This is a genomic window from Leptospira ryugenii (genome assembly GCF_003114855.1).
GTDB lineage: Bacteria > Spirochaetota > Leptospiria > Leptospirales > Leptospiraceae > Leptospira_A > Leptospira_A ryugenii.
Genome location: NZ_BFBB01000008.1, coordinates 749,112 through 864,454, shown reverse-complemented (window position 1 = coordinate 864,454; position 115,343 = coordinate 749,112). Strand labels below are relative to the sequence as shown.

99 protein-coding genes and 1 pseudogene (2 of these 100 cut by a window edge) are annotated in these 115,343 nt (G+C 40.0%); 40 read left to right on the top strand and 60 right to left on the bottom strand.

Annotated features, from left to right (window positions below; translation table 11 throughout):
* Positions 1-952 carry the 5' portion of a bacteriohemerythrin gene (locus DI060_RS16735; RefSeq protein WP_108978057.1) on the bottom strand. It extends 152 nt beyond the left edge of the window, so 952 of the gene's 1,104 nt are visible here — the first part of the coding sequence; its start codon is at positions 950-952; the stop codon falls past the left edge of the window.
* Positions 953-1,095: 143 nt separating this feature from the next.
* The gene (locus tag DI060_RS16730; protein WP_108978056.1) at positions 1,096-2,553 is read right to left on the bottom strand and encodes an HD-GYP domain-containing protein; all 1,458 of its coding nucleotides are present in this window, start codon (positions 2,551-2,553) and stop codon (positions 1,096-1,098) included.
* 202 nt (positions 2,554-2,755) lie between these two features.
* Between DI060_RS16730 and DI060_RS16725 the strand changes: the two genes are divergently transcribed.
* From DI060_RS16725 to DI060_RS16715, 3 genes are read left to right on the top strand one after another with little or no spacing between them, the layout of a single operon-like run.
* Entirely contained in the window at positions 2,756-3,181 is a 426-nt protein-coding gene (locus tag DI060_RS16725) for a DUF2141 domain-containing protein (protein WP_167837037.1), read from the top strand.
* A gap of 9 nt (positions 3,182-3,190) precedes the next feature.
* Complete coding sequence (locus tag DI060_RS16720) at positions 3,191-3,988, top strand: SDR family NAD(P)-dependent oxidoreductase (protein ID WP_108978054.1); 798 nt, start codon at positions 3,191-3,193, stop codon at positions 3,986-3,988.
* A complete protein-coding gene (locus tag DI060_RS16715) occupies positions 3,985-4,455 on the top strand; it encodes a DUF3291 domain-containing protein (protein ID WP_108978053.1) in 471 nt (156 codons plus the stop codon). Before DI060_RS16720 ends, DI060_RS16715 begins: the two co-directional genes overlap by 4 nt.
* Before the next feature lie 52 nt (positions 4,456-4,507).
* On the opposite strand, the gene DI060_RS16710 is transcribed toward DI060_RS16715, so the two are convergent.
* Complete coding sequence (locus tag DI060_RS16710; RefSeq protein WP_108978052.1) at positions 4,508-5,986, bottom strand: aldehyde dehydrogenase family protein; 1,479 nt, start codon at positions 5,984-5,986, stop codon at positions 4,508-4,510.
* 183 nt (positions 5,987-6,169) lie between these two features.
* Here DI060_RS16710 and DI060_RS16705 point away from each other — a divergent pair, with 183 nt between their 5' ends.
* The 4 genes from DI060_RS16705 to DI060_RS16690 are packed head-to-tail and all read left to right on the top strand — an operon-like array spanning position 6,170 to position 12,087.
* Entirely contained in the window at positions 6,170-7,192 is a 1,023-nt protein-coding gene (locus tag DI060_RS16705) for a FliG C-terminal domain-containing protein (RefSeq protein WP_108978051.1), read from the top strand.
* Between the two features lie 4 nt (positions 7,193-7,196).
* Entirely contained in the window at positions 7,197-8,120 is a 924-nt protein-coding gene (gene fliH, locus DI060_RS16700; RefSeq protein ID WP_108978050.1) for a flagellar assembly protein FliH, read from the top strand.
* Positions 8,117-10,081 carry a sensor histidine kinase gene (locus tag DI060_RS16695; protein WP_108978049.1) on the top strand — a complete coding sequence of 655 codons (1,965 nt, stop codon included), beginning with the start codon at positions 8,117-8,119 and terminating at the stop codon, positions 10,079-10,081. Before fliH ends, DI060_RS16695 begins: the two co-directional genes overlap by 4 nt.
* Entirely contained in the window at positions 10,078-12,087 is a 2,010-nt protein-coding gene (locus DI060_RS16690; RefSeq protein ID WP_108978048.1) for a 7TM-DISM domain-containing protein, read from the top strand. The genes DI060_RS16695 and DI060_RS16690 overlap by 4 nt, the downstream gene beginning before the upstream one ends.
* A 3-nt stretch (positions 12,088-12,090) precedes the next feature.
* On the opposite strand, the gene mtnC is transcribed toward DI060_RS16690, so the two are convergent.
* The 3 genes from mtnC to DI060_RS16675 are packed head-to-tail and all read right to left on the bottom strand — an operon-like array spanning position 12,091 to position 15,202.
* Entirely contained in the window at positions 12,091-12,819 is a 729-nt protein-coding gene (mtnC, locus tag DI060_RS16685) for an acireductone synthase (RefSeq protein WP_108978047.1), read from the bottom strand.
* Positions 12,819-14,183, bottom strand: coding sequence for an MFS transporter (locus DI060_RS16680; protein WP_108978046.1), 1,365 nt, complete (start codon positions 14,181-14,183; stop codon positions 12,819-12,821). The genes mtnC and DI060_RS16680 overlap by 1 nt, the downstream gene beginning before the upstream one ends.
* A 14-nt stretch (positions 14,184-14,197) precedes the next feature.
* Positions 14,198-15,202, bottom strand: a complete 1,005-nt coding sequence (locus DI060_RS16675; RefSeq protein WP_244594462.1) for a hypothetical protein — start codon at positions 15,200-15,202, stop codon at positions 14,198-14,200.
* A gap of 125 nt (positions 15,203-15,327) precedes the next feature.
* Here DI060_RS16675 and DI060_RS16670 point away from each other — a divergent pair, with 125 nt between their 5' ends.
* The gene (locus DI060_RS16670; protein ID WP_108978045.1) at positions 15,328-16,146 is read left to right on the top strand and encodes a WecB/TagA/CpsF family glycosyltransferase; all 819 of its coding nucleotides are present in this window, start codon (positions 15,328-15,330) and stop codon (positions 16,144-16,146) included.
* 5 nt (positions 16,147-16,151) lie between these two features.
* Here DI060_RS16670 and DI060_RS16665 read toward each other — a convergent pair whose 3' ends face one another.
* Positions 16,152-19,844 (bottom strand): hypothetical protein, encoded by a 3,693-nt coding sequence (locus DI060_RS16665; protein ID WP_108978044.1) that lies wholly within the window; start codon positions 19,842-19,844, stop codon positions 16,152-16,154.
* Positions 19,845-19,983: 139 nt separating this feature from the next.
* Here DI060_RS16665 and DI060_RS16660 point away from each other — a divergent pair, with 139 nt between their 5' ends.
* Complete coding sequence (locus tag DI060_RS16660; RefSeq protein WP_108978043.1) at positions 19,984-20,865, top strand: early set domain-containing protein; 882 nt, start codon at positions 19,984-19,986, stop codon at positions 20,863-20,865.
* Here DI060_RS16660 and DI060_RS16655 read toward each other — a convergent pair whose 3' ends face one another.
* The 6 genes from DI060_RS16655 to DI060_RS16630 all read right to left on the bottom strand — a co-directional run bounded on the left by DI060_RS16655 (position 20,866) and on the right by DI060_RS16630 (position 26,029).
* Positions 20,866-21,195, bottom strand: a complete 330-nt coding sequence (locus tag DI060_RS16655; RefSeq protein WP_108978042.1) for an ATP-dependent Clp protease adaptor ClpS — start codon at positions 21,193-21,195, stop codon at positions 20,866-20,868.
* A gap of 20 nt (positions 21,196-21,215) precedes the next feature.
* Complete coding sequence (locus DI060_RS16650) at positions 21,216-22,181, bottom strand: transketolase family protein (protein WP_108978041.1); 966 nt, start codon at positions 22,179-22,181, stop codon at positions 21,216-21,218.
* A gap of 2 nt (positions 22,182-22,183) precedes the next feature.
* Positions 22,184-23,350: a methionine adenosyltransferase gene (metK, locus tag DI060_RS16645; RefSeq protein WP_108978040.1), complete on the bottom strand. Its 1,167-nt coding sequence runs from the start codon at positions 23,348-23,350 to the stop codon at positions 22,184-22,186.
* A 120-nt stretch (positions 23,351-23,470) separates the two neighbouring features.
* Positions 23,471-24,145: an NAD(P)H-binding protein gene (locus tag DI060_RS16640; protein ID WP_108978039.1), complete on the bottom strand. Its 675-nt coding sequence runs from the start codon at positions 24,143-24,145 to the stop codon at positions 23,471-23,473.
* A gap of 29 nt (positions 24,146-24,174) precedes the next feature.
* Positions 24,175-24,519 carry a PilZ domain-containing protein gene (locus DI060_RS16635; protein ID WP_244594461.1) on the bottom strand — a complete coding sequence of 115 codons (345 nt, stop codon included), beginning with the start codon at positions 24,517-24,519 and terminating at the stop codon, positions 24,175-24,177.
* 49 nt (positions 24,520-24,568) lie between these two features.
* A complete protein-coding gene (locus DI060_RS16630) occupies positions 24,569-26,029 on the bottom strand; it encodes an MBOAT family O-acyltransferase (protein WP_108978037.1) in 1,461 nt (486 codons plus the stop codon).
* A 112-nt stretch (positions 26,030-26,141) separates the two neighbouring features.
* Between DI060_RS16630 and DI060_RS16625 the strand changes: the two genes are divergently transcribed.
* Both DI060_RS16625 and DI060_RS16620 read left to right on the top strand, forming a co-directional pair.
* Positions 26,142-26,645, top strand: a complete 504-nt coding sequence (locus DI060_RS16625; protein ID WP_167837036.1) for a DUF3332 family protein — start codon at positions 26,142-26,144, stop codon at positions 26,643-26,645.
* A 32-nt stretch (positions 26,646-26,677) separates the two neighbouring features.
* Positions 26,678-27,553 carry a hypothetical protein gene (locus DI060_RS16620; protein WP_135355085.1) on the top strand — a complete coding sequence of 292 codons (876 nt, stop codon included), beginning with the start codon at positions 26,678-26,680 and terminating at the stop codon, positions 27,551-27,553.
* Positions 27,554-27,580: 27 nt separating this feature from the next.
* Here DI060_RS16620 and DI060_RS16615 read toward each other — a convergent pair whose 3' ends face one another.
* Complete coding sequence (locus DI060_RS16615; RefSeq protein WP_108978034.1) at positions 27,581-27,934, bottom strand: single-stranded DNA-binding protein; 354 nt, start codon at positions 27,932-27,934, stop codon at positions 27,581-27,583.
* 242 nt (positions 27,935-28,176) lie between these two features.
* Between DI060_RS16615 and DI060_RS16610 the strand changes: the two genes are divergently transcribed.
* From DI060_RS16610 to DI060_RS16600, 3 genes are read left to right on the top strand one after another with little or no spacing between them, the layout of a single operon-like run.
* Positions 28,177-29,742, top strand: a complete 1,566-nt coding sequence (locus tag DI060_RS16610; protein WP_108978196.1) for an FMN-binding glutamate synthase family protein — start codon at positions 28,177-28,179, stop codon at positions 29,740-29,742.
* 7 nt (positions 29,743-29,749) lie between these two features.
* The gene (locus DI060_RS16605; protein ID WP_108978033.1) at positions 29,750-31,849 is read left to right on the top strand and encodes an adenylate/guanylate cyclase domain-containing protein; all 2,100 of its coding nucleotides are present in this window, start codon (positions 29,750-29,752) and stop codon (positions 31,847-31,849) included.
* Between the two features lie 33 nt (positions 31,850-31,882).
* Positions 31,883-32,707 (top strand): LA_0442/LA_0875 N-terminal domain-containing protein, encoded by an 825-nt coding sequence (locus DI060_RS16600; RefSeq protein ID WP_135355084.1) that lies wholly within the window; start codon positions 31,883-31,885, stop codon positions 32,705-32,707.
* An 8-nt stretch (positions 32,708-32,715) separates the two neighbouring features.
* On the opposite strand, the gene eat is transcribed toward DI060_RS16600, so the two are convergent.
* Together eat and DI060_RS16590 are read right to left on the bottom strand one after the other, a co-directional pair.
* Positions 32,716-34,017 (bottom strand): ethanolamine permease, encoded by a 1,302-nt coding sequence (gene eat / locus DI060_RS16595; protein ID WP_108978031.1) that lies wholly within the window; start codon positions 34,015-34,017, stop codon positions 32,716-32,718.
* A gap of 54 nt (positions 34,018-34,071) precedes the next feature.
* Entirely contained in the window at positions 34,072-34,584 is a 513-nt protein-coding gene (locus DI060_RS16590) for a hypothetical protein (RefSeq protein ID WP_108978030.1), read from the bottom strand.
* Between DI060_RS16590 and DI060_RS16585 the strand changes: the two genes are divergently transcribed.
* Positions 34,583-36,214, top strand: a complete 1,632-nt coding sequence (locus DI060_RS16585; RefSeq protein WP_244594460.1) for a TPM domain-containing protein — start codon at positions 34,583-34,585, stop codon at positions 36,212-36,214. The two genes, DI060_RS16590 and DI060_RS16585, sit on opposite strands and share 2 nt — an antisense overlap.
* A gap of 1 nt (position 36,215) precedes the next feature.
* Here the strand turns inward: DI060_RS16585 and DI060_RS16580 are convergent, their stop codons facing one another.
* Both DI060_RS16580 and pckA read right to left on the bottom strand, forming a co-directional pair.
* The gene (locus tag DI060_RS16580; RefSeq protein ID WP_209452062.1) at positions 36,216-40,820 is read right to left on the bottom strand and encodes a beta strand repeat-containing protein; all 4,605 of its coding nucleotides are present in this window, start codon (positions 40,818-40,820) and stop codon (positions 36,216-36,218) included.
* A gap of 224 nt (positions 40,821-41,044) precedes the next feature.
* The gene (gene pckA / locus DI060_RS16575; protein ID WP_108978029.1) at positions 41,045-42,637 is read right to left on the bottom strand and encodes a phosphoenolpyruvate carboxykinase (ATP); all 1,593 of its coding nucleotides are present in this window, start codon (positions 42,635-42,637) and stop codon (positions 41,045-41,047) included.
* Positions 42,638-42,707: 70 nt separating this feature from the next.
* On the opposite strand from pckA, the gene DI060_RS16570 reads away from it, so the two are divergent.
* Positions 42,708-44,138 carry a glycogen synthase gene (locus DI060_RS16570; protein ID WP_108978028.1) on the top strand — a complete coding sequence of 477 codons (1,431 nt, stop codon included), beginning with the start codon at positions 42,708-42,710 and terminating at the stop codon, positions 44,136-44,138.
* A 9-nt stretch (positions 44,139-44,147) separates the two neighbouring features.
* Here the strand turns inward: DI060_RS16570 and DI060_RS16565 are convergent, their stop codons facing one another.
* Both DI060_RS16565 and DI060_RS16560 read right to left on the bottom strand, forming a co-directional pair.
* On the bottom strand, positions 44,148-45,200 hold the full coding sequence (locus DI060_RS16565) for an Lsa36 family surface (lipo)protein (RefSeq protein ID WP_108978027.1): 1,053 nt from the start codon (positions 45,198-45,200) through the stop codon (positions 44,148-44,150).
* Between the two features lie 42 nt (positions 45,201-45,242).
* Entirely contained in the window at positions 45,243-46,139 is an 897-nt protein-coding gene (locus DI060_RS16560) for an AraC family transcriptional regulator (protein ID WP_108978026.1), read from the bottom strand.
* 125 nt (positions 46,140-46,264) lie between these two features.
* Here DI060_RS16560 and DI060_RS16555 point away from each other — a divergent pair, with 125 nt between their 5' ends.
* Complete coding sequence (locus DI060_RS16555) at positions 46,265-47,113, top strand: SDR family oxidoreductase (RefSeq protein WP_108978025.1); 849 nt, start codon at positions 46,265-46,267, stop codon at positions 47,111-47,113.
* 23 nt (positions 47,114-47,136) lie between these two features.
* Here DI060_RS16555 and DI060_RS16550 read toward each other — a convergent pair whose 3' ends face one another.
* The 3 genes from DI060_RS16550 to DI060_RS16540 are packed head-to-tail and all read right to left on the bottom strand — an operon-like array spanning position 47,137 to position 49,736.
* Positions 47,137-48,102: a CE1 family esterase gene (locus DI060_RS16550; RefSeq protein WP_108978024.1), complete on the bottom strand. Its 966-nt coding sequence runs from the start codon at positions 48,100-48,102 to the stop codon at positions 47,137-47,139.
* Between the two features lie 19 nt (positions 48,103-48,121).
* Entirely contained in the window at positions 48,122-49,294 is a 1,173-nt protein-coding gene (locus DI060_RS16545) for a YncE family protein (RefSeq protein ID WP_108978023.1), read from the bottom strand.
* A gap of 43 nt (positions 49,295-49,337) precedes the next feature.
* The gene (locus DI060_RS16540) at positions 49,338-49,736 is read right to left on the bottom strand and encodes a DUF5329 family protein (protein WP_135355082.1); all 399 of its coding nucleotides are present in this window, start codon (positions 49,734-49,736) and stop codon (positions 49,338-49,340) included.
* A gap of 167 nt (positions 49,737-49,903) precedes the next feature.
* On the opposite strand from DI060_RS16540, the gene DI060_RS16535 reads away from it, so the two are divergent.
* The gene (locus DI060_RS16535) at positions 49,904-50,587 is read left to right on the top strand and encodes a hypothetical protein (protein WP_108978021.1); all 684 of its coding nucleotides are present in this window, start codon (positions 49,904-49,906) and stop codon (positions 50,585-50,587) included.
* 55 nt (positions 50,588-50,642) lie between these two features.
* Complete coding sequence (locus tag DI060_RS16530; RefSeq protein ID WP_135355081.1) at positions 50,643-52,070, top strand: sensor histidine kinase; 1,428 nt, start codon at positions 50,643-50,645, stop codon at positions 52,068-52,070.
* On the opposite strand, the gene DI060_RS16525 is transcribed toward DI060_RS16530, so the two are convergent.
* The 4 genes from DI060_RS16525 to DI060_RS16510 form a co-directional block, all read right to left on the bottom strand.
* On the bottom strand, positions 52,050-52,460 hold the full coding sequence (locus tag DI060_RS16525; protein ID WP_244594459.1) for a hypothetical protein: 411 nt from the start codon (positions 52,458-52,460) through the stop codon (positions 52,050-52,052). The two genes, DI060_RS16530 and DI060_RS16525, sit on opposite strands and share 21 nt — an antisense overlap.
* Before the next feature lie 52 nt (positions 52,461-52,512).
* Positions 52,513-53,880 carry a cyclic nucleotide-binding domain-containing protein gene (locus DI060_RS16520; protein ID WP_108978018.1) on the bottom strand — a complete coding sequence of 456 codons (1,368 nt, stop codon included), beginning with the start codon at positions 53,878-53,880 and terminating at the stop codon, positions 52,513-52,515.
* Positions 53,881-53,900: 20 nt separating this feature from the next.
* Positions 53,901-54,881 (bottom strand): catalase family protein, encoded by a 981-nt coding sequence (locus DI060_RS16515; protein ID WP_108978017.1) that lies wholly within the window; start codon positions 54,879-54,881, stop codon positions 53,901-53,903.
* A 73-nt stretch (positions 54,882-54,954) separates the two neighbouring features.
* Positions 54,955-56,169 carry a serine hydrolase domain-containing protein gene (locus DI060_RS16510; protein ID WP_108978016.1) on the bottom strand — a complete coding sequence of 405 codons (1,215 nt, stop codon included), beginning with the start codon at positions 56,167-56,169 and terminating at the stop codon, positions 54,955-54,957.
* Between the two features lie 194 nt (positions 56,170-56,363).
* Here DI060_RS16510 and DI060_RS16505 point away from each other — a divergent pair, with 194 nt between their 5' ends.
* Complete coding sequence (locus DI060_RS16505; protein ID WP_108978015.1) at positions 56,364-57,110, top strand: lysophospholipid acyltransferase family protein; 747 nt, start codon at positions 56,364-56,366, stop codon at positions 57,108-57,110.
* Here DI060_RS16505 and DI060_RS16500 read toward each other — a convergent pair.
* A complete protein-coding gene (locus DI060_RS16500; RefSeq protein WP_108978014.1) occupies positions 57,076-57,441 on the bottom strand; it encodes a hypothetical protein in 366 nt (121 codons plus the stop codon). The genes DI060_RS16505 and DI060_RS16500 overlap by 35 nt on opposite strands.
* The gene (locus DI060_RS16495; protein WP_108978013.1) at positions 57,438-58,055 is read right to left on the bottom strand and encodes a hypothetical protein; all 618 of its coding nucleotides are present in this window, start codon (positions 58,053-58,055) and stop codon (positions 57,438-57,440) included. The genes DI060_RS16500 and DI060_RS16495 overlap by 4 nt, the downstream gene beginning before the upstream one ends.
* A gap of 119 nt (positions 58,056-58,174) precedes the next feature.
* Here DI060_RS16495 and DI060_RS16490 point away from each other — a divergent pair, with 119 nt between their 5' ends.
* A complete protein-coding gene (locus DI060_RS16490) occupies positions 58,175-59,053 on the top strand; it encodes an alpha/beta hydrolase (RefSeq protein WP_108978012.1) in 879 nt (292 codons plus the stop codon).
* A 9-nt stretch (positions 59,054-59,062) separates the two neighbouring features.
* Entirely contained in the window at positions 59,063-59,896 is an 834-nt protein-coding gene (locus DI060_RS16485; protein WP_108978011.1) for a hypothetical protein, read from the top strand.
* Between the two features lie 48 nt (positions 59,897-59,944).
* Here DI060_RS16485 and lsa25 read toward each other — a convergent pair whose 3' ends face one another.
* Both lsa25 and omp85 read right to left on the bottom strand, forming a co-directional pair.
* Positions 59,945-60,679: a surface adhesin Lsa25 gene (gene lsa25, locus DI060_RS16480; protein ID WP_108978010.1), complete on the bottom strand. Its 735-nt coding sequence runs from the start codon at positions 60,677-60,679 to the stop codon at positions 59,945-59,947.
* A gap of 9 nt (positions 60,680-60,688) precedes the next feature.
* A complete protein-coding gene (gene omp85 / locus DI060_RS16475; RefSeq protein ID WP_108978194.1) occupies positions 60,689-62,200 on the bottom strand; it encodes an Omp85 family outer membrane protein in 1,512 nt (503 codons plus the stop codon).
* A gap of 200 nt (positions 62,201-62,400) precedes the next feature.
* On the opposite strand from omp85, the gene DI060_RS16470 reads away from it, so the two are divergent.
* Both DI060_RS16470 and DI060_RS16465 read left to right on the top strand, forming a co-directional pair.
* A complete protein-coding gene (locus DI060_RS16470; protein WP_108978009.1) occupies positions 62,401-63,957 on the top strand; it encodes an NAD(P)/FAD-dependent oxidoreductase in 1,557 nt (518 codons plus the stop codon).
* Positions 63,950-64,738: an MORN repeat-containing protein gene (locus DI060_RS16465; RefSeq protein ID WP_167837035.1), complete on the top strand. Its 789-nt coding sequence runs from the start codon at positions 63,950-63,952 to the stop codon at positions 64,736-64,738. The genes DI060_RS16470 and DI060_RS16465 overlap by 8 nt, the downstream gene beginning before the upstream one ends.
* Here the strand turns inward: DI060_RS16465 and DI060_RS16460 are convergent.
* From DI060_RS16460 to DI060_RS16435, 6 genes are read right to left on the bottom strand one after another with little or no spacing between them, the layout of a single operon-like run.
* Positions 64,703-66,055, bottom strand: a complete 1,353-nt coding sequence (locus DI060_RS16460; RefSeq protein ID WP_108978007.1) for a TolC family protein — start codon at positions 66,053-66,055, stop codon at positions 64,703-64,705. The two genes, DI060_RS16465 and DI060_RS16460, sit on opposite strands and share 36 nt — an antisense overlap.
* Positions 66,056-66,063: 8 nt before the next feature.
* Positions 66,064-69,123, bottom strand: coding sequence for a peptidase domain-containing ABC transporter (locus tag DI060_RS16455; RefSeq protein WP_108978006.1), 3,060 nt, complete (start codon positions 69,121-69,123; stop codon positions 66,064-66,066).
* Between the two features lie 4 nt (positions 69,124-69,127).
* Complete coding sequence (locus DI060_RS16450; RefSeq protein WP_108978005.1) at positions 69,128-70,228, bottom strand: beta-barrel domain-containing protein; 1,101 nt, start codon at positions 70,226-70,228, stop codon at positions 69,128-69,130.
* A complete protein-coding gene (locus tag DI060_RS16445; protein WP_108978004.1) occupies positions 70,215-73,271 on the bottom strand; it encodes a peptidase domain-containing ABC transporter in 3,057 nt (1,018 codons plus the stop codon). Before DI060_RS16445 ends, DI060_RS16450 begins: the two co-directional genes overlap by 14 nt.
* On the bottom strand, positions 73,268-74,878 hold the full coding sequence (locus DI060_RS16440; protein WP_108978003.1) for a class I SAM-dependent methyltransferase: 1,611 nt from the start codon (positions 74,876-74,878) through the stop codon (positions 73,268-73,270). The genes DI060_RS16445 and DI060_RS16440 overlap by 4 nt, the downstream gene beginning before the upstream one ends.
* A 4-nt stretch (positions 74,879-74,882) precedes the next feature.
* Positions 74,883-76,064, bottom strand: coding sequence for an acetyl-CoA C-acetyltransferase (locus tag DI060_RS16435; protein ID WP_108978002.1), 1,182 nt, complete (start codon positions 76,062-76,064; stop codon positions 74,883-74,885).
* A gap of 91 nt (positions 76,065-76,155) precedes the next feature.
* Here DI060_RS16435 and DI060_RS16430 point away from each other — a divergent pair, with 91 nt between their 5' ends.
* Positions 76,156-77,562, top strand: a complete 1,407-nt coding sequence (locus tag DI060_RS16430; protein WP_108978001.1) for a DUF6938 domain-containing protein — start codon at positions 76,156-76,158, stop codon at positions 77,560-77,562.
* On the opposite strand, the gene DI060_RS16425 is transcribed toward DI060_RS16430, so the two are convergent.
* Positions 77,559-77,900: an Hpt domain-containing protein gene (locus DI060_RS16425; protein ID WP_244594457.1), complete on the bottom strand. Its 342-nt coding sequence runs from the start codon at positions 77,898-77,900 to the stop codon at positions 77,559-77,561. The genes DI060_RS16430 and DI060_RS16425 overlap by 4 nt on opposite strands.
* A 107-nt stretch (positions 77,901-78,007) precedes the next feature.
* On the opposite strand from DI060_RS16425, the gene lpxA reads away from it, so the two are divergent.
* On the top strand, positions 78,008-78,811 hold the full coding sequence (gene lpxA / locus DI060_RS16420; protein WP_108978000.1) for an acyl-ACP--UDP-N-acetylglucosamine O-acyltransferase: 804 nt from the start codon (positions 78,008-78,010) through the stop codon (positions 78,809-78,811).
* The gene (gene galE / locus DI060_RS16415; protein ID WP_108977999.1) at positions 78,808-79,776 is read left to right on the top strand and encodes a UDP-glucose 4-epimerase GalE; all 969 of its coding nucleotides are present in this window, start codon (positions 78,808-78,810) and stop codon (positions 79,774-79,776) included. Before lpxA ends, galE begins: the two co-directional genes overlap by 4 nt.
* On the opposite strand, the gene DI060_RS16410 is transcribed toward galE, so the two are convergent.
* Genes DI060_RS16410 through DI060_RS16390 form a run of 5 tightly spaced genes read right to left on the bottom strand, consistent with a single transcriptional unit; the run spans position 79,773 to position 84,676 of the window.
* Complete coding sequence (locus DI060_RS16410) at positions 79,773-80,564, bottom strand: M15 family metallopeptidase (protein ID WP_108977998.1); 792 nt, start codon at positions 80,562-80,564, stop codon at positions 79,773-79,775. The two genes, galE and DI060_RS16410, sit on opposite strands and share 4 nt — an antisense overlap.
* Before the next feature lie 42 nt (positions 80,565-80,606).
* Positions 80,607-82,679, bottom strand: a complete 2,073-nt coding sequence (recG, locus tag DI060_RS16405) for an ATP-dependent DNA helicase RecG (protein WP_108977997.1) — start codon at positions 82,677-82,679, stop codon at positions 80,607-80,609.
* A complete protein-coding gene (locus DI060_RS16400) occupies positions 82,669-83,049 on the bottom strand; it encodes a hypothetical protein (RefSeq protein WP_108977996.1) in 381 nt (126 codons plus the stop codon). Before DI060_RS16400 ends, recG begins: the two co-directional genes overlap by 11 nt.
* Before the next feature lie 2 nt (positions 83,050-83,051).
* Positions 83,052-84,056, bottom strand: coding sequence for a metallophosphoesterase family protein (locus DI060_RS16395; RefSeq protein ID WP_108977995.1), 1,005 nt, complete (start codon positions 84,054-84,056; stop codon positions 83,052-83,054).
* Positions 84,053-84,676, bottom strand: a complete 624-nt coding sequence (locus tag DI060_RS16390) for a hypothetical protein (protein WP_244594456.1) — start codon at positions 84,674-84,676, stop codon at positions 84,053-84,055. The genes DI060_RS16395 and DI060_RS16390 overlap by 4 nt, the downstream gene beginning before the upstream one ends.
* Before the next feature lie 119 nt (positions 84,677-84,795).
* Between DI060_RS16390 and DI060_RS16385 the strand changes: the two genes are divergently transcribed.
* Together DI060_RS16385 and DI060_RS16380 are read left to right on the top strand one after the other, a co-directional pair.
* Positions 84,796-85,797, top strand: coding sequence for an NAD(P)H-dependent glycerol-3-phosphate dehydrogenase (locus tag DI060_RS16385; RefSeq protein WP_108977993.1), 1,002 nt, complete (start codon positions 84,796-84,798; stop codon positions 85,795-85,797).
* A 58-nt stretch (positions 85,798-85,855) separates the two neighbouring features.
* Entirely contained in the window at positions 85,856-87,136 is a 1,281-nt protein-coding gene (locus DI060_RS16380; protein ID WP_108977992.1) for a methyl-accepting chemotaxis protein, read from the top strand.
* Positions 87,137-87,216: 80 nt separating this feature from the next.
* Here DI060_RS16380 and DI060_RS16375 read toward each other — a convergent pair whose 3' ends face one another.
* The 13 genes from DI060_RS16375 to DI060_RS16315 form a co-directional block, all read right to left on the bottom strand.
* The gene (locus DI060_RS16375; protein ID WP_108977991.1) at positions 87,217-87,843 is read right to left on the bottom strand and encodes a hypothetical protein; all 627 of its coding nucleotides are present in this window, start codon (positions 87,841-87,843) and stop codon (positions 87,217-87,219) included.
* Positions 87,844-87,879: 36 nt separating this feature from the next.
* Positions 87,880-88,728 carry an alpha/beta hydrolase gene (locus DI060_RS16370; RefSeq protein ID WP_244594455.1) on the bottom strand — a complete coding sequence of 283 codons (849 nt, stop codon included), beginning with the start codon at positions 88,726-88,728 and terminating at the stop codon, positions 87,880-87,882.
* Between the two features lie 3 nt (positions 88,729-88,731).
* The gene (map, locus tag DI060_RS16365; protein ID WP_108977990.1) at positions 88,732-89,475 is read right to left on the bottom strand and encodes a type I methionyl aminopeptidase; all 744 of its coding nucleotides are present in this window, start codon (positions 89,473-89,475) and stop codon (positions 88,732-88,734) included.
* Between the two features lie 9 nt (positions 89,476-89,484).
* Positions 89,485-90,498 (bottom strand): zinc-dependent alcohol dehydrogenase family protein, encoded by a 1,014-nt coding sequence (locus DI060_RS16360; RefSeq protein ID WP_108977989.1) that lies wholly within the window; start codon positions 90,496-90,498, stop codon positions 89,485-89,487.
* Positions 90,499-90,566: 68 nt separating this feature from the next.
* Positions 90,567-90,884 carry a Cys-rich protein gene (locus DI060_RS16355; protein WP_108977988.1) on the bottom strand — a complete coding sequence of 106 codons (318 nt, stop codon included), beginning with the start codon at positions 90,882-90,884 and terminating at the stop codon, positions 90,567-90,569.
* Positions 90,881-92,494, bottom strand: a complete 1,614-nt coding sequence (locus DI060_RS16350) for an ArnT family glycosyltransferase (RefSeq protein ID WP_167837034.1) — start codon at positions 92,492-92,494, stop codon at positions 90,881-90,883. The genes DI060_RS16355 and DI060_RS16350 overlap by 4 nt, the downstream gene beginning before the upstream one ends.
* Before the next feature lie 138 nt (positions 92,495-92,632).
* On the bottom strand, positions 92,633-93,880 hold the full coding sequence (gene ccrA / locus DI060_RS16345; protein WP_108977986.1) for a crotonyl-CoA carboxylase/reductase: 1,248 nt from the start codon (positions 93,878-93,880) through the stop codon (positions 92,633-92,635).
* 57 nt (positions 93,881-93,937) lie between these two features.
* A complete protein-coding gene (locus tag DI060_RS16340; RefSeq protein WP_108977985.1) occupies positions 93,938-94,852 on the bottom strand; it encodes an LIC11086 family outer membrane transporter in 915 nt (304 codons plus the stop codon).
* Positions 94,849-95,745: a hypothetical protein gene (locus tag DI060_RS16335; protein ID WP_108977984.1), complete on the bottom strand. Its 897-nt coding sequence runs from the start codon at positions 95,743-95,745 to the stop codon at positions 94,849-94,851. Before DI060_RS16335 ends, DI060_RS16340 begins: the two co-directional genes overlap by 4 nt.
* A gap of 3 nt (positions 95,746-95,748) precedes the next feature.
* Positions 95,749-96,939, bottom strand: coding sequence for an MbnH family di-heme enzyme (locus tag DI060_RS16330; RefSeq protein ID WP_108977983.1), 1,191 nt, complete (start codon positions 96,937-96,939; stop codon positions 95,749-95,751).
* A gap of 47 nt (positions 96,940-96,986) precedes the next feature.
* Positions 96,987-97,889: an MbnP family copper-binding protein gene (locus DI060_RS16325; protein WP_108977982.1), complete on the bottom strand. Its 903-nt coding sequence runs from the start codon at positions 97,887-97,889 to the stop codon at positions 96,987-96,989.
* A 59-nt stretch (positions 97,890-97,948) separates the two neighbouring features.
* On the bottom strand, positions 97,949-98,419 hold the full coding sequence (locus DI060_RS16320; RefSeq protein WP_108977981.1) for an LIC_11090 family protein: 471 nt from the start codon (positions 98,417-98,419) through the stop codon (positions 97,949-97,951).
* 22 nt (positions 98,420-98,441) lie between these two features.
* On the bottom strand, positions 98,442-99,608 hold the full coding sequence (locus DI060_RS16315) for an ankyrin repeat domain-containing protein (RefSeq protein WP_108977980.1): 1,167 nt from the start codon (positions 99,606-99,608) through the stop codon (positions 98,442-98,444).
* Between the two features lie 204 nt (positions 99,609-99,812).
* On the opposite strand from DI060_RS16315, the gene DI060_RS16310 reads away from it, so the two are divergent.
* The gene (locus DI060_RS16310; protein WP_108977979.1) at positions 99,813-100,139 is read left to right on the top strand and encodes an LB_289 family protein; all 327 of its coding nucleotides are present in this window, start codon (positions 99,813-99,815) and stop codon (positions 100,137-100,139) included.
* Positions 100,140-100,189: 50 nt separating this feature from the next.
* Positions 100,190-102,244: a 7TM diverse intracellular signaling domain-containing protein gene (locus DI060_RS16305; RefSeq protein WP_108977978.1), complete on the top strand. Its 2,055-nt coding sequence runs from the start codon at positions 100,190-100,192 to the stop codon at positions 102,242-102,244.
* Between the two features lie 17 nt (positions 102,245-102,261).
* Here DI060_RS16305 and DI060_RS16300 read toward each other — a convergent pair whose 3' ends face one another.
* Entirely contained in the window at positions 102,262-103,938 is a 1,677-nt protein-coding gene (locus tag DI060_RS16300) for a Na/Pi cotransporter family protein (protein ID WP_108977977.1), read from the bottom strand.
* Between the two features lie 97 nt (positions 103,939-104,035).
* Between DI060_RS16300 and DI060_RS16295 the strand changes: the two genes are divergently transcribed.
* Positions 104,036-104,527, top strand: a complete 492-nt coding sequence (locus DI060_RS16295) for an FKBP-type peptidyl-prolyl cis-trans isomerase (protein ID WP_108977976.1) — start codon at positions 104,036-104,038, stop codon at positions 104,525-104,527.
* A gap of 260 nt (positions 104,528-104,787) precedes the next feature.
* Positions 104,788-105,051, top strand: a complete 264-nt coding sequence (locus DI060_RS16290; RefSeq protein ID WP_108977975.1) for an RNA recognition motif domain-containing protein — start codon at positions 104,788-104,790, stop codon at positions 105,049-105,051.
* A 22-nt stretch (positions 105,052-105,073) separates the two neighbouring features.
* On the opposite strand, the gene DI060_RS16285 is transcribed toward DI060_RS16290, so the two are convergent.
* The gene (locus tag DI060_RS16285) at positions 105,074-105,523 is read right to left on the bottom strand and encodes an AAA family ATPase (RefSeq protein WP_108977974.1); all 450 of its coding nucleotides are present in this window, start codon (positions 105,521-105,523) and stop codon (positions 105,074-105,076) included.
* An 84-nt stretch (positions 105,524-105,607) separates the two neighbouring features.
* On the opposite strand from DI060_RS16285, the gene DI060_RS16280 reads away from it, so the two are divergent.
* The 5 genes and pseudogenes from DI060_RS16280 (at position 105,608) to epsC (ending at position 111,097) form a co-directional block, all read left to right on the top strand.
* Positions 105,608-105,976, top strand: coding sequence for a hypothetical protein (locus tag DI060_RS16280; RefSeq protein ID WP_108977973.1), 369 nt, complete (start codon positions 105,608-105,610; stop codon positions 105,974-105,976).
* A gap of 251 nt (positions 105,977-106,227) precedes the next feature.
* Positions 106,228-107,853: pseudogene (locus DI060_RS16275) on the top strand (alginate export family protein); the annotation flags it as partial.
* 184 nt (positions 107,854-108,037) lie between these two features.
* The gene (locus DI060_RS16270; RefSeq protein ID WP_108978191.1) at positions 108,038-109,015 is read left to right on the top strand and encodes a cysteine synthase A; all 978 of its coding nucleotides are present in this window, start codon (positions 108,038-108,040) and stop codon (positions 109,013-109,015) included.
* Positions 109,012-110,166, top strand: coding sequence for an EAL domain-containing protein (locus DI060_RS16265; RefSeq protein ID WP_108977971.1), 1,155 nt, complete (start codon positions 109,012-109,014; stop codon positions 110,164-110,166). Before DI060_RS16270 ends, DI060_RS16265 begins: the two co-directional genes overlap by 4 nt.
* Positions 110,167-110,170: 4 nt before the next feature.
* The gene (epsC, locus tag DI060_RS16260; protein ID WP_108977970.1) at positions 110,171-111,097 is read left to right on the top strand and encodes a serine O-acetyltransferase EpsC; all 927 of its coding nucleotides are present in this window, start codon (positions 110,171-110,173) and stop codon (positions 111,095-111,097) included.
* Here the strand turns inward: epsC and DI060_RS16255 are convergent, their stop codons facing one another.
* Both DI060_RS16255 and DI060_RS16250 read right to left on the bottom strand, forming a co-directional pair.
* Positions 111,098-112,717 carry a cysteine desulfurase gene (locus DI060_RS16255; RefSeq protein WP_108977969.1) on the bottom strand — a complete coding sequence of 540 codons (1,620 nt, stop codon included), beginning with the start codon at positions 112,715-112,717 and terminating at the stop codon, positions 111,098-111,100.
* Entirely contained in the window at positions 112,704-113,639 is a 936-nt protein-coding gene (locus tag DI060_RS16250; RefSeq protein WP_108978190.1) for a family 2A encapsulin nanocompartment shell protein, read from the bottom strand. Before DI060_RS16250 ends, DI060_RS16255 begins: the two co-directional genes overlap by 14 nt.
* A gap of 285 nt (positions 113,640-113,924) precedes the next feature.
* Between DI060_RS16250 and DI060_RS16245 the strand changes: the two genes are divergently transcribed.
* Together DI060_RS16245 and fumC are read left to right on the top strand one after the other, a co-directional pair.
* Positions 113,925-114,740 (top strand): SDR family oxidoreductase, encoded by an 816-nt coding sequence (locus DI060_RS16245; RefSeq protein WP_167837033.1) that lies wholly within the window; start codon positions 113,925-113,927, stop codon positions 114,738-114,740.
* A gap of 86 nt (positions 114,741-114,826) precedes the next feature.
* A protein-coding gene (fumC, locus tag DI060_RS16240) for a class II fumarate hydratase (protein WP_108978189.1) crosses the window boundary here: on the top strand, positions 114,827-115,343 show its 5' portion. The gene runs 863 nt beyond the window's last position; 517 of the gene's 1,380 nt are visible here — the first part of the coding sequence; its start codon is at positions 114,827-114,829; the stop codon falls past the right edge of the window.

Sequence of the window (115,343 nt, the reverse complement as noted above, 5' to 3'; positions counted from 1 at the left end):
CTTCAAACGCGATGTGGGATAGTAGCCAGTTTCGTAAATCTTGCACAAGGTGTGCGGCCGCTTGTTTTCCGCCCATCTTATTTTCTTCATTGCGTAGCTGGACAAAGTCTATAAAACGTTTGTGTTGGTTCATATGATTGGCGAAATCATTGTATCGAAATTGACGCATGATTTTATCCTCAACCATAAAGTGGTCCTTTGTATAGGCTATCGCTTGGTTGAGAAATTTTTGCACTTGTTCTTTCTCAATGTCTCCTGCAGAGATCGCTCTATCCAATTCAACAATCATTTTGAGAAGCCAAATGTGTTGTAGGTCTATGATCGGGATATGAGTAACTAAGTCATAAGTTCTCCATATCTTTCTGATATCGAAAACTATATCGGTCGACTCATTTGTCTCTACTGTTTCTTTATCCAATTGATTGCAAACGTTTTGATAGATCAGCAATTGCTCTTTGGAAATACGATATTTCTTTTCCCGAAGAATCTCGTTGCTGTAGGCATTGATTCGGATATTGTTCTTTTTGAAAAATTCTGCATAATCAGAATCATCATGCAGAATATGTTGTAATAACCATTTTTTAAGAATTTGCAAGAGACCGAGGGCCGCCACTTCATCCTCTTCAGTTGCTGCAAATTTTTCAGCTAACTTTGCCACAAATTGTCTATGACCTTCCACATGTTCCGAAAACCCTGGATAATTGAAATGTTCCATTAAGTCTTCTTCAAGTGCAAAGTGTTCGGAAACATATTGAAGCGCGTTTGTAAATGCCTGCCTGACATCTTCCCGAAACGAATCCAAACTTACATCAGCCAAAGCTTCTTCTAATATTAAGATTGTGTGAACCAACCATACGTGTTGTAAGTCAATGATAGGAATTCCGAGTTGAAATGGTTTGCTCAACCAAAGTTTTTTTAAATCTTCCAGGTGAAGGGATGGGTCACGAACCATTTTATATCCAACTTAAGCCAAAAGCAGATCAAGTCATTTGATTTTTAGGAAAACATAGATTAGACGGCATATTTTTCTTATCCCAAAAAATACGACAAATTCGACCTGACTTCAGCATCAAAAGAATCTCACCTAGAATTGCTCTAAGCTTGGGTCCTCGCTATTTTACTAATGGAATCATATAGCTTTTCATTTAAGGATGGATCTACGATATAAATGATCCTTTGGGTGCTTGAGGTTTGCCCAGCAAGGTCTATAATGGCTCTGCGACGGTCCATTCTGATGTCATTGCTATCAAAATCTGAGATGTTGTAACGGTTACCACGTTTGAAAATGGGTTTGATTGTACAAATTCTTTGGATCTTTGGCCGAGTCTGGAATCGATCAACCTCTAAGACTTGGCATACATCAAAGTGAGCTTGTTTTTCGGAATCAATGGAGGCAGTGATCACGTAATCACCAGGACTTATGATGTTTTCATTATTTGTTAAGCTGGATCCCACATAATCTAAGAGGTGGCGAATATTCTTGTTGCTATATGAAAAAAATGAATCGTTTACAATCATCTTAAGTGCAGTCAGTGAGCTATAGGCAGGTCTCCAGGATTGAGCTGAGGTTAAGGAGGCATATTCACTTGCTAAAGATATAATGGCAATGTCCTCCTCAAAATTAACTGGCGTTACATTGGTCTCCTGCAATCTAAGTTGGTATTCTATATCATTAATGATAATGGCCTTGCTTAAGTCTTTTAAGAACTTATCCCTAACAATCATTAGTTTGTTGAAGACAACTTTTGGATCTGGGAAGTTATTGTTCAGGCCTGTTCCACGGAAGGGACGATGGTGGTTCAAAACGAGGGTACGAATCTCTGTCGAAATTTCACTAGATGACAAAGTCATCAGATAACTTAAAATAGGATGTTGTTGGATCGCTTGATAATCTTCTTTGGAAAGATTTGGCCTATCTGGAATATTTATCTTAGAATTTCCTATATCCGCAAGAAAGCTAGCTGTCATTATATGGAGATGATCTTTTTTGTTGGGTTTATTATCTTCATCAGGTACGATTTTTTTGGTTCGTACCTTCATTCCCATGGCAACGATGGTTCGTTTTGTCATCATCTCAGATTCAACAGAAACCCCAGCAGTGGATAAGATCTCCAAAATGTTAAAAAGCCCATGCTCAAAATCAGGGTTACTGGTGAAATCATCTAAAATGTTATTAACAGACTTATGAACACGTAATGCGTGTTCGTTGGACATGTTTTCTTTTTTTAGTTCTTCGATGAGTTGTTGGGTCTGCTTAGCAAACTCTGTAGTTTTTTCCGGATCAAATAGTTTGACCTCTTTCGGATTGATGGCCGCTTCCGATGAAGGTCTGACTTTTTTTTGATCGTTTGCTAGATAATAGGCACCATTCAATTCGAACTTCAGAAGTTTTCCAAAGTCCTCCTCAGTAGGATTCTTTTTTTTGGAGATAAGTATCTTTCCATTCTTATCATAAAGATCGATCGGGATTTGTTTGGTCTTACGGTAGCTATTGAGGAGCTCTTGGCTAAACTCAAACTTTACCAATTGGTCTGGTTGAATAGGCTCTGACATCGTTCTCTTACAAAACGTTTTTAGTGTTTTCTACTAGGAATTGAGTCCTTATGTAAAACACCATCTACCAGGACGTCAGTTTTTGGCTTAAAAGACAACAGGTTTCTCTTTATGTAAAAAAAAAATAGATAAAATGCAATATTTTTTAGAATCGTTTGGCCATTCCCCAAGTAGACATCGTCTACATTTACAGGAGTTGACTATGAAACAAATCTTTCCTTTCTTTTTTTTCGTCTTGGTGACGGCAAATCTAGGAGCCTTGGACCTTGAAGTCCAAATCGAGAACCGCCAATCAAAACAATCTACCATTCACTGTGGTATTTTCGTGCAGGCTGATGGTTTTCCCACGGAAAACAAAAAACAATACCAGAATACGAAAGCCAATGTGGAAGCCGATGGTCGGACCATTTGTCGATTTTCTGGCCTAAATGGAAACACTTACGCAGTCTCAGTTCTTGAAGATTTGAATGCGAATGGAAAAATGGATTCCACTCTTGTCGGTTATCCCAAAGAACCATGGGGAGTCTCCAATAATGCTCCCATGCATACCTTCGGGCCTCCCACCTTTCAAGAAGCATCATTTACTTTGAAAGCAAACCAAAAGCTTACGATTAAGTTAAACCCTTAGGATACCAACATGCTACTAACAAAAAAATATGGCGATTTTGCTTTGGTTACAGGAGCAACGGAAGGCATAGGCAAAGACTTTGCCTTGGAGCTGGCACGACAAGGATTCTCACTCTATCTAGTCGCAAGAAATGAAACCAAACTAAAGTCCTTGCAAACGGAACTTTCAAAGATGGGTGCAAAAGATACCAAAGTATTGTCTTTAGATCTAAGCGAATCTAAAAATATAAACCAACTCTTTGAGATAACCAAGGATATTTCGTTTGGATTGATCGTTCACGCGGCTGGTTTTGGGTCTGGTGGACCATTGCATGAGCTCTCATTGGAAAATGAGATGAACATGGTTGACTTGAACTGCCGTTCGGTGGTCCAAATGAGCCATCACTACATCCAGAAGAGTATCCAAAAACAGCGGAAGCTAGGTCTCATCTTATTTGGCTCTTTAGTAGGTTTCCAAGGGGTTCCCTGGACTAGTACCTATGCAGCAAGCAAAGCCTTTGTCCAAAGTTTTGCCGAGGGTATCCATAGAGAATACCGTTCAAAAGGCATCGACGTACTATCAGTTGCGCCAGGGCCTGTTGCTTCTGGATTCGGAAGTCGAGCTGGAATGAAAATGTCCATGGCACAATCCTCAAAGGGGATCGCAAAGATTTGTTTGAAAGCACTCGGCAAGACTGAGACGATTCGTCCAGGATTTCTTTCCAAGTTTTTGGGCTGGTCCTTGATCACTTTGCCGAGAAAAATGAGATCCATACTATTGCAGCAAATTATGCATGATATGATCTTTCCCAAAGGAGCAAAGTCATGAAGGAATTTTCCTTTTTGCTTGTTGCGCTGACGAGTTGGATATCGAATTGTGCCTTTGCCTCACCGTTCCAAAAGTCAGCTCAGATCAATCAATTCAACCTTCAACCTGATTCAGAAGTTTTGATTGCTTTGACTGAAGTTGATATCGCAGGAACAAATGCTGATCGCAGCACCTTTTGGGATCGAGTTTCTTCCGTACGAAATGACCTAAAAAACCGACCAGGTTTTTTAGGGGCATCGATTCGAAAGGAAGTATTTGGTTCTAGGGCCTGGACCATGACTGTATGGACAAACGAAGAAGCCCTTGAAGATTTTGTGTATGCCAAAGAGCATGAGAGAGCAATGAAAGAAGGAGCACCAGCGGTTCGCAAAGGAACATTTTATCGGGGCAAAAAAAAATGGAAAGAGATCCCCATTGCTTGGGAGGAAGCAGAAAGACTGCTTTCAGAAGAAGGAAGAACAGAATAAAAAAACCCTTCGGGTGATTCAGGAACCAACCGAAGGGCGAAAGGGGCTTAGGTTAAACAAACCACTTAGTCGTTGTATCAACGATATACTTAACAAAATTAGTATAAGGTGGGTACATCAATGTGGGCAGAGAAAATTTCGGAGATTTGAGAACAGATCGTTCGTGAGAAAATGCCTTAAAACCAAAATATCCATGGTAACTTCCGTGGCCAGAATGATTGATTCCTCCGAAAGGCAAGTTCGAATTCACCAAATGCAAAATTACATCGTTTACGACTGCTCCACCTGAAGATGTGCGTTTTAGGACGGATTCTGCAGTTCGGCTACTACTAGTAAAAACATAGAGGGCCAAAGGTTTCGGTTTAGAATTGATGAGTTGGACAGCATCATCTAAATGATCGTAGGTGATGATGGGTAAAAGTGGCCCAAAGATTTCATCTTCCATAATCCTTGCATCTTTTGGAACATCGACCAAGATTGTAGGAGCAATGAAATTTTGACCTGATTCAAATTTTCCACCATAGGCAATTTTTGCACCAGATTTGACAGCTTCATCAACATAGGATGTAACACGTGAAAAGTTCTTTGCGTTGATGATGCGACAAAAATCTCCATTGTTCACAAAGTTTTCTTCTTTGGAGGCAAAGTATTTCTCCGTTGCTTCTTTTGCGTATTGGACAAATTGGTCCACACTAGATTTAGGAATCAGAACATAGTCTGGTGCCACGCAAGTTTGTCCCGCATTCAAAAATTTACCCCACATGATCCTTTGGGCAGCTAATTTTAGATCTGCATCCTCCGCGATAATTGTGGGTGATTTACCACCCAATTCAAGTGTTACTGTCGTTAGATGCTTTGCGGCAGCTGCCATGACAACTTTACCAACTGGTGTAGAACCTGTGAAAAAAATATGGTCAAAAGGCATTTCTAAAAGAGCAGTCGAAACACTGACATCGCCTTCAAAAACAGCAACTTCCTCATCAGCAAACGCTGATTTAACGATCTTATTAATTACAGCCGCTGTATTGGGAGTAAACTCAGATGGTTTAAGCATCACAGTATTTCCAGCACCGATAGCCGCCGCCAAAGGAGCTAGAGCCAATTGAAAAGGATAGTTCCAAGGGGCGATCACCAAACAGACACCTTTCGGCTCATAAACAATTTTGCTACTCGCACCAAAAAGAGTAATAGGCGTGGCGACATGGATGGATTTCATCCATGATTTTAAATGGCGGATAGAATCGTTGATCTCACCAATTGTAGGTAAAATCTCAGAAATATCCACTTCTCTTGCGGACTTTCGAAAATCTGCAAAGAGTGCAGTCTGTATCTCTGCTTTGTGTTGGAAGATCGCCGCCTTTAATCTCTTTAGTTTTTGGATCCTTTCTTTTGCCGTTGAGAGCCGCAGTTCCAATGCTTTCTTTTGTTGTAGGGCAAAGATGCGTTGGATGTCAGCTTGCGCATAACTTTTGGCATCTTTGGTTTGGATCATCTGGTTTGGCTGTGGTTTACTAAGTGTGGCTTGTGTCATTTCCGGCTCCCATTACTGACTCTCGTTCATTTACACAAGTTTGACAAGAATTTTTTTGTCCTGTCACATTTAGAATGAAAGAAACTACCAAGTCTTCCCGGCCTTGGAAAAAGTAATGTTCCGAAGGAAAAAGAAAAAAATTGATTTGTACGAGGGAGAAAGATTCCGTATTATGTCTAGCAAATGAAGGCAGAGCAGGGAAAAAACAAAGCCGCCATGGCCTACCAAATCTTAGGCCCCTACCTGCCCGATGAAGTCTTCGAACACCTGAGCAATCAGGAAATTGAAAAACTCCTCGAAACGGTAGAAAAAAACCGCCGAGAGCCAAGTGCCAAGGAAGAACGATCCCTCTTACTATCCTTCACACAATTCTTACAAAAACGAAAACCCCCAGCCCAAGCACCAAAAACCCTCTCCGTTCCCATCAATGACAAAGAATTTTCCCTTTATGGCGATTCGGGAGCAGCTCCCATAGCCGATTTTTTGGAATCGGTATGGCAAGAAGAGAAGGAAAAACAGAGTTCAGCTTGGGAAACGATCGCAAACCTCAGCCAAGCCGAGCTCTCTGCCTTGGCTTTGGATGAATCCCCTCAGGTGATCGCGAGGATTTTAGCCTTTGCGGAACCAGAAATGGCCTCTGAGATCCTGGTCGAATACCCGGATTCTGTCCGAGAGGAGATCATCCTTTCCCTTGCTCATATAGATTACCATTCCGAACGAGAACGCGACGAAATGAGCCGTTTCTACCAATTTAAATCTGCGCTAATCGAACAAAAAACACCCGTTGGCAAGATCCGGAACCGGAAGGCAAAAACGGCAGGGGACCTTCTTAGTCGTCTTCCTTGGGAACATTCGCAAAATTTAATCGAACGATTACAGAAAAAAAGCCCCGCATTTGCCGAAACTATAATAGAACATTATTACCGTCTGGAAGATCTCCTTCTTTTGGGCAGGACAAGTTTGACTCGATTTTTTTCAGAGATCCATCCGCTTGTCATTGCTTGCGCCTTAAAGGGGGTTGAAACTTCATTTAAGGATTCTATATTTGAGCATTTGGAAGCATGGCTCGTAAAAGAAATCCGATTGGAGTGGGATTCACTTGGGCCTGTTTCTTTGTTGGAAATAGAAGAAGCTCAAAAAGGGATCCTAGATCGATTGAGAGATGAGATCGAAACCGGTAAATTGAAATTATGGAGATTGAAGTAAGGATATGGCAAAGTTAGTTTTCAAACCCATTCAGATTGCCGACTTACAGGAAGAAGTTGAAATACAAGTTCCAGATAAGTACAAAAAGTTCCATAAATCCGATGAGCAAGATGATTTCGAGATAGACCAAGAAGGAAATATCATCGAACAATACCAGGGTCCTTCTATCGAAGAGATTGAAGCAGAACTCTCTCGCTACCGCCAAGAAACAGAAGAACAAGTCCGACAGCTCCTTGAAGATGCCAGAAAACAAGCCAAGGAAATAGAAGAAGAAGGCCGAACCAAAGCCTTCCAAATGATTCAGGACTCCAAAGAAAAAATCAAATTAGAAGAAGACTCAGGCCGCGCAAAAGCAGAACAGATCTTAGATCGCGCAAAAATGGAAGTAGAGCGGATGATCAAAGAAGCCGAAATGAAACAGGCTGAAATTGAACATGAAGCATACCAGAAAGGATATGATGCCGGTCGAGAAGTAGGATTTAAAAAAGGCCAAGGTGAAGTCAAACGATTGATTGACCGATTGGGAACTATCATCGGTAAAGCGATTGATATCCGAGAAGAAATGATTGCTGCCTCCGAAAAACAAATGGTTGAGATGATTCTAGTGATTGCGAGAAAAGTAATCAAAGATGAGATCATAGAGCGAAAAGAAATCGTATTGAATAACATTAGAGAAGCAATGAAACGAATCAAAGATAGAGATCGTATTGATATCAGAGTTAACTTTGCTGACCTAGAACTTACGACTGCCCATAAAGACGAGTTGATCAAATTAATGGAATCTCTCAGAAAAGTCAATATCTATGAAGATTCAAGAGTTGACCGAGGTGGTGTCATCATTGAAACAGATGTTGGTGCAATTGATGCTCGTATTTCAACTCAGCTCAAAGAAATCGAAGAAGCGATAAGAAACGTCGAACCAATATGATCCGACGTTTCTCTCCACTCCATGCGAGCTTTTTTGCTTTGCTATTTTCTATTTTTTTACCTACAAATCTTTCGGCCGAGGCTTGTGGTACATTCATAGGTTCTTGGGATAAACCGATCAAGTTATCAACTGATTGGCAATTTCGAAAAGGCGACAATTTAGATTGGCGAGATGAAGTAGTAGAGGAAACCTTTTGGTTAAAACGTTCTGTTCCTGATTATGGAATCTCCAAGACGGAAAACCTAACAGGATATCATTGGTATCGATGTACATTTGTTTTACCAGAAAATTTACCAGAACCTGTCGAACCCGTTGCGATTAAATTTGGAAGAATCCGAGACATTGACGAATTTTATTTGAACGGTACATTAGTTGACCAAACAGGAACCGTCATTCCTAAACTAGAAGTTGATTTTCAAAAAGTAAGAATCTATTCCCTTCCCTCACATTTACTCAAAGCTGGAGTCAATACCATTGCTCTCCGGATTTATGCTGCCACAAATTTGAACGGACTCAAAGAAGCACCAGTTATCTACCATGAAAAAGAGCTTAGAAATTCTGTGTTTACAGCAGAGATTTTTCCCATGGTCTGTGGTTATGTTTTTATATTTATGGGAATATATTTCTTAGTTGGATCGATTGTTAGGGGGCGAACCGGCGAGAATTTCTTTTTTGCGCTATTTTCGATTTTCATAGGCTTCTATGTTTTAATTAGAACCCAACATAGAAATATCATGTTTGAAAGTTTCACAAACTCCTACGTTGTAGAGTTATTACTTTTAATTTGTCTGCCTTCATTTTTTTTAAACTTTCTTCACCAATACCTTAAAGTAAAAAGAAATTTAGTTCTCCTGGGCTATGAAGTATACTTAGCAGTACTATTTGTAGTCACTTTATTTTTCCGTACGCCTAAATCATGGATTCTTGTGATTGCTCTTTTCAACTATGCACTTCCTGTTGCAGTCGGACTCGCTTCTTATCTCTTCATTCGATACGGAAAGGAGATGATCATAAAACTTCGGTTTATCTTGATCGGGCTTGCATGCCTACTACCTACCATCTTGATTGATAGTTTGTCTGCACTGGAAATCATTACTTCTCCAAGTACAATTTATTTAGGCTTTTTACTTTTTTTGGTCATGATCAGTGTGCAGCTATCAAATGACATGGTCTTAGGTTTGCGAAATTTCATTGAACAAGAGAAAGAACTTATCCAGATGGAGAGAGTTAAGACAGGATTTTTGCTAAACCTCTCGACTGAGTTCAAATCTGGCATGGAGAAAATCAATCTAGCCATCGAAAAAATTTCCAATCCATCCAAAGCTGCCCCGGCAAAGAAAACCAAATCAAAAAAGAATACTTCAAACGTAAGCGTAATGTCTACAGATGATATCGTCAAACAGGCCGAAGATCATATTTCTTATATGGGCTATATGGTTGAAGAAGCCCTTCTACTGAAACAGTTAGAAGAAAAGACATATCAGATTACACTATCTCAGTTTGGAGTTTATAAACTCATCTCTGATTGTGTCTCCTCCATTGAAAATCATTTAGGCCAAAGAAGAAAGAATGTGACTATCGATGTGAGACCAAAAGATTTAGAGGTAAACCTTTCCTCTGATTTACTTTTCGTCATGGTGAGAAACCTTGTAGAAAATGCTTATATTTATACAGATATCAAAACAGAAATTGGCATTGAATTTTACTTACAAAATGGAATCTATCATTTGATTGTCGCGGATGAAGGATTGGGAATGAGCCAAATTGAAATGGAAACAATCTTTCAAAAGTTTGTAAGAGGATATAAAGAGAGCAAAAGTGAAATTCCAGGTGCAGGGATCGGCCTTACTTTGGTACAAGCAACCGCTGAATTTTTAGGTGGATCTGTTCAATTAAAATCGGCAGAAGGAATGGGCGCAAAGTTTATCATAAAATTCCCAGAGAAAGGGCTTAAAAAATGAAAGCCTTATCTTCAAAGAATATTTTTCTTCTTCTGTTTATTTCACTTACATTTGTTTTCTCTTGTACTCGGACAATAGACCAAAAATCTGTCGTAGTCAATTTAGAAGGTGAAGATTGGGGTGTACTCTTTGACCCATCTTCCGAAATCTTAAACAATGAGTTTAACTTTAACTCTTTAGAACTAACATCTGTTCCGGGAAACTTACGTAATCTAAATCGATCCTATCGTGGGCCTATTTGGCTAAGAAAATCTTTTGAAGTAACCAAAGAGCAACATGATACTTCTTTGGCAGTTCAACTGGGTAGAACCTACCAAAATGATGAAGTTTTTATTAATGGTGTTCTCGTTGGGAAAAACAATTCTCCTTTCGGGCAAAATCCAAAGGAATATTCTTTCGGTCGGCCGCGTATCTACCCTATCCCTCATAACCTTATTTTGGAGGGAGAAAATGTTCTCGTTATCAAAATTGATTCGGATTTAAGCACGTCTGCAGGAGTCATTTCAGGTCCTGTTAGAATTTTGACTTACCAAGAGGCAATTGAAGGACTCAACTATCAGTCCTTAGTCGAACTTATTTTTGTAGGATTTTATTTATTTATCGCTCTCTTCTTTTTTATCAATTTTTTCAAAATGAGAGACAAAAAAGAGTACAAGAGTTTTGCAATCCTTGCTCTCATTTTTTCTGCCTTCGAATTGTCCAGAAATGAGGCGCGCTTTTTCATAGGGGATTATTTTACTGCTTTTAAACTCATTGAATATGGATTTCTCTTAGTACTGCCCTATGCTTTTATAAAATTCATTCAAGATTTTTTTGAAATCAAGATTTTCCGTCTGCAATTAATTTACCTGGGTTTACAGTTCCTTTTTATCTTAGTATTCGCAATTATTCCGAGGCCAGTTTTTTGGTACAACTTCATCGGTTACTGGGACATTCATTTATTCCTGATTGTATCTTATGCGATCTATCTTACCATTAAAAAACTCAAAGAAGAGAAACGTGGGGCATGGATCCACCTAATTGCTCTCGCCTATTTGTTTTACGCTATTGTAAAAGAAGTTGCCATCGAACGAGGTTACTTAAACGCACTTTCTTCGCTTGAAACGAGTTTCTTGTTTTATCTTTTATCCATGACTTTGGCACTGAGATTTCAGTTCCTGATCATGAAACGAAAGTTACTTTCACGATTTGATCGATTGAAAGAAGCAGACTCACTCAGGGAAAAAATATTTTTCTATATGGATGCGATGATCAGCCAGCCACTTACGATTATGAAAGAGAAACTTCAGCAGTTCAGAGAAGTCTCCGAAAAATCCAAAGAAAAGGCTATCATTAAAGAATTAAAAAATGTTCATTCATCCATCGATACCATTATGGATGATATCATAGAACTTTCTAGATTGGAAGTGATGAAAGAAGTTCCGTTTAAAGACCAAGTAAACTTTGTTAGCTTTATTCATGACGTTATCCCCGACGAAAAAATTACATACTCTATCAAGGTTCACCCTGAGACAGAAATTTATAACAGTCTTGATTTGGTGAATTCAATCGTGATTCGTCTGGTGGATTTTCCTCCATTTGGAGAATTTTCACATAATGATTTGATCATAACTCAAGACCTAAAAGGAAATGTACACTTTCGGTTTTTGTTGTTTCACTCCAACCCCAAAGTCACCTATCGATTGTACAACGATTTAATAGCCAATTACGAAACACTTACCCCGAACAAAGTGAAATGGGCAATAATACTTGAGATCGTGAGATTATTAGATGCAAAAATCGATTTTAAAATTATCAAAAAGAAATACCTAAAGATTGATTTGGGCATCTCTGCCATAGCTCCCTTAATGCAAAACAAAGAAATCAATCTCAATCCATCGATTCCTACTAGCCGTCTTGAACCAGTGAAAGGAAAGTCAAACAAAGAAGACTGGAGAGTGACAATTAAAAGAATTTATGATAAAATGAAAACAATCGAAATCAAATTTCCCAAAAAGAAAAAATAAAATTTAAAAGTTCAGATCATCGATCGTCTTCAAATCTTTTTTGACTGTAAAAGAATGCGCCTTTTGGACTGTGTTTCCAGGGCGATCTAACACCACCGCTCGCATTCCAGCAAGACTTGCAGCCTCCGCTTCTTCAACAATATCAGTAAAGAAAATGAATGTTTCTGGATCTGCTTCAATCTGGTGGGCTATATTTTGATAACTTTGCCTTTCTCGTTTTCCACCCATGGCAGTATCAAAGTAACCTTGAAAGTATTCACGAAGGTCTCCAAACGTAGAATATTGATAAATTAATTTTTGTGCCTCCACGCTACCAGAGGAATATACATAGCAAGAGATTTTAGATTCTTTTGCTTTTTTTAAAAACTCTGGTACGTCTTCGAATAATTGACTTTTGATCTCACCCGCCTCGTAGCCTTTTTTCCAAATTTCACCTTGTATGCGCTTCAAAGGACCAAATTTTCTATCCCGGTCAATCAGATAACAAAGATAAGCTGGCAAATCGTTTCTGGTAATCGAAATTGTGTTTGGAAAAGCCTTTAAGAATTCGGGATCAGCAAGAAATACATCTTTCTCAAATTCTTGTTTGATTTGTGTAAACTCCAAGACATCTAATGTCTGGTTTGCGAGAAACTCTGCCATCCTGTCTCTGGAGTATGGAAACAATATTTGGTGAACAAACGAAATTGGAGTGGTCGTCCCTTCGATGTCTAACAAAAAGTTCGGCATCATTAAGCTCCTTTTACTTCAAGCTCCCACTGCTTTCTCATCTTTGCTTCATCATTTTCATAATTGCGTATAATAATGATCCAGGCCAAGGCACATGGAATCCAAAAGAGGATTGAAATAGATAGAGCGAATCCTCTATCTGTTGTAGAACCTAAGATGATTGCAGAGATGGCAGGTCCCAAGCCTTTGCCTAGATCGTCTGTTAAATTATAGATCGAAAAGATTGCACTTCTCGACTTAGGAACATTCACATTCAACAGCACTGCCCTTACATTGGCTCCGGTAATCGAAATTAATACCCCAGTGAATACATTTAAGACCAAGAAGATTGCTTTATATTCGATAAGTCCTTGCGCATACAAAAGATAAATAGCTGGCAAAACTCCAATAAATGTTGTCACCATACACAGGATAGGTTGCCATTTTTTATTTTTATTGTATAACCATTGCCCAAGCACACCCCCAAAAAATGTTCCTATGAATACACCGATGGCAGCAAAAGTCACCAAACCAGATGCTTCAGCCTTTCCAAATCCATAAACGTTTTCATAGTAATCAACTAAATAGACAAAGAATACACCCCAAGGTATACAACCAGGTAAACCTTGCAAAAAAATCCCTAAATTGGTTTTGTTTTGAAAAAGGATCTTGAAGTCTTTTAAAGAAATTCTATGAGAGAGTTCATCAGGAGATTGGATATCTTCTGCTCCTCCACGTTTTGGCTCCCTACAAAACAAAAGATAAATTAAAGCAAAGAAAAAGGAAGGCACGGACATGTAGATAAACGACTGACGCCATCCGTTGATTGGGTCACCTTCTCCTAAAATCCCTCCCATCAATTGCCCCACACCAATTCCTAAACCCATAGCAAGCGACACAAAGCCAGTAGCTACAGCTCTAGATTGGGAGCTAAAGTAATCCCCAATCAAACTAAACAAAATAGGGAAAATACCTCCAAGTCCGAAGCCACAAAGGGTTCGTAATAATAGAAACTCATTATAAGTGGAACTGTAAGCTGTGAGAAAACAAGGGATCTCGCCTAGTAGTACGGTTACCAATAATAACGATTTTCTGGAGATGGTTTGAGAAAGGTAACCCATCGAGAGTGAGACTGTTCCTCCCAAGATAAAAAACAAAATTGGTATGAGCCCACCCATCTTCCAATCGATCTCTTTTTGGTCAATAATCCCAAATGAATTAGCTATATTTTTCATGTTAGGTGCGATCAGGTTTTGATCACCAAACAAAAAGAAAGCCATACCCAAAATGGTCCAAAAGGCAAGAATCCCTCGCGGGCCGTGGGAAGCAAGTTCCTCTAAACCTACATATCTTAGTAGAGTTTTTTTATTATCTTTAATGGCATTCATGGGCTTTCCTGTAGTTATTTTCTATAGACAAACAAAAATGAAAGAGTGAAGAGTAGAGCTATAAAACCTATCACAGCGAATAAAGAGGTATCCCAAGTTGTTAAGATAGTACCATTTTGGATTTCTGGATTGCCATTTAGTGCAGTTGGTACGGGCTTACCACCCTTTAATCGAAAATGAAAGGTGTTTGTGTCTGAATTTGCTGTGATTGCGACTGCTGACAATCCTGCAGGAATTTCTTTATCTAACTTTACCAATGTGCCACCATCTACCACTTCCATTTGCATGTCTGCTGGTTTTAAAAAGATAGGATATGATCCACCTTGGCCTTCCGCCAATAATTTTTCTTCGAGTACATCTTGTTCGCCAGGAAAAAAGTACGAAACTTGTAATTCAGATATCCCAGGCAATGCTGCTCTATCGAACAATTTTCCTCCATTTTTTCCCTCTGGCATGTTCAATGGAATGGCCATCCGGGAACCAGGCTGTTGGACTTGTGCATAGCTTTCTGTACTTTGTTTGGGCACAAAGAACTCAATTGGATTTTCTTTTGAGTAATAAGATCGTTTGGGATTGGATTGGTTATCGATCAAAAAAAGTTTGAAAATCCTGATTCCTTTCTTTTCACGAATAACTTGCATTAAACTTTTAATGCTAACCTTTTCCTTGGATTCAGTGGTTTCATACACAACCACCTCTTGGTTTTGCGACCGAAAGGCAGGTGTAGGGGGGATCATTTTGTTATAGTTGACTCCCTTATACGTTACCTGCACTAAGAGGGGAGCTCCCTCGGGAACATCTACACCAGAGAATCGAAAACTTCCTTTCTGAGGTCCAAGATCTGCAATCGGAAGCATCGCGCCTTGGAGAGCGATCAATTTAATTGAGTCTGCATTTCCTAGTGAATTCGTAGTTCCATTTTTAAGGGTTCCGAAGATATCTATGGCTTCCGCATAACTTGCATGTACGAAACAAAAGAAGAAACTCAAGAATAGTGGCAATTTGAGATACATTTTCATTTGATGCTCCCTACCACATTTAAAAATCCAAGTGAAAAAATATGTCTCTAGGAAAATTTAGAGGCGACAGGAGAAGTCGTAATGGGAAGACTTTTGCATAGGATACATTAGGAATCACGAAACAGATGAAGCAACCCAGTGAAATCGTTCACAATTCTTCTAAAGAAGAGAGAGATATCCTCCTAGAATACCAGAACATAGACGTCCAAAAGTTAACTACTTTAAGTATCCTTGGTGTTCCTGTGGACAATGTCACTATTGATGAGTCCATAGCTAAGTTATTTCGCATTTTGGAAAAGAAGGAAGCGATGCACTATGTTCTCTTCCTAGATCCTATCAAATTGATGAGAATGAGGCCTGGAAAACCTCTCCATCGCATCACCCAAAAAGCAGGCACCATTTTAGTAGAAGGGGCTGGCATCAATTGGATGAGTGGGGGCAGACTCAAAGACAGAATTCCTCCTATAGCCGTGATGATGGATTTGATCCGATTAGCAGAGTTGAAGGAGTTCACAATCTTTATCTTCGGCTCCAAAGATGACATCATTGAAAAGGTCTATTTCAATCTGACTCGTCATTTTCCCAAAGTACGCATTGTAGGTCGCCAAGCGGGCCACTTAGACCGACAGAGAGAGATGCGTGTAAAAGAAGCCATACGTAAAACTAGCCCCGACATTATCTTTCTAGCAATGGACTTTCCTGCCCAAGAGATTTGGATAGAAAACAATACTGGGTTTTTTGGTAAGGCTCTTGTGGTTGGTGTAGGTGGCGCCTTAGATATGCTATCTGGTGCCGATAAAAAAGCACCCGAATATTTTAAGGCGAGAGGACTTGCTTGGTTATGGAGAATTATCTCTCGTCCCTATCGCATTCGTAGGATATGGGAAACTTTCTACTTTATCATTTTAGGTTTAATCGAAAGATTTAAAAATCGAAATAAATAAACCTACTATTGTAAGTCTTTCAGTCGATCCAAAGTAGGCGGTAGCCAGTCTTCTAGTAGTGGTTCTCTTTCCAAACGAGCACGAGCAAAGACCAAATCTTTGTTAGACGTTGCGATTTCGCTAACAATGCCAATCCTTCTTGCAGTTTCCATAGATTTCCAATAGTATTTTAGGGCATTGATAGTATCTTGTTTCTTTTCGTAGACCGCGCCTATATTGTTATAAAGTGCAGTAAGAGTTTGGTAGATTTCTTGGTGTTCCGAATTTTCAGGCTCTAGACGACCAATAGCCTTTTCTTTTGCTTCATAATCATCGGTTAACTTTAAATAATTTCCTAGAGCAGCGTTGTACTGCCTTGTGTAATAGAATGAGTTTCCTTTTCCTAGAAGTACTGTCGGATTGTTGTAGATATCTTCTTCTGGGAGTTGGGACCAATGATCCAGGGCTTGCGCAAATTCATTTTGGTTGTACTCAATCCAGCCTAAAAAGAAGTGCACCTCTCTAAGCAATTGTTCATCCTTCTGCAAGCCTTTATCTGGTGAGAGTGCCGATTCAAATTTCTCTTTTGCAATCAGAAGACCTTTTCTTCTTTCGGCTTCCTCTACAGAGAGTTTACCCAAACTTCTCTCAGGATAGATTTTTTTACCTGGAAAGTCTCGGAGATTATCTGATTTGTTGATACCCGCAGATTCCAAATAGGCAATTTTACCAAAGTTATAATCGATACGGCCTGGTTTACCTTCCAAAAGTGTTTCGTCTTCTTCTCTTTCACCAAACTCATGTCTATGTGCATCCAATCTACTTTCCGCTTCTTTTAAAAGTGCAGATGCTTGCTCATAGTTTTGAACTTTTAGATAGTATTCTGCCATTGCAAGAACAGCTAGATAATGTCGATTATCATAAGTAGCAGCCAACTCTAATTGTTTAAGTGCGCGACTTGCCTCTTTGATTTTAAAATAATACATTGCCCTTTGGTAATATCCTTCCGCAAACTTGTTCCCATAGTCTTTACCATAAGCAATATTAAGTAAATATTCGACATTGTCATCGATTTCCATGCCCGAGACTTGGTCCTCGGGATTTATATTGTAACGAATCCTGACATCCTCAGAGTCCAAGGCAATGTAAAATGAAGCCAATTTTGCGAGTACCGCCAAAGAAAGATCACTTTCTATATCGAGTGCATTGCGTACTTGTCTATGATGGTTCAAAACATACTGCGGGTTTTTCTCAGCTTTCCAAATTTCAATGTAAGTAGATAGAATACCACCGTGACCGATGGGATCTTTAGGGAACTTTTCAATGATATCATTGTAATATTTAACTGCTGTCCCGAATTCCCTTTTGTTATAGTAAATTTTTGCTATGCCCGCGGTAGCTTCGATACTGTCAGGTTTACCAGCATCAGTAAAGACTCGTTTAAAATATTCGATTGCTAGGATATCGTTCTTATAATCCTTTTGTGTCGAACCTGGTGGTATCTCGATAAAATCTTTCCTATTGAAGGAGTGGAATCGGCCAAGCGCTAAATATGTATCAGGATCGTGGATATTGTATTTCAATCGAGAAGCTATATAAGCCCCAGCTTTTATTACTTTTCTTGGGACTTTATCTTGGGAAACCAAACTAAACCCAAGACCAGGTAAAGGTAATTTACCTGCATGAGAGACTCCCGCGTCATTCCATTCTGATTTGTTAGCAAGACTGATGTTAGGAACTTCTTTCCGTTTGGACCATGAGCGTACATGCTGTGTGTCCGCAGGTTCCAAACCAAAATCTGGCTCTACCTTTCCAAAGCATTTCTCAAAGGCCTTATCATACTGACCTATTTTTGTATAGGCATCACAGTATTTATTTAAATATTTTAAGCTAAAAGGTTCAATATCTTCACCTTTATTGAAGTACGATTCTGCATCTGCCAGTAGCTTTTTTTTGGCCTGCACATCTGTTTCTTTTCGGTATTCTTCTAGTTGCTCAAGACCTAACTCATATTGTGCGCCGGCCATACGAGGAATGTACACAAATCGATAGAGGGAAACCAGAGATACGACCAAAAAGATGGCTGCTGCTGCTGTGAAAAAAGTTTTACGAATAAGCTCTCTTCGTCTGGCAGCTCCCTCTTTTGTATAGGCATCCTTGCTAGCAATGATAGGTACGCCATCAGCGGCAAATCGTCCACTAGTATCTGTTAGCTCTACCCTTTCTCCTAAAAGTGAGCTTAAGTATTGAGCTACATCTTCTGGCTTTTGCTGAGCTTTTATGAGTTCAATGATTTCTTTTTGGTTTTTGACCGGAACTCGATTGTTTACGATTGTATCAGTGATTGTCCTTCGGAGTTTTGGTGGGTATTTTACCAATTCTCTTTGGATAATCGCCAAGTCTTCATCGGAGAGGCTTGCGTCTAAATCTTCAGTTGGCTCATCCTCTTTTCCAAGAGAGTCCAAATCATCCTCTATCCCTCCAGAACTGACGTTAAAATCATCCGCTGTCTCCATGGAGGATACGGGTATGTCATCCAAAGAAGGAGCAAGGTCATCAAAACCGCCACCAGACCCGAGGTCATCATCTAGACTTGGAGGCTCCATCCCGACGCCTAAATCACCGAACGGATCTTCAAAACCACCTTCGTCGGAAGAAGAGCTGCTAGGGGCGCTAGGTTCATCAAATCCAGAAGACAAGTCATCGAAGGATGACTCGCTATCGAACGCAGAACTAGTGCTTGGTGTGACCTCAGGTGCTTCCATGGAAGCAAATGGATCATCGCCAAACGGATCGGCAGATGGGGCACCCATGTCACCGAAAGGATCTGTTTCTCCGCCTGAGCTTGGAGGGCTATCTAAATCGGCAAATGGATCTTGTCCAAGTGTCTCTGTGGGCTCAGCACCAAAATCTGCGAACGGATCATCCCCTGAGGTACTTCCTGACCCTGAGGTTGCCTCTCCCAAACTAGCAAAAGGATCATCTCCAAAGCTTGGGCTCGGCTCACTAGGTTCTACGTCTTCGCCAAGGCCCGCAAAAGGATCTCCCGCATCGGCACTCGCCCCAAGGCCTGAGTCGGCGAAGGGATCATCCGATGGTACGGGCGCGGGGCTATCAAAGTCTGAAAATGGGTCCGAATCCTCGCTTGCGGCAGGTGGTTCGCTTGAAAAGTCTGCGAATGGATCCGAATCCGAAGATTCCTCTCCACTAGGTGTAGGGGCACCTAAATCGGCAAAGGGATCATCGGAAGGAGTTTGGGCAAGATTTGGGTCCGAAGATGGTTCATCCGGCAGGCCAAAATCAGCTAAGTCCGGATCCTCCGATACGGGAGGGGAGTCAAAGGAATCCTCTTCTTCTGCTTGGCGCGGGCTTGTCTTAGGTTTGGGGCTATCCTCGCCTAAAAGTTCATCTAAATCGATGTCATCGTCTTCTGCTTCTAAATTGCGAAAAGGTGGTGGTCCAGAATCTTCTGCTTCCAGGCCTGCAAAGGGATCATCATCCCCTGCTTGGTCAGAAAAGGCATCCGAATCGCCGTCTTCGGCATACTCAACACCTTCTTCAGGGACTTGGATAGGTTCGGCATAGCCCAATTTCTCTCGCAGAACCTTTGCCATCGGGTTGAGTTCTTCGGAGCTTTGCGGATTTTTATTCAAAGCCGAAAGTAGACCTTCGATCTGGGCTACTTCTTCTGGACTGAAATTATCATTTGGTTCGGCCATGAACGTATGCGTTTCCTACATATATATCGGCCTTTGTTAAAATTGTAAGATATTTTTTTTATTATGTCAGATCGATTTTCAAAAGAATTTCCGTGCAGAGAGATTTTTGTGAACTGCCGAAACTTATAAAAGAAAGAAAATGAAGTTCCGATCCAAATTGATTTTCCCCATTATATTGGTCCTTTTCATATCCATGAGTCTTCTCGGGCAGGAGACACTTGATTGGGTTGGAGGTTTCTCCTCTGACCAATTGGAAATGCAAGAAGAAGAGGAGAACCAAGACACCGTATATTACCTTTGGCAATTAGAAAGTCTGAAAAAAAATATTAGCCCAAGGTACATTCGGTATCTAGATGTAGAATCTTATTTGAAAACAAATCGATTGTTAAAGCGTGGCATACTTTTTACTTACAACGGTCTTCGAGATGATTCCGTTGAGTTGTGTGGAAATTTTAGCAACTGGACATGTTTGCCAATGAAACGAAATCAATTTGGTATCTACTACTATGTCTTAGAGCCAGAGATGATAACAGCTCAATATGAAGACGATCCCATTTATGAATATAAATTTCGTGTAGGCGGGATACTGACTTTTGATCCTGAAAATTTAGATAAAGTAGAAGATGGCTCCGGATCGTTTATCTCTCGTTATGTTCTAAATCGTAAAGATACAAATAGACAAATCCATTCTCTGGTTTTAGAAGATTCGGCGTCAGAAGAATATGACTTTCGCACCGTTAAGTTTCAAATTTACAAACCGGATGCTGAGGTAGTCAGTTTGGTCGGTGACTTTAATGATTGGAACCCGGAAAATGATTTTCTTAAAAAAGATAGAAATGGTATTTTTTCATTGGAGAAAAAACTTCTTCCCAACCAAGAATACCATTACCGTTTTATTGTGGATGGTGAATATATGCTAGATACTTATAATCCAATTTCTAATGTAAAGACAGATACATCAGAAACTGTCTCTTCTATTTATGTACCTACACGTTCCACAGAATTGGAAAGAAAGGAGTGATCAATTTTCCAAGGTCGCTGTCATAGAACCTTTTGAGCTTGTCATCCGAGGGTCAGGGCCATACGAAATGATGCGCTCATGTATAAACTCAGCATGTTCCAATTCTCCAGTGAAGACAATGGTTCGTTTGAGTGTATCTACTTCTATTGCATGTTGAAAGGCTTTTTCGATGCTCATTTGGCAAACGTCCATGAGCATCTCGATCACATAATCATAAGTGTGGTGGTCATCATCCCATAAGACAACTTTCCAAGGGCCACTAAAAGTGGGCTTTACGAAAACTTCTGTTTCTTCTAGTACTCCGGGCTGACTCGAATTCGTCGCAAGCATAGCCCCTTTCCTCTCAGAAATTATTTTCTTTTTTTGGCGATGGCAACTTCCGCGTGTTCAACGATATTTTTTGCTCGGAGGCCAAAATAGTCGAGTAAACCACTCCAAGTGCCTGATTTTCCGAAGCTGTCTTTCATACCAACTTTGATGACGGGGACAGGATACTCTTCTGATAACAATTCAGAGACAGCCGAACCCAATCCTCCAAGTACGTTGTGTTCTTCACAGGTAACAACAGCACCACATTCTTTAGCATACTTTAAAATTGCTTCTTTATCAAGAGGTTTGATGGTAGCCATGTTCAATAAGGTTGCCGCAATTCCCTTTTCTTGTAAGGATTGAACTGCAAGCATCGCTTCCGATACCATAACTCCACATGCGATGATACAAACATCCTTTCCTTCAGATAAAACCTCAGCTTTACCGATTTTGAATTGGTAATTGTCTCGTTCAATGAGTGGGATGGCCGGTCGGCCTACTCGCACGTAGACAGGCCCTTTATAATCTGCGATAGCATGTATGACTTGTTTTGTTTCATTGAAATCAGCAGGGCAGATCACAGTCATCTCGGGAATCACACGCATAATCGCAAAATCTTCAATACACTGGTGGGATGCACCATCCTCTCCCACAGTAATACCACCATGCGATGCTACAAGTTTGACATTTAAGTTTGGGTATACGACGCTGTTTCGCACCACTTCCCAAGCTCTGCCAGAGAGGAACATAGCAAACGAGGAGGCAAATGGAACAAAACCAGAAAGAGCTAATCCTGCCGCATGACCAACTAAATTTTGTTCTGCGACCCCTACATTAAAAAATCGATCAGGAAACTTTTTTTTAAAGTCCGCCGTTTTTGTTGAGCCAGATAGATCTGCATCTAACACGACTATATCGGTTCGCTTGGCTCCTAACTCAACCAGAGCTTCGCCATAGGCATCTCTGGTTGCTTTTTTGTCTGCAGTGGATTGGCTAGGTGCTCCCATTGTTATCCTTTTTTGAGTGCTTCCGCTTTATCGGTCTTTTCCCAAGTAAAGGTAGAACCAGTTCTTCCGAAATGTCCATACGCAGCAGTGTCTTGGTATCTTCTGCCTTTACCCAACAAATCTAATGATTCAACAATTCCTTTCGGAGTCAGCTTGAAGTTCGCTTTGACTCGTTTTTCGATTTCAGCCTCTGGAATTGTATTGGTACCAAAAGTATCAACTAACACCGACACTGGTTCTGCGACACCAATCGCGTAGGCAAGTTGGACTTCACACTTATGAGCAAGGCCAGCTGCCACAACGTTTTTAGCAATATAACGTCCGATATAGGCTGCTGATCTATCCACTTTGGATGGATCTTTACCAGAGAAGGCACCACCACCATGGCGTCCCATTCCACCGTAGGTATCAACAATGATCTTTCTTCCTGTGAGTCCAGTATCACCATGTGGCCCACCGATTTCAAATTTGCCAGTTGGGTTGATGAAATAGCGCGGGTTTTGTAAAAACTGAGGAGGGATGACCTTTTTAACGCATTCTTCAATCACTGCCTGTTCAATGTCTTTATGGCTCACGCCTGGGCTATGTTGGGTTGAAATAACTACTGTGTCCACTTTTGTAGGTTTCCCATTTTCATACAGAAAGGTTACCTGAGATTTTGAATCTGGTCTTAGCCAAGCCAGTTTGCCCGAATGTCTGAGTTCGGAAAGAAGTTCCAACAATTTGTGAGAGTAATAGATAGGAGCCGGCATTAATTCTGGAGTATCATTGATCGCAAAACCAAACATCAATCCTTGGTCTCCTGCGCCTTGTTCTTTAAAAAGACCTTCACCTTCATTCACACCTTGCGCAATGTCAGGTGATTGCGCATGGACATGGGAAGATACCACAGCATAGTCAGCATCAAAGTACATATTGATGTCATTGTATCCGATCTTGCGGATGACTTCCCGAGCGACTTCAGAAGTGTCGACTTTTCCTTTGCTCGTAATTTCACCAGCAATGACCACTAAATTGGTGGTTACCAAAGTTTCGCATGCGACACGCGATTTTGGGTCTTGTGCTAAGAATGCATCTAGGATGGCGTCTGAGACCTGGTCACAAACTTTGTCTGGGTGTCCTTCAGAAACGGATTCAGAAGTGAAAATAAAATTTTGTTGTGAGGACATATTTCTACCTTACTTCGCTAGACTTTTGATTTGAGGCGAAGTGTCAATAGAATTGTCAAGGAAGGGAATCTGAAAGGGCTACTCTCTTCCAATGAGTAAAAAACCGATCAGACTGTATGCTCAAGAGCCAATTTTGTGGATGTCCTCATTTTCTAAGACTAATGTTTTTGGCAGAGCCGAAGGCACTTGCTGGAAGAGGGTTTTGAGCATAGCCTTTGCGACTGTCTTTGCCTGAACAGGAGCATACTTTCCTAGACCGAGCCAAGAAAAAGGCAAGATCTGTGATAGATACTCACCGACCTTTTCGCCAAAACGAAATTCCTTTCGATCGCCTAGTAACAAGGAAGGTCGGAAGATCCCCAACAAAGGAAATCCAATTTGTTTGAGTTCTCCTTCCAATTCTCCTTTAACCCGGTTATAAAAAATAGCTGAATTGGCATCAGAGCCGAGTGCCGTAACGACCAAAAAACTCTGGGCGCCATTTTGTTTGGCCAGTTTGGCAGCCAGTAAAGGGTACTCAAAATCCACTTCCTTGAATTTATCTTGGCTACCAGCTTTTTTGATTGTTGTGCCTAGGCAGCAGATGACTGCATCTACTTTAGGAAACAAAACCTTACCAGCTTGAAAATCTTCCCAAGTCACGGTTTGCAACTGAATTCTAGAATCAACTGGAGTTTCCAAAGCAGACCTAAGCCAAACAAAAACTCTCTCAAAATTTTTTTCAGCGGCCAATTGTTTGAGCACTTCAGAACCAACAAGCCCGGTTCCACCTAACAAAAGAATGTTTTTTATCATAATGATAATACCTAATTATTGAATTTGATCTATATTTGAAGACTTCTTGCAAGAAGTGAATCGGTGAGGTTGAGTTTCTCGTTGAATTGGACGCCAGCTAATTGGTATTCCTTGCCCCTAATTTTGGAAGTTTGCACCCACATGATCTTTCCTTCAAAGAATATACGTTTGGTGCCACCTGCCCAAAGAATAGTTCCTATCACAGAGTTTTGTACTTCATCAGAAAGGAAATCATCTTCCCCTAAAAAACAAAGACCTTCTTCGGAGATATTTCCAAGAGTACCTATGATCGTGATGCCATCTACATCTAAATGGATCTCGAAGTCACGGAACTCTCTTGGTGATATTCGGGGAAGTCTTCGCTCACTCTCCATGGTAACATTTTGCACAAGTCTCGATTTTATGAAAACGAAAAAAGAACGATTAAAACTGGAAGTAAATGAACGGAACTGAGTTTTCAGGTGTAAAGAGAGCAAGGATTAAAACGACAATCGGGTATATAGCCAGTTCTAAACTTGCAGGGATTTGTTTCTCCTTGCCCTCCTCCCAAAGGTAATGACCAAGACAATGCCCTAATATCAAAAAGCAGGAAACCCAAAGGAATTCCTTCCAAATATATGTCCGAAAGACTCCGGTTTGCCAGAGAAACATTCCTTTGAGGTGTTGGAGAGCGGCCGTAAAATTTGCCGAGCGAAAGAAAACAGCTCCAAGAAAAAAGAGAAGATTGGTGAGAGACATTTTCAAAAACCAAACCATAAATTGCAATTTTGGAAAGGGATTTGTTTCTCCTTTGGGCTTTCCCCAACGCTCCCGATAAAACTCTTCCACCATATAAAAAAATCCATTCAAAGAGCCCCAAAACACATAAGTCCAATTAGCCCCATGCCATACCCCGCTCACAAACATCGTGAACCATATATTAAACTTCCTCCTAAGGGATGAGACACGAGAGCCACCCAAAGAAAAATAAATGTAATCTCTCAACCAAAAATTTAAGGTCATATGCCAACGACGCCAAAACTCCGAAACAGAAGATGCTTTGAAGGGTAAATTGAAGTTAGTTGGCAATTTGTATCCCAAAAGAAGGGCACTACCAATGGCCATGTCAGAGTATCCACTAAAATCCAAATATACCTGTGTTCCACCTAAGACTGCGCCTATCCAAAGAGTACCGGTGTGTAATACGGTAGGATCAGTAAAAATCATGTCGATGGTCGGCGCAATTTGATCAGATAAAACTGCTTTTTTAAAGTAACCTAACATAAAATAACGTACAGCAACTCGAAAGGGAATGTCTTCAAAACGTTTGGGTTCATGCAATTGAGGGATAAATGTCTTTGCTGTAACAATTGGGCCCGCAACTAGTTGAGGAAAGAAACTTACAAATAAGGCAAATCGAATGAAATCTCTTTCGGCGGGGATCTCTCCTTTGTAGACATCAATCGTATAACTTAGAGATTGAAAGGTAAAAAAGGAAATCCCAGCAGGTAAGATGATGTCAAGGACAGGTAAAAACGACTGGTCCAAAGCCCAGAGAGAAAAGGAATTTGTGGTGCTTGCCAGAAAGTTGTAATATTTGAAAAAACCAAGGATAAACACCAGATTGGTGATTAAGCTAAAGTTTAAAAGAAATAAGCGCCATGTTCGATTTTGAGATCTGGTCAGAAGCCAACCTACATAATAATCAATGATGGTCGAAAGTAAAATGAGAGCACCAAAACGGTAATCCCAAGACATATAGAAAAAATAACTTACGACCAAGAGAAAGATATGCAGGATCCGTTTCTCTTTGGATTCGCTGAGAGAAAGGCTAGGGAATAAAAACCAAACAACGAAGAATACGAAGCAAAAAAACAAATAGTATTCTAAACTTGAAAAGACCAATGGCGAACCCTAAAGTACCTTAGCAGAGAATTTTATCCTACGTCAATCATTTCGGCTTGATCCTAGACTTCTCTTCAGGGAAGATATGCGAAACTACAATTTTGAGGTTACAATGAAACGATTCCTTTCCTTCTCTCTTCTCTTACTCCTTTCATTTGGTTCCTTTGCAAATTGTTTCGGTAAATTTGGTCTTACAAAAACGATTTATGGAATCAATGCAGGAATCAATATCGGTTCCGGCAAAATTGCAAAACTCTTCCGAACAATATTGATGTTCATACCTTTTTCTTTTGCCTATTGGGGTGCGACTTTACTTGATTTGATCCTTTTCAATTTAGTAGAATTCTGGACCGATTCCAATCCCATCGCTATGTCCGAATACCAATTTGATGGTACACTTGTAAAAGAATTTAAAGAGGGTGAGGAAACAGTTCGGTTGACCTACTCTAGATTTGGAAAAGAAGTCCAAGTTGATGCCATAGGAAAACATACATCTGTCACTTTTTATGCCTTCCAAGAAAAGCCAGGAAAGATCTTCAAAAAAGTAGGTTCAGAATTTCTTGAAATCCGTGAGACAGAAGGGCCGCTTCCTTATCTCTCAACAACTCCATTCTGATACAAAGAATTTTTGAGATAGAATTGATGCAGATGAATCGATACTTCCTTTCTCTTGTTTTGCTCTCGCTGATTTTCTATCTCAATGTCTGTAAATCTGTATCATATACCTACCCAAAGTATGAATCCATTCACATGGATGAGATACATTTTTTTTCAGTAAGCCTACTCAATCTTCCATCATCAACAAAAGTCAAATCAGGCGATGAATCTGCCATTCAACTAGAATTAGGTGATAACAACCAAACAAGCGTCGAAATTTTAGTGAACTATCGTTCCGAACAAATTGATCTTCTAAATATGATTGCGTCCCGTCGTCTCCGATCAGCCAAAATTATCGTAAGAAACCAACGAGGCCAAGTCCTCGCTAAAGAAGACCTTGCCACAGAAAACATCTCAGCCCTTGAATTCATCCGACAAACAATTGAACTTCCGAAAAACAACGTACTAAAAGTTGGGGATACCATTTCGTTTCAATTGGAAGCAATTTATGTTGATCCCAAAATTGATGTAGCCTGTGCTGAGGGAGAAAGCTCCTGTGACAAGTTCAGACGACTGAGCAACGAAACCAATGTCCAAGACAGCATCCAAACTTGGAATCGTAAATCCGTTCCCCAAGGGAAACCAGGAGAAACAGTCCTCATCCAACAACCAACATTGATAGGCAATGGGAATGTGGTACTCTACCAAGAATGGAAGTTATACAGCCAGCCTACCTATTTTCGGATCGGGGGCATTCTGAAAGATGGAAAATCCATCGACGAAAAGGAATCCGAAATCGAACTGCCAAAGTTAACAGAAGAAAATAGAGAAGAGCCAGAGCCCTTTATCCATAGCACACCTAACAGTCGGCATGAAGAAAGGAAAATCCTTCCCAAAAAAAGAAAGAGAACGATTCTCCTGCCTTAAAAGGACTCTAAAGCTCTCCGAGGCTCTCTATGCAGCCTTGCTTTCTTTTTTCTTGAAGTTATCAAAACGAACGGTAGTCGCGATCACCTTTACTTTTGACCTTGTCTCTCCCTCACTTGATTTCCAGCGATTTTGTTTGAGGTTGCCCATCACAGTTACCTTACTTCCCTTTTTCAAAAATTCAGCACAATTTTCTCCCATTTTTTCCCATGCCTCGACTTCAAAGTAAGACACTTCATCTGCATCCTTATCCTCTCCATAACCACTGTTATGGTTTACAGCAACGGAAAAGTTGGTAACGGATTTTCCTTGGGAAGTGGTTTTTAACTCAGGGTCCTGGGTTAGATAGCCATCCAGAATAATATAAGATAGATTTTTCATACTTTACCTCTCGTAAAGGGATTGTTTTGCAAAGGAAGGTAAAACGATCCCTACTTGGCTCTAATATGCAGAGAATTGCGTAAGACAAAAGAACAGATGTTCACCTTTCCTTCTTTCGAGGATGTACGAATGTCTCCTCCAAGGATCGGGTTCAGGATTTGGAAAATTGTAGATTCCCGTCGATTTTTTTCATTCTTGGCTTGAATTTTTCGAATTCCTTTTTAGTCTTTTGGGCAAGCATTATGGAACAATTTTTACTTTGGATCCAAACTCATCCTTGGCAGAGCTTTTTTTCTGCCGTTCTCTTCACCTTTGTCTTTATTTTTTTGCGGGACATCACGCAGAAGAAACATACGATCCAACGCAATTTTCCGATCGTTGGTCACCTTCGTTACTTTCTAGAAATGATAGGGCCAGAGCTACGTCAGTATTGGGTTGCAAACGACAAAGAGGAAAGGCCCTTTGACCGAACCGAACGGAGCTGGATTTATGCCACCGCCAAAGGACAAAACAATAACTTTGGATTTGGAACGACTGAAATCCAGTATGAGCCTGGTTATCCGATCATCAAACATAGAGCCTTTCCTTTTCCTGAAGCAAAGGCATACATCCATGCGAAGGATCCAAGTTGCATTCCTAGTTTGAAAGTGATTGGAGCTTGGAGAAATCGAAAATTTCCCTACCGGCCGTATTCCATCATCAACATATCTGCCATGTCCTTTGGCTCTTTGGGAAAAAATGCAGTCCTTGCATTAAATAAAGGGGCAAGGGATTCTGGCGCCTATCACAACACAGGTGAAGGTGGTCTTTCTCCGTATCACAACGAAGGTGCGGACCTCATGTGGCAAATTGGCACAGGATATTTTGGTGCAAGAGATGAACATGGGAAATTTGATATACATAAAGTTGCAGAAAAAGTCCGAAAAAATCCTAAAATTCGACTCATAGAAATCAAACTTTCCCAAGGCGCAAAACCCGGTAAAGGTGGTATTTTACCTGCAAAAAAAGTAAACGCTGAGATTGCTAACATTCGCCATGTTCCTGTTGGAAAAGATTGTATCTCACCTAACGCACACTCTGAATTTGACACAGTAAAGGAGCTCATAGACTTTATTGAACGCATAGCAGAGGCAACTGGTATTCCAGTCGGTATCAAAAGTGCCGTTGGCGAGATTGAATTTTGGGAGGAATTGGCAAAAGAGATAAAATCCCAAAACCGAGGACCCGATTTCATCACCATCGATGGCGGAGAAGGAGGCACAGGGGCGGCACCTCTCACATATGCCGACCATGTATCGTTACCGTTTAAGATTGGCTTCCAAAGGGTGTACACTTTGTTCCAAAGAGAAGGCATATCCAAACAAATCGTTTGGATAGGATCAGGAAAACTTGGTTTTCCAGATCGAGCTGTGGTTGCCATCGCAATGGGATGTGACTTGATACACATTGCACGAGAAGCAATGCTTTCAATAGGCTGTATTCAGGCTCAAAAATGCCATACCGACCATTGCCCAGCAGGCGTTGCTACACAGAACTGGTGGTTACAAAGAGGAGTAGATCCTGTATTGAAAGGAAAACGAGCAGCCAAATACATCCAAGGCTTTCGTAAGGAACTATTGTCTCTAGCTCATTCCTGCGGATATGAGCACCCTTTACAATTCAATGGAAAAGACATAGAAATCAGCTTGGGTATGAATCGTTACCAAACTTTGGAGGAGCTTCTGGGTTACAAACGTGACAGCGTAGAATTTACCAAATTCCAAGACTATATTGATTTTCCTGAACGATTGCCTACACTCACACAATGAACGGAAAATGAACCAAAAAATAGGCACTTCTTTCTATCTCTTTGCGATTTTGGCGATGGCCTTCTTCTCCTGCAAGGGAGGTATGAGGCCTGAAACCGTAAAGGCCGTCGGTGGGCATCTAGATTTACGAAATTGGAACCCAGACAGCTCCTTACTGAGCTTAGAAGGAGAATGGAAATTTTATCCATATTTACTCCCTAAAGAAATCAATGAGGAGACTAGGCCATTTTTTATCACTCTCCCTTCTCATTGGAATCAGTTTGATCTCCCCAACAAACAAAAGTTAAATGGTTTTGGTCTTGGAACACATAGATTAAAACTACTCTTACCAATCCGTGAGGAGGCTAGTAGCCTTGCACTTTTAACTGGTGAACAAGATACGAGCCATGCAATTTTCGTTGATGGTAAATATTTGGGAGGAGCAGGACAGGTTGGAAAAAATGAAAATGATTACATTCCTGGAGTTAAATCGTCCCTCGTCATCATTCCTTTACAACCAGGACAAAAAGAACTCATTTTAGATTTAGTAGTCGCTAATTTTGCACATAGGAAAGGCGGTGCATGGAATGATATCATCCTTTCCAATTACCAACTAGCAAACCAAAGATTGGTTTGGAATAAAATGAACCAGAGTATAGTAGCAGCAATCCTTGGATTTGTCGCAATTATCTTTTTGCTTTTATATTTCTTTGAAGACAAATCCATGCATGCTGTCGGCATCTTTGCATTCGCTGGCATTATCTTCTTACGAAATATCACTACTGGGGAAAGGATCATTTTAGATTATATCTCCTTGCCCTACTCTATAGTTTTAAGATTAGAATATCTATCCTGGTTTTGGACAGCACCTATACTTACTCTATACTTCCACATGCTCTTTCCCGAAGACTTCAAAAGAAGGATTACACGTGTCTTCTCTCTTTTGTCCGGTGGATTAACTCTCATTTTACTTCTTCCATCCGTTTACTTTACCGAAACAGCCTCTGTTTATCCTTTTATCTTTCTTTTGAATGGTGGATATATTTTTTATGCTTTGTTTTATAGCTTCGTCAATAAAAGAGCTCAGTCCAAAAATCTTGTATTCGGGACTTTTTTACTTCTTTTAGCATCGATCAATGATACTTTACACGCAGAGGGTATCATACATAGCTTTTATGTGGGACCACTTGCGGTTATCATTTTTGTTAGTCTGCAGGTCAATACCTTTGGCGTGGCAATCAAAGCAAGTATCCAGAGAAACAAAGACCTTGCTAAAAATCTCATAAGCCTAAACGAATCATATAGTCGATTTTTTCCAAAGGAGTTTATGAAATATCTGGGGAAGACCGACATCAGAGAACTAAAATTAGGTGAACAAATACAAAAGAAAATGACGATATTGTTTGCGGACATTCGATCATTCACAGAGTTCTCCGAATCCTTGACTCCAAAAGAAAATTTTGACTTTTTAAATGCCTATTTACAAAGGGTCGGCCCTATCATTCGCCATAATAGAGGTTTTATCGATAAGTTCATTGGGGATGCTATTATGGCTTTATTTCCCTATAGTCCCGATGATGCCATTCGAGCTGCCGTACAAATGCAAAGCGAAATCAGACTCTACAATGAAAAACGAGTCCGATCAGGTTACCAACCTATCAAAGTTGGTGTAGGCATTCATACTGGTAACTTGATCTTAGGTATTTTGGGTGAACATGAAAGACTTGAAGGAACGGTCATTTCAGATGCTGTAAACCTTGCCTCCCGTATTGAAGGCGTTACAAAAATGTTTGGTGCTGAGATTGTGATTAGCGCGGATAGTTTTATTGAAGCCGACCAAAACCTAGGTTACGAATATCGTTTGTTGGATCGAGTCGCAATCAAAGGTAAAAGTGAATCTGTTTACGTTGTAGAAGTTCTCAATGGATATGAAGATGAAAAAAGAGATGCCCTGATTGCAAAAAAGTTCGAATATACTGTCGCTTTGGAGGCTTTCAGGAGGCAGGAGTTTGAAGAGGCAAAAGAAGGATTTTTGGATATTTTAAACACTGTCCCACAAGATAACGTTTCACGTATTTTTCTGAAGGAATGTGAAAGACATTTACAATTTAAGAATATTGAATTTTAGTTTCCATATCTTACGATTTGATTGGATTCGCCTTTGTTACCCAAGTACCACAAAACATTTATCACTATATTATTTTATCTGATTGTTTTTAAACCTTTACACTCTGTTGAGACAGTTATTTTAAAACAAGGCAGAGTCATCAAAGGCCATGTAACCGGGCAAAATATCGATACAGTCGAAGTGCAAAGTATTGAGGGAAAACAGTACGTTTTGCCCAAAAAATCTGTTTTGAAGATTGTCTACAAAGATATTTCAGAAGAGGAAGAGCAAAAAATCAGACAACAAGAAATAACCAAAAGAGAGCTTGCGAAACAGAAACTTTTGGAAGAAAAGGAAAAAGAAAGACTAAAAAAGGAAGAAGAGTATTTGGCAAATCTCCAAAAATCAGAACCTTCAAATACCAATCCTTACAGTTCGAGTATCAGAAACTCTTTTGTTCTCGCGACACCCAATCCTGAGCAAACCATCATATTAGCGAACTTATCCCAAAATTGTAAAAAATATTCTGAATACCCAGAGTATTTTTGGTTATTTGGATCCTTTCGTTTCAAAGAGCCCGATCTAAAAAGTTTAATCCCAAAGGATGGTAAACCCATTCGCATTTCACAATATTCAACTAACATGGATATCTTGGTAACAGCGATCGGGGCCTTCTTCACAACGATTACAAGAAAGACACTTATCATAGAAACCTGTGATGGCCAAGGCTATCACCTTCTCTCTGATCTCGATATCCAAAGAATCAAAGATAGACAGGTATCGGATACCAAACAATGGGACGAAATTGAAAAAATCCAAGAACAAAAAGATTTACAGGACCTTGAGTCCGACTTACAGCAGTTAAATAAAAGAAAATAGTAAACAATCTATTTTTGCATTCTCCCATTTAGACAGAATAGGACAAGGCAAACCAAAAATCCCAAAAACATATACATGGCAATGGGAATTGCACTTACGAATACTGCAAAAAAAGCAAATAGTCCTAAGATCAGTGCCATTGCTGGTAAATAAGGATAAAGAGGTGTTTGGTAAGGACGATTGAGCATCGGTTGGCTTTTCCGTAACTGAAAAAATGAAAGCATACTCAGAACGTACATTCCACAAGCACCCAAGGCACTGGCCGTGACCAATTGTGAAGTATCTCCTAAGATAATACACACGACACCAATTGCGAGAGAGGAAAGAACTGCAAGGGAGGGGACTTGGCGTTTTTTGTCAACTTTTGCTAAAAACCTAGGTAGATACCCAGAAAGGGACAAAGCGTACACCAAACGAGAATATCCTAAGATAATTCCAAATAATGATGCAATCAAACCAAAGAGTCCAATAAAAGTAAATATGCGAGTAAGAAGCGATCCATTTCCATACAACTTTCCCAATGCATAGGAAAGAGGGTATTCACTGTCTGCGATTTCACTTGTGGGTACAACACCGGCGGTTACAAAAAAAATACTAAAGGCAAATAGAATCAAAGTCAGAATCCCAGCCGCATAACCCAGGGGAATGTCTCTCTGAGGATTTTTCACTTCTTCGGCTGCCATAGAAACCCCCTCTACAGCTAAAAAGAACCAAATGGCAAATGGAATCGAAGAGAACAAACTCTTCCATGAGATACTTCCTATACCTTGCCATTCCGGAATATTTCTCCAGGAAAAGAAAGGAAATGAGGCAATTAAATAGAGTAATAATCCAAAAACAGCGAGGAAAGTTACTGTCAATTCAAAGGATGCCGATTGTTTGATTCCCAAGAGATTGATGCCAACTAAAAGAATATAAAAGAGTAAAGAAGCAGAAAGAATCGAAATCTCGGGAAACAAAAAATGAAAGTATCCTCCGAGAGCTGAGGCAATCGCAGGCGGAGCCAGCGCAAATTCACAGAATACAAAATATCCAGAAACAAGCCCACCAAGTCTGCCGAAAGCCCGCTCTGCATATGCGGAAGGACCACCGGCATGTGGAATCGAAGCCGAGAGTTCCGTAAAACTTAAGGCAAAGGAGATGTAAAAAAGAGCAACTAACAGAACAGCTAATGCAAATTCCCAAAAGCTCGCTGTGCCCCAACCGAAATTCCAGCCGAAATAATCACCAGAGATCACAAGTCCGACAGCAATTCCCCATAAATGGAGTGGTCCCAAAGATTTGTGTAGTTTTGTTTCCTGTTCTTGCATAAACCCAGTTAAGGAAAGCGAGAGGAAATTAGAAAGTAAATTTAGAAAACACGATTAACCCAGTAAAATTTTTAGAATGTAAATGATGAGTAAACTTAAGGAAGAAAAATAAAATAGGGAAATCCGCTTCCAATTGTAACGTCGTTGCGTAAGTTGTGTGAGTCGAATTGTTAATTCTTCCTCTGTGATTTGCAGTAATTCTCTTTGGAAAAATTTACCTTTCCAGAGCGTAAAAAAATGGAAAAGGATTTCCTCTCTATGTTTTCGAAAAGTTTTCCATGCAGATCGATGCAAGTAAGGATCCTTGTCGAGACAATACAAAAGAATTTTGGGAATCTCAAATTGTTTAAACAAAACGATTCCAGAAAAACGAAGTAACAAACCCAAAACATCCAGAAGGAAGAACTTGGCCTCTCGAACATGGTAGCCGAATACCAAGACAATATAAAAAAGAAAACAAAACCATCCGCTTCCATAGAGTAATATTTTCCAAAAATGGTATATTTTTTTCTCCTGGACAAACTCTTCATAAAGATCGTAATGATACGGGCTCGGAACTAAAAACATGATCTCTCGTTTTGAATCAATGTTGAAAAGTCACACAGTATTTTTGCCATACCGACATTTGCCCTTGTCATTCCGGTTGTTCCTATTTTCCCTTGGACTGCTTCTATTGATTGCCTGTGAGCCCCAAGGAACATCTGCAAGTTTAGATGAGGCTGTCACCCAAATTCCCAACCCCCAAACCTTAGACCGTTCCTGGGTTTCTGATCCCATGAATGTTTTACAGAATAAAGACCAAATCAACCAGGTACTGCAAGAAGAAGAAAGCCGTTCTGGTAATGAAATTGCCATCGTAATTTGCCAGAGTATTGGAGACTTTGTCCCAAAGGACTTTGCTGTTGCTTTGTTCAAACATTGGGGCATAGGCAAAAAGGGAAAAGAAAATGGCATTTTGGTTCTACACGTACTCGACCAAAGGCGGATCGAAATTGAAACAGGCTACGGATTAGAAGGGGATCTACCAGATGTAAAGGTCAAACGGATCATCAATACATATTCACTTCCTGCCTTTGGCAATGATGAGTTTTCAAAGGGACATTTAGAGACTGCCCTTGCTCTTGTATCTGCCCTCCAACACCCTGAGAGAGAGGTGGACAAACTCCTCAGCTCCGAGACACCAGACATTGACTACGAATCCGATCCCACCTACCAGAGATCAGACTATTATGACTTTGGAAACAAATCCTATACATCCCTTTCCGACAAAGAAAAGGAAATATTGGAAAAGATTCTCCAAAACACCCAAGATATCCCCGCTTATTTTTTAACTGACGATGAGATCCGCCTTTCGGAAGAAAGATACCAGTTTCAGGAAGAACAAAGAAAAGCAAACGAGATCCAATGGAAATATAACTTTCTAAAATGGTATGTCTTCTTAGCGGCTATTGTATTTTTCATCCAAAAGGTTTTCGAACGATTGCCTTTCCCAAATGCAAAATACTATTTTATTCTAAAAGTAAACCCGTTGTTGTATCTTTTACTGGGTGCTTTTCCAGTTTTTTTACTTCTTTTCACCATACATTATTTTTTCGGTGAATCCTCTATCTTCCCATGCATTGTTGTCTCGGTTTTTCTTTATGTGATCCTCCACACGATTATCAACCCAATCCGTCTCCGTAGACTGGCCATTCAATTGAAAGAGATACGAAAGACGCCAAGAGATTGCAAAAAATGTGGCTCAACAATGTCTCTACTAAATGAAATATCTGACAATGAATATCTTTCAAGTGGTCAAATTGCTGAAGAAGAAATTGATTCGATTGATTACGATGTTTGGGCGTGTAACAACTGCAACTCGATTCAAGTATTAAAGTTTCGCAATATTGACCCTTCCTATATACAGAAAGGGATATCCTTTCCCAAAATAAAGGTCTGCCCAGAGTGTAAGTTTGAAACCTTTCTTCACAAAAAAAGTAAAATACTCAGCAAGGCCACGACATCATCCTCAGGAAAGGTCCAGGTTGAGAGACAATGCAAACACTGTGGCTTTGAAAAAGTAGAGACCTTAACCATTCCAAAGATCCGAAAGAGTGGTTCAGGAAGTGGTTCTGGTGGGGGTGGGGGTGGCGGCTCCTCTGGAGGCAGTTTTGGAGGAGGAAGTTCCGGCGGGGGTGGGTCTGGAGGAAGTTATTGACCTACTCTTGGTTCGTCACGGACACATCAGGGATTGATGTTCCAGTGATCGCACCATAGTTTGGATCTGTCGACACAATGTCCCCTGTGATGATTTGGTAATTCGCATTGCCACTCAGAGGCACAGCATCATCAACTCCAGTGATCGTGACAGTCTGTGCTGTACTCCAACAATTTGCCCCTGGACAGTTTCCATCAAAGACAAGTGTACTAGGCGAAACGGTTCCTTCTGTCAAGTTTGAGGAAGTCAGGGGGATTGTGACCGATGCTGTAGGTTGGCTACTCAATTGAATCGTAAATTGTGCTGTTCCACCTGCTTCGGTTGTGACCAAACCTGCGGTTGGACTTACGATCACGGAAGCAGTGTCATTATCTGTATTGCTAATAGAAACAGAAGGTAAAGAACTACCGTTAAATCCAGTACCACCACCACTTAAGGTAGAAAAGTTAATTTGGTAGGCAATCGTTCCATCTACAACCGAATCATCCACACCTGTTATGATCACCTCTTGGTAGGTATTCCAATTGGCTGTCGTAAAACTAATACTAGTAGGTGAGATACTGCCTTCATTTGTATTGGAACTGCTGATCGTAAAGCTGACAGTGGAGCTTGGCCTTGCTCGTAATCGTATCTGAAATCTTGCTGCACCTCCAGCTTCTGTTGTAACGAGACTGGGTGAACTCACAAGTCCACCACTTGCATTTGCGCTCGTTCCGCATGCCGACATAGCAACTGCCGTTGTGCAGGGGATGATATCATACAATAATTCTCGATTGGTAGCAGAAAGTGAGGCGATGGTGAGAGTGCCATCATAGATCCTAGCACCTGTTCCACCCGTACTTACTTCTGCTGTCGTTGTGCTTGGAGAAATTGTATAGGATTGGTCACCAGATGTCCCGATATTTTGTCCCGTAATGGTTACAGTTTGTACTGTCGTATAATTTGCAGGAGTGAAAGTCAAACTTGTAGAAGAAAAATTTACGATGCTACTAGGATTGGAAGTTAGAGATACTGTCACGTTTGCTGTCGGTTGGGATGCTAAATTTAATCCGAAGCTCGCACTCGCTCCTGATTCAGAGGTAACAAGCGGGCTTGGCGTCAGGTTGGAACTGACCACACCAGCTGTATCATTGTCATTTAAGGTTAAGACTGGATCTGTTGGATCAAAGCCATTGAAAAATGCATCCGCTGAAGCTGTGTAGGTTGAGGCTCCATCCCAACCAATTTGGATCGGACAGGAAATATTCCCATCGTTTACTGGGTCGTTATTTGGTGTGACGGTAATTCGATTGTGTGTACCAGATTGGTTCCAGTTAGCCGGTGTAATCGTAATCAAAGTCGTACTGATACTGAACTGATCTACGTTTGATGGGCTAGTCATAAGCCTGCAGGGAAAGCTTGTACTTCGGCTCACCGGGATTGTGACATTGCTCGTAGGTGCCTGAGATAAAAACACAAAAACATTGAAGGCGGCCGCGTTTTCCGCCATTGTCATACTTGCAGGCGTCGCAACCGTAATGGGATTGGATCCAACATCATAATTGATAAGAGCTGCTGTAGTTCCTGTTGCCCCAGTAAATCCCGTATACCAGGAGGCAGTACTTCCCGTCTCAGATCCTGAACCCACCGTGATGTTGTAGGCGGTATTGGAAGTATCGGCATCCGATTGGCCAACAATCACGACATCGACTGGACTATTCCAGTTTGCACTTGTAAAGGTATAAACATTCGAATTAGCTAAAACATCGGGAGAGGTGGATATCAAAATACTTCCCTCAGTGCTATCAGATGTTGCGACTGTCACTGAAACAGAATTTCCAGTTAATGGTTGTGATGCGAGTTGAATTTGGTAGGTAGTGCGTAAGCCATTTTCGGCGGTGAATGCCTGTGAGCCCGTTCTAAGAGCAAAGGTAACTCTTGCTGTAGGATTGTCATTATCGGAAATCTGTATGGTGACATCACTTGGGTCGAAGCCATCAAAATCAGTGCCGGAAGCACTTACAGCACCCAATACCAAGGTATGTGACCTTGTTGCAATCTCATCCACTGCATCATCGACAGGCACAATCGTCACTGTCTGGGCTGTTGACCAATTGGTTTGGTCAAAAGTTAAGCTGGACGGTGAAAATGTATATTGTGTAAAATCGGGCGCGGTAAATGTTTCGGAACTCAATGGTATTGTAATGGAGCCTGCCGTACAATTTGCTAAATTGCCAGGTGTATTGCAAGGGGCTGCTGTTAGTGCAACGGTAAAGGTTCCATTGGCACCACCTTCCGTGACAGACACAGTTGTGCTCGATATCGAAAAACCTTTTGTATCATTGTCGATCACATGCAAGCGTAGATTTCCTGTTCCAGGCGTATAACCTGATATAACAGTTGTTGGACGTAAACCGGCATAAAATGATCCTGATGCCACAGGAATGTTGATATCAACTGGTAAATCTCCGTCATCAAATGGATCGGCTACGGAACGTATGGTGATGGTTTGGGCCATATTCCAACTTCCACTTGAATTGCTCCCAGTAAATCCAGCTGCATTATTGGTCGTCGTATCAAAAACCAAGGTTCTTGACGTTGTTGGATTTCCACTGCTATCTAAGATCACTGCCTCTGTTGTGTCTGAGCTCACAATGGGACCGATCGTAACATTCGCACCGGGAAGGATAGCTAACTTAATTTCAAATGTAATGGTTGATGTCCCATCTTCTGGTAAGTTCAATGCGGAAGAAATGTTCTGCAAGATGACCTGTGGTGCACCACTATCAATATTAGTAGCACTGACAGAAGACGGAGTGAGACCAGAATACTTTGGGTCTGCTGATGTTGCAGAGGCTAAGGTGATATTGACTGCAATATTTCCGTCCAAGGTACCATCAATAACAGATGTTAAGGTTACTGTTTGGGGAGTATTCCAATTTGAAGTTGTAAATGTTAGGTTTGAAGGAGAAACCGTTATCTCAGAGGTGTTTGATGATACAATGGATGGTATCGAAACATTTGCGGTGGGTTGAGACTGCAATACAACGGTAAAGGTTGTGCTAATGGGACCTGCGTTTTCGTCTACAACAAGACCAGATACCGGTGTGACCGTAAACCCAGCTGTGTCCTCATCTGTTACCGATAAACTTACAGAGGAAGGTATGGCCACAGAATCATAGCCTGGATCCCGAGACCCCGAGCTCGTATCGATACTTCCAAAAGAAACAGTTACCGAGCGAGTATCTTCATCAATCTGGTTGTTGATAGCACTTGCTGTTACGGTTTGCGGAGTGCTCCAATTGCTTGCATCAAACACAAGAGTGGCAGGTGTCACGGAAATTAAACTCGGATTTGAACTGGAGATTCCAGAAATAGTGACTGTTGTCCCGGCGGGAGGTCTAGAGTTTAATTGGATGGAAAAAATCTGCGATCCTCCATTCTCCGAGATTGTATTTCCCGTACTCGGCGTACGGAGAATACCTCTAGTGTCATCATCAGTGTTAGTAATGGAAGGGAAACTCGGCCCCGCAAGACCATTGTAATTTGCATCGCCTGAACTAGCCGTAGAAACAACCACAGTCACCGTACGATTTCCGTCCGCTTCAAAATCATCGAGGCCAGAGACAGTGACTGCTTGGGCTACATTCCAATTTGAGGGTGTAAATGTGAGGGAAGAAGGAGAGACCACCGCTTCCGTGGCGGGGCTTGCCACCATCGATGAAATATTTACATTGCTCGTAGGAATGGTATTCAAAACCACTAAGAAAGAAGTGGATGCTCCGGCTTCTGTAATTGTATTGGTATTTAGACTAACAACGGTAAAACCAGCCGCATCATTGTCTGTATTGGTTCCCACTGCAACAGGGACGGACTTCCCTTGGTAGGAAGGATCAGCGGAGGTACTTAGACCAGCGGATATTATATAGTTTTGCGGACCATCAATGGTGGAATCATCAACTCCTGTAACCATGATCGATTGAGGAACATCCCAGTTGTCGGGAGAAAACGTTAAACTTATGTTTTGTGGAGTTGCTTCATTGGTATTGGATGATGTAAATCCTGTGATCGTAACTGTCCTCATTGGTTTTGTTTGCAGGACATAGCTTAGCTTACTTTGGGTTCCTGATTCTGAGGTGAGTAGACCCGTACTAGGACTGACAGCAATTCCAGAAGTTTCGTCATCAGTGTTCACGACAGAAACAACAGGTAGTGCTTGGTTTTTAAAACTATTGTCTTCTGTTTCCCAATTACCAAATGATACTTGATAGGTGACATTTCCATCACTTAGGCTATCATCGGCCCCTTTTAAGGTTACCGATTGAAAGCTCTCCCAGTTCGAAGAATCGAAAGAGAGGAAGGTTTCGGAAAGGAGCTGGCCTTCTGTAGAATCTGAGACTTGGATGGGTCCGACCCGCACGGTTCCTTGAGGAGAGCGATTGAGGCGGACAAAAAGATTTGTCTGCCTACCTGATTCTGAGGTAAATAAATTGGAATCTGTATCAACGATCAATCGACCATTGGGATCGCTAAAATCTGCGAAGAAAAAGAAAGGTAAACTCCGAACTGTCCGGCAGGAATTTAAAAAAAGGAAAAGGCAAACTAAGAGTCTTAAGAAGCCTTTCATTGTTCCCCTTCCATACCTTTATTGGACGTTCGTTTTTGCCTCCCTTGTTTCAGGAATTGAGAAAAGGAAGACAGCACCCTATGATCTAATCATCGGCAGCTTTTTCCAAGTCTTTTCGCAAGAACTACAGAGTGAGAAAGGAAAGGATAAGATTAGGAGAAGTACAAAAAAAAGACCAGCATACCTTTTTTGTATGCCAGTCTCTCGTTCCGAAGAGATCCTATTTAAGCGATAGGACCGTGAGCACTGAAGTCAAATTCTTTCGAACCTGTTAAATACTTTTTATAGTTTTCAACAAATTGTTTCGCTAGGTCTTTTGCTGTTTTATCGTAGTCTTCTTTATCCGCCCATGCATTTCGTGGGTTGAGGATATGAGCATCTACGCCTTCCACAGACTTAGGGAAAGACACTTGGAAGATTGGGTGCTTTTCGAATTCAGACTTTTCAATGTTTCCATTGAGAATCTCATTGATGATTTGGCGAGTAGCCGGGAGGTTCATCCTCTTGCCAACTCCGTACTTTCCACCAACAAGTCCCGTATTGATGAGATAGGCGTTCACTTTGTGTTTGTTCATTTTTTCACCCAGTAACTTTGCGTAATAGGTCGGGTGCAAAGTCATAAAGGCTTGTCCAAAACAAGCGGAGAAAGTAGCTTGCGGCTCTTTCACACCTCTTTCTGTACCAGCAACTTTTGCAGTGTACCCAGATAAGAAGTGATACATCGCTTGTTCTATGCTCAGTTTGGAAACCGCAGGCAACACTCCATAGGCATCATAGGTGAGGAAGATCACTGTGTTTGGGTGGCCAGCCTTTGAATCTGGTTGGATATTGTCGATGTGGTAAATAGGATAGGATACACGTGTATTCTCCGTTTTTGCCGCAGAGCTATAGTCCACCTTTTTGGTTGCTGCATCATAGACTACGTTTTCTAGGAGGGCATCTCTACGGATCGCTGCATAGATCTCGGGTTCTGTTTTTGGATCCAAATTGATGGTCTTTGCGTAGCAACCACCTTCAATGTTGAAAATTCCATTGTCATCCCAACCATGCTCATCGTCTCCAATGAGTCGTCGGTTGGGGTCTGTTGACAAAGTGGTCTTGCCAGTTCCGGACAAACCAAAGAAAAGAGCGGAATCTCCCTTGGCGCCAACATTTGCAGAACAATGCATCGTAAGCACATTTTTAAGCGGAAGGTAATAGTTCATGACAGAGAAAATTCCCTTCTTCATCTCTCCACCATATTCTGTTCCACCGATGATACAGATTTTCTTAGCGAGATGGAAGATCACGAACACCTCAGAATTGAGACCGTGCTCTTTGTACTTTGCGTTTTTGTAACCAGAAGCATTGATGATTGTAAATTCTGGTAAGAGGTTCTCTAATTCTTGTTTGTTAGGCCTGAGGAACATGTTTGTACAGAAGTGGTGTTGCCAAGCGCGCTCTGTTACGACACGGAGAGAAATCCGAGTGTCTTTGTTTGTACCTGCGTGTCCGTCAAAAACGTAGAGCTTTTTGTTGTCTAAAAATTTCACGACTTCCGCATACAGTTCGTTGAAAATAGCCTCAGACACTTTTGTGTTCACAGGTCCCCACCAAATGTTATTGGTAGAAGAAGGCTCATCCACAAAATACTTATCTTTAGGAGAACGACCTGTAAAGATTCCGGTATCAACCATCATCGTGCCGTTATCAGATACAACACCTTCTTTGTTATTAATTTCGTGCTGGTAAATTTCCTCGTAGGATAGGTTATGGAAGACTTCAGATGGTTTTAGGCCTAGTTCCGCAAGGCCACGCAGATTGGTAGATACTGACATGGATTTCTCCTCGATTTCACTTTGTGTTTTTCTAGGTTCTCAATTTGCGAGTCGGTGTCAATAATAGAATATGAAGATTCTCCATTGCAGTGCCGAATATTTTCCCTACATCAAAATGGGTGGATTGTCAGATATGCTCTCCTCTCTTTCCAAAGAACAATCCAATGCAAAGGAAATTTCGGTTGCCCTACCTCTTTTGGAGGGCTTAAAAGAAAACCCCAAGTATACAGGACATAGTATCCCGATCCGTCCGCCCATGGATTTGGGGGCTGGGAATCTATCGGAGATTCTCCAGAAATCCTGTTTCCGCGAAGCAAAACACGGAAAGGTGAAGATCTATTTTCTAGACTCACCGGTCTTTTCTAAGCTCAGATCCATCTATGCCAATCCTGAAGAACACTTTCGATTTGCTATTTTTTCATACGCTTGTTTTTTCTTAAGCCTTCATCTGGAAGTTGATTTGGTCCACGCACATGATTGGCACTCAGCACTTGTGTGTGCCCTCCACAAAAATGCAAGTCGAGGATTGCCAACTGTCTTTACCATTCACAATTTAGCCTACCAAGGAGACCATCCGCTCTGGATGACAGGTTTTTTAAAAGAAATACCCTTTGAATTATTTCCCGAGTCCTACCAACACAATGGCAAAGTGAATTATTTAAAAGCTGCACTGCAAACTGCAAATCAAATTACAACCGTTAGTCCAGGTTATCGTGATGAAACACTAACAGAACCGAATGGATTTGGTTTATCGTATATGCTCAACAAACGGAAGCTAGACTATTCAGGTATTCTAAACGGTATCGATCGCGAAGAATGGAATCCAGAAATCGACCCCAATCTATTTGCAAATTACAATCCAGAGAATCTGAGTGCAGGAAAACAAAAAAACAAAGAATCTCTCTATGAATGGATAGGAAGGCCTTGGATTCCGAAAGATAGACCACTCATAGGGCTTATCGGAAGGCTCACCTACCAAAAAGGCTATGCAACCTTTTTACAAGCTTTCAAAGAAAGGACTCATTTACCTTTTTATTTTATCTTTCTGGGTGCAGGCGAGGAAAGTTTGGAAAATGAATTGTTCCATTTATCCCACCACCAAATGGATCGCATCTATTTCTACAAAGGATACCATGAAGAGTTTGCCCGGAGAATAGAAGCCGCCTCTGATTTCTTTATGATGCCTTCTTTATTTGAACCCTGTGGTTTAAATCAGTTTTATAGCCAAGCCTACGGTAGCATTCCTATCGTGTCAAGGGTAGGTGGACTCAGGGATACTGTATTTGAATCCCCTTTAGAGCATGAATTTACAGGCATTGTCTTTGAGCCAGGAGATGTGGGCTCTTTAGGATATGCTTTGGAGAGATCGTACACCTTGTACAAGGATAGCCCCAAACTTCAAAGGTTACAAAAGAAAATCATGCTAATTGATTCTTCATGGAGACAGAGGATAACTAAGTATGATGCAGTCTATGAGAAAGCTCTCCAATCAAAGCTATAAGTAATGCAATTAAAAGTAATAGTGAACCGCTACATTTGCCGACTCGGTTGTTTGGTTTCGTAGGTATTCAAGTCCAATACCAAAGTCCGACCATTTGTATTGCAATCCCAAGGTTCCGTATAAAAAAGCCTTGTTCAATGCAAAATCAGTTCGGAGATTTAAGCCAACAAAACTGGGAGCACTGGAAAAGTCGTCGCGATTGCTAGCTAGTGATATAGCCGCATAACGATTGGCCTCAATGCGAATCTTGCCAGAATTGTAGACCCCGCCTAGCCCCGCATATAAACTAAGGTTCTCAAAGGAGAGCGTATAACGAATGTCCGTTGATACACTCAAGATCCTTGAATCATACCTGAGGTCATTGATCCCTATCCAACGTCTACGGTCTCCATCCAAATTAAATTGGGTTGGCCTTCTGTCATAAGCATATAGGGAGACCTCTTGGTTGGTATGGTACAGCCCCAAACCAAACGAAAAACCCTGGAAGGGAGTATCCGAATCTGCACTTAGATTGGCTCCAGGAAAGTAACGTAGGCTTATGCCAGCATTCCAAACCTTCCCCCCTACTTCGGTATTGCGTATCTTTAGGAATGGAATGTTTGTCTCAGATAGAGCGTACGGAAAGAAATGGAATTGGACTGAGACCTTGCTCAAAAAAGGCGAATCTGGAAAGAAATGGAAAAGTGGAAGGCCATAGGATAGATTGGGAGAACTAGCAACTCCCAAATTTGGAAGTTCACGCAGTTCTGTGCCTTCCACAACATATTCTCTTGTAAACCTTGACCTGGCCGCCGAATAACCCAATCCCACTCTCCGTTTCAAGAGGGGGGTCCCACCGATCATCGAAGAATTGATGTTTTGTAGCACGGCACTTTGCCCCATAGCCGAGAGGAAGTCATTGGTGTAGACTCTTTCGAGAAGCGGGTCTACCAAAAAGCCAGCAAGAAAGACTTCACTAGAAATTTTGGAACATTCTTCTCCCAAACAAAAAGTTTGTGCCAAAAGATGATTTTTTGGGAACCAAAAGATGATGAAGATTAGATAGAAAAATCTTTTTCGCATTTGAATGTAAAAAGACTATTCGTATAACTTTTGTATTATTGATCAACTGACTTTTTTCCATTCTTTGGCAGGAGACTGTCCGTAGATTCTTTTGTATGCTTTACTAAATGAAAAAGCAGAAGCATAACCTACTTCAAGGGCAATCTCTTCTAAAGTCCTTTGGTTTTCTTTAAACAAAACCTTGGCCCTTTCCATTCTTAGTTTTGCCAAATATTCCATGGGGGGAATGGACAAAACGTCTTTGAACCGAGAGGCAAGGTTTGCCCTAGAGATTCCCAAACAATTTGCCAGAGTAGCTATTGTCCAATCTTTGCTTGGATATTTATGCAGTTCTTCTAGAGCCTTGATGACCACCGGGTCTCGTAATGCCATAAGCCATCCTGGCTCTTTTACAATTTGTGTCTCCATCCAAAAGCGAATCATATTATATAGTATAATATCCGTTAATCTTTGCACAATCAAATCAGTGCACAAATCTTTTTCAAGCTCAGCAGATAACATAGTCAATGCGAGACTCAAAGTATGATGAGATTCAATATCCCTTGCTGGGATTAAGATATAGTCAGGCAATTCAGTAAAAAAGGGATGAACGGGACCAATTGGAATTTCATATCTTGCGGAAACAAAAGTAGTAATGGGTTTTTGGCTAGGGTCTTCTTGCCGTTTTTCTTTCAAAAAGCCTTGGATCTCCATCACTTTAGCATTTAGATCTGAAAGTAGTTCATGGTGGATACCTCTTGTGATGAAGATCAAATCGCCTCTCTCTAATTTCAAGTCCTTGCCAGAAAACCTCACATAACAAGAACCTTGCGTGATTACATGAAAGCCTCCACTCCTATCACAAGGAAAACGAAAGCCCCAAGATTCGTAGAGTTTGCCTTTGCTGAGTAGATCCGTTTTCCAGGAAGCTTGGCTGATGATATCAGAGAGTATATCCATACCCAAATTTTAGCTAAATATCTAAAAATGTCGATACTTTTATACGTTTGGATAAAAAATATATACTATAAACCATAGACAGTCTATTTTTTTAGATTACAATTACTTTTATATAGGAGTATTGAATGAAAGCATTTGTGTATGGGGCAAAGGGAAGTGTAGGTTCGGACGTTGTCCGGTTCCTCACGGAAAAAGGAGTAGAAGTTTTGGGCGGAACGCGGGAGCCGAAAGAGGGCGAAAAGCGTGCCGGACTCCAATGGGTGTATGCAGATGCAAAGAATCCATCCAAAGGCACAGAGGTATTGAAAGAAGTTGAGGCTGCTTTCTTTTTGTCCCCACCAGGCCATATGAACCAACACGAAATTTTAGGCCCTTGGTTAGAAGCAGCAAAATCCTACGGTTTGAAAAAGGTTGTCCTCATGACAGCAATGGGTATCGAATATGCTCCACCCGAAACTCCCTTCCGAAAGCTAGAGTTGTTTTTGGAGTCTTCAGGAATCCCTTGGAATATCCTCCGGCCGAATTGGTTTATGCAAAATTTCCAAACCTATTGGATCGGTGGCATCCTCTCCCAAAATAAAATCTTCTTTCCAGGTGGAGATGCAAAAGCGAGCTTCATCGACACTAGAGATATTGCAAAAACGGCAGCAGCTCTTCTCACATCGGATCGGCAAAACAACCAGGCATTTACCCTGACAGGACCGGAAGCTTTGGACCACAACCAAATAGCCAAAGAAATTTCCAAGGTCACTGGGAAAAATATCGAGTACGTAAATATCTCACCAGAAGAGTTCAAAAAAGGACTAGTGAGTGCCGGTCTAAGTCCAGAATATTCGGATATGTTGGTATATATAGCAGGGGTTTTGCGAGAAGGCCAGGCAGCCCTGGTAAATGATGCTGTCAAATCCATAACTGGTTCGGATGCTATTTCCTTTGCCAAGTATGCCTCTGACAACCAGTCTGTGTGGAAATAAAGGAAATCTCAGGTCTTTAGAATTTATTTCCACTCACGGAAGTAGTCATAGATGATTTCTGGAACATTTAGGTCCTCATTAACATTTCCAACCTGCTTCTTTGGCCAAAAGAAAAAGGTAGGGTTGGGAATGTTATGGCCACCATTGATCACTTCAATGAGTCGGATTTTTTCTTTCGACCGTTTGCATAAAAAGGAATGTATCTTTGCAGAAGATTGGTCTGAGACTTCGATATCGGGATATTCGCCTTCAGAATCTTGTTTGCAATCGGTAAGATTTCGCCAATAGAGGATGGTTTCCCAAGTGGAATGAACAATGCCACGATCGATTCCATCATGAACAACCACCTTACCTCCATTAAATGGATTAACGGGGTCTGCTGTTCCATTGATCAACAAAAGAGATACTGGTTTTTTGGATTCCTTACATTCATTATTTTCTGGGACAGGTAAGTTAGCGGCAATCACAGCAAAGGCAGAAAAGAGCTCAGGTGCTTCCAATGCAAACCGAAAGACCATGTGGCCGCCATTGGAAAAACCAACGAGAAAAGAATTGGAAACGGAGTACTTTGATTTAAAGAACGAAATCATGGCTTGGAAAAACTCTAACTCGTTAATGTTTTGAAGCTTTGCCTTTGTTTTTGCCGATGCACGACAATCATTCCAATACTTTTGGTAACCTTGAGGATAAATGATGATACTATCTTGGTGCAAGTCAGAATTCTGGTCGAATAGATGGCCTGTTACCAATTGCATTTGGCCTGCTGTCATCGCAGAGCCGTGTAACACAAAGATCAATTTGGGATGGTCCTTTAGCTTGTTTGGTACATGATAATAGAATTCCCGCAGGATGCCATCTATCTCAATCTGTTCTTTTTTTAATGGATTGAAAACATTCCATCGAAAGATGCTAAAGGCAACACCAATGGCAATGAAAAGTATGGTGGAGCAAATAAGCCAAATTATTTTTCTTCGCGGAAGCGATTGCAAAATTTAGCTCCGTTTCACTTTAATCTGCTGTGAGCAATAAGTGACCAGCTGCTCCATCGGGACCCTCAAATCCATTGCGAACGAGTAGTCCTTGGTAGGGAATCAACAATGAACCTGCAACGTTGATTTGTCCTTTAAAGTACTTTGTTAGTGGAATGACCTTTTTTTGTTTTAGGGTGATTGGGTCATATACAAATACTCCAGAATTTCGTACCCAAACAAGTTCTCCCTCTTTCCAAAATCCTAAGCTGTGGCCCAAGGTACCCAACTTTGCCGTTTGGAATGTTTTTCCCGTCTTGGTATCCAAGACCCAAAGATTGCCATTTTCCGCAGAACAAAGGTATAGGCGGTCACCTGATTTGGAAAAGGTGGTTCCGTAACTTACAAAAGGGACGGGAATCACCGTAGCTACCAAACTATCCAAATCTAATAAAATTCCATCCGGTGCTGGTTTTTGATGGGATTCAGCATAGGTTTGGATGAGAATTTTTTTTACACCAGAATGGTATGCAGCATGATAAGGAAATCTGTGAGAAATATAAGAATAGAGTAGAGTAAGATTACGAGCACTGTACGAAAACACTTTGGTATTTACATCTTTTACTTCTTTGTTTTTTAAGCTAGCATCTACACCATAAGCAAAATAAGCAGTCTTTGCTTCTTCATCGTAAGCAATGGGTAAAGCAACGGCATACCGATCATAATCAGAATTTTTCCGGGTATCGATTTCCTGAAAATGTTCTATGTCTTTCTCTTCTAGGTTCCAAACCACAAAGTAGAATTTTTTTTCTGGGAGTTTATAATGGCTTTGCTCAACGATCATTCCCAAAAGCCCATCTTCTCTATCAAAAAAGAGAAATTCGGATATGTAGACTGGCAGATAATTTTCTTTTAATGCCTCAACTCCTGGGAATATGAGTTCTTTGTGGGACAAAAAGTACTCTCTGATCGGCGGGCTAAATGTGAGTTTTGACTTTGTTGCAAATTCATAAAAATGAAGGCTTGGGACATCAATATTGATAGTTTTCCCAATGTAGAGCAAACGATTGCGGTCTACCAAAAAGGGACTTTCTGTCATATACTGACTGGGCCGTATATTGAAATCAGAGTTGAGCGAAAACCGATCCTGAAGGGTTTCCGAAACGATCTGGCTAGAAAAGAGTACAAAGAGTAGGCCAATCAAGAGTTTCATCGGACTTATATACTCTCATGAAAACCCTTTTGTCGATCTGAAATTAAGAGGAGAAACAGAGAGTCTTTATTTTTTTTAGCTCTCCATGTAGCCAGGGCCCTGAAGGAGTTTTTTTGCCATCATTCCATTTGATCTCATAAGGAATTCCTGAGACCGATGATTTAGTACCGAGCTGGTCAATGAATTGTGCAGCTGTCCACTTCTGTCCCCATGAGAGAGGAGATTTTTTTGCATTCTCAAGTTTTGTGCGTAAATGTTTTGCCGCATCGACAGCGTTATGTTCTTCTCCATTCCGGATGAAGGTGCCCTTGATTTCTGAGACAGCTTGGATCAAGGCATCTATTTGGTCTTCTTCCGATTTGATCTTGGAACAATCATAGGTGTTAGAAAAAAGCTGAATGGGAAATAGACTGAATACTAATAAAAGTGTGTATTTGCTCACTTTCAAAGTGTAGCATATTTATGATAATATCTCAAATTATTTTCTGATTTCTGTTTGACGGTCTCTAGAATCTGTTTTGATACTTAACTTTAGTTTTTCCGATGCCATTAAGCCCTCGATTTCAAAATCTCGTACAATTGAGCATACAGAAGCAGAGATCTATCTCTATGTACACTCGATTTCTAGAAGAAGATGGTGAAGAAAAGTTACTCTGGATTCTCCGTAAAACCTTAGAACATTATGATCAAACAGAGTTATTTGAGCTGATTTATACAGCCTGTAAAGAATTCGTGATGAACTCAACTAAAGCTGCTATCAAACGTATTGTTTATGATGATTTGAAATCAGAAAGCTCAACTCCCGAAACAACTGCGATTCTCTCCTCTCTCAAAAGCAATTTTTTCAAAGATCACTTTTCTTACTTCAAAAGCAAAATGAAAGAAAAAAAAATCCACACGACCATAGATTTTGAGGCAAACGTTGAGAGAATGATCGTGACAGTAACAAACAATTTTGCCCTTCTTCCCAACGAAGAAACGAGGATCCGCGAAAAATTCCAACTGGCCAAGGAATTTGATAACCTACCCGAATTCTTCCAAAAACATGCCGATGAAACAGAAGGTGCCGGCCTAGGCATTACATTGATCGGCATTATGATGGCCCAATACGGGATTGACCGTAGGTATTTAACTATTTTTTCAGATCCTAAAAATAACTTTACGGTTGCAAGACTAGAAATACCCTTTTCCGTGACCTACCGATCAAAACGCTCGTTATTTGAAGAAACCCTCCAAAGAGAAAATTTAAGCCGGGAAATTCTGAGAGAGCGCTGGAATCGTCTAGATTTATAATAAAATTTCAATAATTCGAAACAAATCTTCGTCAGAAAAAGGATAGGTAGATCATTTGTCACTTTCGGAACGAAGCAAGTCAACCCTCGTCGTGTTTCTCTTTGGATTAGAATCTTCCGAACAAAACCCATTCGTCCAAATCCTCCAAGAACTCGGACACTCTGTACATTTAATTAGGGATAAAAATGAACTCCAAGCCATTAGTGAAACTCAGTTGCACCCTAAACTAATCCTCTGGAATTTGGATCGTCTGGATTTTTTGGGACTGACAAATGATGCTAAACAATCACTAACAGAGCACTGTCCTATTCTTTTTTTTTCGGATGCTCCCGAACCTAGTCTCCTCCAGGCAATCGAAAGCATACCGCACTATGGATTGGTTTCACCGACATCTCCCCTTGCCTTTCTAGAGACTCAGATGCAAAGTTCTGTCAAAAGGTTTAAAGATTTTTCGGAGACGCGAGAAACTTTGGGTACATTTCGTACAACGATTGCAACAATTCCTGACCTATTGGTGGAAGCTGACCGAGATGGGAATTTTATCCGATTCTTTGGTACGCGGTCTGACCTTCTAGCTGCACCAGAAAAAGACCTTTTAGGAAAATCTATATTTCAATCCTTGCCACCTGAAGTAGCTGAAATGGCCTACCGAGCCTTGGCAGAAGCTGATGAAAAGGGATTCTCGCTCGGCCATGCCTACAAATTGAATGTACCTAAGGGTGAGCTCTGGTTTGAATTGTCGGTTGCAAAGAATGAAAGTATCCCAAATGAAACTCGATTTATAGCAGTCATACGCGACATTACAGAGCGCAAACAAAACGAAGAAAGAATCTCAAAATTACTCAATGAGAAAGAACAGATATTAGCAGAGGTTCACCATCGGATCAAAAACAATCTAAGTATGCTCTACAGTATGTTAACTCTCCAATCCTCCTACTTAAAAAATAAAGAAGGGATAGAGGCATTGGATGATTCAGCAAGAAGAATTCAAGGAATGTCTCTGTTGTACCAAAACCTTTTCCAGAGCCAAGATTTCGGTTATTTGGAAGCCAATGAATATCTCTCGGAATTATTGGACCAAGCTAGCAGAAGTATCCCAAATGGATTTCTGATCCACTTTCAGAAAGACTTGGAGAACTTTAAAGTAGACGCAAAGACCTTACAGCTATTGGGATTGGTGATGAACGAAATCATATCACATATGATCAAAGTGATATTAAGAGAAAATGAAGAGCCTAATATTGAAATTTCTATGCGACTGCATGCCGATGACATTCACATAGCGATCTCCGATAAAGCCAAATCCTCCACCTTTCCATTGGTGGATACGGAAGAACCAGAAGATTTTGGTTTGGTGCTCGTCACAGAATTGACCAAACAATTGAGGGGAGAAATCCGATCCAAATTTTGTAAGGGAACTCAGATTACTTTGAGATTTCCCTTACAACAACAAACAAAAGAATTACTTGTCGCAACTCCCTGATGCCACATTGAAAGAAGCTCTCTCTTCATCGTTCGCAATCGTTTTTGCATAGTCACTTTGTAACTTAAAACACATCATTTTCTGCTGTGCTTTGTTTTGAAAGCAATTGCAAACCGCTTCTATTTTTTTCTCAGTACTCAAGTTCGCATCTATGTCACCAGCACCCATCAATTGGCGTTCGCATACATTTAATCTTTCAATGTACTCATTGTACTCTGGTGAGTTCTTTTTCAGTGCCTTAACATGTTTTTCTCTCAATTGAAGACATTTTTTCTTTGATTTTTCATTCTTGGACTCCTTGGCATCTTTGAGACAAGAACAAAGCTCATCCGACTTTTTGACGGGGTCCGCAAATAGATGTACAGAAAGAAAGAGGATTAGTAGATTCAACAGAAACGTTTTCATTCGAAAGAAAATAAAGAAAGGATACTATGTTGTCAACTTATTTCAGAGAGGGTATATGAACACCGATCACAAGGATATCATCGATCTGGTCGCATCCGTTCATCCAATCCTTCATTGTCGCCTCAAAGACTTCTTTTTGTTCTGACATGGGATTTTTGTGGTTATCGATGATCAAATCTTTGAAACGTTTTGACATAAATTTTTTGTGATCCAAACCACTGAATTGATCTAAATACCCATCTGTTGTCATATAAAAACAGGTATCCTGGTTTACATCGATAGTGTGTTTTGTAAAAATTCTTTGGCCTTCCTTTTGGGTACCTCCAATAGATCGCCGATCTGCTTTCAATTCTTGCAATTCTCCATTTTGGACAAAGTACAGAGAGTTCATGGCTCCTGCATAATACAGTTCACGTCGTTCTAGATACAGAGAACATAATGCAATGTCCATTCCATCTCGGCTCTCGGTCATTTCTTGATTTAGAGAATACCTGACACCCCTATGGAGTAAGTTTAAGATCTCATCCGGATCATGAACGCCTCTAGCATTTACGATATCATTGAGTAGACTATTTCCGATCATAGACATGAAAGCTCCAGGTACGCCATGTCCTGTGCAGTCAGCTGCAGCAATCACTACTAGCGTTTCTTCTTTTCCTTCAAGCAAAATCGATTTTGATGTGAACCAATAAAAATCTCCGCTGACCACATCCCTAGGACGGAAAAGAATAAAAGAGTCAGGTAGAGCCCAGGAAATCAACTCTCTACTTGGCAAGATGGATTGTTGGATGGTTCTCGCATACCGGATACTTTCCGTGATGTCATGGTTCTTTTTTTCAATTTCCTTTTTTTGTTCCATGATCTCTTGGTTGTATTGTTCCAGGCTGTCATTTTGGGATTTGATTTCCATGATGGCGCTGATCAGATCTTTGGTTTGTTCTTCCACTTTTTGGGTCAGTTCCACTTCCCTACGTTTCAAAGTATCAATCAGTTCTTTGTTTTGTTCTGCTAATCTGAGGATTAAGATGCGAACTACGCCTCGCATAAACTCAGTACTATTTCCCATGATGGCATAAAAATCTTCCTGGTCTAAGCGAAGTAGATGGCTATCCTCCAAAGCAGTGATGGAAGCATTTCTTGGTTCTGAATTGAGAAGAGAAAATTCTCCAAAGGTTTGGCGAGCACCAATCTCTGCCACCTTTTGGTCATCAAAGTGAACGTAGACTCGGCCATGGTAGATGATGTACATACATGTGCCGGGATCTCCTTTGTGTAAGATCACTTCGTCTTTTCGGAAGTGATCTTCTTTTAGAGCCGATGCCAATTCGAGAATAGAATCGTGGGGAATTTCAGAGAATAGATCTACAGTCCTAAGTATTTCAATGAGTTCCCCGATTGCTATCATGAGAATTTAATTTATCACCTTTACTTTCGCGTATTTTGGCTTTGAAGGTAGTAAAATTTTCGAGCTCTCATGATTTGTCCGAGTGGTTTGTGTTGTTCTAAAGCATTCCATGGATCAAAGGTGGAGGCTTCCACAGACTTTGCAAAATCTGTACTCTGTTCTAAATCCAAGGTTTGCTTCGGAATTGTCAATCTAGCCACTGTTATAAAGGGAGTATCACTTTCTTTCCATTCTATAGTAGGGTTTTCGATTGGTGTTTGGATAGGGTCCACATAGAATTGTAATTGGAAGTCATAGATGATCGGACCTTCTATCAAATGATTTGAAACATCTACCGCCCAATTTTCTTTTCCAGATTTTCCATTTGGTGATTTAAGTGGCTTCAATCGTACTTTGGCAGCATAAGGTCCACATTGGATAGGCGCAGCAGAGTGGAAGGGCTCTGTTACGAAACTTTGAAACGGTTTGCCCATCGTTTTGGCTGAATCACCCATTTTTTTGAGTGCTCCGAAAAATCCGTGTTTGCTGATCAAATGTTTGAACAAACTGGGAACACCTTGTCCGAGGGCTAAAACCAATTGTATAAAGGACTCAAAATCGGGTAAAGAAAAGGTAGCATGGTTGATCAAAAGAAAATCCTGTGAATCTGTTTTTCCACCCAAGGCAGACTTGCCACTAAGTCCTTTTACTTTGATGGAAAATCCCCTAATGTCTGGGCCTGAATCCTTTTTGATATCCATTCCGCCATTGGAGAGACGAAGGATTGCATCATACTTTTTTGGTTTTTCGAATAATCCAAATTTCGCTTCTTTGGGAATCTCTTTTAAGACTTCAAACTCAGCTTTGATGGCTAACAACTGTTTTCGGTGAAGCCCTCTGCCTTTCCCATATTGTGCATTTTTCCTTTCTTGCAATTGTTTGAAGGGCTCTGAATACTTTTGAAAGATGCTCTCTTCTTGGGGAAGTGGCGTTTCTTTCCATTCTTTACTAGCTTGTTTCATGGACGATCCTTAGGCGGTATTGGTTTTAATCCCCAATGATAGGTATGAATTTAAAAAAATCCATCCAATTTCTTTATGTTCTTTGGCCTATTGAAGAATAGAGAGCTCGGCACAACTTTAGAGTTTTGGGTGCTCTAGTTCTATGATCTAAGGCATTGCAGACATATCCAAAAGAAAGCCGTTCTTTGGGATCAGCAAAAACTAGGCTACCTCCCATGCCGGCATGTCCAAAGGTCTCTGGATTGGGGGAAAATGTGTCCAACTCTTCTTTTAGAAATCCATATCGCCAAGCCATCGGTTTGTGAATGACCAAATCATAGTTTAACAATTGCTTTTTGGAAAGTCGCTGTATCCATTGCTTAGAGACTAACTTCTCTTTCTGTTTTCCCCCGCCCAAAGCCAAAATCTGAAATAGCTTAGCAAGGCTACGGGCATCTCCGATTGCGTTTGCCCAGAGTAGTTCTTGTTTATGTAATACCGCATCGTTAAAGGCTTTGATCCCTGCCAAACCCATAGATGGATTCATGTATGCTTTCTTTACTTCGCTCCTTCCGAACAAAAGGTCCCATGCCGCTCTTCCTTCCGAACCCTTTCCTGTCAGGATGTTGGGAAAAAGTTTTAAGATTCTCATAAGATTGGAAACTGGATACAATAAGGCCACATTCTTTTTTTCAGAATCTGGCAAACCAATATAAAGATTTAATCCTAGTTTGTTGGCAACTTCCCTTGCAAAAAAAACGCCAGCACTTTCTCCCTGAATCTTTTGGAAGAGTTCGGCTGCATAGGCACCCCAAATTTGTGCACCATACCCTTGTTTCTCACCAGGTTTCCAAGCTGGTTTTTGTCTGATTAAAGCTTGGTATACAACTTCTGGATTTTCCCAAAAGTCAGAGATATGTAATTTTTTTTCTAGGGCGTGCAATCCAGCCTTATGTTCCAATAACTGTTGTATGGTGATAGTTTCTTTTCCATTCGCTGAAAATTCCGCCCAATGTTTCTGCACAAGGTCTTCGTAACGAAAAACTTCTCGATCAGCAAGCATGAGAAAACAGAGGGAAGTAAGACCCTTTGTGACTGAAAAAATCGGAACAGTGGTATTCTCCTGCCATTCCGTTTTTGGGGAGAGGTTTTGTTTGCCTGCCCAAAGATCGACTACCTTTTGTTGGTCTTGGTAGATACAAAGAGCTGCTCCTACCTCTCCTTCCGTTCGAAAATTATCGAAGAAGACTTCCCTGACTTTTCGGAACTTCGGATGGCAGATGCCTTGGATTTCTATCTCTTTATTCATTTTTCTTAGATTGAAAGTAGTCTTCGTGTCTGATTAAAAAATCCTATTCCCAATTTGAAATGAATTTTTCCTATTTCTTTTTACAAACTGAAGAAAGTCTTTTGATCAGATTCCTTAACAAAGAGTAGGTGAATGAATTGACAATTCTGTAAAAAAAGATTGGCGTTTTTTAATTTTGTGATCTAGTCAAGAGAATGCTGCCAAAACATCCTTTCAAACGAGTCGTCTACCGAGCGAGCACGAGCCTGTTTTCAACGTTCGCAGCTGTCATTTTAAGTATATACCAATCAACTCTTACGTTCTATGTAGAGGGAGAGAATCACCTTCGGATCCTCCGCGCAAAAAAAGAAAACCACATCCTTGCGATCTGGCATACATTTGTAGATGCGGTTGTTTTCTGTTTGCACCATAGAGACCTTTGCATCTATTCGGACCATCCCAGAACGGAAGAATACGAAAACAGTACCACTCATTACTTTCGAGAGATCGGTTTAAAAACATTGAAGGCCCTGGGATTCGATGTTTTAGATGCCTCTCTCGGGAAACAATCCGCAGGTATCATGAATTTTATCAAAAAGATCCAAGCAGGGGTACCGGCACTTGTGGCTCCAGATGGACCGCATGGACCCATTTATGAAGCAAAGCCTGGTGTACTCTATATGGCAGCAAAAGCAAACAGTTGTATTGTGCCAGTTGGTGTGGGTTTTTCTAGGAGGATCGTGAGTTCCAATTGGGATGACCTTAGTTTTCCCTTACCTTTCTCGAGGGTTGCCTTAGTCATTGGAGAACCAATCTATCCTAGTACTGATTTAAGTGAAGAATCTTTAGCAAAACAAGCTCTACAACTTGAACAGAGATTAGACGAACTATGCTTTCGTGCCAATGAAATCTTATATGGTCCAAAATCTAAAGAGGTTTCACAAGAAGTAGCGTCACCATAATGAGAGTTCCTAAAAATAGTGTGAGCACAATGGGCAATAAAAGTAAAAAAAGAAAGTGTTTTGAAATTGCTATACCACCAATCGCCGCAGCTAAGCCCATCAATAGGAGGACCCATAATAACAAGTGAATCTTTTTGAAAGGTCGTGGCGGACGACCTCGATTGAATAGGCCTCGTTTCCCTTGTCTTTGGCTAGTCCTCCGATTGAGATCTGATGTTTCTAGCTGTTCTTTTTGGATCTCTTCAGGCTGTAAAAAATCAAAATTAATATTACCCTTGCGAAGGCTTCGTTCAATACTAGCTGGAACTTTTTCCTCATTTGGATCTTTCATCTGTTCTTTAAGGCCTCAGCCAATAACTTTTGGTAGTTTTCAATCTCACCACGAAGTGTCTCAAATCTCATCGCCAAATAACCTGTGTATATACCAACTAACCAAAATCCTCCGATCTTTAAAATTTCAGATTGTAAACCTTGCACTTCACCATTGGGATAATACTCAAAAGCTAGAATGGCAACATAAAATAGATTCATCACTATGGTGCCGAGAAGTGCGATCCGAAGTCCGTACCGTAAACTATTTGAAACAATCACTATATAATTAACAGTAAAGAACATACTCTGATGCCCACCAGTAGGTATCATTACCAAAGCAACTGCGAGAAAATCTGCAATCATGGTGTAATACTTTATCGAGGGGGAGATGTATGATTTTGCAGATGCTCTCTTGATTACAAATGAAACAATTAGATTGACCAAAATGACAAAACTTGCCACCAGACCGACGTAGTACCAATTAAAAATATGAGCTTGTCCGATTTCAACGGCACGCCCCGTCTCTAATAAGAAAGCAAGGTAAGGCACAATCAAAAAGATAATCAACCATCTTACGCCTGCTTTGTTTTTTTCATTTTTAATTTCCCATAAGGCTCTCTCGGAACGGTCCATAAGTGTTGCTAATTGTATCTGAATGGAAATCCATTCGTCGAGTAAAATTCCTGAAAAAGCAAGAATTCTCCTAAAAAAGAATCTTTACATAGAAGGGAAAGTAGCTAGATTCTTTCCTTATGCTTCGTTATTGGAAATGGCTTTTTGTCCTTCTTATCCTTTCACTGGTCGGCTTTATCCCTTGGTATTTTTCCTCTCTTGTGCTCTATCCAGGAGTGAAATGCAATCCAGAACACCATGTGTTTTGCACGGATCCATCCGAACTCGGCCTTAGTTTTGAAACAGTCTTTGTCCCAACAGCAGATGGTCTACAAACGGAAAGTTGGTACATACCAGGAACAAAGGCAGACCGGGCCATTATCTTTGTACATGGACATGGAGGCTCAAAGAATGAAGGACTTCGATTCGCAAAAGCTCTCCATGAGGCAGGCTATTCATTGCTTGCTTTAAGTTTAAGGAGAAATTCTGGTTCCTTTGCCAGTATGGGATACTATGAACCCGATGATGTGAAGAGAGCTGTAACTTATTTATTAGAAGAAAAGAAAGTTAAAGAAGTTGCTCTCTTTGGTTTCTCCATGGGGGCAGCTAGCAGTATTTTGGCGATGGAAAAAGATCCGAGAGTAAAAGCCGGATTGTTCAGTAGCGGTTATGCCTCAGCGATGGATGTGATGGTGGAATCTGCAAAAAGAGATTTCGGAGTTCCGTATTACCCTTTGATTCCGATGGTTAGGATGCTTCTTAACATGCGCGGAAATATGCAAATCGAAACAGTATTGCCAGAGGAAAAAATAGCAAACATTTCACCTAGACCCATAGCCATCTTTCATTGTGATAAAGACCACTATGTCGACGTAAGCCATGCAAATCGTTTGATTGCAAAAGCAAAACAACCTCTAGAAGTTTGGATTGCAAAATGTGACCGTCATGAATTGATTTGGAATCAAAATCGAGTGGAAGCAGAAAAGAGAAGTGTCGATTTTTTTAGAAAGTATTTCTGATCTCAATCGATGAAAGTTTTTTTGCTTAGTTTACTTCCTTGGAATCGAAAAGAATGGTCTGACTTTTTCGCTGACCTGAGTCCGTTATTTGGCATTCTCTTTTTCTCACAAAGCGTACAAACTGTAATCATGCCACTCTATCCAGAGCTTTATTTTCTGTTGGCATTTGGTTTATTCAGGATGCTTTGCACTGGAATCTATTGGGCATATAGTCGAAGAAATTCATTAGGATTTGAAACATTAGAAATACCTGAGCCTTTCTTTTTGAAATTGATTGCCCTCTTTTTTTATCTAATATTAGGCGCTGTCCTCTTAGTAGCAGGCATTTGTGTCCTTCTGCTTCTTATGGGATTTAATTTTTTCTTTTATTTGTTAGCAGAGATTTATCTGAGTGTTGCCATCACGAGTGGACAAAGTGCCAACTTTCAATTTTGGAGTGCTTTTCAAGACCTCAATCAGTCAGAAAAGTATTTTATCTTAGGTATCTTTTGTGTTATTTTATATCGGTACATTCCTAGAATAAAAGCCTTTTTTACAGAGGGAGTTTATAAAAACAAGTCGGGTTCACTTGCATGGCTTGCGATTGGCACACCTCCCGTGCCAAACAAAAACCAGTTCCAAAAGGTTCTCCTTGCCTACCGGGAATGGAGAACAAATAAGATGGACGAGAGCATCGATCCCGTCTCTGATAACATTGTTTTATATTTTTTTCTAAGCTTAGGGCTCTTTTTTGGATCTTTGGTCTTAACTGTAAAGTTTCCGCTTTCTGGAGTGGTTATTTTATTTTTTACAAAGGCCTTTGTTGAAATGAATTATACAAGGTTACTTTCTGTACGTAAGTGAAAGGTGCTAATCACACCTTTCCATGGAAATCTAGAATCTAGATCTTTCTCACCTAGGTCGTACACATCGTACATAATATCGATCCGTTTTTGTACGGTATTCGATTTCACCAAAACGAACTTGTTCAAAGATGACAGTGGCTGCCGTCTGACCGATTACATCTTCTGCTCGTGACAGGTTTGTCCAATAATATTCTTCTTGCGTTTGTGGAAACAGTGCTAACATTGCATTCCGTCCACCTAAGGTCAATCTTTGTAACTCTATAGGATTCGGAACTCTCCAACCAGGCGCCCCATTCGCGTCGTTTAACGCATTGCAAGAACGAAAGGCCTCGCTCTCTCCCGATATCACAAGAGGAGAGGACCCAATGAGAACTTGAGGAACGTTGAGTGTGTTGCATGCTTGTGTGGCAATACTGCAATATGCAAGTGGAGTAGCACCCCACCGAATGGTATCAGAACCTATGTTGAGAATAGGGTTTGTGGCAGTTACCCTTTCTATGCCTTGGCAATCATTGTTTGCAATTCGGTATACTTGGCCTTGGCTGCATTTCCTCCAGATAAGACCTGCTATATTGTCTGTTACAGTTCCATCTCGGTTGTCTGTGAATCCAGTATTCAATAGAATCCCAGTAAAAACGATGGATGCTTCTTCGTCAGTGAGTCCAGGAAAGACCTGTTTGACTGGTCGCTCTTGGCAGTTCACCAAACTAAATACCAGACATATCAAGACGGCAGTGGATGGAGAGATTATAGATGTAAGACTACGGATTAAATATTTCATGTTGGGTCCTCAAAAAATATGCTGAAAGTTCACAAAGAGTTGTCTGTCTTCTCTTGAGATCGCATAATCGAAGTAAATGATTGTAGATTGATTCCAAGGGATACGGAATCCGAGACCATAAGAGTACTTATAATCTTTAAAATTAGCTCGACTATAATGGTCCCAAACCCTACCAAAGTCCACGAAAGGAACAAGTTGAAAATCAAATGTGGAAGTTTTGGTAGCAACAGATGCAAATTTCCAACGCAGTTCCAAATTTCCGAATGCCATTGCGGGGCCAATAAATCTTTCAGGTTTAAACCCTCGTAAGGTGGTTCGCCCACCAAGTCCTACTTGGTTACTTTCCGTACCCCAAATGTTACGGTATTCGTAAAAAGGAGCTTCTCCATTCGTTTGGGTGAATGTTGCTCGGCCAGCAATCACTAACTTTTGGAAAGTCCGAGGGAATGGGCTGTAGAAGAAACGAGCTGATGCGGTATTTCGGTTGAATTGGTAATCAGAACCAAGTTGCTTTACCGCTCGTTCATGTGTGTATTCCATAAAGATACCGCGGTTGGGGTCTGGTTCAAAATCACGCGTATCATATACTATCCCCGCTCTCAAGGTATTGACAAAGCCGCCCTGTATCCCACGGATTCTGCCCGCTTGTGATTCTTCGGTTAAAAGTGTGGTGGAATTCGGCACCGTATTGAGAAGATCAGGTAAAAGACGATCTCCAAATAATGGATCTTTGGCGACTTCAGTCCTTCCATCAAATGTCCTGATGATTTGTCGAGAGAGTCTTGCTCCACCTACTAAACGCATCAATCCTCCGAAGAAACTTCTTTCTGTGGAAAAGTTTAAGTTCGGATTCTCCATATCGTACCGATTGTACTTTGTATCAGTGACAAAGGGAGCTTGACCTGCATTGCCTGGACGTTTGTAACTCAATGCATCCATATAGTCTGCGAAACTACCATTTTGTATGAGAGGACGTGTACTATCATTATTCTCACGGTAGGCGAGAGGTTTTAATGTTTCCTCACCGACTCCAAAAAATAGAAAATTTGGATTTCTTTCATAAATTAAATCCGCTCTCAATCTCCATTGCGTATCCAAAAAATACGGAGCATCAAAGGAGGCTAAATGGTTTTGAGCATCTCGTGTGGTCCGGAAGTATTGTGCAAAGACTCGGTATCTGTATGGAGTGTACTCAAAAAAAGGATCTTTTTTGTCTTTGTTTTGGAAATAAAAAACACGGACTCCATAGCCGATACCATTGTTCGGGTCAGAATTTAATAGAGGAAGACCAGTGAAAAAACTCCCTGTCTTTTTACGTTTAATATCAAACTCGGTTAAGCGTTTTGTGGGATTAATCTCGAAAGGAAGGCTTGGCTCGGATTCTACCTCTGCAGGAGTTTCTTCAGTCAATTTTTTATTGTTTGTTACGGGAGCTCTCGTTTGTGAGAACAATTCCCCAATCTGCAAAAAACATACTGAAATTATGAGAATTTTAATACATGAAACGCAGTTCGTATTCATAAAGAGAACAGATAATCTTATCAATTTTTTTTCAAGCAATTTATGGCATTCGTGACAAAAAAATTGAAATTGTGCAAATTTCAGCAATTTTGAAGCATTTTTGCTTATTTTTCCCTTTTGAGAACGAGATGAGACCTTTTCAGGAGCCTAGACTCTTCTTTTCCTTTCTTTCGTAGCCCAAAATGTACCGAAAATGTAGTATGAGGAAAGAGATTCAGATTCGAGTGAGCCCGGAAGTAGCAGGCCAGGAAGAAGAGCTGCGCCGGTATCTCCTGAAAGAACTTTCACTCGGTCCCGATGCACTGACTGGGATCGAAGTCATCCATAGATCCATTGATGCCAGACAAAGAAAAATTTTGGTCCAGCTGAGCCTTCGGCTTTTTATAGATGAGCCATTTACACCAAATTTACTCCAGACTCCAAGCACCAAATCTGTATCTGCTAAAAAGCCTGTGCACATTATAGGTTTTGGTCCTGCGGGACTTTTTGCTGCTCTCCAATTGATCCAAAATAATAGAAAGCCCATTGTATGGGAAAGAGGAAAGGACGTCAAAGCACGAGTGGAGGATCTTCGAGGAATCAATGTACACCAAAAAGTAAACCCAGATTCCAATTACTGCTTTGGCGAGGGCGGAGCTGGCACCTATTCTGATGGGAAACTGTATACAAGGTCTACGAAGAGAGGAAATGTAAAAAAGATATTGGAATCACTCGTTCAGTTTGGTGCCAATCCGAACATTTTGGTCGATGCACATCCTCACATAGGTACCAATAAACTTCCTCAAATCATTAAAAACATGAGAGAGTATATACTCGCTTGCGGTGGAGAGATACATTTCGAACAAAGGGTCACTGATTTCGAAATCAGAAATCAGAGCCTTCGCTCGTTTACTGTAAGTAACGGGATGAAAATAGAAGCCGATGAATGTATTCTAGCAACCGGACACTCTGCACGAGATATTTTTGAAATTTTAAAAAATAAGAACATTAAGATAGAATTGAAACCCTTAGCTATCGGTGTTAGAGTAGAACACCCACAAGCTTTGATCGATCAAATACAATATAAATGCGACACCCGCAGCCCATATCTTCCTCCTGCTCCCTATAGTCTTGTCAAACAAATACAAGATAGAGGCGTATACTCATTCTGTATGTGCCCAGGTGGAGTGATCGCTCCCTGTGCGACTGCCGATGAAGAGGTCGTTACCAATGGTTGGTCTTCTTCTGCTCGAGGTAGGCCTACAGCGAATTCAGGTATCGTCGTAGAACTGAATGTAGGTGATTTTAAAGATTTCTCAAGCTATGGTGAACTTGCGTCTATGTACTTCCAAAAATCGATTGAAACTAAAGCATGGATTGCTGGTGGCAAAACCCAAAGGGTCCCTGCCCAACGATTGGAGGATTTTATTCAAAATAAAATTTCTGCTTCTTTGCCAAAAACATCTTATACTCCAGGGATAGTCTCCTTCCCTCTCAAGGAAATATTTCCGAAAATCATCTACGAATCTTTGGTGAATGGGTTCAAACAATTTGAGACATCCATGAAAGGTTATCTCACCAATGATGCGATTGTTCATGCGCCAGAAACAAGAACCTCCTCGCCTATTCGAATCCCAAGAGATCCGCAAACCTGTTCGCATGTTGAGGTCCAGGGACTTTATCCCTGTGGTGAGGGTGCAGGATATGCAGGAGGGATTGTCTCTGCAGCTCTCGATGGGATGAAAGTTGCCAATGCAATTTCAGGTATTTATGTCTAAAAGACTAATCTATATTCTTTTATACTTAAGTTCACTCTTAACTATAACGTACAATTTGTACCCTATAGATATCTATACGTGTCTTTCTGGAGATTGTGAAAAAGGAGAAGGAAAAATTCGATACTCTGATGGATCTATTTTTACAGGACTCTTGATTGAAGGTATTCCCAATGGATATGGCGAAATGATTTATGCCAATGGGAAAAAAGTGACAGGAAATTGGAAAAATGGAACAGCATATGGGAGGTGTACATCTTTACTAAAAGATGGAAGATATTTTGAAGGAAACTACGTAGATGGATTGCCGAACGGCATGGGAGTAGAAATTTTCCCTGATGGTGTGCGCTATGAAGGGAATTATTCAGATGGAAAATTTGATGGGCAAGGAATTTTAGTCGATGCCCTTGGCACAATATTTATATCAGGAAAATTCCAAAAGGGCTTTCTGCCTTCGGAATATAGAAAACCTCGTATCGAATATAGTGAAGCTATGATCAAAGAGATGATCAACCAACTAAGTCCCCACCATAAGCCTTGTCACCAAATTCACTTCCACCACAATATCTCTTTGAACTATTTGCAAGAATCTGTTTTGAATGAAATCGTGGTTGTGGATGTCTGTGGAAAATCTATCTCTCATTTCTTTACTCTTCAAAGATTAGAGATCGGCTTTATGATTTTACTTGATCCAGAAAAGAATGTAAATGTATTGAATAGAACCAAAAAAGATGAGAATGGGCAAATCTCACTTCAAAAATTTCATCGTGTCGCCAAGCAATAGGCCTATCTGTAAGCGTAATTGTATTAAATCATATCTATTTTGAATTGCGCTTCGCAATACTTCTCTTTGGCGACGATCTACAGTTTGCAATTCAACGATTGAGGCAGAACCAGTTTTATACGCTCTCTCCATAATTTGATAATTTTCTTCTGCAATCTTTTTGCTCTCTTTGGCTATTGTATACAATTCGACTAAGTTGTTGTGTTGCTGGATCAATTCATACAAGAATAGTGCTGTATTCTCTTTGAGAAACTCGGACTCAGATTTTGCTAATTTAATGTCGATTTTTGCCTTATCATACTCATTTTTGGAAAGCCACCGATTGAAGAGAGGAAACTTAAATCCAAAATTGGCACCTGAGTTGGTTATATAATCAGGATTAGAAGCGTATAGAGAAAAGTCATTTCGCGAATAATTGTATAGATATTCTGGATTCTGAAAGCTTCCTCCGATTCCATAAATAGTTTGCCGAGATGTATTGTTATATACGTTCACAAAGAAATTTGGAACCCACAAATCATTGAATCTAACTTGTTTTTCAATTTCTAAAATTTTTACTTGGTTGAGTGAAAGTACAATATCGAAGTTAAGCTCAGCCAAATTTCTTTCATATTGTGCCATTGTTTCATCGATATTTAAAGGTAAAAACTCTCTCTCAGGGATTTCTTTTAAAGTGACATTCTTTAATAAAAACTTTCTTCGTAAGGTGGATTGACTTTTTTGTTGGTCTAACTTTGATTTAGTGGAATTGTATTTATAGAAAAAATAGTCAACCTTTGAGTTTTGAGTTACAAGATAAGACTCGATACCTTGTTTGTATAATTTTTGTATAGTTTGGAGTTGTTTTTCTGCATCAACCTCATTGGAAGAATCATAGTCATAAAAAGCCAATAGTTTCAAAGTCTCAGCATATTGGAAGGCCTGGTCAAATAGTTCTTTTTGGTATAGAGCTCTATATTCCAAGAGGAGTCTTTCATACTCCAACTCTAATATGAGATTTGTTAGAAATACATTGCCTTGCTCTGCAAAATTCCATTCGAGATTTAGCGAAGATAAGTATCCTTTTCGATCAAAACCTTCGGTTGGTAACTTTTCAAAAAAAGATCCATAGTCAATATTTGCAGTAGGAAGATACCTTAGATTTCTTGTTTCAATATCAATTTTTTTCTTTTGGATTTCTATTTCTTTTAATTTTAAAAGATATGACTTTTCCCCTACAACTTTTGGTAGCTCATAAAAATCTATGGATTCTGATTGTAAGGAGAATATTCCTCCAATAACCGAAACCAAGAATACAAGTCTGAGAAAAGAATACATCAATTCAATTATCGGATAGCTTCCTGTGTAGAATAAAGCAAATGGTAGATTCCTTTTTTTCGGATTAAGTCTCTATGTGTTCCCCTTTCCACAAATCTGCCCTGTTCCACAACAATGATTTCATCATAAGCTCTGATCGTATCTAGCCTGTGCGCCACGTTCACGATCGTTCTACCCACCATACGTTCATAAAGATTGGAAAGAATAATATGTTCTGTATCCTTGTCCAAATGAGAAGTAGGTTCATCCAAAACGATCAGAGAAGGGTTTTGTAAAATCAATCTTGCAAAAGCTATCTTTTGCTTTTGTCCTTCAGAGAAATTATTCGATCTATCGTTAAGCTCTGTATCGTAACCCAGAGGCAATTGAATAATCTCATCATGAATATCAGCTAATTTAGCAGCCTCGGTAATTTCTGAGAGTGTAGCGTGCGGATTTGATAGAGATATATTTTCTCGAATGCTGCCTGCAAGAATTGGATTCTCTTGCGAAACCAAACCAATCCTTTTACGATATGATGGCAGCCAAATATCTTCCAATGAGGTACCATCAATTAAAACTTCTCCCTCTGAACATTTATATAGACCGAGAATGAGTTTTATGAAAGTTGATTTTCCACTTCCACTTCTACCTACAAACGCATATCGCTTTCCAATTTCAATTTTAAGATTGATATCAATTAAGTTAAAATTTCGTTTGGAATGTGTGAAGTGGTAATTCACTTTACGAAATTCAATGTATTTTTGGATATCAGGAATTTCAATCTTTGATATTCTCTCTCTATCCTCAAATTCTGACTCTTGACTATAAAAATCTTGTGATCGTTTCCAGGCTAATTTTGCTTTTTGGAAATTGATGTGCTCTTTTACAAGGGATATCATCGGAGAACGCAAATAGGAAATCAATCCGATCACAGCAAACATTGTTCCGATTGTAATCTCTCCACTATATACCTGCAAGGTGCCTACGATTAAGATAAGGATATTTGTAATGAGTTTAAATATTAATGTAGACGATTCTAAAAGATTTGAATAGTACAATCTTCTTGCCTCTACATTCAATTGAGAAATCAGCCGCTTTTCGAACTCCCACCTTTGAACCGCAGTAGACCCAAGATTTTTTACGGTCTCAAAGCCATGAATAGTTTCTATGAAATAACTAAATGAATCCGCTGATCGTAATGATTCTTTTTTGGTTTCATTTTCCAATAAAGGTGTTATGTGACTCACCAGGACAATTTCTGGAACCAATAGAATCAATATGATCATAAGTAAAAGTGGGGAAAGAAAGATAAAAAGAATGAGCGTAATGATCGCAAAAACAAGATCCAAAAATCGCATGGTTCCTTGCTCGGAAAAAAAGGTGATTACATTTTCAATTTCCTCCCATCTTTTTAGAATCTCACCTTTTTTATTGATCTCAAAAAAATAAATTGGAAGTGAGATCAATTTATCAAGAAACTTCATTACGATTTCCTGATTGGCTCTTGTCATTGAAAACGACATTACATTCACACGAAAGTAGGCTAGGAGAATCTGCACAAAAGTCAAACATGCAACTGAAAATATAACGGGGATTAAATATTCAGTATTTTCATGTATCATAACATTATCAATTAAATAGATATTGATCAATGGTATGATGATCTCCGTCATCTTTATCAAAAAAGAAGCAATCAATCCCGAAATGATAAACTTTTTAAAAGGAAGGAAATAACGGAGAATTCCTGGAAAAAATGAGAATGCTAATCTTTTTCTCCTATTTCTTGTATTTGTTGGAATCGGAAGGATTGCATAGCGGCCGATCTTTGCCTCAAACTCAAATTCTTCAAATTCGGAAATGCCTTGCGATGGGTCCGCTACCAAGATTTTTGAGCCAGTTTTTGAAATTACACAGGCAAATCGGCTACCTTCCCATCGTATCAAAAAAGGTATATCTTCTAAATCTTTTTTGTATTTAAGATAATCCAAGACATACGTCTCACCGTACTTAGAGAATGTATCTTTCCAATGACCAAAGTTAATTTCCGAATCTAAATTTGGAAAAGTATCATCCTCTGTAGTCTGGTCATCATAGCCATAAAATTTCAGGATCATCTGTCGACAGGCTTGCCCCGATTGATACGCAGATTCTTCTACCATCATAGGAAAACGTTTTGTTTTATACCTTGGACGGATACGATTAGTTTTCTTTACAAAAGTTGGGCGATCTTCAAATGCTTCATCAAGGAAAGATCCAGCTAACTCTTCTTTGCTCGGATCTAGATCGTTCGATTTTCTACTCGTTGATAGTGCTTTGAGTGAGTTGAATAATGCTTCCGATTTCTGAAAAATCTCAGCTGCATCCTTAGCTAAAAGTTCATACACAACTGCATCGCTTTGTGCAATCACGGTTGCATTTCTCTCCTTTTTTTCTAGGACTCCCATCTCACCGATTACCGAGCCTTCCTCCACTATAGAAAAAAAATCTTTAGGCCATGTTGATTTTTTGATCTTGAATTTTCCTTTGGAGATAAAGAAGATTGAGGTAGATTTTGAACCTTCTTCTATGAGTGTTTTTCCTTGCTTTACCTGCTTTTTAATCAACTTTTGAGCGATCTCACCAATCAAGTCTGACGGTAACTTTCTAAAGAGTGGTATAATCCTAATCTCATCTTTGAGTCGGCAAAGATCTTGGAAGGACTCCCAAGCCTTTTGTAATTTATCATTACTTGCTAATGTTTGCTTCCATAAGGGAATCCTAATGATATAAATTACGGAATTCTCACTTGCTTGGTAGACCAAATGATCTAAATTCCCCAAAGCAATTTCTTTAATCCCATACAATGAATTTTTTTCTAAAGAACGTAAACTGACAAGATTGGAATTCTGAGTGTAGAGTACTTTTATGCGTCCAGATTCAACATACAAAATTGGTGTATGATCAAAATCTCCTGCCTTTATGATTTGGTCTTTAGGTAATGAGATTCTTTCCCATAAATGCAAGAGTAGATTTGACTGAGTTTTGGGAATCGAATTGAGAAACTCCTCTAACTGAAATTTCTCTTCTAGAGCAATCGGAAGGTTCAAAGTTTCACTCCCATCCTCTCATCAGAATTGCTTGGATGATCCGTTTCCGATCTACGATTATATCTGCCTCAACCTTTAAACCTGGAATCAGAGAAAAATCCTCTTCTTTTCTATGGACTGCTTGGTCTGCAATTGATAAAACAACGGAAAATGTTTCTTTTTCTTTTACATTAGGTACAATTTGTTCGATCTTTCCGTCTAATACACCGAATTCATTTTGATTAAATGCCTTAACTTTTATGATAGCATTCATACCCACTTTAATTCCACCGATATCTTTGTTGTTCACTTCCACAAATGCTTCTAAGAGTTGGTTTTCTTCTATTAGTTCAGCTACGGTTTGTCCTCTAGTTACATTTTGACCAATATTGTTTACCATAATCGCCCCAACAAATCCAGAAAAAGGCATCCTAAGAATCGCATTATCAACTCTTTCCTTTTTTATCTTTGTATCTCCACGAAGACTCGAAATTGTATTCTGAGAAAGTAAAATCTCATCCTTTAAGTTCGTATACTCTTCGTTAAATTCTAAAAGACTTTGGTCATATAAAAACTTTGCACCGACTCCATTCTTAAAATCCATATAAGATTTTTTGAGCGGTACAAATTTGTTTAGAAGATTACCTGATAATTCTGATCCAGAATTATTCTCCAAATTATAATCCAAATTGCGAAGGATCTTCTCTGCCTCTCGTTTATTTTGGTAGAGTCTTCTCAGCCTGACTTCTTCATATTGTAAGTTGTTGGCATCTTTAGTTAGTTCTATTTGTTGCTCAGAAAACTCCAACTCAACGAGCGGATCTCCTTTCTTTAAAAAATCTCCTGGTTTAGCATAAATATTTGTTACCGTACCAGTTTCTAAAGCCTCCACGACAAAGTAATTGCCTTTGGGCCTAAGAGTTCCAAAAGCAGGAACGATGATATCAATTTTTGCAAAGATTACAAATATAGCTGATACAAACAAAAATCCACAGATGAGTAAGATTCCTCTTTGGTTCCAATTAGGTGCCGGATGACGTAACAACTCATCAAAGTAAGTGCTGGAATGTAAAGTCTCCCAGTTACTTTCTGATTGACGGACAGCCTTAAACTTATTCAACTTCATTGTCGCTACCCTCGCTCAGCTTAAAATAATAATAATAAACACCCTTTTTCGCAAAAAGCTCCGCGTGAGTTCCCATTTCAACGATCTTACCTTCATCCAATACGATGATTTTGTCAGCGCCTACAATAGTCTGTAGTTTATGTGAAGTGAACACAATGGTTCTTTCCGAAAAAATGTCTTCCATTCTACTTTGGACATAATGTTCGCTTTCCGCATCTAAGGAAGCTGTTGGTTCATCTAAAAACAAGATTGATGGGCTACTCACAAAAGCCCTAGCAATCGCTAATCTTTGTTTTTGACCGCCAGAAAGCCCAGCCCCTCCCTCTCCCAGTTTTGTTTGGTAACCAAATGGAAATCTATCTACAAAGCGATCGACAGCAGCAATCTTTGCGCCTGCTAACATCGCATCTTTTGATAAAGATGGATTCTTTTTACAAATGTTCTCTGCAATACTACCGGAAAATAAAATTGGATTCTGCTCAACAATTCCTAACTGTATGCGAATTTCTTCGGGATCCAAAGTAGATAAGTCAAAAGAATCAAAGAAAACCCTACCTTCAGTGGGACGTAAAATGCCCGTTAGAAGACGAATAAGTGTAGTTTTCCCGCTTCCATTTTTTCCTACGATTGCAATTTTTTCTCCAGCATTTACTTCAAAATGAATGTCATGGAGAACAAAAGGCTCATTTTCTTTATATTTAAAATACACATGGTCTAGGCGTATTTTCCCTGAAAACCTTGGAAGTTCTCCATAAGGACGCGTAGATGTATATTCACTTGGTAACAAGTAAACATCCATTAGACGTTTCCTTGCTTGGCGCATTTCGAGAATATCCTCATAGATACGGCATATGCGAATGATTGGTTCCACCAATAGAGAGAATATAATTTGGAACCCAAGGAAAGTGCCTAAACTTATCTTTTCTTCAATAACATTTGTGATTCCAAAAGTCATGATTGCCAACATCCCAGACTGCTCAAAAAACTTTCCGATAAAAAAAAGAAAATTCGTTCGCTTCTGAATTCTGAGTTCAGAGAGGAGAGTTCTTGATATTTCATTCATTCCTTTTTTATGATAGGTCTGCTCTTGAGTGTTAATTTTTATAAGGGTGATTCCACCTAAGATGGATAATAAATAAGAGACAGTCTTCTTCTTGGATTCAAAAGTAAGATTGGATAAACTCCTGATCTTAGATGAAACTCTAACAACAATAAGTGCATATAATAATAAGAATGCGATTCCCAAAAGTGTGAGTTTTATGTCGGCAAATAATAAAACAGTTATAAAGATAGGCAATGTTACGAGATCTAAGACTAAGGTTACTCCAGCACGTGTCGCAATCTCCAAAATCTTTTGGTTTTCTTGCAACCGCAAAGTGTAATCGCTTGGTTCCAATTTTCTAAAATCGTTCAGGGATAAATGTAGGATATGATGAAAAAATCGGACCAAAAAAGTGTACTCCAAGTTTTGAAGTACTCCCATCGTTAATAAATTTCTATAAAGTGTGAACATCGATTGGAAGATAATCGACAACCCTACTCCTATCGAAAGCACTAGAAGGAAATTAAAGTCAGCGAATAACAAGATACGGTCTATGACTTCCCTTAAAAAATAGGGAAATGAAAGTGATAGACATGCGGAAATGATGGTTGCACCAACAATCCATCGCATTTCTTTTACGTGCGGCCGAAACAATGCCCTCAACTCTTTAACAAAACTGACAAGACCTGAGTCCATAGACATCGCAGGTGGTGAGGGACTAAAAGTTAGAATCATACCATCCCAAAATCGATAGAAAGTCTTTAGCTCAACTTCTAAAATTCCTTTCGTAGGATGAGAAATTAAGACTGCTTCTTCTTTAACGTCTATCATTAAGATCGCAACAGGTAGATTCTCCTCATCAGCTATAAAAAAAGGATCTTTCAAATCTTTGAGTTGTTTGGGTCTCACTCTTAGTTGTTTTGTCAGAAATCCATTTTTTTCTAATTCAATTGCCAAATCAAATAAACTTGGATTTGACTTGCGAGATAGTTCATTCTTTATTCTCACTTTCCAATTGTTTGGGAGCGGTTTTTCATAGTGGCGAAAAGCAAATTCCGTGCATGCAAGACCAACTAATACGGGATTGCTGGTTGTGACTTGGAAAAAATCCGATTTTTGGATACCTATCCCAATTTCATATCGTTTTACGTCAAAAGGTCGTAAAACGTCTTCTTCCATTTCCTTTTCTTTATAAGAAGTGAATCGCAGTAGTCTTGATTGTACAATCTCTTCTAGTTTAGAGCCTTTTTTTTCTCCTAATAGCTCCCGAATGGCATCACCAGGAATTTTGTATATGATGCTAGGTTCTGCAGTTATGGCACTCGCAAGTCTCTTTTGTTTTTTAAAGATTGCGATCTCACCTAAGATATCACCGGCTTTCATGATGGAGATAAGTTTTTTAGGATTTTCTGTTCTTATGTGTACCTTTCCACTTTTGATAATATAGGCAGCATTTCCTTCATCTCCTTCATGGAAGAGATACTCATCCTCTTCACAGGAGATAGTTTCCGTTATTTTTATAATTCCTCGAATATCTTCTGGATCCAATTCTCGGAAAAAACTCAATTTGCGAACAGAATGAAACTTTTCCTGTTCTTCTTCTCTTCGCCTAACTTTTTCTTCTAGGTACGGAAACTTTTGGATTAATTGTTTAAATTGCGCAACTGGAATCAGAACCATGATCAATGGTTCATGCGCAAAATAGGTAGCAGTCGATTTATTTCCTGTAATCGACATCCGTTCTCCAATTGATTCGCCTACTTCTAGATAGCCGAGAGAGATATTGTCAGAAGTTTTGATTCCGATTCGCCCATTCAACACTATGTGGACAAACTTCGTTCCAGAATCTTTACTGATAATTGTTTGGTTTTGGTTATAGAACTTTACTGTAAGGTAAGGAAATAGATCCTCCAGCTCTTGTGGATCTAAATCTGCGAAGAGGTAATTGTTTCGGAATACAGTCCTAATCTTGTCTGCATGTCGTAAAATTTCTGGGTTCAACCCTCTTTTACCCCAACCAATAGCATATTCGTGACCGGGAACGGTCTAGGAATAAGATCGGCAATTCGGGTTGGCTCTCTGGACTGGCTCGCAAAAATTTCTGCTTTGGTTTTATAGCGATTTTCTAAAATCCAAGGATTTGCGTAGGCTTGGGACTTTGGGTGGATTTGAAAACCAGAATCCTCGAGAAAATGTTTCCATTCTGAGAATTTCCAAAATGAAAAGGCCTCGTGCATTTCGCTATCCCAATTGTCAGTATAGTCTTTTTTGGAAAGAAATTCACAAGCATGTTCCATTTTCAAACGTAGATATACTTTGCCTTCGATCTGGACTTGTTCAAAGGGTAGGACATAATCTCTCTCCTTCCGGAACTCTCTCTGGAAAACAAAAAAACGTGAAAATGTGGAAAGTGAATCTAGATATTCCTTCTTAAGAATTTTATCGAAAAATTCTTTTGGTTCTAAATCAAATCTACCATCATCTTGGTTTAACCACAGATAAACGATTTCATCTTTGTTTTCTGGGCCGACTACATCTCGGTTGATCCAAACCCCTCCATAACTCAATTCTTTGTATCGATTTTGTATAAAAGAGTGTAAACTTTCCATACTCCCATAGGAAAAAATTTCATGTGTTAAGGAAGATGTATGGATAGTCTTCATTGAATTCTCAGGAAATACAAGTCCACTAACAGCATTTTTACGGAGAAAAAAAACATTTTCGGTTCCAAAATCACCATTCTCTTTTCTCTGTTCACAGATATCAAAGAGTTTGCGAGCGATCTCGACTCCATAAAAATCACTTTCTCGCAGAGGAGGCAGTTGGCTTGCGAGTTTGATCCAAGATCCAACAGCACAACCAATATCTCCAATCCTACCAGAAACAATGAAATCTTTTGTTTCCTGGAATTTGAGATCTGCTATTTCATCCATCTCCCGGACATAAGTATTGTAATCTCTGGATTCTGTTAGGTCACCGTCATCGCCTATCAGTGCATCGGAAAAGAGCATCCTAACTTTTTTTCCTACTTCATAGTCTTTCCAAAATCTGACAGATGCAGCGGAAGCATACTCTTCCAAAATACCTATTTCTTGTTCTTGGTTCCTGGCAATTGCCTCTACTACCTGCCAAGGTTGGAGTGAGACAAAATGATCATTTTCATAAGGATCCAATTCAACAGGTAAAACAGAAAATCCTAATTTGATATAAGAAGACATCACAGGACTCGAACAAAGAAGAATCGTATTCGTTGGATTTAAATTAAGTTTACCTTCCGATTCTACTTGGATCTTTTTTAGACAATACTCTGCAAATTGAGTGGATTGTCCTAAATCATCTATGGGATAGACAAAGGTAGGAAATGAAAATTGAGAAGAGAACTCTTGGACCATCATGGCCCTTTGGTAAAAAGGAAGAGGATTTCTTCTCGTTGAATGATGGTTAGCTGAGGTGATTGGGACAACCAAACCGGAAATTGAGCTATCCACTCCCCAAGGCGAGCCATTTAGGAGAATCGCTTTCTTTAGCCCTCCTTTTTCCAGTTGTTTCAAATACTCCGCTTGGAATTTTGTGAGTAAATGATGCCTTCCCGGAAAAAGGAGAAACATATACTTATGCTTTAGGGTTTTCTAAAACGAGTGCAATCCCTTGGCCACCGCCTATACAGAGTGAGGCGACTCCATATTTGACACCTCGTCTTTGCATTTCGAGTGCTAGAGTTAAAGTCACTCTATTGCCCGATGCTCCGAGTGGATGTCCAATGGCGATGGCACCTCCATTGACATTTGTGATTTTGGGGTCGAGACCTAATTCCTTTTGGACAGCCAGATATTGGGCAGCAAATGCCTCATTGACTTCCACAAGGCCAACATCCTTTAAGGATATACCAGCTTGTTTCAGTGCCAGTGGAATGGCAACTGCAGGGCCAATGCCCATCTTCGCTGGGTCGCAACCAGCATGACCCCATCCCTTGATGATGGCAAGGGGCTCTTTTCCTAATTTTTTGCTTTGGCTTGCCGAAGCGATGACCAATGCAGAAGCCCCATCATTGATACCGGAAGCATTCCCAGCTGTAACACTTCCGTCTTTTTTAAAGGCAGGTTTTAGGCCACTTAGCTTTGCAGCACTTGCCTTACCTTTTACAAACTCATCTTTTTCAAAGACAATGGGAGTCTTTCCACCAATTGTGATTGGATGGATTTCGTCTTTCAATCGCCCTTCATTGGTCGCGGCTTCCGCTCTTTCCTGGGAAATCGCAGCCCATTCGTCTTGCTCTTCACGTGAGATTTTATATTGGTCTGAAAGATTTTCGGCTGTCATACCCATAGGCAATTCAACGTAAACGTCTGTTAGGCCTTGTGCCAACGAATCTTCAAATTCTGTATTTCCATAACGAACGCCAAATCGTGCATTTCTCACAACGTAGGGTGCATTGCTCATGGATTCAACACCACCAGCTAAAACTGTATGTGCTTCTGAGAGTAATATCTTTTTTGCCGCTTGCACCACTGATTCCATTCCAGAACCGCATAACCGATTTAGTGTGAGGGCTGGCGCAGAGACCGGAACACCTGATTTTAAGCCAATATGCCTTGCTAAATAGATTCCATCCTTTCCTGTTGGGATCACATTCCCAAAAATGGATTCTTCGATGATTTGTGGGTCGATACCGACTTTCGCCATCGCTGCTTTTGAGACTTCCACACCCAAATCCACTGCACTCATGTCCTTGAGAGTACCACCGAAATTTCCGAAGGCTGAACGTAGGCCGCCTAAAATATAAACTTGTTCCATGAAACCAAAAACTGATGAATTTCCTCCCCTGTCAGCCAAGAATTCAAAATAAACTTGAAAGTGAGAGGCAAGGAAACTACTCTATTCAGGCATGAATCGCCAACCTCTCTTCGGCTTGGATGCCGGCTTTCTTTCCAAACAATCTGCCAATATGATCCGCCTATATCTGCAAAAGCGATATAGCATTGTTGCCAACAAACCTGTCCCCCTCAGCGCCTCTGCTTCCTCTCTCTACCCTGGCCTCGGATTGATCCAAAAAGGAAACGAAACTAGCAAAATTGGTAAAGGTTTGGTCGTTGGTTCGATTCGTATGGGTTACGGCCACCACCGAATGGCTCTTTCCGTTTACTCACATTCATTGGCGGCCAAAATTCCTAGTTTCCTGCATGACCTCCTCGCCATCGAATCCAATGAATCCAGGGCGATCCATGATATCGACCAATCCTATAGTTTTTTCAGCAGACTCTCTGCAGAAATGGGTGGTCCTGTGGAATGGATATGGGGCCAACTCATGTCACAAGGAAATTTAACCTCTTTAGAACTTTCCTGCCAGCTTGCGGATCTCTATAAAAATTTAATGATCGACCTTCCAAAAGAAAATCCTGTTATCACAACATATCCGTTAAATGGTCAAATTGCCGTTGCCTCTGGCTTTAAAACGGTTATCCACCTAATCTGTGATACCTACCCACAATATTATCTGCTCGTTCCTGGTGCTCTCAATTTAGTGCAAACGCAAACCGCCTATAAAAAGTTTTTACAAATGGGAGTCCCAAAAGAAAATCTAGCCTACGCAGGTCACTGGGTTTCCAGAGACATTGCACACAATGCAGAGTCTGACACCCTAACAAGAATCAGACGAATTGATGAAAGGAAAAAAAGAAGATTCTTGATCCCAATCGGAGGTGCGGGAGCGCAAAAAGGTTTTATCCAAGAATTGATTGCGCTCTCCAAATCAGCTCTACTTGATCGAGACTTTCACTTTTGGATCAACACCGGTGATCATACAAAGGTCTTCAATGCTTTAGAAGAATTTTTAAATACCCATAAAATACCTTTTAGAAGTGTGCTTACCTGGGAACAGTTAAATGAGTTTATTGACGACCATCCATTGAAGGAAGACGAAAGAGATAAGACACCTTCTGTGGTTCTCTTTAATTTCCCATCCCATACAGAGGCATTTAGCGCCACTGATCGATTGATTCGTATTTCAGATGTACTCGTTACAAAGCCTTCAGAATTGGCCTTCTTTCCTATCCCAAAACTATTCATTAGAAGAGTGGGTGACCATGAAGCTGCCTCCGTTGCCCATTCACTCGAATTAGGTGAAGGTACAGTAGAGTGCAGAGAACCAAAACATGCGCACGAGTTAATTGAGATCTTTGCCTTTTCAAATGAAATGCTGCAAAGAATGAATGAAAAAGTGATCAAACATTCCAATGATTCAGTCTATCAAGGAAGTAAGATGGCAGTAGATCTAATAAAGGATCAATTTTAGAATCTTTTTTGGAGCTCTAATTTGGTTTCTTCCCAAATGGGAGCAATCTTTGTTGCTATGCTAATGCAGGTATCTATGTCACCAGTCTTTGCTTTGGACTCTGCTTCTATGACAAGAGCAGAAAGTGCCGAAAGACCAAAGTTCGCCGCGACTCCTTTGATTTGGTGCAACTCAGACTGAAGGTCTTTGGCCGAACGTGCTTCCATAAACTGGCCCAAGTTTTGGATGCGGACTGCCATATTTTCCAATAAGGACGCGATCATTTCCTTTAACCAGTTGAGGTCATCGGGATCGTTGGTATCCACGAGCGATTCGATTCTGGACCAATCTATTAACAAAACACTCTCCGAATTAACTTATAGAATGTTCTTAATTAAAAGATGTAAATTACTTTTTAAAAAATCATTTGCATCTCATAGAATCTTCCAATTTATTGAGGGAACTTATGAAGATTCACCCAACAGCAATCATTGATCCTAAAGCCGAATTGCACGAGTCCGTTGAAATCGGACCTTTTTGTATTGTTGAAAAAGATGTTCAGATTGGAGAGGGAACAAAGATAGAGTCCCATGCACGTATCCTTACCGGTTCACGAATCGGAAAATTCAATAAGTTTTGTTCAGGAGTCACCTTTGGTGGGATTCCACAAGATTTAGGCTTTAAAGCGGAAACCCCCACCTACATCGAGATTGGCGATAACAATACACTCAAGGAAAATTGTATTTTCCACAGGGCAACCAAAGAAGGTGGCTACACAAAAATTGGTAACCATAATTTCTTTATGGGGAATATACACATTGCGCATGATTGTCTCGTCGGGGACCACAACATCATGGTTCAGAACAGTATGATCGCAGGCCATGTTGTCATTGGAAATCGGGTCTTTGTCTCTGGCTTAACAGGCATCCACCAATTTGTTCGAGTGGGTGATTTTGCAATGGTTGCTGGACTTGCAAAAATCGTAAAAGACATTCCTCCTTATAGTACTATCGATGGAAACCCAGCGACAGTCATTGGCTTAAACTCAGTTGGATTAAAGCGAAATGGCTTCAATGGAGACACAAGGAATGCGATCAAAAAAGCTTATAAAGTTTTATACCACATGGGACTCAATACTTCACAGGCGATCGCGGAATTAGAAAAAGATAAAGATCTGATCCCAGAAGTAAGGTACATCATCGACTTCTTCAAGGCGAGTAAACGTGGTGTGACCGACCATAGAGCCATCGGTGGGTCTGACGAAGAATGAAAGTTTTAGTCACAGGTGGAGCCGGTTATATTGGTTCCCATATCGTACTCGAGCTTATGGAGCTAGGGTATGATATAACTGTCGTAGATGATATGACCAATGGAAACGAAGCCAATTTGTTTCCAAACAATCAATTCATCCAAGGAAAGATCCAAGATTCATCTGTCTTGGAAAAAGCCTTTTCGAAGGGGATCGATGCTGTCTTTCACTTTGCTGCCTGGAAAGCTGCAGGTGAATCTATGACAGATCCCATGAAATATACACTTAATAATTTAAATGGCACTTTTGTTTTGTTAGATGCCATGCTTAAGTATGGAACAAAATACTTTGTATTTTCCTCCTCGGCAGCAGTCTATGGTGCGCCCAAATATTTGCCCATAGATGAAAATCATCCTACCGATCCTGAAAATTACTATGGTTACACAAAACTTGCAATAGAAGAAAATCTTCGGTGGTTTGATAAACTCAAAGGTTTAAAGTCCGCTTGCCTTCGTTATTTCAATGCGGCTGGCTATGACCCAAAAGGTAGAATCCGAGGTATTGAAAAAACTCCCGCAAATTTACTTCCCATCATTATGGAAGTAGCTTCAGGCCTGAGAAAGGGCTTTGAAATTTTCGGTGAGGATTATAACACAGAAGATGGAACATGCATCCGAGATTATATCCATGTAAGTGACTTAGCAAAAGCCCACATTCTCGCTTTAGATTATATCAGAACACATAATGAAAGCTTAACGGTGAACCTAGGCTCTGAAAATGGCTATTCTGTTAAAGAAATGACCAAAATTGCAGAAGAGATCGTAGGGAAAGCCATCCCACATAAAATCGTAGGTAGAAGAGCCGGCGATCCAGCAAAGTTACTCGCCTCATCGGCGAAAGGCAAAGATTTACTCAAATGGGAACCTAAGTTCAGTGACGCAAAGACTTTGATAGAATCCATGTGGGATCTATACAAAAGTCTTTAGTTGAATTGTTTCGCGATTTTGTCACAATCTGAATTGATTGAACGGACAAATTCTACACTTTTATCACCTAACTCTTCTGAGCCAAGAAAACTTCCACTAATGCTTATTTTCTTTTCAGAATATGCTTTCAACCATGCAGCCTGTAAATTTTGGGCAATTGGTGCATAAGACCAATGCCACTTTTCTTCTTGGTATCCTTTGCCTCCCCTTTTCGCCAATTCATTGTAAGGTTGGCAAAAACCGTAAAGATGTGCATTTTTCTGTAACCAATCGTATAAAATCTTTCCTCTTCCATTTCCTTCGAAGTAGCCATTGTCCAAAGCATTTAGGTCAAAGTCTGTTCCCCAGTGGTGCCTTGACGTTCCAGGTGCACTGGAGAATTCTAAGATCAATGCAATGATCTCCGCAGGTGTCTTATCTTTAATGGGGACTCTCATAGCTTTTTTGCCAGTAAACTTGGATTCCCAGATTTGTTTTTGTTGGTTGAAATTTCGAAAAGAGGAGACAAGAAAGATTTCTTGTTTGTAGCTGGCAGGCTTAGAATCCTCAAAGGCATCGATCATTTTCAATAGCGCAGACTTAACTTCAGGGCGGAGAAAATGGTCTTTTTGGTTTTCCTCCAATTGGATAGGAATCAATCCCTGGTTAGCATTGTATTTTCCCATCAAATATTCAAATGGATTCAACTTAAGGTAGAGAGATTCCTGATTTTTGGATTGGGCAGATAAATGAATACTTGTGCTGATCAAAAATAAAAAACTAAAAGATGATATGTGGATACGTTTCATAATCGAGGGCTTTGGGAAATCCTTTGGCTTTCTATGGGGAAGTCAATTCGCAAATAAAAATTTACCTTCATTGAATCGAGCAGAGATCTCTGATTTTTCAAGCTCGTCACCCTTACTATATTTCATTGCGTCTGCCCTGGCCAATTCTAATAGAGAACGATCGTGCACTAAATCTGCAATTTTAAACTCAGGAAGTCCACTTTGTTTGACACCCAACAATTCACCTGGTCCTCTAATTTCCAAATCTTTTTCAGAGAGTGCATAACCATCATTAGTTTGTGTAAGAGCATCAAGTCTTTCCCGAGCGTCATCACTCACAAACTCCTCAGTCATCAGGATGCAATAACTTTCCAGGTCACTTCTACCTACCCTTCCCCGAAGCTGGTGCAATTGGGAAATTCCAAATCGGTCAGCATGTTCTACAACAAGAATCGTCGCATTAGGAACATCGACTCCTACCTCTACGACAGTTGTTGTCACAAGGATTTGCAATTCATTTTGTTTGAAAGAATTCATAACCATATCTTTGTCCGAACCTTTCATCTTTCCGTGCAAGAGACCTACCTTACAGTCTGGAAATATTTCTTTGCTCAAGTATTCATGAGCCTTTGTGCAAGATTCAAGATCCACCTTTTCTGATTCTTCTACTAGAGGGTATACAATATAACACTGCCTTCCTTCTTTGATGTATTTACGAATGGAATTATAAACTCCTGCTCTGCGGTCTTCTTTGTACCATCTTGTATCAATAGGCTTTCTACCTTTTGGTTTTGTTTTGATATTTACCAAATCTAAATCACCATAGAGAGAAAGACAAAGTGTTCTAGGAATTGGTGTCGCAGTCATTGCGAGAATATCTGGATTTTTACCTTTTGAGCGTATCGTTTCCCTTTGGTCTACTCCAAACTTATGCTGTTCATCTATGATCACCAATCCAAGATCTGAAAACAAAATATCCTCTTGTAGTAGAGAATGAGTGCCGATGACCAATGCAGATTCGCCTGTTTTGATTCTTTGTAATTTATCTGAGCGTATTTTTTTATTCTCTCCACCTAACAAAAGCTCAATACCAAGAAAAGGCATGTTTCCCAAAAATTTATAAATGGATTCATAGTGTTGGCGCGCTAATATTTCTGTTGGAGCCATAAAGGCAACTTGGATTTGGTTATCAATATAATGAAGTGCGATTAGTAGTGCAGTTATAGTTTTTCCCGAACCCACATCACCTTGCAATAGAGCAGCCAAGGGCACATCCTTTTGAGACAATGAGAGTATTTGTTTTACAGCATTTATTTGATCCTCGGTTAACTCAAATGGCAATCGAGATAACAATGAATCCGCTGACTTTGATTTTGGAATAGGCCATAACTCTCGTTTGATGCTTTCTCTTTTACTTTTTTTGTAATTTTGGAGGAGTTGAAAAAAATAAAACTCCTCGTAAACAAATCGTTTTCGAGCCAGTTCCATCTCTTCTAAGGATTCTGGAAAATGGATATGCCGAAATGCTAAATCTCTAGGAATTAGATTTCTCTCTTTTAATAATGGCTTGGGTAAGTTTTCTACAATGGGTATTTCTTCTAAGGCAGAGAAGATTAATTTTCGAAAACCTCTTGAATCGAATCCTTCTTCTTTTAAACTTTCGTTGGAAGGGTAAAGCGGAATGATTCTGCCGGCATGTATGGAAGCAGTATCTTCTTCACCTTCATCGGATAAAAACTCGTATTCTGGGTGTACGATCTGGTACCCTCTATAGTATTCCAATTTTCCAGAAATGATCAGCCTACGGTCATTTTTAAAAACTTTTTGAAAGAAGTGAACTCCACGAAAGAAAACTAAATTGATTCTCTCATTGTTCTGAGTCCGGAATCCTACGATGAGTCGACTTTTTTTTCCGTGGACAATGTAGTGATCGCTGATAGATCCCAGTAAGGTGACTAACTCACCTTGTTTTAAGATAATATCTTTTGTAAAATTTCGGTCTAGGTACCTTCGCGGAAAGGTTGTTAGCAAATCCAGGATGGTCAGAATGCCATTTGCTTTTAATACCTCGGCTCGTTTGTTTCCAACTCCAGGCAGTATTTGTAATGGAGAAAGAATATTTGCATCAGACTTCAAAGTCCATCTCCGCACTTGGTTTTTGTTTGATCTCCTGGAAGCCAGAATCAACGATCAAATAACAGTACTTACATCCATATATCTGTGCTTGTTTTTTTCCTTCTGAATTCACATAGGCAGAAATGGCTGCATACAAAAACTCATCCTTTCTCAAAAAAGTCCCACACACGGGACAAATCCTTGGCCTTGGAACATCGGGATTCCACTCTTTTGAATAAACTTTCTTAGGATCCGCAGAGCGAAGTTGGTTTTCTTTCTCTTGTCTTTTTTTTTCTTTTTGGTCAAGAGTTTGGTTGTCGACTGCAGAAAGTGCATAGAGAAAGAAGGCTGCCGTAATCACCACTCCAACGATCGTTACAAAGGTGACCATAGTCACTTCCCACGTATGAAATCTTCTGAACTTACATTTGAATTTGGGTTTTGTGCGATGAGTTGTAATTCCTTACCAGAACAATCCACCTCAATCAATCGATGGATGGTTTCCTCTTTCAGTTGGCAAAGATTTGTTTGAACTACTTGTCGGTTCTCGAGAAATATTTCTGCAAAGTAACCTCCTTCTTGGTAACCGTAAACTGAATCAACGGCTCCGAAATTGGAGGGATTTACAAACACTGTATTTCTTTTCTTTAGTACACCTTGGTCTTCGTGGACATGGCCTGATACAACTAGCGCCGGTGACTCATCATCCAAGTATCTACGAATACCTTGGCTTCCCACATGGCCCATCCCGGGGATCTTATCAAAATAGCCATAGGCAGGATTGTGGATCACACAAACATCAGGCAACTCTTCTCTGAAGAAGTCCTCGGGTTCACTATAGTTCTTACCCTGTTTTGTATATTCATGAAATACAACGGTCAACTTCTCAGGAATCCCAGAAGTCCAAATAGGAGCTCCACCATAACCTGAGAACTTTAAATTTCCTTCTTCAAAGCTCTTTCTATGGATTTCTCTTTGGTAAAGAGCAGTGTATTGAAGGTCCAAATCATAATTTCCAGGCAAACAATACACAGGTGATTTTGCATATCTTTGGATCAGCATTTCAATGATTTCATACTTATCTTTCATCGTTTTAGCTGCGATCTTGTATAAATCTCTATACTTATGTGATTTTTCTAAGATAGCCTGAGAGTATTTTTCTGGGAAACGGATTGCCTTTGTAGTGAAATCGAAGGGTTTTAAATCATCTTTACTTTCATTTAACAAATAGTATATCTCTTCTTGCACACCGCAAAACTCAATGATGCGATCATAAGAGAAAAATGCTTTGTAAATGATATCACCAGAAAAAAGGTAGAGATCTGCTTCCGTTGACTGTAAAATCTTTTTTAAGCCGTGAAGGCCATCATGAATATCAGTAAGATAAACAATTTTCATAAATTGGAAGCTTCCCAAAGAGGAATCGAAAGATCGCTATCCTCTTCTAAAAAATCAATACGAAGGTATTCAGGACCAAAAAAATCAACAAGTGGTTTCAATATAGTTCCTGATCGTAAGAGGAAATACACATCTTCATTATCGGCCACTAGATATTGGATTTCTATTTTTCCAGCGATAGAAGGAACTAAATCCAAAAAATAGTTCAAATTGACTTGGACCTCCCACTGTAGACCAGTGAGAGAAAGCACCTTTGGCGCGTTTTTGATGATAGAAGCCAGGACTTTCTTTTTGTGAAATGGATCGATCTTTGCAAACCATCTAACAAAATCAAATTTACGAGGTTTTGTATCCCAAATCCTATACCCGATGATTCTAAGGTGTGCCTTATTGTCTCGGACCGATACTGGTTTCAATCTTACGCGGTAGTGAACCGCACTCACGCCCACCAACCTAGAGATCCACAACCAATTCATTCGGTATATGCCTGTGAAATGAATCTCTCCCCTTACGGATGTTACAGCTAAGGTTTCCAAATCAGGATCTTTTGCAATAATCTCTGATTTAATGACAGAACGGAGATTTTTTAGGAGTAAAGTTACCCGATAATTGCTCTTCACCACCGTTTTCGGCGTAAGGAGAAGATTCAAAGGGTTGAAACGGAAGAGATCCGTCAAAAGCATAAATTAAAATTAATTTCTATTGCCATTTTGAAAAGCGAATTTAAAGTACTGAACTCATGAAGATTGGAGTCATTGGCGCAGGAAGTTTTGGCACCGCACTAGGTAGCATATTAGCGGACAAGGGGTATGAAGTCGTTCTTTGGACAAGGAGCGACGACCAAGCAAAGTCTATTAATGAAAAACACATTAATAACAAACATATGCCAGAGCTTGTCCTACCAGAAAAACTGAAGGCAAGCACTGATTTGATCGAGGTTGTGCGGGAAAAGGACATGATTGTGTCAGCGCCGCCTTCCCATGCACTCAGTGACATCCTTCGCAAGATCAAGGACCACCTCCCCGCAAAAACACCAATTGTTTCTGCCTCGAAAGGGATCGAAAATGAATCTTTGCGATTGGTCTCCGAGATTTTTGAATCTGAACTGCCCGGTTCCTTTCATTCACAACTGTCCTACCTTTCTGGGCCGAGCTTTGCCAAGGAAATGGTTCGGAAGGTTCCGACCATTGTATCCATCGCATCCAAAAATGAAGCAACAGCCAAAAGAGTCCAAGAGATCTTCAGTTTCACTTATTTTCGTACATACTGGACACCAGATGTTGTCGGAGTAGAAGTCGGCGGGGCTTTGAAAAATGTCATTGCGATTGCTGCAGGCGTAGCGGACGGATTGGGTTTTGGCCAAAATACCCGAGCTGCTCTCATCACTCGTGGTCTGAATGAAATCACAAGGATGGGTTTGAAAATGGGAGCAGATCCTATGACCTTCCTTGGGCCTTCGGGCATGGGGGATTTAGTTCTCACCTGTTGCGGAGAGGCTTCTAGAAACAGAACTGTTGGTTTCCGTTTAGGAAAGGGGGAAAAGTTAAAAGACATCCTTGCGTCTATGAATGAGGTCGCTGAGGGGGTTAAAACGACTCTGTCTACTAAAAATCTGGCCGATAAACTTGGAGTGGAAATGGCAATTACGAGCGAAGTTTATCGAATGTTATATGAAGATAAAGATCCCAAAGAAGTTGTGAAAGCGCTTATGAGCCGAGATCTGAAAAGAGAAGGTGTTTAAATTTGATTTAGAAAATGTTGATTTTTTAATAAACATTTCGTCTATTAACTAAGCAACTATGTCTATATTTTCTTTTAGAAGTATTTTAAAAAGATACTTCGCCTATTCATTGTTATTTGGTTTTTTGATGGGAGTCATGTTTCGAGTCATCACTCCTATTTTTGTAGCATTTCACAGTTTACTTTTAGAGAGAGTTTTCACTGGTCTCTGCATCATTGCAGGATTATGTGTTGGCTACTTTTCCTATATCATCGGAAAAAAATCGTTGCTACGCACCATCCTTAACGTTGGTCACTTTACGGAGTCGTTAGCCAAAGGTGACTTTCGTTCGAGGCTCTCGATTCAGTCCAAAGATGAAATAGGTGAATTTGTCCATAATTTCAATTCATTGATGGATGTTGTAAAAAATGCAATTTCTACGATTCAAGGACTATCCTTGAATATAGATGAAACTTTGAATGAACAACACTCTGCCACAAATGATCTTTCTCAAAATGCACAAAAATTATCCTCTGGGTATGACTATCTACTTTCCGAATCCGAAAAAAATGCAAAAGATTTAAGTTTTTCCATTTCTCAGTTCACAGTCTTGGTCTACTCAATGGAATCTTTGATCCAAAAAATCGATGAACTTTCCTCAGCAGTCTTACGACTAAACACGATATCAAAACAAAGTCTTTTGGAGATACGTGGATTTGAAGAGAAATTTTCGAGTGTAGACACACATTTACAATCTCTTAAAAAAAATATGGACTATATTGATTTAAGTTCTGACAAAATTGCTAAAACAATTTCAACGGTCCAATCCATTTCTGACAAAATAAATCTTCTCTCCTTAAATGCGGCTATTGAATCGGCAAGAGCTGGAGAACACGGCAGAGGATTTGCGGTCGTATCGGAAGAGATTTCAAAACTAGCAACACAAACAAGGGCTAGTTTAAAAGATATTCAAAGTTTGGTGACAGATAACCAAAGCCAAGTCAAGACAGGTATGTTATCTTTTTACCAGAGTTCAGAGTTTATCGCCGAAGTGTTAAATGATACAAAAAAAATTGTCGAAAATTTTGAAAATCTTGGCACTGAGATGGAAACGCAATCAAAAAACCAAACAAACGTTTCTCGAGAAGCAAATGAAGCGATTGAAATAACAAATCTTATCCAATCAATTTTGAAGCGTTACCAGGAATCTTTCGATGAAATAAAGAATGTTATCAATTCAGTAAGCGAAATAGGTATACAGAATGCTGCATCCGCAGAAGAACTATCCGCTTCTGCCGAAGAGATAAAATTGATTTCTAATCGTTTAGCAGAACAGGCCCAATTCTTTCGTTTAAATTGAAAGATGAAATAGCCTTTGTGATTGAATTTAAAAATGTCTGGTTCTTTTGAAATCCGAAGAACCAGTTTGTGAAGAAGTATCTATTTTGTATTCTTGACGGAAAGACCGGAAATTAGGGAGTCAAAACTTGCTACATCTCTTTCAAAATTTGACTCTAGTGTAAAAGCAATAAACTGAATCGAACCAAATTTCCCGCTAGATAGAAAGTTATAAAAAATAAAGTTCAATCCTTTTGAGGATGCTCTATACTTTACAATCTTACCAGGTTGTCCATTGACTAAGACTTCTTCCACGTCAATGATGTATGCATCCGGATCCACTTCTTTCGCATTTGCCAGTACGATTTCGGGAAAAGATTCCATAGGGATCTCAATTCCCTCATAGATTACCATAGAATAGGATGTACGCTTTGTATTTTCAAAACCAAATTCAGCGGATTCATTGGAGGATTTTACCTTCTCCCATTGGTTAGGATTGTATGAGATTGAATAGGAGCCATCATACTTACTTGTGATCACGGATGTTTGTTCTTTACCTGAATTCAATTTTCGCATTGAACTTGGTATAGAATCCAACTTCGCAACCGGAGCATACCTCCAAGTAAAGTCATCATTCAAAATTACTTTTTTTCCAGATTTTGTAGTCGCCTCTTCAGCCACCAAACCAATTGCCAAGATCAGCAATGAAACGATTAATCCATTTCTCATATTTTCCCCAATTGCTTTAGGATTAGGAATATGCGGTCAATAAGCAAGAAAGATTTCTTCACGTATTTGCTTCCATACCTCTAACCATGAATGAGTGAAAAAATGATCAGGAGCCTTTTCTATTTCTCTGATGGTTATTTGTGGCAGGTATTCGTACTTTTGAGTGATCTTTTTTGGAAACCAATTGTCCTTTGATGGCAAAAAGATTTGGATAGGCACCTTACACTGATCTAATGCCTCATAGATTTGAAATCCAGGTAAAAATAAGTTCGTTAGAAATTCAGAAAGACTCTCTAAATGGATGTATTTATTCGAAACTGAAAATGCCAAGTCGCCTACTCGACTCGTTTCTAACCAGCGAGGATCAGATAGAGCGCTGTAAACTCTTTCCCGTTTTTCTAAAATCTCAGCGTCTGGCAGACCACTCTTCGAGTCGTTTACTAGAAGTTGTAAAAATTCATGGATATGCTGATTTTGGTAGAGATGGAATAGGCTCAATCGACTGTCAAGAATGGGCGACAGAAGAAAAAAAGAATCCCAGGGCAATTCTTGCCAAAGCATCAATAAACACGAAGCTCCTCCGCTATGACCAATGCCTATCAGTTTTTTATCAGTCAATTTGTATTCCTTTAGCCATAGAAGTAAATCATCTCTGGCATTGGATGGGTGGTATGTCCCTAGATTCCCGCCATGAGAGCTAGGGTTGTACCTGAGTAGCAAAGTGCGTTGTGAACGTAGATCAAGCTCGGAAATCCGAAAGGCGCGTGCATTGCCTCCAGTCGATGGCCATAAAACGATGACCTTCTCAATATCGTTAGAAAATTTTCTCAGAGAATTCCAATGGTCAATTCCGTAGCCCGAGGGAAGGATCTGAAAATTGTTCATAATTTATTGAGTAGCGACTATAGCTCCTTTGGAGGAAACAATCACGGTATGCTCACATTGTGCAACAAAACTTTTGTCTTTCGTGGTGAGGGTCCAACCATCATGGCCTGTGACTGCAAATTCAGATTTTGTAGAGACAAAAGATTCTATCGCAAGGACCAACCCTTCGCTGAGCCGACGCCGATCTCTTTTTTCTTCGTAGACTAAAACTTCTGGCTCCTCGTGCAATTTTTTTCCCGTTCCATGGCCAGCTAAGTTTTTGATGACAGTAAAACCATTCGCTTTCGCAACTTGATGGATCGATTTACCGATCATACGTAAAGGATTACCTGTAGTTGCCTCTTGGATCGCCTTACCTGTACAATCAACAGCTGTATCACACAATCGACTCAAATTGTTGTTTGTGTTTCCGATAACAAAAGAGATACCTGTATCGGCATAATAACCGTTTAAGGTAGCAGAAACATCAATGTTTACTAAATCACCAAAACGTAATATCGTTTCTTTCTTCGGTATGCCGTGTGCAATTTCATGATTGATGCTGATACAGGTATAGCCAGGAAACTGATAGTCAAACATCGGTGCTGATTTTGCCCCATACATTTCAAAGCACTGTTTTGCCATTTGATCTAGGTCATAAGTGCTGACACCAGGCTTTGCTTCCTTTTTCATCAGATCCCGAATGCGGGCAACGACTTGTCCGGTTTTCAGAATCCCCATTAAATCTTTGTGGTTTCGAATTGACATATATTCTAATTAACTAATTTTGATCACAATTTTCCCAAAATGGGAAGCTGATTTTAAGTGTTGGACAGCCTCTTTTGTCTCTTCCATAGGAAAAATGGAATCCACGACAGGCTTCATTCCCGAGACAGAAATAGCTTGGTTCATTTCCATAAAGGCTTTTCTTCCACCTACAACGATTCCCTGGATTTTTATATGATTCATTACAGCAGGTAACAACTGAATTTCTCCAGACTTACCTGAAAGAATGCCTATCAAGTGAATATTGCCAAAAGGTTTACAAGCGATAATTGACTGTGTTAAGGTACCTGCCCCTCCAACTTCAACAACATGATCGACTCCAATTTGTTTTGTTTCTTCCCGAATCTTTTTGCCCCAGTCTGGAACTTCTTTATAATTGAGAGTGAAATCTGCTCCTAATTTCTTTGCTCGCTCCAATTTTTCTTCAGAACTAGATGTACTATATACGTAAGCACCTGCAAGTTTTGCAAACTGAAGCGCAAACAAGGACACACCTCCTGTGCCTTGTACAAGGACTGTCTCTCCTGAAACCAGGCGACTAAATACATGTAAGGCTGACCAAGCTGTGAGAGCAGCACAGGGCAAAGTTGCCCCTTCCTCGTAAGTCAAATGTTTTGGCATCGGAACGAGAGCAGTTTCCTCAAAGAGAATAAGTTCTCGTAGAGTTCCATCCAGTGGACCACCTAATGTATTTCTGAGTTCAGCATGGTTTGCTTTGTGTGCAATCCAATCTGGTGCAAAAGTGGCACAAACAGGATCACCTACTTTAAATTGAGTAACGGATTCGCCTACCTCCAATACTTCACCTGAGCCATCACTACAAGGTACAAGAGGAATAGGATATTTAGGGTTGTACTGACCAGATATTACCAACTGATCACGAAAATTTAAAGAAGCAGCATGCATCTTTACTAAAACTTGGTGTGGACCTGGCTTTTTTGGATCAGCTACTTCCGTGAGTTTTAAATTCTCTAATCCAAAGGCAGAAAGGGTCATTTGTTTCATATGTCAGAAACATATGAGACGGTGAAGACACATTCTGCAAGTGTAAAATATGTAGTAACTTTGCAGGCTTAGATGGATAATCCCAGCCCTTCTTTTATACATTTAGTTCCCAAATCACAGGACTTTGATATCTGTTCTGTACAACTGGAAAAAGATTGGAATTGCTTCGTGCAAAGGATTTCACAGGACAAAGATGCAACGCGCTTCATCTCATTTGCATTTTGCGCCTTTGAATCTACACAATTAGATAGACTCGCACATACCTTTGGACACATTGTAACTCCCGAAATTCCCGCTTTTTCTCCAGCGTGAATCCCTGCCGTTTTCAAGTTATGAAAACCAATGACTAATAAAATAAGAAACATCAGGGGAATCTGTTTTTTCATCTTCTTTCAACCTCATAAAATTGGATTTGTTCTTTGAATTTTAAACTATGTACATTTTGCACGATTTCCAAGAAATCATTTACCCCAATTTCAAGGTGTGCTTTCCAAACATACCATGAAATGCTTGGTATATATTTTTTTCCGGGTGAGTAAAAATTGGATAAGGAGAGAATGGGAAGGTTTTGATTTTCACAGAGATCAGTAGCCGAACTAGGAGGAGAATAAATAACCATTGTTTTGCGCAACTGATTCTGATAATCCATACCATGCCAAGGATTTTCACTAACAACACATAGTCGAGTTAGCTGGAAACTTTGGAGATCGTTTGCTGGCAATGGGTTTTGGAATGTTGGCAATATGATTCCAGCAATCAAAGGAATGAATAGAACAGAGATTAAGAATTGGATTTGGAATCGATACTGAGTATATAAAGAGACAAAAAGAAAAAGGATTGTGACCGCAGAAACGATGAGTATTTTTGATTCGGAATTCCAAAAGGAAAAGATAGCAATGCCGATAAATAGGAGAATATAAATTCTACCAAGCCAAGGATTTTCAAAATAGGAGGTGATTTTAGCTTCTGATAGGCTCAAAGATACACCCAAAAAAAGGATGGGAATAAAAGGAGTAACATAATAACTATCTTTGCGATTCGGTAAAAGATGAAGCAGAGTCAACCCTAACAAAAAATAGGCGATGACTCGTAAGATTCTCTTTTCTCTGGTATTGATCTTAGTACTTATCACTCGAGAGATAAAGAGGAATAAAAAGGGAGTAAATGGGATAGTATACAAAAGCCAACCACCCAAAATCCTTAGCATAGGTTGGTTTTCGCTGAAAAACTTTCCGACATTTTCATTGAAGAGAAAAAATTTTATGAGTAAAGCTCCCTCATTGGAATACCTAGAAAGATAAAACATCCACAGAATAGGAATTAAGAATGAAAGCGGAAAGAGAAGGATATGTTTGTATTTTAGAATACTTTGCCAGTTTACATTGAGTTTTCTCTTTCGAATCCGAAGTAAATCAACGGCAAGAAAGGACAAAGGCAATACAATCGCATAAAAAATAACCAATGGCCCTTTGATAAAGTAGGCTATATTTAGAGAAATGATTCCAAATAGAAAATAAGCGATTTTTTTCTCTTTCTGGAATCGAAGGTAGAGATAAACAAACAGAAAGAGAAAAAATGTAAGCATCTGTTCCATCATCAGCAAACGAGAAAATTTCCAGGCCGCAAATGTGGATGCATAAACCAATGAGATTTGGAAGGCGAACCGACTGGATTTTCCGAATGCTAAGATTCCACAATATAATAAAATTGTAGTGAGAAATCCAAATAAGAGACTTACTAACCGTTCCGACAGAAATGATTCACCGAACAAAACATCGGACAACATACCTGCCCAAAAAAGAAGAGGAGGTTTATAAGCATTTGCTAAACCATTCAATTGAGGAATGAAAAGATTATCCGTTTCCAAGGACTCACGCACGGTGCGTACATGCATGATTTCATCGCCTTGGGGGAAAGCTCCATGCGCTATCTCGATTCCTGGCGAAACAAAGATCAAAAAATAGAGAAATAAGAAAGAAGGATAAAGGACCTTCATAAATTCCATATAAGAAAAATACTGACTAACCGGTCATTAACTATTCTTTTTAATTTAAAAAATCTAGGTACAAAAAAAAACCAGTGATGAAAAAATCATTTCACCACTGGCCTTGTTTCCAAGTCTAATCGCTTGTTTTTACTTTATGCCCAATCCTGTCGTTTTTGCTCCTACAAGGATGGACATATTGCCAGCAGGGTGTTTGTTCTCTCGCATCAATTGGTGGCAAGCACCGGTTTCTTGGAAAGGAAAGGTTTTTGCGAGAACAGGATCGACTTTTTTATCGATCACCAATTGGTTTAGGTCTCTGCAATTGTCATCGTTTGCAAAATGAGATCCCTGAAGACGTTTTTGCCTCATCCAAAGATAACGTAAGTCTCCAGTAGCATTGAATCCAGTTGTACCCGCACATATCACAACCATACCACCAGTTTCACAAACAAAAACAGATGTGGGCAATGTTGTTTCACCAGGATGTTCAAATACGATTTGAGGATTTTTACCCTTACCTGCAATGTCCCAGATGGCTTTGCCAAACTCTCTTGCTTCCTTGGTCCATTTTCCAAAAGCTTCTGGTTGGTTGATTTCTGTCGTGAGTGCGCCCCAATGTTTGAATTTGTTTCGATTGATAACTCCGGCTGCGCCTAGGTTTTTACAGAATTCAATTTTATCATCTGAGGATACAACTGCTATGGGAACTCCTCCAGCTGCCTTAACAATTTGAATTGCCATCGCACCTAGACCGCCAGCTCCACCCCAAATTAAAACTACATCGCCAGGTTTAACATCATTAGGCTTCCAATGGTGTAACATTCTGTACGCAGTAGCAGCTACTAACATATAAGCTGCTGATGCCTCCCAAGTTAAATGTTTAGGACGCGGCAAACATTGGTGATCCTGTACCTTACAAAACTGAGCAAAGGAACCCCAATTCGACTCATATCCCCAAATGATTTGGCTGGGAGCGAACATTGGATCCTTTCCTGCAAGAACCCAAGGATCTTTTGGATCCCACATTGCGCAATGGATTACAACTTCATCACCTACTTTTACATTTTGTACATCTGAACCAACTTTATATACAATTCCAGATGCATCGGAGCCACCGATGTGAAATTTTTCAGGCTCACCCTTTTTATTTCTAGCCCCAATAACATCGACAGGGTAACCAAGTGCCGCCCATACATTATTATAGTTTACACCTGCCGCCATTACGGCAACTAACACTTCATTAGGTGCTACTTCAGGCACATCAATCACTTCAGCTTGGAAAGAATCTTTAGGCTCCCCAAATCTTTCAGGTCGAATTACCTGTGCATGCATCTTTTTTGGCACCACGCCAACAGGAGGTAATTCCCCGACGGGTACGATTTCTACGTCACTCATTTGATTCCCTTTTCGAATTCTTAGTTTCGTAGAAAACTAAAATATGGGTTCAGAATGTCAATCGCTTCCCCATTCCATTGAAAATGCAAATGTCCAAGCGGATTGGTACAATCTGTAATCTCGGTCTCGTTGTAAAGGGTATCGATAGGTTAAACTCATATTATATTTCTCAGATAAATTCCATGAAAAACCTGCAGATGCCTCTGTAAAATAAAAAGGATTCGCCTTATCTTTGTTATTTGAATATTCTACACCATTATAAGGATTTCGATATAATATTCCAGAGAATAGCGTAATTTCAGGACGTAGATAGTAGCTAATGTAACCAGAGGCAATGCCAGTGTTTTTGTAAAGATAGTTTGGCTCAGGAGGAGCTTCGGATGGCCTTCTTAAATAATATGGGATGCCATCATTGTCCTGTAGGTTATTTGGTTGAGGTCGCGTAAGTGGTCGAATCCCACCTGCCTTTACAACAAAAGACCACTTCTCATATAGATAACCGAGCTTTAAAAAACCAGTGCCTGCATAGTAATCTCCACCAGTGAATCGATCCGTATCTGGTCCGGAGGGAAAGCCAACTGATCCTTCGATTACGAAGAAGTAAGGTTTATCCAAATCAAAGAACGGTTGGTACTTAAAACCAAGATAACTCTTTCCAATCCTTGCGGCGTCCTCACGATTTCTCTGTTGGTAGTAGTTCCAAGGGACCGATCCATTCAAAGAGAAGCGTCCATCAAAAAAGTTCATTTCGACAAAGGCAGTCGTTGTAAAGAGATGACTATTCTCTCGAGTAGATTGGTAGTAATCTTGCGTTAAGACTAAGTAGTTTGCCGGCTTTTCTCTTTTGCCGGTAAATGGATCCACAAAGCGCGCAGTTGCAATGGGGCTATCTGAGGAACCAGTATGGTGGGCAAAGAGTACTGGAGAGAGGAAAAGCATTGAAAAAATAAGAAACTGAGATAGTGATTTCATTTTGTAACCCCTGGCAGACAGCCTGGGAATTGGATGACTAGGTCTTCTGTATTTAAATTCTTCTTCAGTATATTAGAAAGGTCAGTATTTGTTATATTTGTAATGTTAACTTCTGAATCCACTTTGGTAAAAAGAGTTTGCAGAAAACTTACGTTTGCTCCGTTTTCAAAATAATCTCTAAATAGATTTGAGTGTACAAATCCAATGACTACGGGATTTACCTTTCCCTGGAAAATAGAAATTTTACATTTTGGCCTAAGCACGATGGAACCTTGTCCTAAAAGGACTTTCATTGTCTTCGTGACATCCGGACTTCCTTTTCTTGTAATTCTTGCATTCAAATATATATCTTCATATGTTAATACTGCATTTGCCATCACTCCCAACGGAGCATCTAATATTTGTTTTGAGATAGATGAAGTATAAACTGAACCAGTATCATTGGTTCCCATTGGCCGATTTAAAAAAAACTCTTTCGATGGTATAAGAAATGAATAAGATTTTCCATATAGATCTGTCGTTGGCAAATCTAATGGCACAGTAAAAGGAGTGTGTGTCCTTGCTCCATTACTTATACTAAAGTAGCCTAACACCTTATCCTGGGGGTTGATTCTATAATTTCCCGATTCCCAGTCGACGTAGCTATCTTTTTCCAAAGTAAGTTGATACGTAACCGAATTTGAAACAAAAGAAAACTGGTTTAAAATTTCATCCTCTTGGTTATCAAAATACTGTATGTCTGTGCGCAGGTTCGTGACCGTGTTGTTTCGAAAATACAATAAGTTTTGGATGATGGCTAGATTTTCTTCATTGGAATCTCCAATAGATCCAAATGTACAGGCCAATTGGATCCAAAAAGAGAAAACAATCAAAATTGGTCTTATACGAATCATAAATTAAAATGGATTCGAATGAGCTGGATTGTTGATAAAGTCAGTGTCTGTTAGAGAGAGTAAAAATTCTACAAGATCGGTTCTCTCTTGGGCCGTCAAAGTGAATGGTCGTATGAATGAACTGTCTTTATTTGGATGAGATTTTCCCCCACTTTCATAATGAGCAACGACCTTACGCAAAGCGTTTACTGCACAATCTCTGATTGTTTTTCCAGACGTTATACTCGGATTTTCTGAATCATCACACATAAAAGAACCATCATGCATATATGGGAATGTTAAACCGATATTTCGCAGGGAAGGTGCACGAAATTTCCCTTGATCTGATTCCAACAACGTTATCTCATATAAGCCACGTTTATTGACCGAAAGTGCATCATATTCTGCTTTAGTATAGATACCATTGTTATGATAAAAAATATCGCTAGTGGGTTGCTGATTATGAAAAACCGTGTCGGTGTAATTAAACCCACCATGACAATGAAAACATTCGGCCACCTCTCCATTGAATATTCTAAATCCCCTGATTTGAGATGCATTCAATGCATTTGACTGATTCTGAAAAGCGTATTTATCGGCAGGTGCATTCCCTGTGATAAGAGAACGCTGAAAGCTAGCCAATGCAAATCGAACATTCTGTTCCGAGATGGATCCCGGAGCGCCACCAAATGCATTATTAAACAAAGATATGTAGCGTGTATCTGCCTTCAATCTATCCAAATAATCATTATTTATTAAACCTAGTTCTATTGGCGACTCTCCAAACATTGGTACCCTAGATTGAATCTCTAATGTCGTCATTTGAGGGTTTGCCCAAGTTAGTCGAGGATGGTAGGCAGCATTCCCTAAATTTTGAGAATTTCTTGGATGAGCTTCATTCGTTATTCCAATTCCAAATCTTCTCCCGTCAGTAAATGCTAAACTCTGTTTGTGACATCCAGAGCAAGATAAGCTCCTATCCTGGGAAAGATTTTTGTCGTAAAATAAATGTCTTCCTAAAGCTACTTTTGCTTCAGACATAGGATTTTCCGATGGCACTGTAGGTACAGGAAATCCCGGTGGGAGATTCCATTTATATGCATTGTTTGCTGAAAGAAGTATAAGACCTAAAACTAGATCGTTATCGTTTTTTTTCTTTTCAAAGATTGAGCATGAAATAAGGAGAAAAATTGCTATTATTGATTGTAACTTCATAAAAGAATCCTAATTGAGGGAAGGACTCTCCTCCCCTCAATCTTAACTTAATTTTTTATCGAAAAAGCACTTTGAGTACTGAGTGTCTTTCCATCAGTTTCGTTGATACCAATACTATTTAGTATGGATTTACAACTAGCTGTCGTATTTCCAGCCATACACGTATAGGATGCACCACCATTCGACAAATTGGAGTTAGTGTTTTTTACTAATTCTTGTATATTGATGTAAATAGGGTTTTCAGTAGCACTCCATATTGCATTGTTTGACCGAGTGATTCGAACTGTTGGAATGTTAGGATATGCACAAGTAATGTCATTTCCATTGCCCCCAGTGCAAGATACTCCGCCAGTGTGAAATTGATTCGTTGAACCAGCACCCTCGAGAGCTCTCCATTCAAATTTCATAAATTTATACCCTGTCGTCCAAGACCAGTACATTCCAGTTGTGTTCAATGGTGCACCGCCAGTTGTATTGAGTAGCTTGTTTTGGGCAGTGGGTACACCCACTTTAAACTCCACGCCAACATACAAGCCTGGGGCCGCATAGCCGCGTAGGGTTTTGTTTGTATCAGTCGTGCCGACAGTGCATTGGCCAGTTCTATTTTCAAAGTCAAGTAAGGCTACAGTACCATTCTGCCAAGTATCATCTGTCGAAAGTATAAAATCTGTTGTCGATCCATCAGCCTTTACAAGCTTTACATCGTGAACAAAAAATCTTGCATCACGTAACTGTAATTGAGTGCTTCCGCTTCCTGATATTGCCTGATTACAGCTAAATGCGTCTGTTCCTGAGACAAGTTCGAAAGGAATACTTGTAACAGCAGAACCATTTGCGATTACAGCCAGAGCAACGAGACCAAGATCGTTATCATTCGATTTTTCAGTTTGACAGCTAAACGCTGATGCGCTTATCAAAATTAGAATAAGTAAATATATAAGTTTGTTCATAAAATTCCTTTTGTTAAATCATAGTATGAGCCTAAAGCTCATTTGTTTAAAGTTGAAGATTAAACAAAAGGAATACGGGGCGGCTTTATCAGAGAGGTGGGCCAACCCTCTGCAAGCCTCTGGTCCTCAGATCGGAAGAAAGCAATAATTTCAGATACAATATTTTGAATGATGCGATGGGATGCGATGATCCAACTTTGGTGGTAACGCGCCAATTGCTCAAGGGAGGACTTACTCTTTTTACACGAGCAAACATGCACCTCACCTGGCTTTGCATCATGGCAATGGGCTAAATTTGAACGTTTCGAATGACTCGTCTTTATCTTTGAACGAAAGGAATGGTCCTCTCCATCACTATGCTTTTCTTGTTTGGCTCCATGGTTGCATGTGCACAATTTTGAAGCTAACTCCACAGTGATGCCCAGGAGGCCGCCTGATAAAAAAACAGTATGGCTTCCTACAATCAATACGAGTAAGGCAGCAGTGAAACGGGAAAGGCCCATCCATTTCAATTCAAAATCAGGTTCCAAAAAAGCGAGTGAAATTTTGAAATTAGGGACCTGATTCTAGAATTTCTATCGCTTTCTTGTTTTTAAGGAAAAGGGCAAGGTCTTTTGCTGTCCTACCTTCTCTATCCTGGATATCGGGATTTGCACCTGCTTCCAGCAACAATCGCAACAATTCAATGGAGTCATTTTGGATAGCGGAATGCAATCGCGTAAACCCCGTCTCATCCAACGCATCGAGATTTTTTTCTATCTTTAAGAGCATCTCTGTCACTTTCCAATTTTGTTTCTGTATAGCCATATCAAGAGGAGTTTGTTTTCTTTGGTTGCGTTTGGAAGAGTCTGGCTTTAGGTCGATCACATAAGACAATAGATTATATTCATTTGTTTTTACCAGTTCATGAAGTACCGTTGAACCTTCATTATTCGTTGCATTTAGATCGGCGCCTGAATTGATCAATAATTTAAGTATCTTAAGCTTTTTTTCCTCCAAATCTTTATTAGGTTCTATTGTTGGAATCATTCCAATAAGCACAGTATTTCCTTCAAAATCTCTTTGGTTAACTGGTACTTTCACAGAGATTAAAAATTGTACCATCGCTTCATCCAAAGAAAATACAGCTAACATAAGTGGAGTTCTACCTTCTCGGTTCTGGGCCTTTGCATCAGCTCTTGAACTCAATAGTAGTTTTAAATGGTCTAACTTTTCAACTCCTGATCCAGCAATGGCCATCAAAGGTGTTTCCCCTGAAGAGTCTTTGCTCTCTACATTTGCTCCTTTCTTGATAAATAGATCATAGATATAACGATCTAACTTCTGGGTTTGAGTTATATAATAATGGAAGTGGGTCTTTTCTTTATCTGCCTTGCCCAGTTTGAAATTAGGGTCGACTCCTTGTTCGAGAAAGATTCGAACGATATCTTTATGCCCAGATCGGATGGCTGTTGAAAGCGGAGTGTTGCCACTGTGCATCACTGGATTTTTAATGGCACCTCTCTCTAGGAGTTCCAAAACCAATTCAACACTTCCCACATCTGCCGCATAATGGAGGAGAGTATAACCGTCTGATGAGCGAACGGCATCGACATCAAAGCCTCTCCTCACCTTTTCCAAAAAGGTTTTCGGGTCTCGGATTTTTTGTAAGTCTAGGTCGGTTGCAAAAAGGGCTTGGCTGAATACACAAAGAAAGGCAAAACCATGGAGTAGCTTCATACACTTTCCTCCGCTGAAAACGATCCCTGTACACTATTCTTTTTTCAAAATCCGTCAATTGGAAAACCAAAACGAGCCAGTGGTGCACCAAAATTTTAGGACTTATCCTAGTAATTTTCAGGGGCTTTGGCAATACTTTTGTGTCCAGAGAGCCTTTCTTCCCAAATACTGGTCATACAACCCTAAACCAAATACGGAAACTGTATGAAACGCACAGAGTTAGAACGTAGAGAACGCGAACTTCGTCGGATGGAAAAGAAAAAGATCAGCTCAGGTTCAAAAGAATCCATGAGCGTAGGCGATTACATAGAGGCATTGTTCGGATTATTTCGCTATGATACAGAAGAAATCTTCAATGCGAAAGAAGACGAGTCAGTTTTAGAATTGTTAGAGAATATGAAAATGGAACAGCCTGAAAAGCAGTGGGATGTCATCATCCGAAAAGCTGTCAATAAAACGAAAGTTGTCCAAAGAGAAAGAGCCTACGAAGAATTGAGAAATCTTGCTGGAGTAGAAGCAGGCGTATCCTAAATTCTTGGGTTTACAAATGGGAGAGCATAGGGTAGTATCTATTCTCTCTCATGAGAAAGTTAAAGCATACAAGCTATCGTATCAAACAATGCTTTCTCATTTTTCTTCTACATCTAACTACCTCACAATTTCCTCTCTACGCAAAAGACAAAACCACCCTTTCTCCACCTGACTGCCCCAACAAAGATCAACTTCTCCTATCAAGAATTGACTCCCTTGAATCTTTAGCACCTTATCTGAGTTATTTGTCCTTTCCTTCTCAGGAAACGTTGTTGTTTCCATTAGATTTGGCAAAGGACAAAAACCAATACACACATAGTTTCGGAAAAATTCCAAATTTTGGCAATACTGACAAAACGTATCTTTTCTGTTACCAAATCAAAAATGATACTCAAGTTGCGCATGACTTAGTTGTTTTTATTAAATATCCCTTACTCGACCATGTTCAATTCTTTGAGACAACAAATGGAACATTCGTTACTTTCCCAGCACAAGGAAGACTCTACTCATTTTTTGCGAGAGAAAAGAGATACCGAGGGTTTTCTCATGAATTAGAATTATCGCCACAAGAAACAAAGCAAATTTGGGTTTTGGTTTCTACAGAGAGTTCTATGTCTGTACCGCTGTTTGTCGCAAAAGAAAAGGATTTTTCTCATTTTGTATCCGATGATTTCTTAATCCAAGGTTTTTATTTTGGAATTGTCTCTGTAATGACCTTTTATAATTTCTTTGTTTTTCTTTTGATCCGAGATAAGGCATACTTATATTATGTTATCTATCTTCTCTTTGGCTCGATCGCATTTCAGCTCTCTTTGAATGGCATTTTGCCCATGTACTTTTTCCCAAATCAGCCAGCTTTGGTTTGGAATCTTCATAACATTATTTACTACTTATTTTTGTTTTTCAGTTTTCCTATGAGTATGACCTTTATGAATCTAAAGGAAAACTCTCCGAAATTATTTTTAATATTTCAAATGGGAATGTACATTTCCTTACTAGGTTTATTTCTCATACCATTTTTACCATATCGACTGCTCAATGCCAGTGGAGACATCTATAGTCTATGTTTAGCGATATTAGGTATCTCCGCTTCATCCTATATTGCATTTTCAGTTAAGTTCAGACCGGCATATTTTTTCTTTTTTGCCTTTCTATTTGTGATCATCGGTGGCCTAGGTACTTTGATGAAATACATGGGAGTACTTCCTGTGAATCCATTCACTGAAAATGCCTTCCAAATAGCCATGGCCATTGAAGTAATTCTTATGGCTTTTGGCTTAGGAGATCGTATATCAATTGTCCGAAAAGAAAACGAAAGAACTCAAATCAAGGCAGAAATCGATAAACAAAAGTTACTTGCCTTCCAAAAAGAACTTCTCCTTGCAAAGAAATTGCAGGAAAGTACCTTACCTTCAAAAGTCAATCACCCAGAAATTGTTGAGGTCAATGCGGGCTATCTTCCTGCATCTCTCGTGGGTGGAGATTTTTATGATATCGTAAAACTTAGCGAAACTGAAATCATCTGTTTGATAGCAGATGTTACTGGTCATGGAGTTCCAGCCGCCATTGAAGCTGCCATGCTAAAGATTGCCTTTACGCAATCCCTTCGTTTTGCAACAAGTCCAAGTTTAGTTCTGAACCGAATCAATCGCTCTCTCGTTGGCACCTACCAAAACCAATTACTCACAGCTGCTGCTCTTTACATCAATCTAGAACATAAATACTTCCGCATTGCAAACGCAGGGCATCCTCCTTTGTACCATGTTAAGCAAAATAGCAATGTAATTCTACCCATCCGCCCCAAGGGAAAGTTGATTGGTCTTTCGAAAGATCTAGAATTTCATGAAGAGGAATATGAGCTTGCTACTCATGACCAGTTTTTTCTATTCACCGATGGACTTTGGGATGTTTGGGAGAGAGACGAACGCGGGGAAAAAGAATCCGAAGGAAAAGGCGAGGAACTCTTTTTGGAATGGATGCATAGCCACATGGAGCTTTCGGCAGACCAATTGCACGCCAAACTCGAAGCATTTATCAAAACAAGAACAACTTACATACCACCAGAGGATGACATTACTTTCATCCTCTTTTCGGTTAGACCTTAGTAAGTTAAGAATTGGATCTATACATCCGCATAGATCGATGCATTTAACTGTCTTGAGATATTGTCCAAATTCCTGGAAATATCTCGGTAGAGCAAACTAGCCAAATAATTTGATTTCTTCTGGAACTTCTTTTTTCGCAATTTGGATTCACTCTTTTTGATAAATTGAATCATTTGAAAACGATACTCTCTACTTTGGTTACGAATCTGAGGATTTCCTAGGATATCAAAACTTTCACTTCGTTCCAAATTTCCTAAAAGCAACTCATAATGGTGTTTGATAATCTCAATTTGTTCTTTGACGGTATGCAACCCGGACTTTTCTAAAAAGATCTTTTGGCGGTGGCTCTTTCTTACCTTACGCGCGATAGAGGCAAAATTATCACCCATCTCCTCAACTGCTTTCACGCGTTCCATAATCCCTAGAACATCCTTTCCATAATTTCCAGTGATTCCCATTTCTTGCACTTCATTGAGATATTGCAGAACTTGGGAGCGTACTTGGTCTAATTCTTCTTCTTTTTTTAGAACTTGGCTAACTCTAGTTCCATCATAGGACTCAGTCAACAATTGCTCCGTGAGACGAAAAAAATCATATGTATCTCTTATGATTTTTTTTGTATATTCGATGAGCTCTACCATGGCAAGTTCCGTGGTTTTCACAGCTCCCGACTGCAACAGCCGTATAGAAGATTTGTCCTTTGCAGTTTTTGAAGCAAGTAAATCAACAATCCGACTGACAAACTTTGTTAATGTATTTACAAACCAAATCAAGAGTAAGGTATTGATGACATTGAAAAGTGTATGGAAGAGCGAGATATGAAACCTTGTAGATTCTTTATTCACCAAAGGGTCTTCTGGGATCAAAGTATCCACTAGGTGAGAGAAGGCTTGGAAGAAAAGAAGTGCCCAAACCACACCAAATATATTGAACACAGTATGTGCTAAAGCCGCCTTCTTTGCATTTCGATTGCCAGCAATAGCGGCAAGGTTTGCCGTAATGGTTGTTCCAATGTTTTCGCCTAGGATCATACCATAAGCAGCTTCAATCGGGATAAAGCCAGAAAATGCCAAAGTAATAGTGATCGTTGTTGAGGCAGATGAAGATTGGATCACGATGGTAAGCAAAGTACCAATCAATACAAACAGTAAAATTGTATAAAATCCCATATTAGTATATTGGGATAAAAACTGAAATGACTCTGGATCTTTGGCAGAATCGGGAACAGATGATTTAAGGTAATCTAAACCTAAAAACAAAAATCCAAAGCCTATCAGAAAACTTCCAAATCCTGAGCGACTTTCTTTTTTAGAAAACTGAAATATCATCCCAAGTGCAATGGCAGGCATGGCAAAGGTAGCAATGTTGAATTTAAAACCTAAAAAAGAAACAATCCATGCAGTGATGGTCGTTCCTATATTCGCTCCCATGATAACGCCAATAGCTTCTGTTAGTTGCATAAGCCCGGCATTCACAAAACCAACAACAAGAACCGTAGTTGCTGAGGAAGATTGGATGGTGGATGTGATGAGCACTCCGCTTAAAACCGCAGAGACACGATTGCGAGTCATTGAAGAAAGAAAGTTTCTCAATCGATCCCCCGCCACTCTTTGGAGGGATTCACTCATCAGCTTCATACCGAAAATAAAAATGGCGAGTCCGCCAAATATTTGAATTAAAAGAGTCCAGTTCATATATGTTTTTCTTTAAACCGAATGTAAAAATCTCATAATCCTATCTGGTACCAACCTTTTATTAGGTTGCACTTTTTTTTTCTGATTCTACTTTGTAATGAATATGTCAAATACCATCACTAAAGGAAAGGTTGTAGGATTTTCCTATCACCTAAAAAACTCCCAAGGCGCAACTCTTGATCAGTCAGAGGAACCATTACTTTACCTACACGGTGAGGGTAATATCATTCCAGGCTTGGAGAAAGAGTTAGAAGGATTAAAAGATGGAGACTCCAAACAAGTGAAAGTCTCCCCGGAAGAAGCCTATGGGACATATGACGAAAACTTGGTCTTCCAAGTTCCCAAAACCGAACTTCCTCCAGAAGCTGATTTAGAAATTGGTATGGAATTCCAGACAGATACAGCAAACGGAAGAATGGTGCTCTATCTACAAGAAATTCGGGAAAACGATGTAGTCCTAAACGGCAATCATCCGTTAGCTGGTGAAACTTTACACTTTGATGTAACCATTAAAACGATTCGGGATGCAACGGCGGAAGAGATTGCCCATGGCCATGTTCATGGTCCAGGCGGACACCACCACCACTGATCCGGTAATTCTTTTTTTTGGAAAGATGGGATTCTGGTTGCCTTTTTCGAGGAAGGGGCCAGACTTGCACCTAGATTCAGAGTATTGTAGTTTTTTTCACCGCCGAGTAGTCCCTTTCTTGCTTGCACGCCGATAGCTTTTCTTAAGTTTCCCTTGCATTCTGTTGGAGTTCCTACCTCAATCGTTTCCTGAGGAAACGACCTATGCATGAACGAAAATTCCAGTATTGCGAGTCCAAATTAGGAATTTGAGGAACATCTATGTCAGTAAATATTTATGTGGGCAATCTTTCTTATGATATGACCGAAGGAAAGTTGAGTGAACTTTTCAGTGCACATGGTGCAGTAACATCAGCAAAGATTATCACTGATCAATACTCTGGTCGATCTAAAGGTTTCGGTTTTATCGAAATGGAAGATGGACAAGCTGCAGATAAAGCGATTAAAGATTTGAACGGTAAAAATGTTATGAACCGTGAAATGAAAGTAAACATTGCAAAACCAAAAACTAGCACTAGAAGATAGGCTTGATTAGCCCACTCCCAATTTATAGGGGTGGGTATTCTCTCTCTGAAAACCCCTCTAATCGTTTCGGCAACAACTTAACTTTGTAAGATTCTGCCATTTTCACCAATTGTGTATCAGAAATACCATGTTGGTTTTCACCATCATGTCGATTCTCCACTGTTAGAACAAAAGTTTTATACGAAAACTCGAGAGCCAAATCGAGATAGGGTTTTATCTCACGAAAGGAAACAAAGGTCTGGTCAACAATTAGAAAGGAAATAGAATCTTTCATTGCCTGATGGACATTCGTGTAACATTGTTTATAGGCTTTGTGATTCTCTCGGTAGTTAAAATGATAGATTCCTTCTTCATTCAAAAAATACTCATCTAGGGAAAATGCTACAACAGGACTTAGTGACTTTAGAAGCTCCACAAACGTACTCTTTCCCGACCCAGGCAATCCTCTGAGTAAAAGCAAAGTTTTTTCCATTATTTTTGAATTCCTGGGATAATATTCGTTCGCATATAAATCCTCTCATTCCTAAATTGTGTGGAGAATCATTTCGAGGACACTATGAATTACGATTTTTTTAAATTACTGCATCTAATTGGAATGATGCTGCTATTTTTTTCATTGGGGGCAGTACTCCAATTTGTGGCTACGGGTGGAGAAAAAAAATCCTACCCTTGGAGAGCGTTGGTTTCGGCAAGCCACGGAATTTCTCTCTCTCTTTTGCTGATTGGAGGACTCGGCCTACTCTATACAAGGTTCCAGTTCTCATTTCCGATTTGGGCGATCGCCAAAATCATCATTTGGTTGGTTTTAGGTGGTATCCTGACTGCAATTTACAAACAAAGGGAAATGGGGAAACGCTTTTGGTTTTTGATCCCTGCTCTTGGGGCTTTGGCGGCCTTTCTGGCCATTTACCATCCAGGCCAATGATCCTGATTTTTCTCCAATATGGTCTACTAAGCTAATTTTTTAGATCATTTTTTACCAAATTTGTTCAATATAGTAAATTTATTGTTGACTATATTGAACATTTTTCACCAGATGCATCTATGAAATCTTCGGTGCTCACCCTTTGTTTCCCTACTTCCCTCGTACTGTCTGTACTCTTACCTGCACAATTTACACTGATGGCCCAGGAATCAAAACCCATCGAGACAGAAGTGAAGACACCTCCGGTAGAGGAACAGCCGTACAAAAGCACCTACAAAGGAAAATTACCGAATGAAATGATGCGCTCAACCTTACTCTCTCCTGAACACCAAGATGCTGTTCGGAAATCGGAGAGACTTTGGTTTGGGGATATCTTCCGTATGGGTTTCCATCTGCGCCCACGTTTCGACTATTCACACAATGCTGATTTTGACAAACGAACAGCCGATAGCCGAAACTTTGCCACTCAAAATACACAAGTTTCCTTCCTGGTAGATCCTAGTGAATACTTCGCAGCAAAAGTAACTATACAAGACGTACGAGTGTTTGGTGGAGAGCAAAGTCGTAAAGATGGACAATTGGGCTATCTGGGTTTATCCAACTCTGCTGGCATAGAGCTGAGCTCCGCACCTACTCCCAACCAATCTGTAAATATCAAAAATAATACAGACTTAAGAGAAGGTTTCATCGTCCTCAAAAATTTTGCGGATGGATTTGAAGTCTATTTTGGCCGTCAGGTTTTAGGGTTCGGTGACAATCGATATATCGGAGGTAGAAATGATGGACAAATTGGAAACTCATTCGATGCGGCGCGTGTAAAATATTCGAGTAAAAAATTTCAATCAGAGGCATTCACATCTATTATAGCAGAAGAGAGCAATGCCGGATCCGGTAATAATACGTCGAATGGGACTAGACGTGGTTCCGTAAATGATACATACCTTTCAGGCCTATACAATACTTTAAAATTTGATGATTTTCTAATCGATTTATTTTATTTTAATATAGATAAAAAATGGGAGCAAGGACCAAACCCCATCAACTCTCAAGACCGTACAAGACAAAGAGACAATTTAAATACAGTCGGATTAAGACTTACAAATCGCACAGATGGAAACAAACTTCCGTCTGGAAAAGCTTGGGACTGGACAATTGAAACAAGTTCCCAATATGGCTTCAATGGACAAAGAGTCAATGCAGGTTGGGATATCTTAGAACAAACAGTAGATGGTAACCCAAATTCTAGACGACTCTATACACAGAATGTAGAATACGATGCACGGTTTTTACTTTTACAAACAGGATACACCTTCTTTGATCGATTTCGAGTTGGTTTGCAATATAGCTTTGCCTCAGGTGACCCAAATCGTAACGACAATAAGGTGGCTACATATGATGCATCTTTTGCTACAAGGTCAGGTGGATTTCCTTACTTCAACTCAGGAAACGGTTTGGCAAATGCGACCTTTTGGTCCAACACACGATCCAGCTCTATTCATTTGATGTATACCTCACCTAAATACGGTCGATTCATTTTTGTTGCCTATGACATTTTGAAAGCCAATCCCAATGACGCTTGGTATAGTTCGGGTGGTGCTGCCAATACAGGCCTCAGTTCTGAAAACCAAACTGGTGCCGCCTTCGGTGGATATAAGTTCGGAGAAAAGGCCGGTAAACGATTGTTTTACGAGTTTGATTTTGTATACCAATACTTTTGGAAAGATTCTGTCTCACTTTGGTTTGGTGGTTCCTACTTAGTGGCTGGGGATTCGATCAAAAATACGAGAGTAAACCCCTGGGCCGCAAATCCGAATGACCGTTATACCTTAGATGAGAGAGCATATACAGCCTTCTTTTTTGCCCAATTTGCTATGTAGGCCAAAACAAAGAGAGGTTTGGACATTTCTTTGGAGATAGGCTTGCCTCCTTTCCTTTCTCTTACCTTGGAAGAATAACCATACCAAAATTGTTCAATATATTGGATAATTTATTCAATATAATAATTTTTTTGCTCGCATTCCTCTAATCACTGTCCAAGTTAGGAGAAGATTGGAGGTAATGATGGCTCTCCCCATCCTAAATGGCTTTGTTTCTGCGATTGGCAATACTCCCTTACTCCGGATTCCCTCCTTGAGTGAGGAAACTGGCTGTGAAATCTTAGGAAAAGCTGAATTTTTGAACCCAGGTGGTTCTGTGAAAGACAGAGCGGCGCTCTATATCATTGAAGAAGCTGAGCGTAGCGGAAGGCTGAAGGCCGGAGGGACAGTGGTGGAAGGAACTGCTGGCAACACTGGGATCGGTCTCACACACATATGCAATGCAAAAGGTTACAAGAGTATCATTGTCATACCAGAAACCCAATCCAAAGAAAAAATAGAAATTTTACGCACCTTAGGCGCTGATGTTAGATTGGTTCCTGCTGTACCATACGCGAATGAAAACAATTATGTTAAGGTGGCAGGACGGATTGCACAAGAGATTCCCAATGCAATCTGGGCCAACCAATTTGACAATCTTGCCAACAAACAAGCGCACTATGAAACAACTGGACCAGAAATTTGGAGAGATACAAACGGGAAAATCGATGTTTGGGTTACCTCCTTAGGTACCGGAGGCACTTATGCAGGTACAGCTGAATATTTAAAAAAACAAAATCCAAACATACGTTGTATCGTAGCCGACCCTTACGGATCTGGTATCTACTCATTTGTCAAAACGGGAACGATTCAAATAGAAGGAAGTTCCATTACAGAAGGGATCGGACAAGGAAGGATCACCAAAAATATGGAAGGTATGCCAGCAGATGACGCGATTCGAATCGATGACAAAGAGTGTATCCGTATCCTGGAGCATGTACTCAGAAAGGACGGCTTATTTTTAGGTGGATCAGTCGGTATCAATTTAGGTGCAGCCTACAAAATCGCTAAAGAATTGGGACCAGGTCATACCATAGTAACTGTGTTATGTGACACTGGTGCAAAATACCAATCCAAAGTTTTCAATCACGAATTTTTAAAAGAAAAAGGAATCCTACCATGAATGAACTCCTATATTCAGATAAAGAGATTGATACGATTTCAGCATTTCCAATGAGTATTCTTTCGGAAGATAGCAAAGTGCAATTCCAATCAATTTTCTCTGTAGAAGAGCAAAAACGAATTGGAAGGGAGATCTTGATTCCCAAAAACAATGGCAAAATAATACTTCCTAATTTCACAAAATCGGACGAAATATTCGTTTTGCGTATCGGATTTTCAGATTTGATACAAGACTTTAATACCTCCTCAGGAATGGAGTCAAAACTTCTCAATTACTTAAAGACTCAAGGATTGCAAGCAAACCAAATCTATCTTCAAATTGACTGCCAGCAAAGCAAAGAAGATACCAATCAATTGTTAGTTGCCTTAGACTTTTGGAAAGAACTTGGCTTTCGGATACTTGTGAAAGGTCTTGGTTCAGACTCTCCTGCAGTATCTTTTTTAGGTGCTTTGAAACCAGATATGATCAAGGTAGATCTTCACGAACAAGTAGGCATTCCAGATTCAGAATTCCACACTATACTTTATTTTCTAAAAGACTTTTCCTTAACAACGGGGGCGGCTCTTCTCTTCGATGGCATTGATTCGGAAAAAAAATTGAGGCTTGCTTTAGAATCGGGAGCCCTCTACCTCCAAGGGGAGGCATTGAGTCCCATCCAGGAGGCAGATGTATCCGATGAATTTCAAAACGGAAATCTATTGGATATCTTAAACTCGTATCATGATTGGAAGAGAAAAAAAATAGCAAAAGAGATACAAACTGAAACCAAACTTCTCGAGCAACTCAACCAATCGGAAATCCGTCTCAAACAAATAGGCAACTTAGTATACCTGGACGCACAAAGTCTCTTCAAAATATCTAACAAGATCAAACGTATCTACATCACAGACTGGACAGGCACTCAAATTTCGAATCTCTTTGAAAGACAAGGAGAGTCCAGTTTCATTGAAAAACAGCAGAATGTAAGAAAGAACTGGTCTTATTTGCCATTTTTCTATCGACATGTGAAAAAAGCATTTTCGAATCCAGAGCAATGGCATTTGAGTGAGCCGTATTGGGACAAAGATTTAAAAGAACAGATTGTTGTTCACTCAAAAGTCATAGGTTCCGCCTATTCCTTGTTTTTGGATATTTCCACAGAGAGAGATTGATCCCATGAACGAAAAAGAAATCAATCCTTCTGAACTTACACTACTCCAATCACGAGAGCTCTCCGAGGAAGAAAAGAAATTGATCGTGTCCATTTTTTCCAGACAGAGAAAGAATATTCCTTTATACATTAACCAACGCGCTGCAAAGCTATTCGTTGAAGAACTCTTTGGAATTTTATTCGCTGGTTTCTATTCAGATCGATCCTTTGATTCATTGGTCTCTATTAGTGATGCTTTCGCTATTTTCTTTCTGAGGGCGAAGGAACATTTACGACCCTATGCAAAACTTCAGAATGCCAACCAGTCTAGTGAAGAACAGATTTTAGAACAATACATCCAAAAAATTGAAGGCGCAATCCCGAATATCTATGACTTACTTTGGCTAGATGCCGAGGCCGCATTCAATGGAGACCCTGCAGCAGAAAGTATGGAAGAGATCATTCTTGCCTATTCTGGATTCTATGCGATCTCGGTACATAGAATCTCCCATTTACTTCACTCCTTAGGAATACCAATTTTTCCTCGTATGTTAAGTCGTTATGCTCATGAAAAAACAGGAATCGATATACACCCGGGTGCCACCATTGGTTCTAATTTTTTTATGGACCACGGAACCGGTATAGTAATCGGTGGGACAACAATTATCGGAAACAATGTTAAAATTTACCAAGGTGTAACCTTAGGCGCAATCAGCGTGAGTAAAGATTTAGCTCAAGTAAAACGACACCCCACAATCGAAGACGACGTGATTATTTATTCGGGTGCCACTATACTCGGAGGAAAAACAACAATTGGCAAATCATCGGTGATAGGTGGAAATGCTTGGATCACAACCAGCATCCCACCTTTCTCCGTCGTATACCAAACCAATGAAATTAAAGTTCGCAATAACCAACTTAGTCATGAAAACCACAATGACTTCATTATTTAATTAAACGAAACTTCCTCGTCTTCCTCCAGTTAGGTCATAAAGAGCACGTATCAGCGCATCTATGTCTTCACATGTATTGTAAAATACAAGTGAGGGACGAACAGTTGCCTCCAATCCAAATCTACGGAGGATTGGTTGTGCACAATGGTGGCCAGCGCGTACTGCTATACCTTCTTTAGCCAAATGCTTTCCAACTTCTTCGGTTTTTAGTCCGTCGATGATAAACGAGAGAACACTTGCTTTGTTGCTAGCTGTCCCAATCAGGTGTAAACCAGGAACTTTCAAAAGTTCTTTGGTCCCGTATTCCAGAAGACTATGTTCGTATTCTGCAATTTGTGCCATTCCAAATCGATTTAAATAATCAATAGCAGCACCAAGTCCAACTGCATCCGCAATGTTTCCCGTACCTGCTTCAAAACGAAAAGGAGCATCTTGAAAGGTGGTATGGTCAAATGTTACATCTTGGATCATATTTCCACCGCCCTGCCAAGGAGGGAGTATGTCGAGTAGGGCTTTTTTACCGTAAACAACACCAATCCCTGTTGGTGCAAAAACCTTGTGGCCACTGAAAACGTAAAAATCACAATCAATATCTCTAACATCAATCGGCATATGAGAAACTGATTGTGCCCCATCAACAATTGTGATAGCACCAAATCTTTGTGCAGCCTTTACCATCTCTTCCACTGGAGTAATTGTTCCAAGTGCGTTTGATACATGAGTGACAGAAACAATCTTCGTTCTAGAATTCAAAAGTCTTTCGAATTCACTGAGTATGATTTGTCCGCTTTCATCAACAGGCGCAACTTTTAACTTTGCATTCTTTTTCACACACAACATTTGCCAGGGGACAATGTTTGCATGGTGTTCTAAATGGCTGATTAAAATTTCATCACCTGATTGGATGAATTTTTCACCCAAAATATTCGAAAGTAAATTAATCCCTTCCGTTGCTCCTCTCACGAAGATTATTTCTTCGGCAGAAGCAGCTTTCAAAAATCCTTTGACAAGTTCTCTCGACTTCTCGTAAGCATCGGTTGATCTGGCGGCCAATGTGTGCGCGGCTCTATGGATGTTTGAATTCTCGTGAAGGTAGAATTCTGAAAGTCTTTCGATAACGGACAAGGGCTTTTGAGTTGTTGCAGCATTGTCTAACCAGACCAAATCCTTTCCATTTACTTTCTCTGTTAGAATAGGGAAGTCCCTTCTCGCAGAAAGAATGTTTTGTGATCCCAAAAAAGGTAAATTGGGAATATCCGCAAACCCTGGTTTCCCTTTATAGCCTAGAAAATCAGTTTGATGGCCTCCAACTGAAACGGAGTTAGGTGAAAATGCAGAAAAAGGATCTGCAATTTTCCCCACATCTAAAAACTGATTGAGTGAGGAAGGTGTTTGCGGAACGTTCAGACTACCTGGCAATGTGGATACGTTAGGAAGCCCTTGGATGTTCGAAATACCAGGGGTAGATGTAGGAGAAGGAAAAGAACCATATGAATTTAAAGTTCCATAGATCTCCCTTGCAAGTTTTTCTAACAAACCAGCATCTGGAAATTGAGAATTCAATTCTCCAGATTTACCAAGGCTAGATAAATCTAAATGCAATGGATCACTTGTACTCATAATAATTTCCTACATCTACATTGTCGAGAGAAGCAATTGCATCATCTGTCAAAATTGCCGCCGAACAATATAGGGAAATTAAATAGGAGCCAATTGCCGAACGGTTGATCCCCATAAACCGTACAGATAGTCCAGGTGTTTGTTCTCCTGGTAAATTCGTTTGGTACAAACCTACAACACCTTGTTTTTTCTCACCCACTCGAAGAAGTAATATGTTCGAAAGTCCACTGACTGACTTTGGATTTGACTCACCATTGACTAAAAGTTTGTCAGACGGAATGATTGGAAGTCCTCTCCATGTTAAAAACTGAGCACCAAACATAGATATAGTAGCTGGTGGAACACCTCTACGTGTACATTCTCTACCGAAAGCCGCAATCGCAAGCGGGTGAGCCAGAAAAAAAGAGGGTTCTTTCCAAACTTTTGCAATGAGATCATCTAAATCATCTGGAGTTGGTGGCCCTTTTCTGGTGTTCAACCTTTGTGATTTCGGTACGTTTTTAAGTAGACCGTAATCCTCATTGTTGATGAGCTCTAACTCTTGTTTTTCTTTTACACTTTCAATTGTCAGACGAAGTTGTTCCGCAATCTGCTCGTGTGGTGAACTGTATAAATCGGATACCCTTGTATGTACGTCTAGGACGGTGGATATTAAACTTAAAGTGTATTCTTTTGGTTTTTCTTCATAATTTACAAATGTTTCGGGGAGTTCTTGTTCCCCTTTTTGTCCACATAGAACATCTACGTTTGTATTTGCGGCTACGCGGTTGACTCTTAACACACCTGCTTCCAATCCTTTCCAGTCGAGTAATCGTACCAACCATCGCGGAGTAATTGCACCATACTGTGCGTTAGTTTTTACCGTGTTGGACAGCTGTCTCGCGGATGCGTCTCCAAGTGAATGTTGGTATGTTTCTGCCATTAAGTTCCTCTTTCTAAAGAAGAAGGTTTCACCGATTCTTTTTTCGACCATTGGATTTATTTGCCATTAAAGTTGGGGGAAGGAAAAAACTTTCATTCCGTGATTAAATATTATACGAACACCTAAAATTTTGAGCAAAAGTGCTTTTGCTGCGTACCAAACGGACTTATTTTTTCATTTCAAATGTAGACAGAGACAACATTTTTTATTGACAAATGTAGCCACTGTCTACAAATGAAGGAAATTCGAGCAAGATTAGTCTCTGATCGAAGAAAGGAGATAGATATGGAAAAAAAGGTCATCTTAATCACTGGTACTTCTCGTGGGATCGGCGAAAGCATATATGCACATTTGGATGGTTTAGGGCATATAGTTTATGGATCCTCCCGAACAAAACCAAACCAGGAAATCAAAAGGCATATTATCCTGGACGTCACAAACCAAAAAGAATGTGAACAAGCTGTTCATTCTGTAATTGAAACTTCAGGGAAAATAGATGTTCTCATCAATAATGCAGGATATCACCTAACCGGAGCATCTATTGAAAATAGCCTCCAAGAATTGACGGATCAGATAAATTTAAATTTTTATGGAAGTGTCTATACTTCGCGAGCCGTTATTCCTCATTTTTTAAAAAGGGGACAAGGGAGAATCATAAACATGAGTTCATTAGGTGGTTTGCTTTCATTGCCGTTTACAAGTGCTTATAACGCAAGTAAATTTGCCTTAGAAGGATATATGGAATCCCTGCGTCTTGAACTACTCCCATATAACATCTATATCTCCAATGTAGAACCAGGATACGTAAACTCTGGAACCATCGGTTTATCTATAGGAAGACCAAAGGAATCCCATTCTGCGTTCTCTAGATACCGGGAACAGATGCACAAAATCATGGAGAGTGAGTCCTCCCGAGGCACTTCCAAAGAAACGATTGCAAAGACTATAGCATCGATCATAGACAGCAAAAAACCTAAATTAAGATATAAATTGGGTAATATGAGCCTTTTTTTGCCTTTGATGAAGGAATGTATGCCCCAGAACTTTTTTGAGAAGACTGTCCTAAAATCCTTCCAATTACCTATAGAAGTGAAAGCATAGCAGAGATTTTTCTATCGATTAAAAAGAAATACCCTTCCAAGCTATTCAATATCTCATCTCTTGTTTGGAGGGATCAACAAATGACTATAGAAAGACGTTCCGAGAGAGACTCTATGGGTGAAATTCTCGTAGAGTCCGATAAGTATTGGGGAGCACAAACCCAACGTTCTCTGGATTTTTTTAAGATCGGCCGCGAACGATTTCCAAAGGAAATGATCCAAGCTCTAGGTATTTTGAAAAAATCCGCTGCTTTAGCCAATCACTCATTAGGACTACTCAGCGAGGATAAAACACAATACATCGTAAAAGCTGCAAGCGAGGTCATAGACGGCAAGTTAGATGAACATTTTCCTCTGGTAATTTGGCAAACCGGTTCCGGTACGCAATCAAATATGAATGCCAATGAAGTTATCTCTAACCGTGCCAATGAACTCGCTGGTTCGAAGCTTGGTTCAAAGTTTCCGATCCATCCAAATGACGATACAAATAAAGGCCAGAGTTCAAATGATACCTTTCCTACGGCAATGCATATATGTATCGCTAAGCTGGTAACAGAAAAACTGTTGCCGTCGATTGAAGATCTAACTCAGGCCCTACAAAAGC

What these genes read in the sequence shown, in the direction of transcription:
- DI060_RS16730 (WP_108978056.1), bottom strand. Translation starts at nt 2,553, where the DNA reads ATGTCAGAGCCTATTCAACCAGACCAATTGGTAAAGTTTGAGTTTAGC.
- DI060_RS16725 (WP_167837037.1), top strand. Translation starts at nt 2,756, where the DNA reads ATGAAACAAATCTTTCCTTTCTTTTTTTTCGTCTTGGTGACGGCAAAT.
- DI060_RS16720 (WP_108978054.1), top strand. Translation starts at nt 3,191, where the DNA reads ATGCTACTAACAAAAAAATATGGCGATTTTGCTTTGGTTACAGGAGCA.
- DI060_RS16715 (WP_108978053.1), top strand. Translation starts at nt 3,985, where the DNA reads ATGAAGGAATTTTCCTTTTTGCTTGTTGCGCTGACGAGTTGGATATCG.
- DI060_RS16710 (WP_108978052.1), bottom strand. Translation starts at nt 5,986, where the DNA reads ATGACACAAGCCACACTTAGTAAACCACAGCCAAACCAGATGATCCAA.
- DI060_RS16705 (WP_108978051.1), top strand. Translation starts at nt 6,170, where the DNA reads ATGAAGGCAGAGCAGGGAAAAAACAAAGCCGCCATGGCCTACCAAATC.
- fliH (WP_108978050.1), top strand. Translation starts at nt 7,197, where the DNA reads ATGGCAAAGTTAGTTTTCAAACCCATTCAGATTGCCGACTTACAGGAA.
- DI060_RS16695 (WP_108978049.1), top strand. Translation starts at nt 8,117, where the DNA reads ATGATCCGACGTTTCTCTCCACTCCATGCGAGCTTTTTTGCTTTGCTA.
- DI060_RS16690 (WP_108978048.1), top strand. Translation starts at nt 10,078, where the DNA reads ATGAAAGCCTTATCTTCAAAGAATATTTTTCTTCTTCTGTTTATTTCA.
- mtnC (WP_108978047.1), bottom strand. Translation starts at nt 12,819, where the DNA reads ATGATGCCGAACTTTTTGTTAGACATCGAAGGGACGACCACTCCAATT.
- DI060_RS16680 (WP_108978046.1), bottom strand. Translation starts at nt 14,183, where the DNA reads ATGAATGCCATTAAAGATAATAAAAAAACTCTACTAAGATATGTAGGT.
- DI060_RS16675 (WP_244594462.1), bottom strand. Translation starts at nt 15,202, where the DNA reads ATGAAAATGTATCTCAAATTGCCACTATTCTTGAGTTTCTTCTTTTGT.
- DI060_RS16670 (WP_108978045.1), top strand. Translation starts at nt 15,328, where the DNA reads ATGAAGCAACCCAGTGAAATCGTTCACAATTCTTCTAAAGAAGAGAGA.
- DI060_RS16665 (WP_108978044.1), bottom strand. Translation starts at nt 19,844, where the DNA reads ATGGCCGAACCAAATGATAATTTCAGTCCAGAAGAAGTAGCCCAGATC.
- DI060_RS16660 (WP_108978043.1), top strand. Translation starts at nt 19,984, where the DNA reads ATGAAGTTCCGATCCAAATTGATTTTCCCCATTATATTGGTCCTTTTC.
- DI060_RS16655 (WP_108978042.1), bottom strand. Translation starts at nt 21,195, where the DNA reads ATGCTTGCGACGAATTCGAGTCAGCCCGGAGTACTAGAAGAAACAGAA.
- DI060_RS16650 (WP_108978041.1), bottom strand. Translation starts at nt 22,181, where the DNA reads ATGGGAGCACCTAGCCAATCCACTGCAGACAAAAAAGCAACCAGAGAT.
- metK (WP_108978040.1), bottom strand. Translation starts at nt 23,350, where the DNA reads ATGTCCTCACAACAAAATTTTATTTTCACTTCTGAATCCGTTTCTGAA.
- DI060_RS16640 (WP_108978039.1), bottom strand. Translation starts at nt 24,145, where the DNA reads ATGATAAAAAACATTCTTTTGTTAGGTGGAACCGGGCTTGTTGGTTCT.
- DI060_RS16635 (WP_244594461.1), bottom strand. Translation starts at nt 24,519, where the DNA reads ATGGAGAGTGAGCGAAGACTTCCCCGAATATCACCAAGAGAGTTCCGT.
- DI060_RS16625 (WP_167837036.1), top strand. Translation starts at nt 26,142, where the DNA reads ATGAAACGATTCCTTTCCTTCTCTCTTCTCTTACTCCTTTCATTTGGT.
- DI060_RS16620 (WP_135355085.1), top strand. Translation starts at nt 26,678, where the DNA reads ATGAATCGATACTTCCTTTCTCTTGTTTTGCTCTCGCTGATTTTCTAT.
- DI060_RS16615 (WP_108978034.1), bottom strand. Translation starts at nt 27,934, where the DNA reads ATGAAAAATCTATCTTATATTATTCTGGATGGCTATCTAACCCAGGAC.
- DI060_RS16610 (WP_108978196.1), top strand. Translation starts at nt 28,177, where the DNA reads ATGGAACAATTTTTACTTTGGATCCAAACTCATCCTTGGCAGAGCTTT.
- DI060_RS16605 (WP_108978033.1), top strand. Translation starts at nt 29,750, where the DNA reads ATGAACCAAAAAATAGGCACTTCTTTCTATCTCTTTGCGATTTTGGCG.
- eat (WP_108978031.1), bottom strand. Translation starts at nt 34,017, where the DNA reads ATGCAAGAACAGGAAACAAAACTACACAAATCTTTGGGACCACTCCAT.
- DI060_RS16585 (WP_244594460.1), top strand. Translation starts at nt 34,583, where the DNA reads ATGATCTCTCGTTTTGAATCAATGTTGAAAAGTCACACAGTATTTTTG.
- DI060_RS16590 (WP_108978030.1), bottom strand. Translation starts at nt 34,584, where the DNA reads ATGTTTTTAGTTCCGAGCCCGTATCATTACGATCTTTATGAAGAGTTT.
- DI060_RS16580 (WP_209452062.1), bottom strand. Translation starts at nt 40,820, where the DNA reads ATGAAAGGCTTCTTAAGACTCTTAGTTTGCCTTTTCCTTTTTTTAAAT.
- pckA (WP_108978029.1), bottom strand. Translation starts at nt 42,637, where the DNA reads ATGTCAGTATCTACCAATCTGCGTGGCCTTGCGGAACTAGGCCTAAAA.
- DI060_RS16570 (WP_108978028.1), top strand. Translation starts at nt 42,708, where the DNA reads ATGAAGATTCTCCATTGCAGTGCCGAATATTTTCCCTACATCAAAATG.
- DI060_RS16565 (WP_108978027.1), bottom strand. Translation starts at nt 45,200, where the DNA reads ATGCGAAAAAGATTTTTCTATCTAATCTTCATCATCTTTTGGTTCCCA.
- DI060_RS16560 (WP_108978026.1), bottom strand. Translation starts at nt 46,139, where the DNA reads ATGGATATACTCTCTGATATCATCAGCCAAGCTTCCTGGAAAACGGAT.
- DI060_RS16555 (WP_108978025.1), top strand. Translation starts at nt 46,265, where the DNA reads ATGAAAGCATTTGTGTATGGGGCAAAGGGAAGTGTAGGTTCGGACGTT.
- DI060_RS16545 (WP_108978023.1), bottom strand. Translation starts at nt 49,294, where the DNA reads ATGAAACTCTTGATTGGCCTACTCTTTGTACTCTTTTCTAGCCAGATC.
- DI060_RS16535 (WP_108978021.1), top strand. Translation starts at nt 49,904, where the DNA reads ATGTACACTCGATTTCTAGAAGAAGATGGTGAAGAAAAGTTACTCTGG.
- DI060_RS16520 (WP_108978018.1), bottom strand. Translation starts at nt 53,880, where the DNA reads ATGATAGCAATCGGGGAACTCATTGAAATACTTAGGACTGTAGATCTA.
- DI060_RS16515 (WP_108978017.1), bottom strand. Translation starts at nt 54,881, where the DNA reads ATGAAACAAGCTAGTAAAGAATGGAAAGAAACGCCACTTCCCCAAGAA.
- DI060_RS16510 (WP_108978016.1), bottom strand. Translation starts at nt 56,169, where the DNA reads ATGAATAAAGAGATAGAAATCCAAGGCATCTGCCATCCGAAGTTCCGA.
- DI060_RS16505 (WP_108978015.1), top strand. Translation starts at nt 56,364, where the DNA reads ATGCTGCCAAAACATCCTTTCAAACGAGTCGTCTACCGAGCGAGCACG.
- DI060_RS16500 (WP_108978014.1), bottom strand. Translation starts at nt 57,441, where the DNA reads ATGAAAGATCCAAATGAGGAAAAAGTTCCAGCTAGTATTGAACGAAGC.
- DI060_RS16495 (WP_108978013.1), bottom strand. Translation starts at nt 58,055, where the DNA reads ATGGACCGTTCCGAGAGAGCCTTATGGGAAATTAAAAATGAAAAAAAC.
- DI060_RS16490 (WP_108978012.1), top strand. Translation starts at nt 58,175, where the DNA reads ATGCTTCGTTATTGGAAATGGCTTTTTGTCCTTCTTATCCTTTCACTG.
- DI060_RS16485 (WP_108978011.1), top strand. Translation starts at nt 59,063, where the DNA reads ATGAAAGTTTTTTTGCTTAGTTTACTTCCTTGGAATCGAAAAGAATGG.
- lsa25 (WP_108978010.1), bottom strand. Translation starts at nt 60,679, where the DNA reads ATGAAATATTTAATCCGTAGTCTTACATCTATAATCTCTCCATCCACT.
- omp85 (WP_108978194.1), bottom strand. Translation starts at nt 62,200, where the DNA reads ATGAATACGAACTGCGTTTCATGTATTAAAATTCTCATAATTTCAGTA.
- DI060_RS16470 (WP_108978009.1), top strand. Translation starts at nt 62,401, where the DNA reads ATGAGGAAAGAGATTCAGATTCGAGTGAGCCCGGAAGTAGCAGGCCAG.
- DI060_RS16465 (WP_167837035.1), top strand. Translation starts at nt 63,950, where the DNA reads ATGTCTAAAAGACTAATCTATATTCTTTTATACTTAAGTTCACTCTTA.
- DI060_RS16460 (WP_108978007.1), bottom strand. Translation starts at nt 66,055, where the DNA reads ATGTATTCTTTTCTCAGACTTGTATTCTTGGTTTCGGTTATTGGAGGA.
- DI060_RS16450 (WP_108978005.1), bottom strand. Translation starts at nt 70,228, where the DNA reads ATGAAGTTGAATAAGTTTAAGGCTGTCCGTCAATCAGAAAGTAACTGG.
- DI060_RS16440 (WP_108978003.1), bottom strand. Translation starts at nt 74,878, where the DNA reads ATGTTTCTCCTTTTTCCGGGAAGGCATCATTTACTCACAAAATTCCAA.
- DI060_RS16435 (WP_108978002.1), bottom strand. Translation starts at nt 76,064, where the DNA reads ATGGAACAAGTTTATATTTTAGGCGGCCTACGTTCAGCCTTCGGAAAT.
- DI060_RS16430 (WP_108978001.1), top strand. Translation starts at nt 76,156, where the DNA reads ATGAATCGCCAACCTCTCTTCGGCTTGGATGCCGGCTTTCTTTCCAAA.
- lpxA (WP_108978000.1), top strand. Translation starts at nt 78,008, where the DNA reads ATGAAGATTCACCCAACAGCAATCATTGATCCTAAAGCCGAATTGCAC.
- galE (WP_108977999.1), top strand. Translation starts at nt 78,808, where the DNA reads ATGAAAGTTTTAGTCACAGGTGGAGCCGGTTATATTGGTTCCCATATC.
- DI060_RS16410 (WP_108977998.1), bottom strand. Translation starts at nt 80,564, where the DNA reads ATGAAACGTATCCACATATCATCTTTTAGTTTTTTATTTTTGATCAGC.
- DI060_RS16400 (WP_108977996.1), bottom strand. Translation starts at nt 83,049, where the DNA reads ATGGTCACCTTTGTAACGATCGTTGGAGTGGTGATTACGGCAGCCTTC.
- DI060_RS16395 (WP_108977995.1), bottom strand. Translation starts at nt 84,056, where the DNA reads ATGAAAATTGTTTATCTTACTGATATTCATGATGGCCTTCACGGCTTA.
- DI060_RS16385 (WP_108977993.1), top strand. Translation starts at nt 84,796, where the DNA reads ATGAAGATTGGAGTCATTGGCGCAGGAAGTTTTGGCACCGCACTAGGT.
- DI060_RS16380 (WP_108977992.1), top strand. Translation starts at nt 85,856, where the DNA reads ATGTCTATATTTTCTTTTAGAAGTATTTTAAAAAGATACTTCGCCTAT.
- DI060_RS16375 (WP_108977991.1), bottom strand. Translation starts at nt 87,843, where the DNA reads ATGAGAAATGGATTAATCGTTTCATTGCTGATCTTGGCAATTGGTTTG.
- DI060_RS16370 (WP_244594455.1), bottom strand. Translation starts at nt 88,728, where the DNA reads ATGAACAATTTTCAGATCCTTCCCTCGGGCTACGGAATTGACCATTGG.
- map (WP_108977990.1), bottom strand. Translation starts at nt 89,475, where the DNA reads ATGTCAATTCGAAACCACAAAGATTTAATGGGGATTCTGAAAACCGGA.
- DI060_RS16360 (WP_108977989.1), bottom strand. Translation starts at nt 90,498, where the DNA reads ATGAAACAAATGACCCTTTCTGCCTTTGGATTAGAGAATTTAAAACTC.
- DI060_RS16355 (WP_108977988.1), bottom strand. Translation starts at nt 90,884, where the DNA reads ATGAAAAAACAGATTCCCCTGATGTTTCTTATTTTATTAGTCATTGGT.
- DI060_RS16350 (WP_167837034.1), bottom strand. Translation starts at nt 92,494, where the DNA reads ATGAAGGTCCTTTATCCTTCTTTCTTATTTCTCTATTTTTTGATCTTT.
- ccrA (WP_108977986.1), bottom strand. Translation starts at nt 93,880, where the DNA reads ATGAGTGACGTAGAAATCGTACCCGTCGGGGAATTACCTCCTGTTGGC.
- DI060_RS16340 (WP_108977985.1), bottom strand. Translation starts at nt 94,852, where the DNA reads ATGAAATCACTATCTCAGTTTCTTATTTTTTCAATGCTTTTCCTCTCT.
- DI060_RS16335 (WP_108977984.1), bottom strand. Translation starts at nt 95,745, where the DNA reads ATGATTCGTATAAGACCAATTTTGATTGTTTTCTCTTTTTGGATCCAA.
- DI060_RS16330 (WP_108977983.1), bottom strand. Translation starts at nt 96,939, where the DNA reads ATGAAGTTACAATCAATAATAGCAATTTTTCTCCTTATTTCATGCTCA.
- DI060_RS16325 (WP_108977982.1), bottom strand. Translation starts at nt 97,889, where the DNA reads ATGAACAAACTTATATATTTACTTATTCTAATTTTGATAAGCGCATCA.
- DI060_RS16315 (WP_108977980.1), bottom strand. Translation starts at nt 99,608, where the DNA reads ATGAAGCTACTCCATGGTTTTGCCTTTCTTTGTGTATTCAGCCAAGCC.
- DI060_RS16310 (WP_108977979.1), top strand. Translation starts at nt 99,813, where the DNA reads ATGAAACGCACAGAGTTAGAACGTAGAGAACGCGAACTTCGTCGGATG.
- DI060_RS16305 (WP_108977978.1), top strand. Translation starts at nt 100,190, where the DNA reads ATGAGAAAGTTAAAGCATACAAGCTATCGTATCAAACAATGCTTTCTC.
- DI060_RS16300 (WP_108977977.1), bottom strand. Translation starts at nt 103,938, where the DNA reads ATGAACTGGACTCTTTTAATTCAAATATTTGGCGGACTCGCCATTTTT.
- DI060_RS16295 (WP_108977976.1), top strand. Translation starts at nt 104,036, where the DNA reads ATGAATATGTCAAATACCATCACTAAAGGAAAGGTTGTAGGATTTTCC.
- DI060_RS16290 (WP_108977975.1), top strand. Translation starts at nt 104,788, where the DNA reads ATGTCAGTAAATATTTATGTGGGCAATCTTTCTTATGATATGACCGAA.
- DI060_RS16285 (WP_108977974.1), bottom strand. Translation starts at nt 105,523, where the DNA reads ATGGAAAAAACTTTGCTTTTACTCAGAGGATTGCCTGGGTCGGGAAAG.
- DI060_RS16280 (WP_108977973.1), top strand. Translation starts at nt 105,608, where the DNA reads ATGAATTACGATTTTTTTAAATTACTGCATCTAATTGGAATGATGCTG.
- DI060_RS16270 (WP_108978191.1), top strand. Translation starts at nt 108,038, where the DNA reads ATGGCTCTCCCCATCCTAAATGGCTTTGTTTCTGCGATTGGCAATACT.
- DI060_RS16265 (WP_108977971.1), top strand. Translation starts at nt 109,012, where the DNA reads ATGAATGAACTCCTATATTCAGATAAAGAGATTGATACGATTTCAGCA.
- epsC (WP_108977970.1), top strand. Translation starts at nt 110,171, where the DNA reads ATGAACGAAAAAGAAATCAATCCTTCTGAACTTACACTACTCCAATCA.
- DI060_RS16255 (WP_108977969.1), bottom strand. Translation starts at nt 112,717, where the DNA reads ATGAGTACAAGTGATCCATTGCATTTAGATTTATCTAGCCTTGGTAAA.
- DI060_RS16250 (WP_108978190.1), bottom strand. Translation starts at nt 113,639, where the DNA reads ATGGCAGAAACATACCAACATTCACTTGGAGACGCATCCGCGAGACAG.
- DI060_RS16245 (WP_167837033.1), top strand. Translation starts at nt 113,925, where the DNA reads ATGGAAAAAAAGGTCATCTTAATCACTGGTACTTCTCGTGGGATCGGC.